84 protein-coding genes, 1 tRNA gene and 3 pseudogenes (2 of these 88 cut by a window edge) are annotated in these 115343 nt (G+C 67.2%); 56 read left to right on the forward strand and 32 right to left on the reverse strand.

Annotated elements, in window-relative coordinates; translation table 11 throughout:
• Nucleotides 1-986, forward strand: the 3' portion of a protein-coding gene (locus tag MKCMC460_RS14130) for a PE family protein (protein ID WP_236975160.1). It extends 814 nt beyond the left edge of the window; the window shows 986 of its 1800 coding nt (coding positions 815-1800); its start codon lies beyond the left edge, outside the window; the stop codon is at nt 984-986.
• A gap of 218 nt (nt 987-1204) precedes the next feature.
• On the opposite strand, the gene MKCMC460_RS14135 is transcribed toward MKCMC460_RS14130, so the two are convergent.
• The 3 genes from MKCMC460_RS14135 to MKCMC460_RS14145 are packed head-to-tail and all read right to left on the reverse strand — an operon-like array spanning nt 1205 to nt 6419.
• Nucleotides 1205-3058: a hypothetical protein gene (locus MKCMC460_RS14135; RefSeq protein ID WP_238305900.1), complete on the reverse strand. Its 1854-nt coding sequence runs from the start codon at nt 3056-3058 to the stop codon at nt 1205-1207.
• Between the two features lie 44 nt (nt 3059-3102).
• Nucleotides 3103-4050: a hypothetical protein gene (locus MKCMC460_RS14140; RefSeq protein WP_236975147.1), complete on the reverse strand. Its 948-nt coding sequence runs from the start codon at nt 4048-4050 to the stop codon at nt 3103-3105.
• Between the two features lie 26 nt (nt 4051-4076).
• Nucleotides 4077-6419, reverse strand: coding sequence for a PE family protein (locus MKCMC460_RS14145; RefSeq protein WP_238305901.1), 2343 nt, complete (start codon nt 6417-6419; stop codon nt 4077-4079).
• Between the two features lie 370 nt (nt 6420-6789).
• Here MKCMC460_RS14145 and argC point away from each other — a divergent pair, with 370 nt between their 5' ends.
• From argC to MKCMC460_RS14210, 13 genes and pseudogenes are all read left to right on the forward strand, one after another.
• Nucleotides 6790-7833 (forward strand): N-acetyl-gamma-glutamyl-phosphate reductase, encoded by a 1044-nt coding sequence (gene argC / locus MKCMC460_RS14150; protein ID WP_236975133.1) that lies wholly within the window; start codon nt 6790-6792, stop codon nt 7831-7833.
• Nucleotides 7830-9044, forward strand: coding sequence for a bifunctional glutamate N-acetyltransferase/amino-acid acetyltransferase ArgJ (gene argJ / locus MKCMC460_RS14155; RefSeq protein WP_236975131.1), 1215 nt, complete (start codon nt 7830-7832; stop codon nt 9042-9044). The genes argC and argJ overlap by 4 nt, the downstream gene beginning before the upstream one ends.
• Complete coding sequence (argB, locus tag MKCMC460_RS14160; protein ID WP_236975122.1) at nt 9041-9928, forward strand: acetylglutamate kinase; 888 nt, start codon at nt 9041-9043, stop codon at nt 9926-9928. Before argJ ends, argB begins: the two co-directional genes overlap by 4 nt.
• Entirely contained in the window at nt 9925-11121 is a 1197-nt protein-coding gene (locus MKCMC460_RS14165; protein ID WP_238305902.1) for an acetylornithine transaminase, read from the forward strand. Before argB ends, MKCMC460_RS14165 begins: the two co-directional genes overlap by 4 nt.
• Nucleotides 11118-12044 carry an ornithine carbamoyltransferase gene (gene argF, locus MKCMC460_RS14170; RefSeq protein ID WP_238305903.1) on the forward strand — a complete coding sequence of 309 codons (927 nt, stop codon included), beginning with the start codon at nt 11118-11120 and terminating at the stop codon, nt 12042-12044. The genes MKCMC460_RS14165 and argF overlap by 4 nt, the downstream gene beginning before the upstream one ends.
• Nucleotides 12041-12553 carry an arginine repressor gene (locus MKCMC460_RS14175; protein ID WP_236975120.1) on the forward strand — a complete coding sequence of 171 codons (513 nt, stop codon included), beginning with the start codon at nt 12041-12043 and terminating at the stop codon, nt 12551-12553. The genes argF and MKCMC460_RS14175 overlap by 4 nt, the downstream gene beginning before the upstream one ends.
• Before the next feature lie 39 nt (nt 12554-12592).
• On the forward strand, nt 12593-13789 hold the full coding sequence (locus MKCMC460_RS14180) for an argininosuccinate synthase (protein WP_238305904.1): 1197 nt from the start codon (nt 12593-12595) through the stop codon (nt 13787-13789).
• Nucleotides 13790-13814: 25 nt separating this feature from the next.
• Entirely contained in the window at nt 13815-15227 is a 1413-nt protein-coding gene (gene argH, locus MKCMC460_RS14185) for an argininosuccinate lyase (protein ID WP_238305905.1), read from the forward strand.
• A gap of 122 nt (nt 15228-15349) precedes the next feature.
• A complete protein-coding gene (locus tag MKCMC460_RS14190) occupies nt 15350-16411 on the forward strand; it encodes a type III polyketide synthase (protein ID WP_236975116.1) in 1062 nt (353 codons plus the stop codon).
• Nucleotides 16412-16441: 30 nt separating this feature from the next.
• Complete coding sequence (locus MKCMC460_RS14195) at nt 16442-22738, forward strand: type I polyketide synthase (RefSeq protein WP_238305906.1); 6297 nt, start codon at nt 16442-16444, stop codon at nt 22736-22738.
• 3 nt (nt 22739-22741) lie between these two features.
• Nucleotides 22742-28969, forward strand: a pseudogene (locus MKCMC460_RS14200) (SDR family NAD(P)-dependent oxidoreductase); the annotation flags it as partial.
• A 25-nt stretch (nt 28970-28994) separates the two neighbouring features.
• Nucleotides 28995-32021, forward strand: coding sequence for a type I polyketide synthase (locus MKCMC460_RS14205; protein WP_236984164.1), 3027 nt, complete (start codon nt 28995-28997; stop codon nt 32019-32021).
• Between the two features lie 140 nt (nt 32022-32161).
• Nucleotides 32162-33223, forward strand: a complete 1062-nt coding sequence (locus MKCMC460_RS14210) for a type III polyketide synthase (protein ID WP_236975103.1) — start codon at nt 32162-32164, stop codon at nt 33221-33223.
• Nucleotides 33224-33271: 48 nt separating this feature from the next.
• Here the strand turns inward: MKCMC460_RS14210 and MKCMC460_RS14215 are convergent, their stop codons facing one another.
• Nucleotides 33272-35047 (reverse strand): ABC-F family ATP-binding cassette domain-containing protein, encoded by a 1776-nt coding sequence (locus MKCMC460_RS14215; RefSeq protein WP_238305908.1) that lies wholly within the window; start codon nt 35045-35047, stop codon nt 33272-33274.
• 210 nt (nt 35048-35257) lie between these two features.
• On the opposite strand from MKCMC460_RS14215, the gene MKCMC460_RS14220 reads away from it, so the two are divergent.
• Genes MKCMC460_RS14220 through MKCMC460_RS14230 form a run of 3 tightly spaced genes read left to right on the forward strand, consistent with a single transcriptional unit; the run spans nt 35258 to nt 40030 of the window.
• A complete protein-coding gene (locus tag MKCMC460_RS14220) occupies nt 35258-36742 on the forward strand; it encodes an HNH endonuclease signature motif containing protein (RefSeq protein ID WP_236984162.1) in 1485 nt (494 codons plus the stop codon).
• A gap of 35 nt (nt 36743-36777) precedes the next feature.
• Complete coding sequence (locus MKCMC460_RS14225; RefSeq protein WP_238305910.1) at nt 36778-39819, forward strand: acyl-CoA synthetase; 3042 nt, start codon at nt 36778-36780, stop codon at nt 39817-39819.
• Entirely contained in the window at nt 39812-40030 is a 219-nt protein-coding gene (locus MKCMC460_RS14230) for a Trm112 family protein (protein WP_236975099.1), read from the forward strand. Before MKCMC460_RS14225 ends, MKCMC460_RS14230 begins: the two co-directional genes overlap by 8 nt.
• On the opposite strand, the gene MKCMC460_RS14235 is transcribed toward MKCMC460_RS14230, so the two are convergent.
• Genes MKCMC460_RS14235 through MKCMC460_RS14245 form a run of 3 tightly spaced genes read right to left on the reverse strand, consistent with a single transcriptional unit; the run spans nt 39996 to nt 42134 of the window.
• Nucleotides 39996-40616, reverse strand: a complete 621-nt coding sequence (locus tag MKCMC460_RS14235; protein ID WP_236975090.1) for a TetR/AcrR family transcriptional regulator — start codon at nt 40614-40616, stop codon at nt 39996-39998. The genes MKCMC460_RS14230 and MKCMC460_RS14235 overlap by 35 nt on opposite strands.
• A gap of 1 nt (nt 40617) precedes the next feature.
• Nucleotides 40618-41436, reverse strand: coding sequence for an ABC transporter permease (locus MKCMC460_RS14240; RefSeq protein ID WP_236975088.1), 819 nt, complete (start codon nt 41434-41436; stop codon nt 40618-40620).
• Nucleotides 41370-42134: an ABC transporter ATP-binding protein gene (locus tag MKCMC460_RS14245; protein WP_236975086.1), complete on the reverse strand. Its 765-nt coding sequence runs from the start codon at nt 42132-42134 to the stop codon at nt 41370-41372. The genes MKCMC460_RS14240 and MKCMC460_RS14245 overlap by 67 nt, the downstream gene beginning before the upstream one ends.
• Nucleotides 42135-42191: 57 nt before the next feature.
• Here MKCMC460_RS14245 and MKCMC460_RS14250 point away from each other — a divergent pair, with 57 nt between their 5' ends.
• Nucleotides 42192-42851: a DNA-3-methyladenine glycosylase gene (locus MKCMC460_RS14250; protein WP_255730570.1), complete on the forward strand. Its 660-nt coding sequence runs from the start codon at nt 42192-42194 to the stop codon at nt 42849-42851.
• On the opposite strand, the gene MKCMC460_RS14255 is transcribed toward MKCMC460_RS14250, so the two are convergent.
• Nucleotides 42848-43723: a bile acid:sodium symporter family protein gene (locus MKCMC460_RS14255; protein ID WP_238305912.1), complete on the reverse strand. Its 876-nt coding sequence runs from the start codon at nt 43721-43723 to the stop codon at nt 42848-42850. The genes MKCMC460_RS14250 and MKCMC460_RS14255 overlap by 4 nt on opposite strands.
• 107 nt (nt 43724-43830) lie before the next feature.
• On the opposite strand from MKCMC460_RS14255, the gene tyrS reads away from it, so the two are divergent.
• The 13 genes from tyrS to xerD all read left to right on the forward strand — a co-directional run bounded on the left by tyrS (nt 43831) and on the right by xerD (nt 57147).
• Nucleotides 43831-45120: a tyrosine--tRNA ligase gene (gene tyrS / locus MKCMC460_RS14260; RefSeq protein WP_236975082.1), complete on the forward strand. Its 1290-nt coding sequence runs from the start codon at nt 43831-43833 to the stop codon at nt 45118-45120.
• A gap of 306 nt (nt 45121-45426) precedes the next feature.
• Nucleotides 45427-45777 carry a DUF732 domain-containing protein gene (locus MKCMC460_RS14265; protein ID WP_236975080.1) on the forward strand — a complete coding sequence of 117 codons (351 nt, stop codon included), beginning with the start codon at nt 45427-45429 and terminating at the stop codon, nt 45775-45777.
• An 84-nt stretch (nt 45778-45861) separates the two neighbouring features.
• Entirely contained in the window at nt 45862-46647 is a 786-nt protein-coding gene (locus MKCMC460_RS14270; protein WP_238305913.1) for a tetratricopeptide repeat protein, read from the forward strand.
• Between the two features lie 10 nt (nt 46648-46657).
• Nucleotides 46658-47656, forward strand: coding sequence for an HAD-IIA family hydrolase (locus tag MKCMC460_RS14275; RefSeq protein WP_370653173.1), 999 nt, complete (start codon nt 46658-46660; stop codon nt 47654-47656).
• 34 nt (nt 47657-47690) lie between these two features.
• On the forward strand, nt 47691-47867 hold the full coding sequence (locus tag MKCMC460_RS14280; RefSeq protein ID WP_238305914.1) for a hypothetical protein: 177 nt from the start codon (nt 47691-47693) through the stop codon (nt 47865-47867).
• Between the two features lie 8 nt (nt 47868-47875).
• Nucleotides 47876-48685: a TlyA family RNA methyltransferase gene (locus tag MKCMC460_RS14285; protein WP_238305915.1), complete on the forward strand. Its 810-nt coding sequence runs from the start codon at nt 47876-47878 to the stop codon at nt 48683-48685.
• A complete protein-coding gene (locus MKCMC460_RS14290; RefSeq protein ID WP_238305916.1) occupies nt 48682-49605 on the forward strand; it encodes an NAD kinase in 924 nt (307 codons plus the stop codon). Before MKCMC460_RS14285 ends, MKCMC460_RS14290 begins: the two co-directional genes overlap by 4 nt.
• Nucleotides 49606-49608: 3 nt before the next feature.
• A complete protein-coding gene (gene recN / locus MKCMC460_RS14295; protein ID WP_238305917.1) occupies nt 49609-51348 on the forward strand; it encodes a DNA repair protein RecN in 1740 nt (579 codons plus the stop codon).
• A gap of 199 nt (nt 51349-51547) precedes the next feature.
• A complete protein-coding gene (gene steA, locus MKCMC460_RS14300; RefSeq protein WP_238305918.1) occupies nt 51548-52729 on the forward strand; it encodes a putative cytokinetic ring protein SteA in 1182 nt (393 codons plus the stop codon).
• Nucleotides 52730-52751: 22 nt separating this feature from the next.
• Nucleotides 52752-53696, forward strand: coding sequence for a copper transporter (locus MKCMC460_RS14305; RefSeq protein ID WP_236975064.1), 945 nt, complete (start codon nt 52752-52754; stop codon nt 53694-53696).
• A gap of 118 nt (nt 53697-53814) precedes the next feature.
• The gene (locus MKCMC460_RS14310) at nt 53815-55590 is read left to right on the forward strand and encodes a CTP synthase (RefSeq protein ID WP_236975062.1); all 1776 of its coding nucleotides are present in this window, start codon (nt 53815-53817) and stop codon (nt 55588-55590) included.
• Nucleotides 55583-56206, forward strand: coding sequence for an NUDIX hydrolase (locus tag MKCMC460_RS14315; protein ID WP_236975060.1), 624 nt, complete (start codon nt 55583-55585; stop codon nt 56204-56206). The genes MKCMC460_RS14310 and MKCMC460_RS14315 overlap by 8 nt, the downstream gene beginning before the upstream one ends.
• Before the next feature lie 8 nt (nt 56207-56214).
• Nucleotides 56215-57147: a site-specific tyrosine recombinase XerD gene (gene xerD / locus MKCMC460_RS14320; protein ID WP_236984158.1), complete on the forward strand. Its 933-nt coding sequence runs from the start codon at nt 56215-56217 to the stop codon at nt 57145-57147.
• A gap of 33 nt (nt 57148-57180) precedes the next feature.
• On the opposite strand, the gene MKCMC460_RS14325 is transcribed toward xerD, so the two are convergent.
• Both MKCMC460_RS14325 and MKCMC460_RS14330 read right to left on the reverse strand, forming a co-directional pair.
• Nucleotides 57181-58032, reverse strand: a complete 852-nt coding sequence (locus tag MKCMC460_RS14325; RefSeq protein WP_238305921.1) for an SdpI family protein — start codon at nt 58030-58032, stop codon at nt 57181-57183.
• 38 nt (nt 58033-58070) lie between these two features.
• A complete protein-coding gene (locus tag MKCMC460_RS14330) occupies nt 58071-58823 on the reverse strand; it encodes an O-methyltransferase (RefSeq protein ID WP_238305922.1) in 753 nt (250 codons plus the stop codon).
• Nucleotides 58824-58957: 134 nt separating this feature from the next.
• Here MKCMC460_RS14330 and MKCMC460_RS14335 point away from each other — a divergent pair, with 134 nt between their 5' ends.
• Genes MKCMC460_RS14335 through der form a run of 6 tightly spaced genes read left to right on the forward strand, consistent with a single transcriptional unit; the run spans nt 58958 to nt 64137 of the window.
• On the forward strand, nt 58958-59821 hold the full coding sequence (locus MKCMC460_RS14335; RefSeq protein WP_238305923.1) for a ParA family protein: 864 nt from the start codon (nt 58958-58960) through the stop codon (nt 59819-59821).
• Nucleotides 59809-60615 carry a segregation/condensation protein A gene (locus MKCMC460_RS14340; RefSeq protein WP_370653174.1) on the forward strand — a complete coding sequence of 269 codons (807 nt, stop codon included), beginning with the start codon at nt 59809-59811 and terminating at the stop codon, nt 60613-60615. Before MKCMC460_RS14335 ends, MKCMC460_RS14340 begins: the two co-directional genes overlap by 13 nt.
• Nucleotides 60616-61308, forward strand: coding sequence for an SMC-Scp complex subunit ScpB (gene scpB / locus MKCMC460_RS14345; protein ID WP_238305924.1), 693 nt, complete (start codon nt 60616-60618; stop codon nt 61306-61308).
• Complete coding sequence (locus tag MKCMC460_RS14350) at nt 61308-62060, forward strand: pseudouridine synthase (RefSeq protein WP_238305925.1); 753 nt, start codon at nt 61308-61310, stop codon at nt 62058-62060. The genes scpB and MKCMC460_RS14350 overlap by 1 nt, the downstream gene beginning before the upstream one ends.
• Nucleotides 62057-62740: a (d)CMP kinase gene (cmk, locus tag MKCMC460_RS14355; protein WP_238305926.1), complete on the forward strand. Its 684-nt coding sequence runs from the start codon at nt 62057-62059 to the stop codon at nt 62738-62740. The genes MKCMC460_RS14350 and cmk overlap by 4 nt, the downstream gene beginning before the upstream one ends.
• Entirely contained in the window at nt 62737-64137 is a 1401-nt protein-coding gene (gene der / locus MKCMC460_RS14360) for a ribosome biogenesis GTPase Der (protein ID WP_238305928.1), read from the forward strand. Before cmk ends, der begins: the two co-directional genes overlap by 4 nt.
• Before the next feature lie 456 nt (nt 64138-64593).
• On the opposite strand, the gene MKCMC460_RS14365 is transcribed toward der, so the two are convergent.
• The 3 genes from MKCMC460_RS14365 to MKCMC460_RS14375 form a co-directional block, all read right to left on the reverse strand.
• Nucleotides 64594-64667: transfer RNA gene (locus tag MKCMC460_RS14365), tRNA-Pro, on the reverse strand.
• 101 nt (nt 64668-64768) lie between these two features.
• The gene (locus MKCMC460_RS14370) at nt 64769-65002 is read right to left on the reverse strand and encodes a hypothetical protein (RefSeq protein WP_236975017.1); all 234 of its coding nucleotides are present in this window, start codon (nt 65000-65002) and stop codon (nt 64769-64771) included.
• A 79-nt stretch (nt 65003-65081) separates the two neighbouring features.
• Nucleotides 65082-66062, reverse strand: coding sequence for a LysR family transcriptional regulator (locus MKCMC460_RS14375; RefSeq protein WP_238305930.1), 981 nt, complete (start codon nt 66060-66062; stop codon nt 65082-65084).
• Nucleotides 66063-66162: 100 nt separating this feature from the next.
• On the opposite strand from MKCMC460_RS14375, the gene MKCMC460_RS14380 reads away from it, so the two are divergent.
• From MKCMC460_RS14380 to MKCMC460_RS14405, 6 genes and pseudogenes are all read left to right on the forward strand, one after another.
• Nucleotides 66163-67050, forward strand: coding sequence for an SDR family NAD(P)-dependent oxidoreductase (locus tag MKCMC460_RS14380; protein WP_238306002.1), 888 nt, complete (start codon nt 66163-66165; stop codon nt 67048-67050).
• Nucleotides 67051-67053: 3 nt separating this feature from the next.
• Entirely contained in the window at nt 67054-68208 is a 1155-nt protein-coding gene (locus MKCMC460_RS14385; protein ID WP_238305931.1) for a sulfotransferase, read from the forward strand.
• Between the two features lie 71 nt (nt 68209-68279).
• Complete coding sequence (locus MKCMC460_RS14390) at nt 68280-69272, forward strand: hypothetical protein (protein ID WP_238306004.1); 993 nt, start codon at nt 68280-68282, stop codon at nt 69270-69272.
• 7 nt (nt 69273-69279) lie between these two features.
• Nucleotides 69280-70104 (forward strand): mycofactocin-coupled SDR family oxidoreductase, encoded by an 825-nt coding sequence (locus tag MKCMC460_RS14395; protein ID WP_238305932.1) that lies wholly within the window; start codon nt 69280-69282, stop codon nt 70102-70104.
• A gap of 37 nt (nt 70105-70141) precedes the next feature.
• Nucleotides 70142-70914: pseudogene (locus MKCMC460_RS14400) on the forward strand (SDR family NAD(P)-dependent oxidoreductase).
• A 192-nt stretch (nt 70915-71106) separates the two neighbouring features.
• Nucleotides 71107-72441 carry a phosphatase PAP2 family protein gene (locus MKCMC460_RS14405; protein ID WP_236984156.1) on the forward strand — a complete coding sequence of 445 codons (1335 nt, stop codon included), beginning with the start codon at nt 71107-71109 and terminating at the stop codon, nt 72439-72441.
• Nucleotides 72442-72469: 28 nt separating this feature from the next.
• Here MKCMC460_RS14405 and MKCMC460_RS14410 read toward each other — a convergent pair whose 3' ends face one another.
• The 3 genes from MKCMC460_RS14410 to MKCMC460_RS14420 all read right to left on the reverse strand — a co-directional run bounded on the left by MKCMC460_RS14410 (nt 72470) and on the right by MKCMC460_RS14420 (nt 77123).
• Nucleotides 72470-72706: a hypothetical protein gene (locus tag MKCMC460_RS14410; protein ID WP_238305933.1), complete on the reverse strand. Its 237-nt coding sequence runs from the start codon at nt 72704-72706 to the stop codon at nt 72470-72472.
• Between the two features lie 35 nt (nt 72707-72741).
• Nucleotides 72742-75843, reverse strand: a complete 3102-nt coding sequence (locus MKCMC460_RS14415) for an adenylate/guanylate cyclase domain-containing protein (RefSeq protein WP_236975005.1) — start codon at nt 75841-75843, stop codon at nt 72742-72744.
• A 74-nt stretch (nt 75844-75917) separates the two neighbouring features.
• A complete protein-coding gene (locus MKCMC460_RS14420; RefSeq protein ID WP_236975003.1) occupies nt 75918-77123 on the reverse strand; it encodes a glycosyltransferase in 1206 nt (401 codons plus the stop codon).
• Nucleotides 77124-77274: 151 nt separating this feature from the next.
• Between MKCMC460_RS14420 and MKCMC460_RS14425 the strand changes: the two genes are divergently transcribed.
• Together MKCMC460_RS14425 and MKCMC460_RS14430 are read left to right on the forward strand one after the other, a co-directional pair.
• Complete coding sequence (locus MKCMC460_RS14425; protein WP_236975001.1) at nt 77275-77772, forward strand: nitroreductase/quinone reductase family protein; 498 nt, start codon at nt 77275-77277, stop codon at nt 77770-77772.
• A gap of 130 nt (nt 77773-77902) precedes the next feature.
• A complete protein-coding gene (locus MKCMC460_RS14430) occupies nt 77903-78715 on the forward strand; it encodes a ParA family protein (RefSeq protein ID WP_236984155.1) in 813 nt (270 codons plus the stop codon).
• Here MKCMC460_RS14430 and MKCMC460_RS14435 read toward each other — a convergent pair.
• From MKCMC460_RS14435 to MKCMC460_RS14475, 9 genes are all read right to left on the reverse strand, one after another.
• On the reverse strand, nt 78702-79250 hold the full coding sequence (locus tag MKCMC460_RS14435; protein ID WP_236974999.1) for a thioredoxin family protein: 549 nt from the start codon (nt 79248-79250) through the stop codon (nt 78702-78704). The genes MKCMC460_RS14430 and MKCMC460_RS14435 overlap by 14 nt on opposite strands.
• Nucleotides 79251-79270: 20 nt before the next feature.
• Entirely contained in the window at nt 79271-79612 is a 342-nt protein-coding gene (locus MKCMC460_RS14440) for a DUF3253 domain-containing protein (protein WP_236974997.1), read from the reverse strand.
• Between the two features lie 108 nt (nt 79613-79720).
• The gene (locus MKCMC460_RS14445) at nt 79721-80272 is read right to left on the reverse strand and encodes a NifU family protein (protein ID WP_236974995.1); all 552 of its coding nucleotides are present in this window, start codon (nt 80270-80272) and stop codon (nt 79721-79723) included.
• 2 nt (nt 80273-80274) lie between these two features.
• The gene (locus MKCMC460_RS14450; RefSeq protein ID WP_236974992.1) at nt 80275-82215 is read right to left on the reverse strand and encodes a ferrous iron transporter B; all 1941 of its coding nucleotides are present in this window, start codon (nt 82213-82215) and stop codon (nt 80275-80277) included.
• Nucleotides 82212-82553, reverse strand: a complete 342-nt coding sequence (locus MKCMC460_RS14455) for a FeoA family protein (RefSeq protein WP_236974990.1) — start codon at nt 82551-82553, stop codon at nt 82212-82214. Before MKCMC460_RS14455 ends, MKCMC460_RS14450 begins: the two co-directional genes overlap by 4 nt.
• 81 nt (nt 82554-82634) lie before the next feature.
• On the reverse strand, nt 82635-83234 hold the full coding sequence (locus MKCMC460_RS14460) for a cyclic nucleotide-binding domain-containing protein (RefSeq protein WP_236974988.1): 600 nt from the start codon (nt 83232-83234) through the stop codon (nt 82635-82637).
• Between the two features lie 114 nt (nt 83235-83348).
• On the reverse strand, nt 83349-84038 hold the full coding sequence (locus MKCMC460_RS14465; RefSeq protein ID WP_236974987.1) for a glycoside hydrolase: 690 nt from the start codon (nt 84036-84038) through the stop codon (nt 83349-83351).
• A 76-nt stretch (nt 84039-84114) separates the two neighbouring features.
• Complete coding sequence (locus MKCMC460_RS14470; protein WP_236974985.1) at nt 84115-85671, reverse strand: succinic semialdehyde dehydrogenase; 1557 nt, start codon at nt 85669-85671, stop codon at nt 84115-84117.
• A 49-nt stretch (nt 85672-85720) separates the two neighbouring features.
• Complete coding sequence (locus tag MKCMC460_RS14475) at nt 85721-86743, reverse strand: TIGR03617 family F420-dependent LLM class oxidoreductase (protein ID WP_236974983.1); 1023 nt, start codon at nt 86741-86743, stop codon at nt 85721-85723.
• Between the two features lie 95 nt (nt 86744-86838).
• Between MKCMC460_RS14475 and MKCMC460_RS14480 the strand changes: the two genes are divergently transcribed.
• From MKCMC460_RS14480 to MKCMC460_RS14510, 7 genes are all read left to right on the forward strand, one after another.
• Nucleotides 86839-88644, forward strand: a complete 1806-nt coding sequence (locus MKCMC460_RS14480; RefSeq protein WP_236974980.1) for an N-acetylglutaminylglutamine amidotransferase — start codon at nt 86839-86841, stop codon at nt 88642-88644.
• The gene (gene ngg / locus MKCMC460_RS14485; protein ID WP_238305934.1) at nt 88641-90431 is read left to right on the forward strand and encodes an N-acetylglutaminylglutamine synthetase; all 1791 of its coding nucleotides are present in this window, start codon (nt 88641-88643) and stop codon (nt 90429-90431) included. The genes MKCMC460_RS14480 and ngg overlap by 4 nt, the downstream gene beginning before the upstream one ends.
• Before the next feature lie 139 nt (nt 90432-90570).
• A complete protein-coding gene (locus MKCMC460_RS14490; RefSeq protein WP_236974976.1) occupies nt 90571-91884 on the forward strand; it encodes a cation:proton antiporter in 1314 nt (437 codons plus the stop codon).
• 91 nt (nt 91885-91975) lie between these two features.
• Complete coding sequence (locus tag MKCMC460_RS14495; RefSeq protein ID WP_236974974.1) at nt 91976-93763, forward strand: NAD(P)/FAD-dependent oxidoreductase; 1788 nt, start codon at nt 91976-91978, stop codon at nt 93761-93763.
• Between the two features lie 49 nt (nt 93764-93812).
• Complete coding sequence (locus MKCMC460_RS14500) at nt 93813-99341, forward strand: type I polyketide synthase (RefSeq protein WP_309297847.1); 5529 nt, start codon at nt 93813-93815, stop codon at nt 99339-99341.
• Nucleotides 99338-100192, forward strand: coding sequence for an ABC transporter ATP-binding protein (locus MKCMC460_RS14505; RefSeq protein WP_236974964.1), 855 nt, complete (start codon nt 99338-99340; stop codon nt 100190-100192). The genes MKCMC460_RS14500 and MKCMC460_RS14505 overlap by 4 nt, the downstream gene beginning before the upstream one ends.
• 44 nt (nt 100193-100236) lie before the next feature.
• Complete coding sequence (locus tag MKCMC460_RS14510) at nt 100237-101046, forward strand: ABC transporter permease (RefSeq protein WP_236974962.1); 810 nt, start codon at nt 100237-100239, stop codon at nt 101044-101046.
• Between the two features lie 20 nt (nt 101047-101066).
• On the opposite strand, the gene MKCMC460_RS14515 is transcribed toward MKCMC460_RS14510, so the two are convergent.
• From MKCMC460_RS14515 to MKCMC460_RS14525, 3 genes are all read right to left on the reverse strand, one after another.
• Nucleotides 101067-101492, reverse strand: coding sequence for a pyridoxamine 5'-phosphate oxidase family protein (locus MKCMC460_RS14515; RefSeq protein ID WP_236974960.1), 426 nt, complete (start codon nt 101490-101492; stop codon nt 101067-101069).
• Between the two features lie 81 nt (nt 101493-101573).
• On the reverse strand, nt 101574-102308 hold the full coding sequence (locus MKCMC460_RS14520; protein ID WP_236974958.1) for a VIT family protein: 735 nt from the start codon (nt 102306-102308) through the stop codon (nt 101574-101576).
• 123 nt (nt 102309-102431) lie between these two features.
• Nucleotides 102432-103760 carry a wax ester/triacylglycerol synthase family O-acyltransferase gene (locus tag MKCMC460_RS14525; RefSeq protein ID WP_238305935.1) on the reverse strand — a complete coding sequence of 443 codons (1329 nt, stop codon included), beginning with the start codon at nt 103758-103760 and terminating at the stop codon, nt 102432-102434.
• 304 nt (nt 103761-104064) lie between these two features.
• Here MKCMC460_RS14525 and MKCMC460_RS14530 point away from each other — a divergent pair, with 304 nt between their 5' ends.
• Entirely contained in the window at nt 104065-106242 is a 2178-nt protein-coding gene (locus tag MKCMC460_RS14530) for a glutamine synthetase III (RefSeq protein WP_238305936.1), read from the forward strand.
• Nucleotides 106243-106704: 462 nt separating this feature from the next.
• Nucleotides 106705-107251, forward strand: a pseudogene (locus MKCMC460_RS14535) (transposase); the annotation flags it as partial.
• A 51-nt stretch (nt 107252-107302) separates the two neighbouring features.
• On the opposite strand, the gene MKCMC460_RS14540 reads toward MKCMC460_RS14535, so the two are convergent.
• From MKCMC460_RS14540 to MKCMC460_RS14555, 4 genes are all read right to left on the reverse strand, one after another.
• Nucleotides 107303-107959, reverse strand: a complete 657-nt coding sequence (locus tag MKCMC460_RS14540; protein WP_236974954.1) for a hypothetical protein — start codon at nt 107957-107959, stop codon at nt 107303-107305.
• Nucleotides 107956-109467 (reverse strand): hypothetical protein, encoded by a 1512-nt coding sequence (locus MKCMC460_RS14545; RefSeq protein ID WP_238304450.1) that lies wholly within the window; start codon nt 109465-109467, stop codon nt 107956-107958. The genes MKCMC460_RS14540 and MKCMC460_RS14545 overlap by 4 nt, the downstream gene beginning before the upstream one ends.
• A 3-nt stretch (nt 109468-109470) precedes the next feature.
• Nucleotides 109471-110547: an Imm61 family immunity protein gene (locus MKCMC460_RS14550; RefSeq protein WP_236974950.1), complete on the reverse strand. Its 1077-nt coding sequence runs from the start codon at nt 110545-110547 to the stop codon at nt 109471-109473.
• A 1495-nt stretch (nt 110548-112042) separates the two neighbouring features.
• Nucleotides 112043-113515, reverse strand: a complete 1473-nt coding sequence (locus tag MKCMC460_RS14555) for a PPE family protein (RefSeq protein WP_238304451.1) — start codon at nt 113513-113515, stop codon at nt 112043-112045.
• 362 nt (nt 113516-113877) lie between these two features.
• Between MKCMC460_RS14555 and MKCMC460_RS14560 the strand changes: the two genes are divergently transcribed.
• Nucleotides 113878-114366, forward strand: a complete 489-nt coding sequence (locus tag MKCMC460_RS14560; protein ID WP_236974946.1) for an SRPBCC family protein — start codon at nt 113878-113880, stop codon at nt 114364-114366.
• A 78-nt stretch (nt 114367-114444) separates the two neighbouring features.
• A protein-coding gene (locus MKCMC460_RS14565; protein WP_236974944.1) for a Tex family protein crosses the window boundary here: on the forward strand, nt 114445-115343 show its 5' end (the start). It continues 1468 nt past the right edge of the window; the window shows 899 of its 2367 coding nt (coding positions 1-899); its start codon is at nt 114445-114447; its stop codon lies off the right edge, out of view.

Consider the following 115343-nt stretch of genomic DNA (forward strand, 5'->3'; position numbering starts at 1 on the left):
GCGCCGAATTGGCCTACGTCGCACAGCATCCTGCCCTCGTGGGGCAGGCGAGCTTGGCGTACCTGATGTCGGGCGGCCCGGCCTTGGCGGTGCAGACTGCCGTCAATGGCACGCTCAGCGGCACGGCGGGGAACTGGCAGACGCTCAGCACGTCATTCTCGGCTTTCAATCGGGATTTGTCGGCCAACCTGGCTCATTTCCCGTCGGACTGGGCGAAAGTCAACCAGGATCTGGCTACCGGCCAATACCATCTCGCGGTCACCGATGGGACGTCGGCGGTGCTCAACGTCTTCCTGAGTGGATTCGACACCCATAATCTGGCCGACATCAAGCTGGTGGGCCCGGTGGGAGACCTCTTCCCGGTGATCAGCCTGCCCGGCCAGAACCTGAGCGGCCTCAGCACCTTGATGCCGGCTCATTCCGTGCCCGCCCAGATGACCAACAACCTGGGCAGATTCTTTACCGCGCTGGCGGATACGAGCGTCTCGACAACAATCAGCGGAACAGTCAACCCCCCGGCACTGGTGCTGGGCGCGAACTTCGGCTTGCCGCTCTCACTCCTGTTCGGCGTCGCGGGGGCGCCGGTTGCCGGACTCAACGGGCTCGCCACCGCCGGAACGGTGATCGGGGGAGGCATCGCGACCGGAAACCCCGTCCAGGTGGCTGGCGGACTGGTCGACGCGCCGGCATATGTGTTGAACGGTCTACTCAACGGCGAGGCAATTGTGGATGTACCGCTGCCCGTCACGTTCGATGTTCCTATCCTCAGTACCCTCACCGGGCCCATCAACATTCCGGTCGTCGCGCACTTGCCCTTCAACGGCCTCCTTGTCCCGCCGCATGCCATCACGGCGACGGTGCCGATATCCGTGCTTGGGATCTCTATCCCGATCAACCTGACCTTGGGCGGGACGAAGTTCGGCGGGCTGTTCCAACTGTTGGCCAACACCGGATTCCGCACACTCGCCGACTCGATCGCTAACTGAGTAGATCTGCCCTATCCAGACGGGTGGTGCCGCGCTGCTTGGCGGCACCCGTTGGTCGAGCAGTGCCTAGCCGTTGATGTGCCTAGCCATTGTTGCTGCGCCACAAACGAATTCGCGGATCCCGCGGCCTGAGGTTTGCGGGGACGGCCACGGCACCAGAAGTCCGCGGTGGTTAGACCGACCAGACTTCCGGTGCCGCGCCGCTGGGGATCTTGTTGCTACGTCCCGACGGAAACGCCGATGCTGGCCTGCAGCGCCAGTTGGAGGTTGAGCAAGGCGTTGCTGAGCGAAACAGCGAGGTCGAGGGCGGTGTGGTTCAGCGCTGTCAGGATGGAACCGCCAGTTTGGGTGAGACCGGTGAGGGCACCTGCGAGGGTGGCTCCCAACACCCCACCGGTCTGGCCGAATCCCGACAGTCCTGCACCGATGCTGGCATTCAGCGCACCGCCCACCACGTTGCTGACCTGGGCGACGGCGTTCGCCCAGATGTTGGCCAGCGCCATCCCGGTCTGGCCGGTGCCGCTCAGTGCGGCAAGCAGGTTGTTGGTCAGACCTGCGCCAACCTGTGCCAGACCGGTCAACCCGGAACCGAAGGTGGCAGAGAGCGCCTGGCCGGCGTCCACCAGAGCTGAGACGGCACCGTTGATCGATCCCGACAGCGCCGCACCGATGTTCGCGCTGATGTTGGCGGTCAACGAAGCGTTCAGGCCGGCGAGGCTGGCGTTGATCATCGCGCTGAAGTTCGAAAGGCCGCCAGTGATGGCCGCATTCAAAGCCGGAAGCCCGGCGCTAAATGCTGTGTTGATGGCGGCGTTCAGGCTGCTCAGGCCTGTCCCAAAGGCTCCATTCAAGGCTGCGGAGATGGTCGTGAGCCCGTTGAGTCCGGCGCCGAAGCTGCTCGACAGGGCGTTGTTGAATGCCGCGTTGAGGGCGGGCAGACCCGCGCTCAGGGTGCCCGCCAGGGTCTGACCGGCGGTGATGAGGCCGTTCAAGCCGCCACTGAAGACACCGGTGATGGCTGGCAACCCGCCATTGATGGCGATGCTGAGTCCGTTGAGTCCGGTGGAGATGGCGCCATTGAACGCTGCAGACAATCCATTCAGCCCTACGCCCAGGCTTCCCGACAACGCTGCGTTCAGTGCAGCTGACAGTTCCGGCAGGTTTGGCAGCGTGGGCAGGGTGAAGGGGGGCAGGGTGAAGGGGGGCAGGGTCGGGAAGGTGAACGGCGGCAACGTCAATGACGGTAGTTGGGCTGCCAGGTTGGCGCCGAGGTTGATCAAGGTGTTGATACCGCCGGTGATGGCCCCACCGATGTTGGGCAGGGTGAACGGCGGCAGGGTGAAGGGGGGCAGGGTCGGGAAGGTGAACGGCGGCAACGTCAATGACGGCAGCTGCGCTGCCAGGTTGGCGCCCAGGTTGACCAGCCCGCTGATACCGGCGTTGATCGCTCCACCGATGTTGGGCAGGGTGAACGGTGGCAGGGTGAACGGGGGCAGGCTCGGGAAGGTGAACGGCGGCAACGTCAATGACGGTAGTTGGGCTGCCAGGTTGGCGCCGAGGTTGATCAGGGTGTTGATACCGCCGGTGATGGCCCCGCCGATGTTGGGCAGGGTGAACGGCGGCAGGGTGAACGGGGGCAGGGTCGGGAAGGTGAACGGCGGCAACGTCAATGACGGCAGCTGCGCTGCCAGGTTGGCGCCCAGGTTGACCAGCCCGCTGATACCGGCGTTGATGGCCCCGCCGATGTTGGGCAGGGTGAACGGCGGCAGGGTGAACGGGGGCAGGCTCGGGAAGGTGAACGGCGGCAACGTCAATGACGGCAGCTGCGCCGCCAGGTTGATCAGGGTGTTGATGCCGCCGGTGATGGCCCCGCCGATGTTGGGCAGGGTGAACGGCGGCAGGGTGAACGGGGGCAGGGTCGGGAAGGTGAACGGCGGCAACGTCAATGACGGCAGCTGCGCTGCCAGGTTGACCAGCCCGCTGATACCGGCGTTGATCGCCCCACCGATGTTGGGCAGGCTGAACGGTGGCAGGGTGAAGGGGGGCAGGGTCGGGAAGGTGAACGGCGGCAACGTCAATGACGGTAGTTGGGCTGCCAGGTTGGTGCCGAGGTTGATCAGGGTGTTGATACCGCCGGTGATCGCTCCACCGATGTTGGGCAGGGTGAACGGGGCAGGCTCGGGAGGGTGATCGGCGGCAGGGTGAAGCTGCCGGCCAGGGTTTGACCGAGCTGGATCAAGGTGTTCAGGCCGCCGTTGAAGGCGCCGGTCAGGGTGGCGCCCAGGGCCGGTAGGCCACCGGAGAAGGCGGCGTTGATGGCGGCGTTGAGCCCGTTGAGTCCGGTGGAGATAGCACCGCTTAGCGCCGCGGACAAACCGTTGAGGCTCAGGCTCAGGTTGCCCGACAGTGCTGCGTTGATGGCCAGGCTCAGGTCGGGCAGTCCGGGCAGCGTCGGGAAGGTGAAGGGGGGCAGGGTCGGGAAGGTGAACGGCGGCAACGTCAGTGAGGGCAGTTGCGCTGCCAGGGTGGCGCCCAGGTTGACCAACGTGTTGATGCCGCCGGTGATCGCCCCGCCGATGTTGGGCAGGGTGAACGGCGGCAGGGTCGGCAGCGTGAACGGCGGCAACGTCAACGGCGGCAGGTGCAGACTGCCGGCCAGGGTGATCAGGCTGTTGATCCCGGCGTTGATCGACCCACCAATGACCGCACCAATGTTGGGCAGCGAGGGCAGGGTGAACGGGGGCAGGGTCGGGAAGGTGAACGGCGGCAACGTCAATGACGGTAGTTGGGCTGCCAGGTTGGCGCCGAGGTTGATCAGGGTGTTGATACCGCCGGTGATGGCCCCACCGATGTTGGGCAGGGTGAACGGCGGCAGGGTGAACGGGGGCAGGCTGGGGAAGGTGAACGGCGGCAACGTCAACGACGGCAGCTGCGCTGCCAGGTTGGCGCCCAGGTTGACCAGCCCGCTGATACCGGCGTTGATGGCCCCGCCGATGTTGGGCAGGGTGAACGGCGGCAGGGTGAACGGGGGCAGGCTCGGGAAGGTGAACGGCGGCAACGTCAATGACGGCAGCTGCGCCGCCAGGTTGATCAGGGTGTTGATGCCGCCGGTGATGGCCCCGCCGATGTTGGGCAGGGTGAACGGCGGCAGGGTGAACGGGGCAGGGTCGGGAAGGTGAACGGCGGCAACGTCAATGACGGCAGCTGCGCTGCCAGGTTGACCAGCCCGCTGATACCGGCGTTGATCGCCCCTCCGATGTTGGGCAGGCTGAACGGTGGCAGGGTGAAGGGGGGCAGGGTCGGGAAGGTGAACGGCGGCAACGTCAATGACGGTAGTTGGGCTGCCAGGTTGGTGCCGAGGTTGATCAGGGTGTTGATACCGCCGGTGATCGCTCCACCGATGTTGGGCAGGGTGAACGGCGGCAGGCTCGGGAGGGTGATCGGCGGCAGGGTGAAGCTGCCGGCCAGGGTTTGACCGAGCTGGATCAAGGTGTTCAGGCCGCCGTTGAAGGCGCCGGTCAGGGTGGCGCCCAGGGCCGGTAGGCCACCGGAGAAGGCGGCGTTGATGGCGGCGTTGAGCCCGTTGAGTCCGGTGGAGATAGCACCGCTTAGCGCCGCGGACAAACCGTTGAGGCTCAGGCTCAGGTTGCCCGACAGTGCTGCGTTGATGGCCAGGCTCAGGTCGGGCAGTCCGGGCAGCGTCGGGAAGGTGAAGGGGGGCAGGGTCGGGAAGGTGAACGGCGGCAACGTCAGTGAGGGCAGTTGCGCTGCCAGGGTGGCGCCCAGGTTGACCAACGTGTTGATGCCGCCGGTGATCGCCCCGCCGATGTTGGGCAGGGTGAACGGCGGCAGGGTCGGCAGCGTGAACGGCGGCAACGTCAACGGCGGCAGGTGCAGACTGCCGGCCAGGGTGATCAGGCTGTTGATCCCGGCGTTGATCGACCCACCAATGACCGCACCAATGTTGGGCAGCGAGGGCAGGGTGAACGGGGGCAGGGTCGGGAAGGTGAACGGCGGCAACGTCAATGACGGTAGTTGGGCTGCCAGGTTGGCGCCGAGGTTGATCAGGGTGTTGATACCGCCGGTGATGGCCCCACCGATGTTGGGCAGGGTGAACGGCGGCAGGGTGAACGGGGGCAGGCTGGGGAAGGTGAACGGCGGCAACGTCAACGACGGCAGTTGGGCTGCCAGGTTGGCGCCCAGGTTGACCAGCCCGCTGATACCGGCGTTGATGGCCCCGCCGATGTTGGGCAGGGTGAACGGCGGCAGGGTGAACGGGGGCAGGCTCGGGAAGGTGAACGGCGGCAACGTCAATGACGGCAGCTGCGCTGCCAGGTTGACCAGCCCGCTGATACCGGCATTGATCGCCCCACCAATGTTGGGCAAGGTGAACGGCGGCAGAGTCGGGAAAGTGAAGGGCGGCAGGGCAAATGGCGGCAGCGTGAAGCTGCCGGCCAGGTTGACCAGGCCGTTGATTCCCGCATCGATCGACCCGCTGATGATCGCACCCAGGTTCGGCAACGACGGGAACGTAAACGGCGGCAGCGTCGGGAATGTGAACGGCGGCAAAGTGAAATTGCCGGCCAGGTTGAGCAGTGTGTCCAGGCCACCCTGGAAAGCCCCGGCAATGTTGGCGCCCAGCGTCGGCAGAGCGCCCAGGGCCGCAGAGATGTTGGCAATCAAAAGCCCACCGGTTTGCCCGAGTTCAGCCAGGCTGGGCAGCATCGCATTGAAGTTGGCGGTCAGGCTGGCGGTCAAGGTGGCGCCAAGTGACCCGCTCAGCAGAGCCTCGAGGGCCGCATTGCCTTGCGCGGTCAGGCCGGCGCCGGTGACCGACAGCAGGGCGCCCGCGTTGCCGAGGGCAACCCCGGCATTGGTGATCAACTGCCCCGCCTGAGCCAAACCGGAGCCCAGCCCCGACGTGAGTGCACCGCCGGTCTGCAGCGCAAGTCCCGCTCCCAGGGTGGGCAGTGCGGTGAGTGCACGCAAAGCGGTCGCTGCGTTGAGACCCAATGAGCCTGTGCCGCTGATACTTCCGCCGATGCCGCCCAATCCGAATGCGGCGTTGAGGGCACCGCTGAACTGCGTTGCGAGGTTGCCGACGCCGATCTCGAAGGCGGTAACCAGTTGTCCGAGGTCGAGCAACGCGGACACGTTGAGTGCCTCCGCGGCTGCGTAGGCTGTGGCGCCCCGAGTCAGCAGCGCAACGAAATCTTCGTGATACGCGGTTGCTTGGGCATTGATGGCCTGGTACTCGCTGCCGAACGTGCCGAATAACTTGGCGATTGCCACCGACACCTCGTCTGCGGCGGCGGGTGCTACCTCGGTGGTAGCGCTCAGCGCCGCAGTGCTGATGTCGGCCAGTGTGGTGCGTATACCGGCTAGTTGCTCGGCAGCCGCCTCAACGATTTCAGGCACGATCAAAACAGACATGTCCATCTCCCCAAGATGACCCAAATGAACACGCTCTTGACTCGACGACGCCCGATCGTCAGCGAGGCAACACGTGCCGAATAAGTCCCCATCGTGGGGAGGGCTTAAACCCGATATCTCTAAGAAAATTTTGACGGCAATCTTAGGGTCTGTTCAGCCGGCGCTGTCCTACCTTTAGGCCGAAAACTAGTGCGGCAGAGAGCAACTGCTCCCCGACCTGCGCCGTCAAATACGCGCATTTTTGCGCGCATGTCGGCGTGTCCTGTTGACAGGTCACCAACCTGGGCAGTCTGGTGATCGCCAGACTGGCCGGGTTCTAAACCTGAGAATTAATTTGCATTAATCTGCATAACCATGCAACCATCTGCGGATGGTCGACGGAATCAGTGTGGCGGTCGCCGGCGCCAGCGGCTACGCGGGCGGCGAGATCCTCCGCCTGTTGCTCGGTCATCCGGCTTACGCGGAGGGTCGGCTGACCATAGGTGCGGTGACGGCCGCTGCGAGTGCGGGAACCATACTGGGCGAGCACCACCCGCACTTGGTGCCCCTGGCGCACCGCGTCGTCGAACCCACCGATCTAGCCGTGCTCACCGGCCACGACGTGGTTTTCCTGGCCTTGCCTCATGGGAATTCCGCGGCACTTGCCGCACAGCTCGGGCCGGAAACGCTCGTTATCGACTGCGGCGCAGACTTCCGCCTCACCGACGCTGCGGCCTGGGAGCGCTTCTACGGCATGCCCCACGCCGGAAGCTGGCCCTACGGCCTGCCGGAGTTGCCGGGCGGACGGGACAAGCTGCGCACCGCGCGCCGCATAGCGGTTCCTGGCTGCTATCCGACCGCGGCGCTGCTGGCCCTGCTGCCCGCTGTGGCCGAGGACCTGATCGAGCCCGCGGTCAACGTCGTCGCGGTCAGCGGTACGTCCGGCGCCGGACGTGCGGCCAAAACCGACTTGCTCGGCTCCGAGATCATCGGCTCGGCCCGCGCCTACAACATAGGTGGGGTGCATCGGCACACCCCCGAGATCGCCCAAGGTCTGCGGGCCGTCACCGACCGCGACGTCACGGTGTCCTTCACGCCGGTTCTGATCCCGGCATCGCGCGGCATCCTGGCCACCTGCACCGCGCGCACTCGCGCGTCGATCTCGCAGCTGCGAGCAGCCTACGAAAAAGCGTATGACGCGGAGCCCTTCATCTATTTGATGCCGGACGGGCAGTTGCCGCGCACCGGGTCCGTCATCGGCAGCAACGTGGCGCATATTGCGGTCGCGGTGGACGAGGACGCCGCAACGTTCGTCGCGATCGCCGCGATCGACAACCTGGTCAAGGGCACGGCTGGTGCAGCGGTGCAGTCGATGAACCTCGCACTCGACTGGTCCGAGACGGCAGGGCTATCGGTGGTGGGAGTCGCGCCATGACCGAAATCGTCGACACGACAAGGTTGGTGCGTGCTCAGGGGGTCACTGCGCCGGCGGGGTTTCGCGCCGCAGGTATTGCTGCTGGTATCAAGGCGTCCGGAGCGCCTGATCTGGCTATGGTCTTCAACGAGGGCCCTGATTACGCCGCGGCTGGCGTCTTCACCCGTAATAAAGTCAAGGCCGCGCCGGTGCTGTGGACCCAGCAGGTGCTGAGTACCGGGCGGTTGCGTGCGGTGATCCTCAATTCTGGCGGCGCAAACGCCTGTACTGGACCGGGTGGCTTTCAGGACACCCATGCCACCGCGGAGGCGGTTGCTGCGGCGTTGTCGGACTGGGGAACCGAGACTGGGGCAATCGAAGTTGCCGTTTGCTCCACCGGCTTGATCGGCGACCGGCTGCCAATGGACAAGGTGCTGGCCGGGGTCAGCGATCTCGTGCATGAGATGCACGGGGGTCTCAGCGGCGGCGACGAGGCCGCGCACGCCATCATGACCACCGATACGGTCCCCAAACAGGTTGCGCTGCACCATAAAGACAATTGGACGGTTGGCGGTATGGCCAAAGGTGCCGGGATGCTGGCGCCATCATTGGCCACCATGTTGTGCGTGATCACCACCGATGCCGTCGCTGAACCGTCGGCGCTCGACCAGGCGCTGCGGCGCGCGGCCGCACGCACCTTCGACCGCCTCGACGTCGACGGGAGTTGCTCCACCAACGACACCGTTTTGTTGCTGGCATCGGGGGCCAGTGAAATCGCGCCGAGCCAAACGGATCTCGACGACGCCGTGCTGCGGGTCTGTGACGATCTATGCGCCCAGTTGCAGGCGGACGCCGAAGGTGTCACCAAGCGTGTCACGATAACGGTGAAAGGCGCTGTCACAGAAGATGATGCGCTGATCGCTGCACGCGTCATCGCTCGCGACAGCCTGGTGAAGACCGCACTTTTCGGGTCCGACCCGAACTGGGGCCGGGTGCTCGCGGCTGTCGGAATGGCGCCCGTCGCGATGGAGGTCGACCGAATCACCGTCTCGTTCAACGATTTCGTCGTGTACTCCGACGGAGCCGGGGCCCCTGGTGCACGCGAAGTGGATCTGTCAGGCACTGACATCCACATCGTCGTGGATCTGGCCGTCGGGCAAGGTGCGGCGTCCGTCCGGACCACCGACCTGTCGCACGGTTACGTCGAAGAGAATTCCGCGTACAGCTCATGACCGCGAATACGGATGCGTTGTCCACCCAGGTCAAGGCGCAAGTGCTCGCCGAGGCGCTGCCATGGCTCAAGCAGTTGCACGGCAAGATCGTCGTCGTCAAATATGGTGGCCACGCGATGACCGACGAGTCGCTGCGCCGGGCGTTCGCCGCGGACATGGCGTTTCTGCGCAACTGCGGCATCCATCCGGTTGTCGTGCACGGGGGTGGCCCGCAGATCACCGCCATGTTGCGCCGGCTGGGTATCGAGGGCGACTTCAAGGGCGGATTCCGGGTGACCACGCCCGAAGTGCTCGACGTCGCGCGAATGGTGCTGTTCGGTCAGGTGGGTCGCGAGCTGGTCAACCTCATCAACGCGCACGGACCGTACGCCGTCGGCATCACCGGCGAAGATGCGCAACTTTTCACCGCCGTACGGCGCAGCGTCACCGTCGACGGCGTCGACACCGACATCGGTCTGGTCGGCGATGTCGAGTTGGTGAACACCGCTGCGGTCTTGGATCTCATTGCAGCGCGCCGTATTCCGGTGGTATCGACGCTGGCGCCCGACGTCGACGGCGTAGTGCACAACATCAACGCCGATACCGCAGCAGCGGCGCTGGCGGAAGCCTTGGGCGCCGAGAAGCTGTTGATGCTCACCGATGTCGAAGGCCTCTACACCAGTTGGCCCGACCGCACCTCGCTGGTCAGCGAAATCGATACGGCCACTTTGGCGCAACTGCTGCCCAGACTGGAGACGGGAATGATTCCCAAAGTCGAGGCGTGCCTGCGGGCCGTCACCGCCGGCGTGCCCAGCGCGCACGTCATCGACGGGCGGGTCGAACATTGCGTGCTGGTGGAGCTGTTCACCAATGCCGGGACCGGAACCAAAGTGGTGCCGGTATGACTCACCCCACCAAAACTCAAGAACTGCAGCAGCGTTGGCAGTCGGTGATGATGAACAACTACGGCACGCCGCCGCTGGCCTTGGTCAGCGGCGTCGGAGCCGTCGTGACCGACGCAGACGGCAACACCTACGTCGACCTGCTCGGTGGCATCGCGGTCAATGTGCTCGGTCACCGGCACCCGGCGGTGATCGAGGCCGTCACCCAGCAGATGTCGACGCTGGGCCACACTTCCAACCTGTACGCCACTGAGCCCGGCATCGCCTTGGCCGAGCAACTCGTGGCGCTGCTCGGTGTCGATACTCAAGCGCGCGTCTTTTTCTGCAACTCCGGAACCGAAGCGAACGAGGTGGCTTTCAAGCTGACCCGGCTCACCGGCCGGACAAAAATCGTTGCAGCACAAGAAGCATTCCACGGCCGCACGATGGGTTCACTGGCGCTGACCGGACAGCCGTCCAAACAGGCGCCGTTCGAACCGCTGCCCGGCTACGTAACCCACGTTCGGTACGGCGACGCCTACGCGCTCGACAAGGCAGTCGACGACGAAACAGCCGCGGTGTTTCTGGAGCCGATCATGGGCGAGAGCGGGGTCGTCGTTCCGCCCGAGGGCTACCTCGCCGCGGCCCGCGAAATCACCTCCCGGCACGGTGCTTTGCTGGTTCTGGACGAGGTGCAGACCGGGATGGGGCGCACCGGGACGTTTTACGCGCACCAGCACGACGGAATCACCCCCGACGTGGTGACGCTGGCCAAGGGTCTCGGTGGCGGGTTGCCGATCGGGGCGGCCATCGCGATCGGCCCGGCCGCGGACCTGTTCACCCCCGGCCTGCACGGCAGTACCTTCGGCGGCAACCCGGTGTGCACGGCGGCGGCGTTGGCGGTACTGAAGGTGTTGTCTGACGACGACCTGGTGCGCGGCGCCGACGTCAAGGGCAAATCCCTCAAACACGGCATCGAAGCGCTGGGTCATCCGCTGATCGACTACGTGCGGGGCAGGGGACTGCTGCAGGGCATCGTGCTGACCGCCCCGCGCGCTAAGGACGCCGAGGTGGCCGCCCGGGACGCCGGCTACCTGGTTAATGCGGCCGCGCCCAACGTCATTCGGCTGGCTCCACCGCTGATCGTCGCCGAGTCGCAACTCGACGGCTTCGTCGCGGCGCTACCGGGAATCCTCGATGCGGCGGCGGCCACATGATCAGACACTTCCTGCGCGACGACGACCTCACCCCGGCCGAGCAAGCCGAGGTCCTCGAACTGGCTGCCGCACTCAAGAAGAATCCCTTCAGCCGTCGGCCGCTGGAGGGCCCGAGAGGGGTCGCGGTCATCTTCGACAAGAACTCCACCCGCACCCGGTTTTCCTTCGAGATGGGCATCGCCCAACTCGGCGGCCACGCGGTCGTCGTCGACGGGCGCAGCACCCAGCTCGGCCGTGACGAGACCCTGGAGGACACCGCCAGGGTGCTGTCCCGCTTCGTCGATGCCATCGTGTGGCGCACCTTCGGACAGGACCGTTTGACCGCGATGGCCTCGGCCGGTTCGGTGCCCGTGGTCAACGCCCTCTCCGATGAATTTCATCCCTGCCAGGTGCTGGCCGATCTGCAGACGATCGCTGAACGCAAAGGCACGCTCAAGGGCCTGAAGATGACCTATCTCGGCGACGGCGCCAACAACATGGCCCACTCCCTGATGCTGGGTGGGGTGACCGCGGGAATGCACGTCACTGTTGCTGCGCCAGAGGGCTTTACACCGGATCCGGGTGTGGTGGCAGCGGCCGAGCGGCGTGCCCAGCAGACCGGCGCTTCGGTCGCCCTGACCACCGACCCCGACGCGTCCGCTGCCGGGGCCGACGTGTTGGTCACCGACACCTGGACGTCGATGGGACAGGAGGGCGACGGCCTGGATCGCGTCGAACCGTTCCGGCCGTTCCAGGTCAATCAGCGGCTGCTCAGGCTGGCCGATCCCGAAGTCATTGTGCTGCACTGCCTTCCGGCGCACCGCGGCGACGAAATCACCGACGAGGTGATGGACGGCCCGGCCAGTGCGGTGTGGGACGAGGCCGAGAACCGGCTGCACGCCCAGAAGGCGTTGTTGGTGTGGCTGCTGGAAAGGTCGCGATGACACGCGCCGACGGCGGGGCCAAAGCGGCACCTGAGATCAGCGGCAACCGTGCCGGCCGGCAGGCCCGCATCGTCACGATCCTGTCCACCGCAGCGGTGCGCAGCCAGAGCGAGTTGGCGGCCCGGCTGGCCGCCGACGGCATCGAGGTCACCCAAGCGACGCTGTCGCGTGATCTCGAGGAACTCGGCGCGGTCAAGTTGCGCGGGGCCGACGGCGGAGTCGGCGTCTACGTGGTGCCCGAGGACGGCAGCCCGGTGCGCGGCGTCGCCGGCGGCACCGGCCGGCTGTCCCGGCTGCTGGGCGAATTGCTGGTCTCCACCGACGCCAGCGCAAACCTCGCCGTGCTGCGCACCCCGCCCGGCGGGGCACACTATCTGGCCAGCGCAATCGACCGGGCCGCGTTACCGTACGTCGTCGGCACCATCGCCGGTGATGACACGGTGTTCGTGGCCGCTCGCGAGCCCATGACCGGCGCGGAGCTGGCCACAGCTTTAGAAGACCTGAAGTAGCCCCCAAACCAGCTACCCCGAGCACAAGGAGAACTTTTCATGTCAGAACGCGTCATCCTGGCGTATTCCGGCGGTCTGGACACCTCGGTGGCCATCAGCTGGATCGGCAAGGAGACCGGCCGCGAGGTCGTCGCGGTGGCGATCGACCTCGGTCAGGGCGGCGAGGACATGGAGGTCGTCCGGCAACGGGCGTTGGACTGCGGCGCCGTGGAGGCTGTCGTCGTCGACGCCCGGGACGAGTTCGCCGAAGGCTACTGTCTGCCCACCATCCTCAACAACGCGTTGTACATGGACCGCTACCCGTTGGTGTCGGCGATCAGCCGGCCGCTGATCGTCAAGCATCTGGTGGCCGCCGCCCGCGAGCACGGTGGCAGCATCGTCTCGCACGGCTGCACCGGTAAGGGCAACGACCAGGTTCGCTTCGAGGTCGGATTCGCTTCGCTGGCACCGGATCTCGAGGTGCTGGCGCCGGTCCGCGACTACGCGTGGACGCGGGAGAAGGCCATCGCCTTCGCCGAGGAGAACGGCATCCCGATCAACGTCACCAAGCGTTCGCCGTTCTCCATCGACCAGAACGTGTGGGGTCGCGCGGTGGAGACGGGTTTCCTCGAGCACCTGTGGAACGCCCCCACCAAGGACGTCTACGACTACACCGAGGACCCGACCGTCAACTGGAACACCCCCGACGAGGTGATCGTCGGCTTCGAGAAGGGCGTGCCGGTCGCCATCGACGGCAAGCGGGTGTCGGTGCTGCAGGCCATCACCGAGCTCAATCGCCGGGCCGGCGCGCAGGGCGTCGGGCGACTCGACGTCGTCGAGGACCGGCTGGTGGGTATCAAGAGCCGCGAGATCTACGAAGCGCCCGGCGCGATGGTGCTCATCACCGCGCACACCGAGCTCGAGCATGTCACCCTCGAGCGCGAGTTGGGCCGGTTCAAGCGCCAGACCGATCAGCGCTGGGCGGAGTTGGTGTACGACGGGCTCTGGTACTCGCCGCTGAAAGTCGCCCTGGAGAGCTTCGTCGCCAAGACGCAGGAGCATGTCACCGGCGAGATCCGGCTGGTCCTGCACGGCGGCCACATCGCGGTCAACGGCCGGCGCAGCCCCGAATCGCTGTACGACTTCAACCTGGCGACCTACGACGAGGGCGACACCTTCGACCAGTCGATGTCCAAGGGTTTCGTCTACGTGCACGGGTTGTCGTCGAAGTTGTCGGCCCGCCGGGACCTGCGGTGACTCTCCATCGGTTCGGCCAACCGAAATGAGCACCAACGAAGGGTCGCTGTGGGGCGGCCGGTTCGCCGGCGGTCCCGCCGACGCGCTCGCCGCGCTGAGCAAGTCCACCCACTTCGACTGGGTGCTGGCGCCCTACGACATCACCGCGTCCCGCGCCCACACCGTGGTCCTGTATGCGGCCGGGCTGCTCACCGAGGAGCAGCGCGACGGGTTGCTGGCCGGGCTGGACAGCCTGGCCGAGGACGTCGCCGACGGCAGTTTCGGTCCGCTGGTCACCGACGAGGACGTGCATGCCGCGCTGGAACGCGGGCTGATCGACCGCGTCGGGCCGGAGCTGGGTGGCCGGTTGCGGGCCGGACGCTCCCGCAACGACCAGGTCGCGACCCTGTTCCGGATGTGGCTGCGCGACGCGGTGCGCCGGGTCGCCGACGGCGTATTCGACCTGATCGGCGCGCTGGCCGACCAGGCTGCCGCCCACCCCGACGCGATCATGCCCGGTAAGACGCATCTGCAGTCCGCGCAGCCGATCCTGCTGGCACATCACCTGCTCGCCCATGCCCAGCCGTTGTTGCGGGACGTGGACCGGATCGTCGACTTCGATAAGCGTGCGGCGATCTCCCCGTACGGTTCGGGTGCCCTGGCGGGTTCGTCGTTGGGCCTGGACCCCGACGCGATAGCCGCGAACCTGGGCTTTTCGGCCGCGGCGGACAATTCGGTGGACGCGACCGCGGCCCGTGACTTCGCCGCCGAGGCGGCATTCGTGTTCGCGATGATCGCCGTCGACCTGTCCCGGCTGGCTGAGGACATCATCATCTGGAGTTCGACGGAGTTCGGCTACGTCACCTTGCACGACTCGTGGTCGACCGGCAGCTCGATCATGCCGCAGAAGAAGAACCCTGATATCGCCGAACTGGCCCGCGGCAAGTCCGGCCGCCTGATCGGAAACCTGGCCGGCCTGCTCGCCACGCTGAAGGCCCAGCCCCTGGCCTACAACCGTGACCTGCAGGAAGACAAGGAGCCGGTGTTCGACTCGGTGGCGCAGCTGGAGCTGGTGCTGCCGGCGATGGCGGGGCTGGTGGGCAGCCTGACCTTCCATGTGGAGCGGATGGCGGCGCTGGCGCCGGCCGGCTACACATTAGCCACCGATATCGCCGAATGGCTTGTGCGGCAAGGTGTTCCGTTTCGGTCCGCGCACGAGGCCGCCGGTGCCGCGGTGCGTGCCGCCGAACAGCGCGGCATCGGGCTGCAGGAGCTGACCGACGACGAGCTCGCCGCGATCAGCCCACAGCTCACCCCCGACGTCCGCGACGTGCTGACCATCGAGGGGTCGGTGTTGTCCCGCGATGCCCGGGGCGGAACGGCGCCGAGTCAGGTGGCCCGGCAGCTGGCCACGCTGAGGTCGGCAGCCGATCGATTACGCAGCCAACTGCGGCGCTGAGGCGCGGTCGGCGTCCTTTGCCGGTCAAACTGGAACAATTAAACTTCGACGCTTCAGCGAGTCGGTCGACCGAACCTGGTGAACAATGTGGCCTTGATGTTCGTATCAAAGGGGTGGGACCAATGAGCGTCATCGCCGGCGTCTGCGGAGCCTTGCCGCCGCATCGCTACTCGCAGCGCGAATTGACCGACACCTTCGTCAGCATCCCCGATTTCGAGGGTTACGAGGACATCGTGCGGCAACTGCATGCCAGCGCGAAGGTGAACAGCCGACACCTGGTGCTGCCCCTGGACCGCTACCCGAAACTCAGCGACTTCGGCGAGGCGAACACCATCTTCCTGGAAAAGGCCGTGGATCTGGGCGTGGAGGCCCTGATGGGCGCGCTGGACGAGGCCGGGCTTGGGCCCGAAGACCTCGACGTGCTGATCACCACCACGGTCACCGGCCTCGCGGTGCCATCGCTGGACGCCCGGATCGCCGGGCGGGTCGGCCTGCGCCCCGACGTGCGCCGGGTGCCGTTGTTCGGGCTGGGCTGCGTAGCCGGTGCGGCTGGCGTGGCACGGCTGCATGACTACCTCAAGGGAGCGCCCGACGGCATCGCCGCCCTCGTCTCGGTCGAACTCTGCTCGCTCACCTTCCCGGGTTACAAGCCCTCGGTAGCGGGTCTGGTGGGCAGCGCGCTGTTTGCTGACGGTGCGGCCGCGGTGATTGCGGTGGGGGACAGACGTGCCGAACAGGTCGAGGCGGCTGGCCCGTCGATTCTCGATTCCCGCAGCACCCTGTATCCCGACTCATTGCGCACCATGGGGTACGACGTCGGCTCGGCCGGTTTCGAACTGGTGCTGTCCAAGGACCTGGCTGACGTCGTCGAGCAGCACCTGGGCAACGACGTCACCTCGTTCCTGGCTGCGCACGGGCTGAAGACCACCGATATCGGTGGCTGGGTGACGCACCCGGGCGGGCCGAAGATCATCAACGCCATCACCGAGACCTTGAATCTGCCGCCGGAGGCATTGGAGTTGACGTGGCGCTCGTTGGGCGAGATCGGCAACCTGTCCTCGGCGTCGGTGCTGCACGTGCTGCGTGACACCCTCGCCAAACCACCGCCCAGCGGCAGCCCCGGTCTGATGATCGCGATGGGCCCGGGTTTCTGCTCCGAGCTGGTGCTGTTGCGTTGGCACTGAGGGGCTGACCGCTTCGATGGCTGGCACGGTATGAGCAGCACGCACGACGAACTCGTGTCGGCCCTGCGGCGATCGCTCAAAGAGAATGAGCGACTCAAGCGCGAGAACCGGGACTACCTGGCCCGAGCCACGGAGCCGATCGCGTTGGTGGGCATGGGTTGTCGCTATCCGGGCGGGGTGGACTCACCGGATCTGTTGTGGCGGATGGTGGCCGAGGGCCGTGACGTGGTCACCGATTTTCCCAGCGATCGGGGCTGGGACCTGGCTGGGCTCTTCGATGCCGACCCGGATGCGATCGGCAAGTCCTACACCCGCCACGGCGGGTTTCTCGACGACGTCGCCGGATTCGACGCCGAGTTCTTCGGAATCGCCCCGAGCGAAGCTCTCGCGATGGATCCGCAGCAGCGCCTGCTGCTGGAGGTCTCCTGGGAAGCGTTGGAGCGGGCCGGGATTGACCCCCTGTCGCTGCGGGGTTCGTCGACCGCCGTCTTTGCCGGTGTGTTCCACGGCTCCTACGGAGGCCAGGGGCGGGTGCCAGGGGACCTGGAACGTTACGGGTTGCGCGGTTCGACGCTGAGTGTGGCCTCGGGCCGGGTCGCCTATGTGCTGGGGCTGGAAGGGCCTGCGGTGTCGGTGGACACCGCGTGCTCGTCGTCGCTGGTGGCACTGCACCTGGCGGTGCAGTCGCTGCGTTCCGGGGAGTGCGATCTGGCTTTGGTTGGTGGGGTGACGGTGATGGCTACCCCGGCCATGTTCGTCGAGTTCAGCCGCCAGCGGGCGCTTTCGGCGGATGGCCGGTGCAAGGCCTACGCCGGCGCCGCCGACGGGACCGCATTCGCCGAGGGCGCCGGGGCGCTGGTGGTGGAACGGCTGGCCGACGCGCAGCGGTTGGGGCATCCGGTGTTGGCGGTGGTGCGGGGTTCGGCGGTCAACCAGGACGGTGCGTCCAACGGTCTTGCCACTCCGAACGGCCCTGCCCAGCAACGGGTTATCCGCGCGGCACTGGCCAATGCGCGACTGAGCGTGACAGACGTGGATGTGGTCGAAGGCCACGGGACCGGGACGACGCTCGGGGATCCGATTGAGGCGCAGGCGATCTTGGCAACCTACGGTCAGGGGCGCACCGAGCCGCTCTGGCTGGGCTCGATCAAATCGAACATGGGTCATACCTCGGCCGCGGCAGGCGTGGCCGGGGTCATGAAGATGGCGCTGGCGATGCGGCACGGCGTGCTGCCCAAGACGTTGCACGTGGATGTGCCGACGCCGCACGTGGATTGGTCGGCGGGCGCGGTGTCGTTGCTGACGCGGTCCCTAGTGTGGGCCGAGCCGGGGCGGCCGCGCCGGGCGGCGGTGTCGTCGTTCGGGATCAGCGGCACCAATGCGCACGTGATCCTCGAAGAGTCCCCAACGGTCGAGGTGGACGCCCCGAAACGTGTTGACAAACCCACGATTTGGCCGTTGTCGGCCCGATCCTGCGTGGCGCTGACCAATCAGGCACAGCGGCTGCTGGATTGGGTGGCCGCCGACGACGGCTTGAGCGGACCGAACGTGGGCTGGTCGCTGGCCAGCACGCGGTCCCTGTTCGGGCACCGCGCGGTGGTGGTCGGTGCCGACCGGCGGCGATTGCTGTCCGAGCTGGCTGGACTGGCCTGCGGTGAACCGGGTTCCGGTGCGGTAGTGGGCCAGGCGCACCCGCTCGGCAGGACGGCGTTCGTGTTCCCCGGACAGGGTTCGCAGTGGCCCGGGATGGGTGCTTCGCTGCTGGACAGCGCACCGGTGTTCGCCGAACAGATGCGCCGATGCGAAGAGGCGTTGCGGGCCCATGTCGAGTGGTCGCTGATCGACGTGGTGCGGGGCCAGCCCGGAGCACCCGGCTTGGATCGGGTGGACGTGGTGCAGCCGGTGCTGTGGGCGGTCATGGTGTCACTGGCCGAGATGTGGCGCTCGCTGGGCGTCAAACCCGATGCGGTGATCGGGCATTCGCAGGGCGAGATCGCCGCGGCCTATGTAGCGGGAGCCCTGTCGCTGTCCGACGCGGCCAAAGTGGTGGCGCTGCGCAGCCGACTCTTGGCGCGGTTGTCGGGGCAGGGCGGAATGGCTTCGCTCGCCGTCGGACCGCGAGCAGCCGAGCAGTTGGTGGCTCGGTGGGGCGATCGGTTGAGTATCGCTGCCGTCAACGGTGTTTCGGCGGTCGCCGTGTCCGGCGACGTCGCCGCCGTCGACGAATTGCTGCGGTACTGCGACGCCGACGGTGTCCGCGCCCGCCGGATCGACGTCGACTACGCCTCGCATTCCCGGCAGGTCGAGGCCATCCGTTCGGATCTCACCGAGGCACTCGCCTCGATCGTGCCCCGATCGTCGGCAATCGCGTTCTTCTCCACCGTGACCGGCGGACTCGTCGACACCGCGGGCCTTGACGCCGATTATTGGTACCGAAGCCTCCGCCAGACCGTGTTGTTCGAGGCGGCCGTGGGCGCCGCCGCCGAGGCGGGTTACCAGGTGTTCGTCGAATCCAGTCCGCACCCGGTGCTGGCCGCTGCGGTGGAGGAAACCGTGGTCGCGCACCATCCGTCCGCGCAGCCTGTGGTGATCCCCACCCTGGGTCGTGCAGATGATGGGCTGCAACGGTTTTGGCTCTCGGTGGCGCAGGCACACGTGGCGGGTGTGGCCGTCGACTGGTCGCCGGTTTTCGAGGGCGCCCGCAAGGTGGCGCTGCCGACGTACGGGTTCGCGCGGCGCCGATTCTGGCTTACCGAATCGGCAGGCCGGGACGCCCGCCGGGACGGAATCGTCAGCGCTGAGCACGGACTACTCGGCGCGGTCGTCGAGCGGCCCGACACCGGCGGTGTGGTGTTGACGGGCAGCCTCTCGCTGACCGCGCAGCCGTGGCTGGCCGATCATGCGGTCAACGGCACGGTGCTGTTCCCGGGTGCGGGATTCGTAGAGTTGGCGATCAGGGCCGGCGACCAGGTCGGCTGCCCGGTGGTCGAGGAACTGACCGTGTCGACGCCGCTGAGGCTGCTCGGCGAGACCCGGGTACAGGTCGTGGTCAGCGCCGCGGACAAATCGGGCCGCCACGACTTCGCCGTGTATTCCCTCGGTGAGCAACCGCAACTGCACGCCGAGGGCGTGCTGGCGGCCGGCGGACTGGAACCGCAGGCAGACCTGTCTTCCTGGCCGCCGCCGGACGCGCAGGCGGTCGAGTTGAGCGGTGCGTACGATCGGCTGGCCGCCGGGGGATACGAGTACGGCCCGGCGTTCCGCGGTTTACGCGCGATGTGGCAGTCCGGCGACGACCTCTACGCCGAGGTTGTGCTCGCGGAGGAAACCGGTTTGACTGCAACCGGATTCGGAATTCATCCGGCGCTCCTGGACGCCGCGCTGCACGCGTGGGGAGTCGCCGGAACACACGATGGGACGGTGTTGCCCTTCGCCTGGCAACGCGTGGCGCTGCACGCTGCGGGCGCCACCCGGCTGCGGGTCCGGCTGAGCCGCGCCGGCGGCGGTGCGCTGTCGATGGAACTGGCCGACGCCACCGGCCTGCCGGTCATGACGGTGCGGGAACTCGACTTTCGCCCGGCAGCCGACTCGATATCGGCGGCGGCCGGCAGCGGCCTGGTTGGCGACGCCGGCCTGTTCGAGGTCGGGTGGTCACCCGTCGGTCCGGTGGCCGGCAGCGACACGCCGGTGACGTTGTGGCAGTTGCCTTCCGATGACGGTGACACGTGCCGGGCGGTCAGCTCGGCCACGCACGCGGCGCTGGCGGTGCTGCAGTCGTGGCTGGGCGGTGCGCAGGACGGTGTCCTGGCGGTCGTGACCCGCGGTGCGGTGGCACTGGGTGGCGAGGATGTCACCGATCTGCCCGGCGCGGCCGTATGGGGCCTGGTGCGTTCGGCACAGGCCGAGCATCCGGATCGGGTAGTCCTGTTGGATTCCGACGGGTCCCTCGACATCAGGAGCGTAATCGCCTGTGGTGAGCCGCAATTGGTGATCCGCCGGGGTGCGGCATACCAGCCGCGGCTCAAACCGGCGGAGTCGGAACTGGCTCTGCCCGAAGCGGATTCGGGCTGGCGCTTGGTCGTGGGCGGTGGCGGCACGCTCGAGGACGTGCAGGTGGGTAGCTGCGCCCGTGCCGAGCTGGCTACCGGGCAGCTGCGAGTCGCGGTGGCCGCGGTGGGGGTGAACTTCCGGGATGTGCTGGTGGCGCTGGGCATGTACCCCGGTGGTGGCGAGTTGGGTGTCGAGGGAGCCGGCGTCGTCGTCGAAGTGGGACCGGGTGTCTCGGATCTTGCCGCAGGCGACACGGTACTGGGGTTGTTGGGTGTGGCGGGCCCCGAGGCGGTCGTCGACCGCCGGTTGGTGACCCGCGTCCCGGCGGGTTGGTCGGCTGCGCAGGCCGCCGGATTCCCGGTGGCGTTCCTGACCGCGTGGTACGGGTTGTCGGTGCTTGGCCAGGTGAAAGCGGGCGAGCGGGTGTTGGTGCACGCGGCGACCGGCGGGGTCGGCATGGCCGCGGTGCAGTTGGCACGCCATTGGGGTTGCGAGGTGTTCGCCACCGCCAGCCGCGGTAAATGGGACACGTTGCGCGCGATGGGTTTCGATGACGATCACATCGGCGACTCCCGCAGCCTGGATTTCGAGACCACCTTCCGCGCCGGTGCGGCCGGCGCCGGGGTGGATCTGATCCTGAACTCGCTGGCCGGCGAGTTCATCGACGCATCGCTGCGCCTGCTGGTGCACGGCGGACGATTTATCGAGATGGGCAAGACCGACCTGCGTGACCCGGAGCCCCTGGCGGAGCGCGGCATCCGATACCGGGCGTTCGACCTCATCGAGGCCGGCCCTGACCAGACCGCGCATATGCTGGCCGAATTGATGGCGCTGGTGCAGGTCGGAACCGTGACGCCGTTGCCGGTCAAGACATTTGACCTGCGCGCGGTGCGGCAAGCATATCGCTATGTCAGCCAGGCCCGGCACATCGGCAAAGTGGTCCTGACGTTACCGGCCGCCACCGGCCTCGCCGACGGCACCGTTTTGATCACCGGTGGTACCGGGATGGCCGGCGCCGCGCTGGCCCGCCACCTCGTCACCCGGCACCGAGTTCCTCATCTGCTGCTGGTGAGCCGTTCGGGCGCTCGCGCACCAGGTTTTTCGAAGTTGGTGGAGGAGTTGCACAACGTCGGCGCTCGGGTTTCGGTGGTGGCCGCTGACGTGGCCGATCCCGACTCCGTCGCGGAGTTGCTCGCCACGGTTCCCGAGAGGTTTCCGCTCAAGGCGGTGATCCACGCTGCCGGCGTGCTGGACGACGGACTGATCGGATCATTGACGCCGGACCGGATCGACGCGGTGCTGCGGGCCAAGGTTCACGGCGCATGGAATCTGCATGAGCTGACCCGGGATCTCGGCCTGTCGGCGTTCGTGGTGTTTTCGTCCCTGGCCGGCATCCTCGGCACGCCCGGGCAGGGGAATTACGCGGCGGCCAACAGCTTCTTGGACGCCCTGGTGACCCACCGTCGTTCCCAGGGCCGGCCCGGGCTGTCTCTCGCGTGGGGACTGTGGGAAGAGGCGAGCGCAATGACCCGCCACCTCGGTGACCGCGACAAGGCGCGGATGGGGCGGGCCGGATTGGCCACGCTGGGAACCGAGCAGGCGCTGGCGTTGTTCGACACGGCGCTGGCCACCGATCCCGGCGTCGTGGTGGCTACCCGCCTCGACGCGTCCGCGCTCACTGAAGACGCCCCGCCGCTGCTGCACGACCTGGTCCGCCGCCCGGTGCGCCGTGTCACCGCCGACGCGGAATCCGGCTATGCCAGTACCGGTCTCGCGGCGCGACTGCGGGGTCTCGACGCCGAGCAGCGACACCGCGAACTGGTGGATATGGTGTGCCGCAACGCCGCCACTGTGCTGGGCCGGTCCAGCAGCACCGACATCAGCGCCCAGCGTGCCTTCCAGGACCTCGGTTTCGATTCGCTGACCGCGGTGGAACTGCGCAACCGGCTCAAAACTGCGACCGGCCTGACCCTTTCACCCACCCTGATCTTCGACTATCCCAGTCCCACCGTCCTGGCCGAACACCTTGACATCCGGCTGGCTGCCCCTACCGAGCACGGCGATCCGGTGGCCCGGTTCAATGACATCGCCGCTGAATTGGAGGCTCTGATCAATCGAGCGGACTGGACCCCGGAGCAGCGGGCACAGCTGTCGAACCGACTGCACACCATCCAGGCTGAGCTGGCCGGCGCGAGCGACCTGCTCATCGACGACGACCTCGCCGCGGCCAGCGAAAGCCAGCTGTTCGCCATCCTCGACGAAGAACTGGGCTCCTAGACCATGGACCAGGGCCCGGACACCACCAGACACGTCGAGTACCTCAAACGTCTCACCGCCGATCTACGGCGCACCCGGCGGCGGCTGTCGGAACTGGAGGGCCGGTTGTCCGAACCGGTCGCTGTGGTGGGCATGGCGTGCCGGTATCCAGGCGGGGTGGATTCGCCAGAAGCATTGTGGGACATGCTGATCGACGGTCGCGACGCCGTCTCGGACTTCCCGACGGATCGGGGCTGGGATATCGACGGCATGTACGACCCGGATCCCGACGCACCCGGCAAGACCTACACCCGACGCGGCAACTTCCTGCGGGATGCCGGCGATTTCGACGCCGGTTTCTTCGGCATCGGCCCCAACGAATCGCTGGCGATGGACCCTCAGCAGCGCGTGATGCTGGAAGTTTCCTGGGAAGCGTTGGAGCGCACCGGGATCGATCCGGGCACCTTGCGGGGCTCGGCGACCGGCGTGTTCGCCGGGGTAATTCACGCCGGCTACGGCGGTGAGGTCAAAGGGGAGTTGGAGGGCTACGGACTCACCGGTTCGACGCCGAGCGTGACTTCGGGCCGGGTGGCGTATGTCCTGGGCCTGGAGGGCCCCGCGGTGTCGCTGGATACGGCGTGCTCTTCGTCACTGGTGGCACTGCACCTGGCGGTGCAGTCGTTGCGTCACGGCGAGTGCGACCTGGCGCTGGTCGGCGGGGTCACCGTGATGGCCACACCGGCGGCGTTCGTGGAGTTCAGCCGCCAGCGGGCGCTTGCCGCCGACGGGCGGTGTAAGGCGTACGCGGGTGCCGCTGACGGCACGTCATGGTCCGAGGGTGCCGGGGTGCTCGTGGTCGAACGACTGGCCGACGCAGAGCGGTTGGGGCATCCGGTGTTGGCGGTGGTGCGGGGTTCGGCGGTCAACCAGGACGGCGCGTCGAACGGCCTGACCGCACCCAACGGTCCCGCACAGCAGCGGGTGATCCGGGCGGCCCTGGCCAGTGCGGGTCTGACCCCGGCTGATGTGGATGCGGTCGAAGGTCATGGGACGGGCACCCGGCTGGGCGATCCGATTGAGGCGCAGGCGATCCTGGCGACCTATGGGCGCGACCGCGCCGAGCCGCTGTGGCTGGGGTCGATCAAGTCCAATATCGGCCACACTTCCGCGGCGGCGGGTGCGGCGGGGTTGATCAAGATGGTCCTGGCCATGCAGCATGGCGTGCTGCCCAAGACGCTGCATGTCGATGTGCCCACCCCGCACGTGGATTGGTCGGCGGGCGCGGTGTCGCTCCTGACCGAACCGCGGCCCTGGCCCGAGCCGGGCCGCCCGCGCCGGGCGGGTGTGTCGGCGTTCGGGATCAGCGGCACCAACGCGCACGTGATCATCGAACAAGGTCCACCCGCGGAAAATGTTGCACCGCAGCCTTTTACCGGCGCCGTCCCGTGGGTGTTGTCGGCGCGTTCGGCTGCCGCGCTGGCGAACCAGGCGGGACGCCTGCTGGCCCGGTTGAACGCGGACGCCGGTGTGCGGCCGCTGGATGTCGGTTGGTCGCTGGCCAGCACCCGGTCGGTGTTCGAGCACCGCGCCGTGGTGGTGGCCGCCGATCGTCGGCGTTTTCAGGATGCGCTGCAGATGCTGGCGGCCGGCGAACCGGCGACCGGTGTGGCGGCCGGGCGCACCCGGGCGCTGGGCAAGACGGTGTTCGTATTCCCCGGCCAAGGTGCGCAGTACCTGGGTATGGGGCGCGACCTTTATCGGCGATTCCCGTTGTTCGCCAACGCATTCGACGAGGCCGCCGGTGCACTGGATCGGCACCTGCGCAAGCCGCTGCGGCAGGTGGCCTTCGGCACCGACGCGGCGTTGCTGGAGAGCACCGAGTTTGCCCAGCCGGCGCTGTTCGCCGTCGAAGTGGCGTTGGCCGCGTTGTTGCAGTCCTGGGGTGTAGTTCCCGACCTGGTGCTCGGCCATTCGGTAGGCGAGATCGCCGCGGCCCAGGTGGCCGGGGTGCTGTCGCTGGACGACGCGGCCCGCCTGGTCGCTGCCCGCGGCCGGTTGATGGCAGGGTTGCCGGCCGGTGGGGTGATGGTTTCGGTCACGGTGGGCGAGGCGGAGGCAGCTGCGTTGCTCGGCGACGAGGTGAGCATCGCTGCCGTGAACGCCGCTGGTTCCGTGGTGCTTTCCGGAGCGCAGCAGGCGGTGGCCGCGGCGGTCGATCGGCTGGCCGGCCGGCGGGTGCGCCGGTTGGCGGTGTCGCACGCCTTCCACTCGGCCCTGATGGAGCCGATGATCCCGGAGTTTCGCGAGCTTCTCGCCGACGTGACCGCCAGTGAACCGCGAATCAGGTTGGTGTCCAATGTCACCGGGCAACTTGCCGGCGCCGGCTACGGTTCGCCGTCCTACTGGGCTGACCATGTGCGTAAGCCGGTGCGCTTTGCCGACAGTGTGCAATGCGCCGAATCGTTGGGGGCCGGGGTGTTCCTCGAGGTTGGCCCTAACGGCGGATTGGCGGCCCTGATCGAGCAGTCCGTCGCGGGACCGTCGGTGGCGACGGCGATGCTGACCAAGGGTCGCCCCGAAGTCGAATCGCTGTACGGCGCGCTTGCGGAGTTGTTCACTTCGGGCCTGCGGTTGGACTGGCGCGAGACGTTCGCGGGATCGGACGCACAGATCGTGGCATTGCCCACGTACGCCTTTGACCGCAAGCATTTCTGGTTGACCGACCTGGGCGTGGGACCCACATCGTTGCGCGCCGCCGGGCTGTCCGGTATCGGCCACCCACTGCTGGGTGCGGCGGTGCAGCGAGCCGATGGCGGCGGCGTGATTTTGACCGGTTGGCTCTCGACCGCTACCCAGGGCTGGCTGTCCGATCATGTGGTCAGCGGGGTTGCGCTGTTTCCGGGAGCCGGTTTCGCGGAGTTGGTGCTGCGCGCCGGCGACCAGGTGGGTGCACCGGTGATCGAGGAATTGACGCTGCTGGCGCCGATGGCGTTGCCGGCGACGGGTGGGTTGCGGATACAGGTGCTGCTCGGCGCCGCCGACGATTCCGGGCGGCACAGCGTCTGGGTCTATTCCGCTGCGGGAGAGAGTGATTCGTGGGTGCTGCACGCCGAGGGGACGTTGCGGGCGGGTGGCATCCGAAGTGGCGCCGATTTGTCGTCGTGGCCGCCGGTCGGGGCCGCGGCGGTGGATGTGTCGGCGGTCTACGAGCAGTTGGCCGGGCGGGGCTACCGATACGGGCCGGCGTTTCAGGGCGTGCGGTCGGCGTGGCGGCGAGGGCGCGAGGTGTACGCCGAGTTGGCGGCGCCCCACGGCGTGAGCGTGGCAGGGTTCGGAATCCATCCGGCCCTGCTGGATGCCGCCCTGCACACCTGGATCTTGATTGCGGGCGACGGCCCCTTGGCCCTGCCGTTCTCGTGGCAGGGCGTGTCGTTGGACGCCACGGGTGCCACCCGGCTGCGGGTTCGGATAGCGCCCACCGGCGGCGGCTCGGTGTCGGTGGAGCTCGCGGATTCGTCGGGATTGCCGGTCCTGTCGGTGCGGGAATTGGTGGTGCGCCCGGTATCCGCGCAGGCGCTGTCGGCGGCGATCTCGTCGGGCGCGGCTTCGGCGAGCGGGTTGCTCGAGGTGGTGTGGTCGCCGTCGGAACGCGACGTCGTTGCCGCTCCCGCCGATCTGACCGTATGGGAGTCGGATCCGGTGACCGTGTCGGCTGCCGTCCACCAGGCTTTGGAAGCGGTGCAGAAACACCTGACTGGCGACGGACCGGGCCAGCTGGCCGCGGTGACTCGCGGAGCGGTGTCGGCGGGTGGGGAGGACATCGTCGACCTGGCCGGTGCCGCGGTTTGGGGGTTGGTGCGGTCCGCGCAGGCCGAGCATCCGGGCCGATTGGTGCTGGTGGACACCGATGGCTCGGTGGCGATCGAGGACGCGTTGCGTTGTGCGGAGCCGCAATTGGCGGTTCGGTCGGGTGTGGTTTACGGCCCCAGGCTGGTCCGGGCCGACGAATCGTCGGTGCTGACGTTGCCGGATGGCTTGTGGCGGTTGGGTGTCGGCGACGGCGGCACCCTCGACGACGTCGCCGCATTGCACAGTGAGCCGCTCGATTTGGGGTCCGGACAGGTGCGCGTCGCCGTCTGTGCGGTGGGCGTGAACTTCCGGGATGTACTGGTGGCACTGGGCATGTATCCCGGCGGCGGTCAGCTGGGTGCCGAGGGCGCCGGAGTCGTCGTCGAGGTCGGTCCCGGGGTGACCGGATTGTCCGTCGGCGACACGGTGTTGGGCCTGTTGGGTGTGGTGTCGCCCGAAGCCGTGGTTGATCAACGGATGGTGGTCGCGGTTCCGGCCGGCTGGTCGATGGACACGGCCGCCGGGGTTCCGGTGGTGTTCCTGACGGCCCTGTATGGTTTGCGCGAGTTGGCCGGGCTCAAGGCCGGTGAGCGGGTGTTGGTGCATGCGGCCACGGGCGGGGTCGGCATGGCTGCCGTGCAGCTGGCCCGGCACTGGGGCTGCGAGGTGTTCGTCACAGCCAGTCGCGGCAAGTGGGATGTGTTGCGCACGTTGGATTTCGACGACGCTCACATCGGCGATTCCCGATCCCTGGAGTTCGAGACGCGGTTCGCGGCCGCCACCGGCGGGACGGGGATGGATGTCGTGCTCAACTCGCTGGCGGGCGAATTCACCGACGCGTCGCTGCGGCTGATGGCGCCGGGCGGGCGATTCATCGAGATGGGCAAGACCGATATCCGCGAACCTGAATCCGTCGCCGCCCGGTACGGAGGCGTCGCCTACCGAGCGTTCGACCTGATGGAGGCGGGACCCGACCGCATCGCCGCGATGCTTGCCGACTTGCTGGACCTGCTGCACGCCGGCGCGGTGAAACCCTTGCCGGTCAGAGCGTTTGACGTTCGCAGCGCCCGGCAGGCTTACCGCTTCGTCAGCCAGGCTCGTCATGTCGGCAAGGTGGTGCTCACCCTGCCCTCCGGCCCGGACGGCCCAGCCGGGGCGCAGTCCCCGTTGGCCGGTGGCAGCGTGCTGATCACCGGCGGCACCGGGATGGCCGGTGCGGCGGTGGCCCGCCACCTGGTGGCCCACTACGGCGTCGCCCACCTGGTCTTGGTCAGCCGCTCGGGTGGACAGGCCGCGGGGGCGGCTGATCTGACGGCGGAAATCGAGCAGGCCGGAGCGCGAGTTACTCTCGCGCAGTGCGATATCGCCGACCGTGCCGAAGCGGCTACGCTCCTGGCACGGATACCAGCCGAGTTCCCCCTCAAAGGGGTTTTCCATGCCGCCGGAATCCTCGACGACACGGTGATCACATCGTTGACCCCGCAGCGGCTGGACGAGGTGCTGCGGGTCAAGGTCGACGGGGCGTGGAACCTGCACGAGTTGACCAGCGGGACGAATCCCGCTGTGTTCGTGATGTTCTCGTCGCTGGCCGGAATCGCGGGCAGCCCCGGTCAGGGCAACTATGCCGCCGCCAACGCCTTCCTGGACGCCCTGGCCGGTTATCGCCGCCAGCAGGGCCTGAGCGGCCTGTCGATCGCCTGGGGTCTGTGGGAGCAGGAAAGCGCGATGACCCGCCACCTCGGCGGCCGCGACCTGGCCCGGATGAAGCAGGTCGGATTATCGCCGCTGCCCACTGGGCAGGCACTGGATCTGCTTGATGCCGCCCTCCTTGCCGACCGGCCCGTGGCCGTCGCGGCGAGGCTGGACACCACTGCACTGACCGCTGACACCGACTTACCGCCGCTATGGCGCGAATTGGCCACCCGCCGTACCCGCCGCGTCATCGAGACCACTGACCGCGCAGTGGCCACGACAGGCCTCATAACACGTCTGTACGCGCTGCAGCCGGAGCAGCGGCAGCGGGAACTCACCGAGCTGATATCCGGCAGCGCCGCCACCGTGTTGGGGCACTCCACCGCCGTGGACATCGAGCCGGACAAGGCTTTTCAAGAGCTCGGCTTCGACTCCCTGACCGCAGTCGAACTGCGCAACCGGCTCAAAACCGCCACCGGACTGACACTTTCGCCGACCCTGATCTTCGACTACCCGACACCGGCTGCGCTGGCCGAACACCTCGCCAGTGAACTCGACTCCAACGCGCCACCGGCGGCAGAGCAGTTCGCGAAGCCGGACCGCGTCGAGGACCTCACCCGCGAACTGGACCTGCTCATCCATCGACCGGACTGGACGGCCGAGGAGAAGAACCAGCTCACCGACCGGCTGCGCGCCCTGATCGACGACCTCGGACCATGAGCGCGACGTGAAAGCCGTGCGGCGAAAAGACATCGCGATCATCGGGCTGGCTTGCCGGTTTCCCGGCGCAGCCGACCCGCGCGCGTTCTGGCAGTTGCTGCAGGATGGCCGTGAGATCGTCGGCGCACTGGCCGACGCTGCCGATTTCGACGCCGGCTTCTTCAACGTCTCACCGCGTGAGGCTGCCGCGATGGACCCGCGGCAGCGGCTGGCTTTGGAACTGACCTGGGAACTCTGCGAAGATGCCTACCTTGTCCCGAAAGATATCCGCGGGCAACCGATCGCGGTTTACCTCGGAGCGATGAACGACGACTACGCATTGCTGACGACGCGCCACGGCCTCGATCAGGTCGGCCACCACGCCTTCAGTGGGCTGAGCCGGGGCATGATCGCCAACCGGGTTTCGTTCTGCTTCGACTTGCGGGGTCCCAGCCTGACGGTCGATTCCGGGCAGTCGTCCTCGTTGGTCGCGGTGCACCTGGCCGCCGAGGCGCTCCGGGCCGGAACGGCCTCGATGGCGGTAGCCGGCGGCGTCCAGCTCAATTTGGCGGCCGAAATCGAGTCTCTGGAAATGGAATTCGGCGCTCTCTCGCCGTCGGGCCACACCTACGCGTTCGACGCGCGTGCGGATGGTTATGTGCGAAGTGACGGTGCCGCCTTGGTCCTGCTCAAACCTCTCGGCGCTGCCCTGGACGACGGAAACCGGGTCCACGCAATCATTTCCGGCAGCGCTGTCGGGAACGCGGGCGGTGAGACCCCGGGCCTCACGGTCCCGTCGGCGACTGCGCAGGCCGACGTAATACGGCTGGCGCTGGCCGATGCGGGGCTGGACCCCGCGCAGGTCGACTATGTGGAGGCGCACGGGACCGGCACCCGGGTCGGGGACCCCATCGAGGTCAGTGCCTTGGCCGAAGTGTTCGGTCCGCGGCGCCGCCCGCTGACCATCGGGTCGGTCAAGACCAATGTCGGGCATACCGGCGCCGCGTCGGGTATCACCGGTCTGCTCAAAACGGTGCTCGCCGTGGCGAATACGGCGCTGCCGGCGAGCCTGAACTTCGACGAACCCGCCGGTGATGTCGCCGGAGCCGGACTGCGGGTCAACACCGCGTTGGCGCCCTGGACCGATGATGAGCGGGTGGCCGGGGTGTCATCTTTCGGTATGGGCGGCACCAACGCACACGTGATCGTCGAACCGGCGCCGAAAGCCAAAGTGGTTGCCGCCGAATCAGATACCGGGGTGATGGTGCCGTGGGTAGTGTCCGCCCGGTCAGCGGAGGCGTTGAGCGGGCAGGCACGCCGGCTGGCCGAGGAGGCTATGACGCTCGGAATTGCTGATACGGGTTGGTCGTTGGCCACCACGCGCACGGTGTTCGAGCACCGGGCGGTGATCGTGGCCGCCGACCGTAAGCGCATTACGGACGGTCTGGCCGGACTGGTAGACGGGGCGCCGGGGGCTGGGGTAGTGGCCGGCCAGGCCCGATCGCTGGGCAAGACGGTGTTCGTGTTTCCCGGGCAGGGGTCGCAGTACCTGGGCATGGGCCGCGGGCTCTACCAACGCTTTCCGGCGTTCGCGGCGGCCTTCGACCGGGCTGCCGACGAACTCGACCTGCATCTGAGATCGCCGCTGCGGCAGGTTATCTGGGGCAGTGACGGGGCGGCGTTGGAGAGCACCGAGTTCGCTCAGCCGGCCCTGTTCGCGGTGCAGGTCGGCTTGGCGGAACTGCTGTGCCGCTGGGGCGTCACAGCTGATTTCGTGATGGGGCACTCGGTAGGGGAGATCACCGCGGCCCACGCGGCGGGAGTGTTGTCGCTCGCGGATGCCGCGCGGTTGGTGGTCCAGCGGGGCAAGCTGATGGCGGCATTACCGGCCGGCGGTGCGATGGTCGCCGTCGCCGCGAGCGAAGCGGAGGTGACGCCGCTGATGAGCGCGCAGGTCAGCCTGGCAGCGGTCAATGCGTCCGACTCGGTAGTGTTGTCCGGACCGCAGCACGCGGTCGGTGCGGTGGCCAAGCAATTGGCCGAACAGGGACGGCGGGTACGCCGGTTGGCCGTGTCTCACGCGTTCCACTCGGCCCTGATGGAGCCGATGGTCGACGAATTCTCCCGGCGACTCGCAGACCTGCAGGTGCATCGCCCGCGGACCCCGTTGGTGTCCAATGTCACCGGGGAGCTGGCCGGCGCGGATTACGGCTCGGCCCGGTACTGGGCCGAGCACATCCGCAACCCGGTGCGGTTCAGCGACGGCGTGTCGACCGTGGTGGGCCTTGGCGCCAAGGCGTTCATCGAGGTGGGTCCGGGCGCCGGATTGACCGCGGAGCAAGAGGTTTCGGTTGCGACGCTGACGGCCGGCGTTCCCGAAGTCGACGCGGTGCTGACCGCGGCGGCGCGACTGTTCACCGCGGGTGTGGAAGTCGACTGGGCGGCCACTTTCGACGGGCTGAGTTGTCGGCGCGTAGACCTACCCACGTATGCTTTTGCCCGGCAAAGGTTTTGGCTGACGGCCGGTGACAGCGTGGTCGAGCATCCCGTCGAGCCCGTGGCCGCACGGTTGCAACATCTCGATCCCGCCCAGTGGCGTCGTCAGCTGATCGCCCTGGTGTGTGGGCACGCCGCTGCGGTCCTGGGTCACGGCAGTGGCCGCGACGTGGATCCCGAGCGGCCCTTTCAGGACCTCGGGTTCACCTCGATGGGCGGTGTCGAGCTGCGCAACCGGCTCAGGGCGGAGAGTGCGCTGAGCGGATTGTCGCTACCGCGCACACTGATTTTCGACTATCCGACTCCAACGGCGCTGGCCGACCATCTCTGCGATCAGCTGAGCGACCATTATGATAATCGGCCCGAAAACGAAAGAATTTGGTCGGAGCTGCGCAATATACCCATCGCGGAACTGCGCAGGACCGGACTACTCGAGAAACTATTGTTGTTGGCGGGGCGAACGGATAGGGCCACGTCAGAACACTCAATGAGCGACAACGACATCGATTCGCTGAGTCCCGACGATTTAATTGCGATGACTTTAGACGGCGATGGAGACAATGGCTGATCACCCCGAATCCCGGCCAAATAAGACAGGTGTTGAATAGCGGTCGTTTTTGCGATGCAGTCGAACGCCCATTAAACTCCCCGATTTGGGGAGTCTGATCGGGGCGGACTGGCCGGCGACTAACTGAATGAGGCAGGTGCATGAGCGTCATCGCAGGTGTATCTGGTGCATTGCCACCACACCGATACAGCCAGAGTGAGATCACCGATTTGTTCGTCGAGTTCCCCGGTCTCAAGGAGCACGAGGAAATCGTCCGGAAGCTGCACAAGTCAGCGAAGGTGAACGGGCGGCACTTCGTGTTGCCGCTGGATCAGTACCCGGCGCTCACCGACTTCGGTGACGCCAACGAGATCTTCATCGACAAGGCTGTCGACCTCGGAATCGAAGCGCTGATGGGGGCGCTCAACGAGGCGGGACTGCAGCCAGACGACATCGACCTGATCATCACCACGACGGTTACCGGCGTGGCGGTTCCGTCGCTGGATGCCCGGATTGCCGGCAGGCTTGGCCTGCGGCCCGACGTGCGGCGGATGCCACTGTTCGGGTTGGGCTGTGTGGCCGGGGCGGCCGGTGTGGGCCGGTTGCACGACTATCTGCGTGGCGCACCCGACGACGTGGCCGTGCTGATTTCGGTCGAGCTGTGCTCGCTGACCTATCCGGCGATCAAGCCGACCGTATCCGGGTTGATCGGGTCGGCGCTGTTCGGCGACGGCGCCGCCGCGGTGGTAGCCGTCGGTGACCGGCGAGCCGAACAGCTGCAGATCAGCGGACCCAGGATCGTCGACTCGCGCAGCCGCCTCTACCCCGAGTCGCTGCACATCATGGGCTGGGACGTCAGTTCGGCCGGTCTGCGGCTGCGGCTCTCACCCGACTTGACGGACCTGATCGAGCAGTACCTGGCCGCGGACGTCGAAGGCTTCCTCGCCACGCATGATCTGACCAAGGACGACATCGCGGCCTGGGTCAGCCACCCCGGCGGGCCCAAGGTGATCAATGCGATCACCGACACCCTGCAGTTGCCGCCCGAGGCGCTGGAGCTGACGTGGCGCTCGCTCGGCGACATCGGCAACCTGTCGTCGTCGTCGGTGCTGCACATCCTGCGCGACACCATCGAGAAGCGACCGCCCAGCGGTAGCCAGGGGCTGATGCTGGCGATGGGGCCCGGCTTCTGCTCTGAACTCGTACTGTTGCGCTGGCACTAGCTTTTCGCCTGGATCGTCAGGCCCGGACGGGGACTCAGCGCGTGGGTTTCATTCCAGCGCCTCCGACAACTCCAGCCATCGAGCCTCCATCTCGGCGACCTCGTCTTCGAGGGAGCGCAGCTCCTGCGTCAGTCGGGTGACGCCGACATGGTCGGACTGATCGTGCTCGGCCAGCTCGGAGTGCTTGGCGGCGATACGGTCGGCGAGGCGGGCCAACTGGCGGTCGACTGCCGCCAATTCCTTCTCGGCAGCCCGCCGCTGGGCGCCCGACATCGTCTGCGAGGCCGGCGCGGCGGACGGCCGGTCAGCGGGTTTGGCGGACGCAGCGGCTACGAGCTGCAGGTACTCGTCGATGCCGCCCGGCAGGTGTCGCAATCGACCGTCCAGGATCGCGTACTGCTGATCGGTGACGCGTTCGAGCAGGTAGCGGTCGTGGGAGACGACGATCAACGTGCCCGCCCAGGAGTCGAGCAGGTCTTCGGTCGCGGTCAGCATGTCGGTGTCCACGTCGTTGGTGGGCTCGTCGAGCAGCAACACGTTCGGCTCGGCCAGCAGGGTCAGCATGAGTTGCAGGCGCCTGCGCTGGCCGCCGGACAGCTCGCCGATACGCGCCGAGAGTTGTCCACGGGCAAACCCGAGGCGCTCGAGCAGCTGGGCGGGAGTCATCTCGCGACCTTCGACTTCGTAGCCGCTCTGCAGACGGCCCAGCACATCGGCGATCCGCTCGCTGGCCAGCGCTTTCAGCTCGTCGCCTTGCTGGTCGAGTACCGCGAGTTGGACCGTCTTGCCACGCTTGACCCGCCCGGTATCCGGCTGGACCGTTCCGGCCAGCAATCCCAGCAGGGTGGATTTCCCCGCACCGTTGGCCCCGACGATTCCGGTGCGCTCCCCGGGCGCGATGCGCCACTCGACGTCCCGCAGCACCGGACGTCCGTCGAACGACACCGACACGCCGAGCAGGTCGATGACGTCTTTTCCCAGCCGGGCGGTGGCCAGCTTGGCCAATTCGACGGTGTTGCGCAGCGGCGGTACGTCGGCGATCAGCTGGTTGGCGGCCTCGATCCGGAATTTGGGTTTCGACGTCCGCGCCGGGGCGCCGCGACGCAACCAGGCCAGTTCCTTGCGCATCAGGTTTTGTCGCTTGGCCTCCGAGGCGGCCGCCTGCCGGTCCCGCTCGACCCGCTGCAGGACATACGCGGCGTACCCGCCCTCGAACGGTTCGACGACGCCGTCGTGCACCTCCCAAGTGGTGGTGGCGACTTCGTCGAGAAACCAGCGGTCGTGGGTGACCACCAGTAGACCGCCGCTGTTGCGCGCCCAGCGTTGTTTGAGGTGGCCGGCCAGCCAGGTGATGCCCTCGATGTCGAGGTGGTTGGTGGGCTCGTCGAGGGCGATCACGTCCCATTCGCCGATGAGCAGTTGCGCCAGCTGGACCCGTCGACGTTGTCCACCGCTGAGCGTGGAAACCCTTGCTCGCCAATCGATGTCGGAGACCAACCCACTCACCACGTCGCGGATGCGGGCGTCGCCGGCCCATTGATGTTCGGGTTGGTCGCCAACCAGCTCGGCGCCGACCGTGCTATCGGGGCGCAAGGTGTCGGCCTGGCTGAGGGCACTCACCCGCAACCCGGTTCGAAGTGTCACCCGACCGGTGTCGGGCGTCAATCGGCCGGTGAGCAGGCCGAGCAGGCTGGACTTGCCGTCGCCGTTGCGCCCCACGATGCCGATACGGGCGCCGTCGTTCACCCCCAGGGTGATCGACTCGAATATCACCTGGTTCGGATACGCCAGGTGGACCGCCTCGGCCCCGAGTAGGTGCGCCACCCGCACGACGGTAGTAGGTGGAGCAGGCGGGGTGGATCCACGGATAGAGCGGACGACCGTGCCAAGAGTCGGAATCGGTGGGTGATGCCCCCCGGACTTCGGGTGCGTATCGTCGGCGGCTGCGGTACAATCGAACATGTGTTCGAGCCGCTGAATGTACAACCACCCGATACCGAAGATCGGGCCGTGTTGTGGGCGTGGCTCGATGACATGGACAAGCTGCGGCGTCGCGTGTTGCGGACCCCAACCGCGGAGTCGGCGGGCTGGATGGAGGCGGTACGCGCGGGGGCGCGGTTGGAGAACCAGGCCGCCGCCGCGCAGTTGAAAGCCATCGGTGAGTTGTTCGCGTATCGGTTGACCCAGAGCGCTGAGACCGCGGACTGGGCAATCGACACGATGGAAGCGGTGGCCGCCGAAGTGGCCGCGGGGTTGCGGATCAGCCAGCGCCGCGCGCAGACCAAACTGCGCTGGGCGCGCGCACTGCGCGAGCGGGTGCCGAAAGTAGGGGCACTGTTTGCGGCCGGGGAGATCGATTTCTGCGCGTTCGCCACCGTGGTGTCACGCACCGAGCTGATCACCGATCCCGAGGTGCTGGCCCGCGTCGATGGGCTGGTCGCAGCCAACCTGACCCGCTGGCCGTCGCTGACCGCGGGCCGGCTGGCCGGCAAAGTGGATTCCCTGGTGGCCCAGGCGGACCGGGATGCGGTGCGCCGGCGGCAGGAGCGCCACGTCCAGCGGGAGGTCAGCTTCAGCGATGATCATGAGGGCATCACCTACCTCGAGGGCGGGCTGTTCACCCCCGATGCCCGCGCGCTGCAGGCGCGACTGTCCGCGCTGGCGGCGACGGTGTGCCCGCACGACCCACGCAGTATGGACGAGCGCCGTGCCGATGCCCTGGGTGCTCTGGCCGCCGGTGCGGATCGGCTGGGATGCCGCTGCGCGCGCGAGGATTGCGCCGCGCAGGACCGTAAACCCTCCCCGGCGGTGGTTATTCACGTCATCGCCGAGCGCGCCACCCTGACCGGCGCCGGCAGCACCCCGGCGTCGCTGGTGGAGGCCGGCGCGCTGATCACCCCCGAGGTGCTGGCCGAACTGGCGCTAACCGCCAAGCAGGTACCGCTGATCCATCCCGGCTGCCGTCCCCCCGAACCCGGCTACCGCCCTTCCCAACAGCTGGCCGATTTCGTGCGGTGCCGGGACTTGACGTGCCGCTGGCCGGGCTGCGACGTGCCGGCCACCCGCTGCGACGTGGACCACACCATCCCGTATGCCCAGGGTGGACCCACCCACGCCGGGAACCTCAAATGTTATTGCCGCACACATCATTTGGTGAAATCCTTCTGGGGCTGGCGGGAGAAACAACTCGCCGACGGCACCCTGATCCTGACCTCCCCGGCCGGCGAGACTCACGTCACCACGCCGGGCAGCGCCCTGCTGTTCCCCAGCCTGTGCGCCGCCGTCGGCGGCATGCCAAGCCCCGAAACCGACACCCCACCGGCCGACTACTGCGCCGAGCGCACCGCCATGATGCCCAGGCGCCGCCGCACCCGCGCCCAAGACCGCGCCACCCGCATCGCCACCGAACGCCGCCACAACCGCCAAGCCCGCACCGCCGGCGATGCCGCCTACCTCAGCCACGGCGGCCTCAGCCACGGCGGCCCCGCCCCACCCGACGACGAACCACCACCCTTTTAACACGGGCTTAACGCTCGGACCGTGCCATGGGGCCGATGTGCCATGATGACCACGCTGGTCAAGGCCAACTCAGCGAGCAGTCAGGAGCAGCGGTGGATCTCAATTTGTCGATCGTCACCCGACCCGTCGAGCGTCTGGTGGCCACAGCGCAGAACGGTCTGGAAGTGCTGCGCTTGGGCGGCCTGGAAACGGGCAGCGCCCCGTCGCCGTCCCAGACCGTGGAGAGCGTGCCGATGTACAAGCTCCGGCGGTACTTCCCGCCGGACAATCGGCCAGGCCAGCCGAAAGTCGGACCGCCGGTGCTGATGGTGCACCCGATGATGATGTCGGCCGACATGTGGGACGTCACCCGCGAGGACGGCGCGGTGGGCATCCTGCACGCCAGCGGACTGGACCCCTGGGTCATCGACTTCGGCTCGCCCGACAAGGTCGAGGGCGGCATGCAGCGCACCCTGGCCGACCACATCGTCGCACTCAGCCAGGCCATCGACACCGTCAGAGATGCTTCCGGGCAAGACGTGCACCTGGTCGGCTACTCGCAGGGCGGAATGTGGTGCTACCAGGTCGCGGCCTATCGGCGGTCCAAGAACCTGGCCAGCATCGTCACCTTCGGCTCCCCGGTCGACACGCTGGCCGCGCTGCCGATGGGTCTGCCGCCGAACCTGGCCCCGGCCATGGCCGATTTCATGGCCGACCACGTCTTCAACCGGCTGAACATCCCAAGTTGGATGGCGCGCACCGGTTTCCAGATGATGGATCCGCTCAAGACGGCCAAGGCCCGCGTCGATTTCCTGCGGCAGCTACACGACCGCGAGGCCCTGCTGCCGCGCGAACAGCAGCGCCGATTCCTTGAGCGCGAAGGTTGGATCGCCTGGTCGGGCCCGGCGATCTCGGAACTGCTCAAGCAATTCATCGCCCACAACCGGATGATGACCGGCGGTTTCGCGATCAACGGGCAACTCGTGACGCTCACCGATATCACCTGTCCGGTCCTCGCGTTCGTCGGTGAGGTCGACGACATCGGTCAGCCGGCATCGGTGCGTGGTATCCGGCGCGCCGCGCCCAACACCGAGGTCTACGAAAGCCTGATCCGCACAGGTCATTTCGGACTTGTCGTGGGTTCGCGGGCCGCCCTGCAGAGCTGGCCCACCGTTGCCGAGTGGGTGCGATGGATCTCCGGCGGCGGCGATCAGCCGGCGAACATCCACCCGATGGTCGAACAACCGGCCGAGCACACCGACAGTGGCGTGGCGTTGAGTACCCGCCTTGTGCACGGCATGGGCGAGGTCTCCGAAGCCGCACTGGCGGTGGCACGGGGTGCCGCGGACGCCGTCGTCGCGGCCAACCGGTCGATGCGCACGCTGGCCGTCGAGACCGTACGTACGCTGCCCAGGCTGGCCCGACTCGGTCAGCTCAACGACCACACCCGAATCTCGTTGGGCCGCATCATCGACGAGCAGGCGCACGACGCCCCGCAGGGTGAGTTCCTGCTGTTCGACGGCCGGGTGCACACCTACGAGGCCGTCAACCGCCGCATCAACAACGTGGTCCGGGGTCTCATCGAGGTCGGGGTGCGCCAGGGCGACCGGGTCGGGATCCTGATGGAAACCCGGCCCAGCGCGCTGGTCGCGATAGCCGCGCTGTCCCGGCTGGGCGGGGTGGCCGTGCTGATGCGTCAAGACGTCGACCTGGCCGCCCAGGCCCGGCTCGGCGGAGTCAGCGAAATCCTGACCGACCCGATCAACCTGGAGGCCGCCCGCCAGCTGCCCGGCCAGATTCTGGTGCTGGGCGGCGGTGAGACCCGCGATCTGCATCTGCCCGACGATGCTGACGTCATCGACATGGAGCAGATCGATCCGGACATCGTGCAACTGCCGGCCTGGTATCGGCCCAACCCGGGTTTCGCCCGCGACCTGGCGTTCATCGCGTTCAGTTCGGCCGGCGGCGAACTCGTCGCCAAACAGATCACCAATTTCCGGTGGGCCCTGTCGGCTTTCGGAACCGCTTCGACCGCGTCGCTGGACCGCAAGGACACCGTCTACTGTCTGACGCCGCTGCACCACGAATCCGCGCTGCTGGTCAGCCTGGGGGGCGCGGTCGTCGGCGGCACCCGCATCGCGCTGTCCCGGGGCCTGAACCCGGAACGGTTCGTCGCCGAGGTACGCCAATACGGTGTGACCGTGGTGTCCTACACCTGGGCGATGCTGGGCGACGTGGTCGACGACCCCGAGTTCGGGCTGCACGGCAACCACCCGGTGCGGCTGTTCATCGGCTCGGGCATGCCGACCGGGTTGTGGGAGCGGGTCGTCGACGCGTTCGCCCCTGCCCGTGTCGTCGAGTTCTTCGCCACCACCGACGGGCAGGCGGTGCTGGCCAATGTGTCGGGCGTCAAGGTCGGCAGCAAGGGCCGGCCGCTGCCCGGTGCCGGGCGGGTGGAACTCGGCGCCTACGACGCGGAACACGATCTGATCCTGGAAAACGACAACGGCTTCGTCCAGGTGGCCGCAACCAATCAGGTGGGAGTGCTGCTCGCCCAATCCCGCGGGCCGATCGATCCCACTGCCTCGGTCAAGCGCGGCGTCTTCGCGCCCGCCGACACCTGGATCTCCACCGAATACCTTTTCTACCGCGACGAAGACGGTGACTTCTGGCTGGCGGGCCGGCGTGGATCGGTGGTCCCCACCGCACGCGGGATGGTGTACGCCGAACTGGTCACCGACGCGCTCGGCCTGATCAGCGCGGTCGACCTCGCGGTGACCTACGGGGTCCCGGTGGGCGACCGGCAGCTGGCGGTGTCCGCGGTGACGTTGCGTCCGGGCGCCACCATCACTGCCGCGGACCTGACCGAGGCCGTGGCCAACATGGCGGTGGGATTGGGCCCCGACATCGTGCAGGTGGTGCCGAAGTTGACGCTCAGCACAACCTACCGGCCCACCGTGAGCACGCTGCGGGCCGCCGGAATCCCTAAGTCCGGCCGGCAGGCCTGGTATTTCGACGCCACCAGTAAGGAATTCCGTAGGCTGACCCCGGCGGCGCGTGCCCAGATCAGCGGTAAGGCGGTGAAGGCCGATGCTTGACGACACCTTGTTGCAGATCCTGGTGTGCCCGGACGACCGTGGCCCGCTGCTGCTCGTCGAGAACGGGACGATCCTCTACAACCCGAGGCTGCGCCGCGCCTACCGCATCGACGACGGCATTCCGGTCCTGCTGGTCGACGAGGCCCGCGACGTCGACGACGACGAGCACGCCCGATTCACGGCGCAAAGCCCTCCGGCAGATCCCCGGTGAGGTAGCGCTGCAGGTTGGGCGCGATGGTCTGGGCGATCTGCTCGGTCGGTAGCGACGCGAACGGCTCCAGCTTGATTATGTAGCGCGCCATCACCACACCCATCATCTGCGACACCACGAACTGGGTGCGGATCTTGCCGGTCCCCGGCGGGTTGTCGACCCTGGCCCCCACAGCGCCGCCGACGATCTCCTGCAGAAACGACCTCGCCAGTCCGACCTCGTCGCCGGCGACCAGCGATCGCAAGGTGGCGATCAGTCCGGCGCCCAGTTCGGAATCCCACAGCGGCAGCAGCAGCGACGGCAGCTGCAGTCCGATCTCTTCGACCGGCACTTCCGATAACTGCCCGATCACCTGCATCGGGTCGATCGGAATGTGCACCGCGGCGGCGAAAAGCCGCTCTTTGGTGCCGAAGTAGTGATGCACCAACGCCGCGTCCACTCCGGCCGCCGCGGCCACCGCACGGATCGAAGTCTTGTCAATGCCCTTGTCGGCGAACATCTCTCGCGCACACGTCAGAATCCGCTCGCGGGTGTCCGAGCTGCCGGCCGGGCGGCCGCGCCGCTTCTTGCCGGTGGTGACCGCCACGCTAGGGTGTCCTGCGCCGCAGCGTCGCGGCGGCCAGGCACAGGGATGCGACGGCGAAGCCCAGGACGACGACCATGTCCCGAACGGTAGTCGCGGTCAATCCGGGATGCGCACCCACCTGCTGCAGTGCCTCGAGTGCATAGCTGGCCGGCATGACGTCGCTGATCCAGTGCAGCCAGTCCGGCATCGCCGCGCGCGGCACGATCACCCCGGCCAGCAGCAACTGCGGCACCATCACCAGCGGAATGAACTGCACGGCCTGGAACTCGGTGCGGGCGAAGGCGCTGAACAGCAGGCCCAGGCCGACACCGAGCACCGCGTTGGCGACCGCGATCGCAAACACCCACACCGGGCTGCCGGCCGTGCTGAAGCCGAGGAACCAGAACGAGACGACGCACGCCACGATGGCCTGCGCGGCGGCCGCGATCGAGAACGCGGTGCCGTAAGCCAGCAGCAGATCGAGCCGCCGCAGCGGCGTGGTGAGGATGCGCTCGAGGGTTCCGGATGCGCGTTCACGCTGCATCGTGATCGAAGTGATGATGAACATCACGAACAGCGGGAACAAACCCAGCAGGATCAGGCAGGCGCTGTTGAACGGCGTCGGCATGCCCGGCCGGTGCGGCGCGTTCTGAAACATGAAGTACATCAACGTGATCACCACCACCGGAACCATCAGGATCATCGCCATGCTGCGGTGGTCGGCGGCCAGCTGCCGCAGGATGCGGGCGGTGGTGGCGGTGTATCCGGTCAGGCTCAGCCGGCTTTTTGCTCGGTGCTGCGCCGGATGATGGACAGAAACGCTTCCTCCAGTGACGCGCATGAGGTGTCCTCTCTTAGTTGAGCCGGGGTGGTGTGCGCGACCAGGCGTCCCGCGCGCATCAGCAACAGATCGCCGCAGTGGTCTGCTTCGTCCATCACATGGCTGGACACCAGCAGGGTGGTGCCTGCCTCGGCCAGTTCGCCGAATTGCCGCCAAAGATCAACCCGCAGAACGGGATCCAGTCCCACGGTGGGCTCGTCGAGCACCAGCAGGTCGGGCCGGCAGACCAGGGCGCAGGCCAGCGACACCCGGGTGCGCTGACCACCGGACAGGTTGGTGCAGCAATCGGTTCGGTGATCGGTGAGCCCGACGCGTTCGATCGCGTCGTCGGCGGCCGCGCCGTCGAATCCGTACAGCGAGGCGAAGTAGCGGACGTTGTCGATGACCCGCAGGTCCAGGTAGATGGTCGGGTCCTGGGGCACGTACCCCACCCGGTGGCGCAGCGCCGCACAGCCCGCGGGCCGGCCGAGCACGGTGACGGTGCCGGAGGCGACGATTTGGGTGCCGACGATGCTGCGGATCAGGGTGGTCTTGCCGCAGCCGGACGGGCCGAGCAGCCCGGTGATGGTGCCGCGCCTGATCTGCACCGAGAAGTCTTGCAGCGCAGCGTTTTTACCCCGGACCACCCGCAAATGCTCGATGCTGACCGCTGGCGTGGCCGACTCCGCAATTAATTCATCGCGTGATGAAGTCATCATATGGTGAATATTCGGCCGGTGCACGGCCGTTGTCAAGGAGCAGGCACAATCGGTGCGGTGAGCGCCTCCAACGCAGCCCCCGACGCGGCCGCTGAAGCAGCCGGTGCGCCAGCCACCGCACTGCTGGTGGATCCGGTCGCGGCCGCCCACCGACTACTCGGCGCCACCATCTTCGGCAGGGGAGTGAGCGGGGTCATCGTCGAGGTCGAGGCCTATGGCGGTGTGCCGGACGGGCCCTGGCCGGACGCGGCCGCGCACTCCTACCGCGGGCGCAACACCCGCAACGCGGTCATGTTCGGGCCGCCGGGCCGCCTGTACACGTACCGCAGCCACGGCATCCACGTCTGCGCCAACGTCGCGTGCGGACCCGACGGCACCGCCGCTGCCGTGCTGCTGCGGGCGTGCGCCATCGACGACGGATTCGAGGCGGCATCCGCGCGGCGGGGCCCGGCGATCCGTCCCGTCGCGCTGGCCCGCGGCCCGGGCAACCTGTGCTCGGCGTTGGGAATCACCATGGACGACAACGGGATTGACCTGTTCGATCCGAACTCTCCGGTGACCGTCACGCTCAGCGAGGCGAACGGCGTGGTGTCGGGTCCGCGGGTCGGGGTCAGCAAGGCCGCCGACCGGCCCTGGCGGTTATGGCTGGCCGGCCGGCCGGAGGTGTCGGCGTATCGGCGCAGCCCACGTGCGCCGACGCCGGGACGCAGTGACTAAACGGGCCGGGGCACGGCGCGGAACGAGGGGTCCAATCGGCGCACCGCGAAGATGAACGGCACGGCGACCAGCGGCGCCAACACGCCGTACACCGCCGCGGGGGTGCCCATTTCGGCGTTGTTGAGCAGTTGCGGGCTCAGCGCGATGCCGATCGCCACCACGGCGTTGTGCAGGCCGATCTCGAGGCTGACGGCGATTGCCTGCGGCGGAGTCAGTTTCATCCAGCGCGGAACCAGATACCCGACGGTCAAGCTCAACGCGCAGAACGACAGCACCGCGAAACTGAGCACGCCGAAGTTCTTCCACAACGCCGCGCGGCCGCCGGCGACACCAGCAACCACGGCCACCACCAACAGCACCGCCGCAGCGATGCGCACCGGCTTGTGCAGTCGGCGCGCCAGATCCGGGAACCGGTGCCGGATCGCCACCCCGATCGCGGTGGGCACCAGGACGATCGCGACCACGCCCAGGAACTTGTCGAACTGCAGCGGGATGAATCTGCCCTCGCCGAGGAACCAGGTCATCGACACCGCCAATATGGCCGGAATCGCGAAGATCGACAGCACGGCGTTGACCGCGGTGAGCGTGAGATTGAGGGCCAGATCCCCGTGGGCCAGGTGGCTGAGCACGTTGGCCAGCAACCCGCCCGGTGTTGCGGCCATCAGCATCAGCCCGACCGCCAGATTGGGCTCGAGGTCCAGCGCCTCGGCGATCAGCAGACAGAACACCGGCAGCAGCACGGACTGGCAGATCAGCGCCACCAGCAGTGGGCGCTTGAGTGTGGCGGCCCGCTGGAAGTCGCCGACGGTCAGCGTCAGCCCGAGGGCCAGCATGACCGCGACGACGACCAGCGGGAAATACCGGTTGTCCATCGCAAGGACTCTACGGTCGCCCCCGTCGGATGCGCTCAGCTGGAATCAGCCTGAACCGATTGCGGGCAGCTCGCGGCACCGGAAACGGCCCTGCAAGACTCTTCGCCATGGGTAGCGAGTCATCCGGAATCCTCGACGAGCTGAGCTGGCGTGAGCTGATCGCGCAGTCCACCGACCTCGAGGCGCTGGCCGCAGAGGCGCAGCGCGGACCGATGACGGTCTACGCCGGCTTCGACCCCACCGCGGCCAGCCTGCACGCCGGGCACCTGGTGCCGCTGCTGGCGCTGCGCCGGTTTCAGCGGGCCGGACACCGCCCGATCGTGCTGGCGGGCGGCGCCACCGGCATGATCGGCGACCCCCGCGAGGTCGGGGAGCGCAGCCTGCAGCAGGCCGACACCGTCGCCGAATGGACCGACCGCATCCGCGGCCAGCTGGAGCGGTTCGTCGACTTCGACGATTCACCCACCGGCGCCATCGTCGAGAACAACCTGGACTGGACGCAGAAGTTGTCCGCGATCGAGTTCCTGCGCGACATCGGCAAGCACTTTTCGGTCAACGTGATGCTGGACCGCGACACGGTGCGCCGCCGTCTGGAGGGCGAGGGCATCTCCTACACCGAGTTCAGCTACATGCTGTTGCAGGCCAACGACTACGTGGAATTGCACCGGCGGCACGGCTGCACGTTGCAGATCGGCGGATCCGACCAGTGGGGCAACATCATCGCGGGCGTGCGGCTGGTGCGGCAGAAGCTGGGCGCCTCGGTGCATGCGCTCACCGTCCCGCTGGTGACCTCGGCCGACGGCAAGAAGTTCGGCAAATCCACCGGCGGCGGCAGCCTGTGGCTGGACCCCGAGCTGACCAGTCCGTACGCCTGGTACCAGTACTTCGTCAACACCGCCGACGCCGACGTGATCCGCTACCTGCGCTGGTTCACCTTCCTGACGGCCGACGAACTGGCCGAGTTGGAGGAGGCCACCACGCAGCGCCCGCAGCAGCGCGCCGCCCAGCGCAGGCTGGCCAGGGAACTGACCGTTCTGGTGCACGGCGAGGCGGCCACCGAAGCCGTCGAGCACGCCAGCCGGGCCTTGTTCGGGCAAGGTGAGCTGGACCGGCTCGATGCGGCGACGCTGTCCGCGGCCCTGGGTGAGACCACCGTCGCCGAACTCAAACCCGGTGAGCCGGACGGGATTGTCGACCTGTTGGTGGCTGCCGGGCTTTCCGAGAGCCGCAAGGCCGCCCGGCGCACCATCGGCGAAGGCGGCGTCTCGGTCAACAACATTCGCATCGAAAGTGACGAATGGGCGCCGCAGCCAACGGATTTCCTGCACGGGCAGTGGCTGGTGCTGCGCCGCGGCAAACGGAACATCGCAGGCGTGCGACGGGTTGCGCCGGGCTGACAAGATGCAAAACGACCCAGCGGAGTCTCATCGCGGAGGGGGAGGGAGGTGATGAGACCCCGCTGAAGGATCGTTGTTCAATTTGCTTACGCGACCTATTCTGGGCTCCGCCGCGCGAGCCTGGTATCCCATTACCGGCCATCGGTTCGGGGGAAAACGCGTTTCCCCCGCGGACCCGACCGCGCTGTCCGCCATTCGGGGGACAAGCATGTCGCAGCGGCGCCGCCCCGACTCGAAACGCGTTAGTGCGCAAACAGTGACCTCACTGTGTCGTGAATGTGACCATCGCCCAGCACTGTTGTCACGATGACCACACCGGCGACCGCGTTCAGGTTCCTGACGTTGGCCGCCGGCGTGTTCGGTGTCTCGGCGGCGGTGGCGGCGCCGATTCACGCCGACATGATGGGAAACGTCTTCCTGAACTCGCTGAACAACGCGGGCATTCAGTACGGACAGCCGGCAACGGCGATCGCGATGGGGCGCTCGGTTTGTCCCAAGGCTCTGGCCCCCGGTGGCTCATTCGAGTCCGTCGTCGCCGAGATCGCCGAACTCAACGGCATGTCGCGAGAGCGAGCGGCGACGTTCACCATCGTCGCGATCGCGACCTACTGTCCGTCGCTGCTGTCTCCGCTGCTGCCAAACAAGCTGCAGGCCTGACAACTTCGACCCGTCCGGTTCGACCCGGCCGGCGGTGCGGCGGCAAATTGTGAGTCTGTCCGGTGTGCCCGTAACCTCTAGCGAGTGGTCAACGACAGGCAGGCGCGTAACGACGGACGCCGTCCGCGCCCTGCCTCCAACGGCGCCCCGCGACGCTCGGGTCCGGGCCGGGCACGACCCGTCCAGCCGCAGTCGGTGCCGGCCGATACCGCCGGTCCGGCCATCCCGCCCGAAGTCGACGCCCGGCAACTGGCGCCCGATGTGCGCCGCGAACTGACCACCCTGGACAAGGCCACCGCCGACGCCGTCGCCCGCCACCTGGTCACCGCGGGCGGGTTGCTCGACGAGGATCCGCAGGCCGCGCTGAATCACGCTCGCGCGGCCCGGGCGCGGGCCAGTCGCATCGCCGCGGTCCGCGAGGCCGTCGGGATCGCCGCCTACCACTGCGGTGACTGGGCTCAGGCGCTGGCGGAGTTTCGGGCCGCACGGCGGATGGGCAGCAAGTCCGCGTTGCTGGCGCTGATCGCCGACTGCGAGCGTGGCCTGGGCCGCCCGCAGCGGGCCATCGATCTGGCCCGCGGGCCGGAGGCGGCCCAGCTCACCGGCGACGACGCCGACGAACTACGCATCGTCGCCGCCGGCGCCCGCGCCGATCTGGGGCAGCTCGAGCAGGCGCTGACCGTGCTGTCGACTCCCCAGCTGGACCCCAACCGCACCGGGTCGACGGCCGCCCGGTTGTTTTACGCCTACGCCGAAACGCTGCTGGCGCTCGGCCGCGACGACGAGGCGCTGCAGTGGTTCCTGCGGTCGGCGGCCGCCGACGTCGAGGGCGTCACCGACGCCGAAGACCGGGTCGGCGAACTTGGCTAGCACCGAAACGATCGGCCGGCGACACGACTGTCTGCTGCTCGACCTGGACGGCACGGTGTTCCGCGGTCATCAGCCGACCGAGGGCGCGGTCGAAGCGCTGGACGATCTGGCCGGCCGCAAGTTGTTCGTCACCAACAACGCCTCGCGCAGCGCTGACGAGGTCGCTGCGCACCTGCGGGAACTCGGCTTCACCGCCACCGCGGACGACGTCGTCACCAGCGCCCAGAGTGCCGCGCACCTGTTGGCCGCTCAGCTGCCGCAGGGGGCCAGGGTGCTGGTCGTGGGGACCGACGCGCTGGCCGACGAGATCACCACCGCCGGTCTACAACCGGTGCGGCGCTTCGAGGACGAACCCGACGCCGTCGTCCAGGGCTTGTCGATGCAGGTCTGCTGGTCCGATCTCGCCGAGGCCGCACTGGCCATTCGCGCGGGTGCGGTCTGGGTGGCGGCCAACGTCGACGCCACCCTGCCCACCGAGCGAGGCCTGCTGCCCGGCAACGGATCGCTGGTCGCCGCGCTGCGGGCAGCCACCGGCGAAGAGCCGCAGGTCGCCGGCAAGCCGGGGCCGCAACTGATGAAAGATGCGGTGGGCCGCGGCGATTTCCAGTCCCCGCTGGTGGTCGGCGACCGGCTGGACACCGACATCGAGGGCGCCAACGCCGCCGGCTTACCGAGCCTGATGGTGCTCACCGGGGTGAACTCCGCGCGCGACGCCGTGTACGCCGAACCGGCCTGCCGACCCACCTACCTCGGCCATGACCTGCGGTCGCTGCACCAGTCGCCGGAGAAACTGCAAGTGAGTCCGCAACCGGGCTGGCGCGTCGAGGTCGCCGGCAGCACGGTGACCGTCAATGCGAACGGTGCGGACGAGTCGGACGGTGACGAGCTGTCGATCGTGCGCGCGGTGGCCAGCGCGGTCTGGGACACGGATGGGTCACCGCGCATCGTGGCCGGCGACGAGCGGGCCCGCGCCGCGCTGGACGGCTGGTCTCTGCTGGCCGCCGACTAGCCGATGACTCGTCGGCGACTAGCGTAGGAGCGCAATGACCATCGATCCCACCCAGATTCGCGCCGAAATCGAAGGGCTGCTGGCCCAGCTGCCGGACACCGCCGACGCCGGGGGTGCTCCGTCGCTCGAGGACCTCGAAGACATCGCCCGCCGGCTCTCGGAGGCACACGACGTGCTGCTGCGGGCCCTGGAGTCCGCGGAGAAGGGCTGAGTGCGGGCATGCCACGGCGTGCCCGCGTCGACGCCGAACTGGTTCGGCGGGGCCTGGCCCGGTCGAGGCAGCAGGCCGCGGAGTTGATTGGCGCAGGCAGGGTGCGTATCGACGGTCTGCCGGCGGTCAAGCCGGCCACCGCGGTGTCGGTTGCCTCGGCGCTGACCGTCACTGCCGACGCCGAACGCACCTGGGTGTCCCGCGGGGCGCACAAGCTGATCGGCGCTCTGGACACCTTCGGGATCGGCGTCGAGGGACGGCGCTGCCTGGACGCCGGCGCGTCGACCGGGGGATTCACCGAGGTACTGCTGGACCGTGGGGCCACTGAAGTCGTCGCGGCCGACGTCGGCTACGGCCAGCTGGCCTGGTCGCTGCGCAGCGACCCGCGGGTGGCGGTGGTGGAACGAACCAACGCGCGCGACCTGACGCCGGAAGCCATCGGTGGCCCGGTCGACCTGGTGGTCGCCGACCTGTCCTTCATCTCGTTGGCGACGGTGTTGCCCGCGCTGGTTGGTTGCGCGTCTCCCGGCGCGGATATCGTTCCCATGGTGAAGCCGCAATTCGAGGTGGGGAAGGGCCGCGTCGGGCCCGGCGGGGTAGTCCAGGACCCGCAGTTGCGCACGGATTCGGTGCTCTCGGTGGCACGACGTGCCGGCGCGCTGGGCTGGCACACCCTGGCCGTGACGGCCAGCCCGCTGCCGGGACCGTCCGGCAACGTCGAATACTTCCTGTGGTTGCGCGCCGAGACGCAGCGCGCACTGGATGAGGATGCTTTGCAGGCTGCCGCGCAACGCGCCGTTCGGGAGGGGCCCCAATGACCGCCGAACGCACCGTGCTGCTGGTGGTCCACTCCGGGCGGGACGAGGCCACCGAGACCGCGCGCCGGGTGGAGAAAGTTCTGCGCGACAACGGTATCGAGCTCCGCGCGCTGTCGGCCGAGGCGGTCGACCGGGGATCGCTGCGGATGGCTCCCGGTGACGTGCGGGCGGTGGGCATCGACATCGAGGTCGTCGACGCCGACCCGATGGCCGCCGAAGGTTGTGAGCTGGTGCTGGTGCTCGGTGGTGACGGCACGTTCCTGCGTGCGGCCGAACTCGCCCGCAACGCCGGCATCCCGGTGCTGGGAGTCAACCTGGGCCGGATCGGTTTCCTGGCCGAGGCCGAAGCCGAGGCCATCGACTCCGTGCTGGAGCACATCGTCGCCAAGGACTATCGGGTCGAGGACCGTCTGACGCTGGATGTCGTTGTGCGCCAAGGCGGTAAGGTGATCGACCAAGGCTGGGCGCTCAACGAGGCCAGCCTGGAAAAAGGGCCGCGGCTCGGCGTGCTCGGTGTGGTCGTGGAGATCGACGGGCGGCCGGTGTCCACCTTCGGATGCGACGGTGTGCTGGTGTCGACGCCCACCGGATCCACCGCTTACGCGTTCTCTGCCGGCGGTCCGGTGCTGTGGCCCGACCTGGAGGCAATCCTGGTGCTGCCCAACAACGCTCACGCTTTGTTCGGCCGCCCGATGGTCACCAGCCCGGATGCCGCGATTGCGGTCGAGATCGAAGCCGACGGCCACGACGCGCTGGTGTTCTGCGACGGCCGCCGCGAAATGCTCGTCCCGGCCGGCAGTCGCCTGGAGGTGACTCGAAGTGTCACCCCGGTCAGGTGGGCGCGGCTGGACAGCGCGCCGTTCACCGACCGCCTGGTGACCAAGTTCCGGTTGCCCGTAACAGGTTGGCGCGGGCAGTAACTGGTGCTGACCGAGTTGAGAATCGAGTCGCTGGGCGCCATCAGCGTCGCGACCGCCGAGTTCGGTGACGGCCTGACCGTACTGACCGGAGAGACCGGGACCGGCAAGACGATGGTGGTGACCGGCCTGCACCTGTTGGGCGGTGCCCGTGCCGACCCGGCGCGGGTCCGGTCCGGGTCGGATCGCGCTGTCGTCGAAGGACGTTTCACCACAACCGATTTGGACCAGGCGGTGGCTGCCGGGCTGGACGATGTCCTGGACGCCTCCGGCGCCGAGCGCGACGAAGACGGCAGCGTGATTGCGCTGCGTACGGTGAACCGGGACGGTCCGTCCCGCGCCTACCTCGGCGGCCGCAGCGTGCCGGCGAAATCGCTGAGCGGGTTCACCACCCAGCTGTTGGCTCTGCACGGGCAGAATGACCAGCTGCGGCTGATGCGGCCCGACGAGCAGCGTGCCGCCCTGGACCGCTTCGCGGCGGTCGGCCCGGCCGTGCAGCGGTACCGCACGCTGCGCGATGCGTGGCTGTCTGCCCGGCGCGACCTCGCCGACCGCCGCGACCGGGCCCGTGAACTCGCCCAAGAGGCCGACCGGCTGAAGTTCGCCATCGACGAAATCGACGCCGTCGAACCGCAACCCGGTGAAGACGAGGCTCTGGTGGCCGACATCGTCCGGCTGTCCGAGCTGGACACCTTGCGCGAGGCCGCCGCCGTGGCCCGCGAGTCGTTGTCCAGCTCGTCCGAGGACGCGCTGGGCGCCACCGACACGCTGGGGCGGGCCCGGGCCGCCCTGGAGTCGACCGGTGACGCCCGGCTGCGAGAGCTGGCCGACCAGATCGGTTCGGCGCTCACCGTGGTCCTCGACGCGGCCGGTGAACTCGGCGACTATCTGGACGCGCTGCCTGTCGACGCCAGCGCGCTGGATGCCAAGCTGGCCCGGCAGGCCCAGCTGCGCACACTGACCCGCAAGTACGCCGCCGACATCGACGGGGTGCTGCAGTGGGCGGCGGAGTCCCGCGAGCGGCTGGCCCAGCTCGACGTGTCCGAGGAGGGACTGGCCGCGCTGGAGGCCCGCGTCGGGCAGCTCGCACGCGAATTGGCCCAGGCCGCAACCGAACTCAGTAAGGCTCGGCAGAAGGCGGCCAAGAAGCTGGCCAAGGAGGTCACCGCCGAGCTGTCCGGCCTGGCGATGGACAACGCCGTCTTCACCATCGACGTCGCCACCGACTCATGCCAACCGGATGACCCCGCGGCCCTGACTCTGCCCTCCGGTGAGACGGTCCGGGCCGGCGCCGACGGCGTCGACGTCGTCGAGTTCGGCTTCGCGGCGCACCGCGGGATGTCGGTGCTTCCGCTGGCCAGGAGCGCTTCCGGCGGCGAGCTGTCGCGGGTGATGCTGGCGCTGGAGGTGGTGCTCTCGGCCTCGGCCACCGGCACCACCATGGTTTTCGACGAGGTCGATGCCGGCGTGGGCGGCTGGGCGGCGGTGCAGATCGGCCGCCGGCTGGCCCGGCTGGCCCGCACCCACCAGGTCATCGTCGTCACGCACCTGCCCCAGGTGGCCGCCTACGCCGACGTCCATCTCGTGGTGCACAGTCAGGGGCCCAAAGGCGCCAGTGGTGTGCGGCGGCTGGATCACGACGACCGGGTCGCCGAACTGGCCCGGATGCTGGCCGGCCTGGGCGAATCCGACAGCGGCCGCGCGCACGCCCGCGAACTGCTGGACACCGCGCAGAGCGAGTTGTAGCTCTCCGGGCAGCGCAGCGAGCGTCCCCGGATGTGCGCCGATCTGCCGTTGCGACCGTACATTTGCGGCCCCTCGCGCCCAGGCGCCGCAACCAGCCCGCGACCAGCCTGTTACAGATGTGACGCTTTTAAACTTAAGTGACAGATGTTACGGCGCGCCTCCGCGGCCCGAACGCGCTTCGCCGACAGAATCGGCTCCCATGAAGATGTCAGCGCTGCTATCTCGCAACAGCGACCGGCCGGGTCTGGTCGGCACCGCCCGGGTCGACCGCAACATCGATCGACTGCTGCGCCGGGTGTGCCCCGGCGACATCGTGGTCCTCGACATTCTGGACCTCGATCGCATCACCGCCGACGCGCTGGTCGAAGCTGACATCGCCGCCGTCGTCAACGCCTCCCCGTCAGTCTCGGGCCGCTACCCCAATCTGGGCCCGGAGGTGCTGGTTAACAACGGCGTCACCCTGATCGACGAGACTGGTCCGGAGATCTTCAAGAAGGTCAAGGACGGCGCCAAGATTCGCCTGTACGAAGGCGGCGTCTACTCCGGTGACCGCCGGCTGATCCGCGGCACCGAGCGCACCGACCACGACATCGCCGACCTGATGCGCGAGGCCAAGAGCGGGCTGGCCGCCCACCTGGAAGCGTTCGCGGGCAACACAATCGAGTTCATCCGCAGCGAAAGCCCGCTACTGATCGACGGAATCGGCATCCCCGACATCGACGTCGACATGCGCCGCCGGCATGTGGTGATCGTCTCCGAAGAGCCCAGCGCCGCCGAAGATCTCAAAGCCCTCAAACCGTTCATCAAGGAGTACCAACCGGTGCTCGTCGGTGTCGGCCAGGGTGCCGACGTGCTGCGCAAAGCGGGGTACCGCCCGCAACTGATCGTCGGCGACCCCGACCAGATCAGCACCGAAGTCCTCAAGTGCGGCGCCCAGGTGGTGTTGCCCGCCGACGCCGACGGGCACGCTCCCGGACTGGAACGCATCCAGGATCTCGGAGTGGGAGCCATGACGTTCCCCGCGGCCGGCTCCGCGACCGATCTGGCGTTGCTGCTGGCCGACCACCATGGCGCCGCGCTGCTGGTCACCGCCGGCCACACCGCCAACATCGAGACGTTCTTCGACCGCACCCGTTCGCAGAGCAACCCGTCGACCTTCCTGACCCGACTGCGGGTGGGGGAGAAGCTGGTCGACGCCAAGGCGGTCGCCACCCTGTACCGCAATCACATCTCGGCCGGTGCCATCGCCCTGTTGGCGCTGACCATGCTGATCGCCGTCGTCGTGGTGCTGTGGGTATCGCGCACCGACGGCGTGGTGATGCACTGGATCGTCGACTACTGGAACCAATTCACCATGTGGGTCCAGCATTTGGTGTCGTAACCCTCCCTAGAACGGTGTTTTCATGATCTCGTTACGCCAACACGCGATCTCACTGGCCGCGGTGTTCCTGGCCCTGGCGATCGGAGTGGTGCTGGGTTCCGGCTTCTTCTCCGACACGGTGTTGTCCAGCCTGCGCAACGAGAAGCGCGACCTGGCGTCGCAAATCAGCGGACTCACCGACCAGCGCAACGCGCTGAACGAAAAGCTCAGTGCGGCAAATAATTTCGATGCTCAGGTGCTCGGCCGGATCGTTCACGAAGCGTTGGCGGGCAAGACGGTGGTCGTGTTCCGCACCCCGGACGCCAGCGACGACGACGTCGCTGCGGTGTCGAAGATCGTCGGGCAGGCCGGTGGCTCGGTCACCGCAACCGTCGCGCTGACCCATGAGTTCGTCGAAGCCAACTCCGGGGAAAAACTGCGCACGGTGGTCAATTCGGCCATCCTGCCCGCCGGCACCCAACTGAGCACCAAGCTGGTCGACCAGGGGTCGCAGGCCGGTGACCTGCTCGGGATTGCGCTGCTGAGCACCGGCAAACCGGATGCGCCGCCGGTCGACGACACCCAGCGTGACACCGTGCTGGGCGCATTGCGCGAAACCGGGTTCCTGACCTACCAGCCCAACGAGCACATCGGGACGGCCAACGCCGCCATCGTCGTCACCGGCGGGGGACTGCCCGCCGACGCCGGCAACCAGGGGGTCACCGTGGCGCGGTTCACCGCCGCCCTGGCGCCGCACGGTTCGGGTGCGGTGTTGGCCGGCCGGGACGGTTCGGCGGCCGGCAGCGCCGCCGTCGCGGTGGCCCGCGCCGACGCCGGTATGGCGGGTGCGATCAGCACCGTCGACGACGTGAACGCCGAGTCCGGACGTATCACCGCCATCCTGGCCCTGCACGAGCTGGTCGGTGGTGCCCATCCCGGCCATTACGGCATCGGACACGGCGCGACGGCGGTGACCGTCCCCCAGTAGGGCGTGTTCCCCGCGGCGCGAGCCGGTGGATGTTAGGGTGGGTTTCCGTGGGTCGGCAGGCCCAGATCGTTGATTTTTCCTGCATAATGCCCTGCCCGTCTTCACGGAGGTCGCCCAGTTGCGCAAGCATCCGCAAACCGCCACCAAGCACCTCTTCGTCAGCGGTGGCGTCGCCTCTTCGCTGGGCAAGGGCCTGACCGCCAGCAGCCTCGGCCAACTGCTGACCGCGCGCGGCTTGTACGTCACGATGCAAAAGCTGGACCCCTACCTCAATGTGGATCCGGGCACCATGAACCCGTTCCAGCACGGTGAGGTGTTCGTCACCGAAGACGGCGCGGAAACCGACCTCGACGTCGGGCATTACGAGCGTTTCCTGGATCGTGACCTGTCCGGGTCGGCGAATGTCACCACCGGCCAGGTGTATTCGACGGTGATCGCCAAGGAGCGTCGCGGCGAGTACCTCGGCGACACCGTGCAGGTCATCCCGCACATCACCGACGAGATCAAGCGCCGCATCCTGGCGATGGCCGAACCCGACGCCGACGGCAACCGGCCCGACGTGGTCATCACCGAGATCGGCGGCACGGTCGGCGACATCGAGTCGCAGCCGTTCCTGGAAGCGGCCCGCCAGGTCCGCCACTACCTGGGCCGCGAAGACGTCTTCTTCCTGCACGTGTCGCTGGTGCCGTATCTGGCGCCCTCGGGGGAGCTCAAGACCAAACCGACCCAGCATTCGGTGGCCGCGCTGCGCAGCATCGGTATCAGCCCGGACGCGTTGATCCTGCGGTGCGACCGAGACGTCCCCGAAGCGTTGAAGAACAAGATCGCCCTGATGTGTGACGTCGACATCGACGGCGTCATCTCCACCCCGGACGCGCCGTCGATCTACGACATCCCGAAGGTGTTGCACCGCGAGGAACTCGACGCCTTCGTGGTGCGCCGTCTCAACCTCCCGTTCCGCGACGTCGACTGGACCGAGTGGGACGACCTGCTGCGCCGGGTGCACGAACCCCATGAGACGGTGCGAATCGCGTTGGTGGGCAAGTACGTTGAACTCTCCGACGCCTATCTCTCGGTCAGCGAGGCGCTTCGCGCCGGTGGGTTCCGGCACCGCTCCAAGGTCGAAATCAGCTGGGTCGCTTCCGATGACTGTGAAACACCGACGGGCGCCGCGCACGCGCTGGGCGACGTACACGGGGTGCTGATCCCCGGCGGCTTCGGCATCCGCGGTATCGAGGGAAAGATCGGCGCCATCCGGCATGCCCGGGCGCGCGGAATTCCGGTGCTGGGTCTGTGCCTGGGTCTGCAGTGCATCGTGATCGAGGCGGCGCGATCGGTTGGCCTCACCGAGGCCAACTCGGCCGAGTTCGAGCCGCAGACACCGGATCCGGTGATCTCCACGATGGCCGACCAGGAGCACATCGTGGCCGGCCAGGCCGACCTGGGCGGCACCATGCGACTGGGCGCCTACCCCGCCGTGCTGGAGCCGGATTCGATTGTGGCCCAGGCATACGGGACCACCGAGGTGTCCGAACGGCACCGCCACCGCTATGAGGTGAACAACAGCTACCGGGAGCAGATCGCGCAGAGCGGCCTGCGGTTCTCCGGTACCTCACCGGACGGCCATCTGGTCGAGTTCGTCGAATACCCGGCCGATCAGCACCCGTTCGTGGTCGGCACCCAGGCCCACCCCGAACTGAAGAGCCGACCCACCCGGCCGCACCCGTTGTTCGTCGCGTTCGTCAAGGCGGCCATCGATTACAAGGCGGGCGAGCTGCTGCCCGTCGAGATCCCGGAGATCCCCGATCAGCCTCCGCCCAACGGCACCGAGCACCCAGACGGCGCCGGTTCGGTGGTCGCAGCGTCGCTCCCCGAACCCGTCACCCGTGGCTGAGCACGACTTCGAGACGGTATCGTCGGAAACCCTTTATCAGGGAGCGATTTTCGCGCTACGCCGAGACCAGGTGCGGATGCCCGGCGGCAATATCGCCAAGCGGGAGGTGCTCGAGCACTACGGCGCGGTTGCGGTGGTTGCGATGGACGACGACAACAACATCGCCATGGTCTACCAGTATCGCCACACCGCCGGGCGCCGGCTGTGGGAGTTGCCCGCCGGCCTGCTCGACGCGGCGGGGGAGCCCGCCCAGCTGACTGCGGCCAGAGAACTGGAAGAGGAGGTCGGCCTGCGGGCCGGGACCTGGCGGATGCTGGTGGACATCCAGACCGCGCCCGGTTACAGCGACGAATCGGTACGCGTGTATCTGGCTACCGATCTCACCGACATCGGCCGGCCCGAGGCGCACGACGAGGAAGCCGATATGACGATGCGCTGGTTCGCCCTCGACGATGCGGTGCAGCGGGTGCTCAGTGGCGAGTTCGTCAATTCCATTGCGGTGGCCGGGATTCTGGCCACTTACGCCATCACCGGCGGACTGGCCGAACCGCGGGCGGTGGACAGCCCATGGGTCGACAAGCCGACGGCGTTCGCCAAGCGCAAGGCCGGGCAGTGACGACGGCGCTGACGCTCGACGCGCAGCTGCAGGGCTACCTCGACCATCTGACGATCGAGCGCGGCGTCGCGGCCAACACGCTGAGCTCCTACCGTCGCGATCTGCGCCGCTACTCGAAGCATCTGGAAGAGCGGGGAATTCACGATTTGGCGCAGGTCGGCGAAGAAGACGTCGCCGAGTTCCTGGTGGCGCTGCGCCGCGGCGATCCGGAGGCCGGGGCGGCGGCGCTGTCCGCGGTATCAGCGGCGCGGGCGCTGATCGCGGTGCGCGGCCTGCACCGCTTCGCCGCCGCCGAAGGACTGGCCGCCGTGGACGTGGCGCGGTCGGTGCGCCCGCCGACACCGGGACGCCGGCTGCCCAAGAGCCTGACCATCGACCAGGTGCTGGCGTTGCTGGAGGCCGCCGGCGGCGAGGACGCCGCCGACGGTCCGTTGACGCTGCGCAACCGGGCGTTGCTGGAACTGCTGTATTCCACCGGGTCGCGGATCTCCGAAGCGGTGGGCCTGGACGTCGACGACATCGACACGCATGCCCGCTCGGTGTTGTTGCGCGGCAAGGGCGGTAAGCAGCGACTGGTGCCGATCGGGCGCCCCGCGGTGCAGGCGCTGGACGCCTACCTGGTGCGTGGCCGCCCCGATCTGGCGCGCCGTGGCCGCGGCACTCCGGCGATCTTCCTCAATGCCCGGGGCGGCCGGCTGTCCCGGCAGAGCGCGTGGCAGGTGCTGCAGGACGCCGCCGATCGGGCCGGCATCACCTCGGGTGTGTCGCCGCACATGCTGCGGCATTCGTTCGCCACCCATCTACTCGAGGGCGGCGCCGACGTCCGGGTGGTGCAGGAGTTGCTCGGTCACGCCTCGGTGACCACGACGCAGATCTATACGCTGGTCACGGTGCACGCGCTGCGCGAGGTGTGGGCCGGGGCGCACCCGCGGGCGCAGTGATCGGAGCGAAACGATTGCGACCGACGGGCCGCGTCAGCAAGGGACGGCACGGGCCACAGTGTCGGCATGAATGCCGGCCGGCACCAGGACGACGACCAGCACCAACACGGTGCCCAACACCAGCAGGCAGATGTCCCACGGTGAGCGCCGCTTGATCGCCACGGCGGCACACAGCGACAGGCTCGTGACCAGGACGGTGCCGTAGCCGAACAGCATCCAGGTGAAGCCCGCCCGCTGGGCGGCATACCAGCGCGGCAGGCATGACGATGCCACCGGGTCGCGGAACCCGAATGTTGAATTGGGTTGCAGCCGATGGTGGATCGCCAATAGGTAGCCGTCCACGATGGTGCCGAACAAATACAGCAGCAGTCCGCACGCGGCGAATGCACATATCCAGCCGAGGATCGTGCCGGTGCGCCCGGAGACCGGCGCCGCGTGGCCGGTCGGCCTGAGTTCAGCCACGGCAGGCCGCTGACCGGCCGGGTCGTCGGAAGCCGCACGTGCCGCACGGCTGGCAACGACAGCGGTCACGATAAGCAGACAGATCCACGCGACAAAGGCCGTGCCGCCGATCATCGCGACGATCAGACGCCATCCCCGCGCGGCGGCCGCGACCAGGGCCGCGACGACCGCAAGGTTGAACAGCACATACATCGGCGCCAGGCGGGCCGCGGCGCCGTTACCCGCCCGCCACGTTTGCTCGCTGCGCAGCGTCGACGGTGTCTTGATCCCGTTCCCGCGCCATCCGTACCCGTTGGGTTCCGTCAGCGGCAACGAGCCTTTGGCGGCCCGCCGGCAGCTGAACATCACTAACGCGCTACCGCCGGACAGGGTGATCGAGATCAGGACCGCCCAGATCAGCGCCTGCTCCACCACCGCACTCATGAGAGCACCCGAATGCGCATCCGCCGGCCCGGACTTGACTAGCCGAGGTATTCGGATTCCAGCACCAGGTCGGGCACCAGCGACTGGTATTCGACGTGCGTTTTGTGCTCCACGGTATGCCAGGTCTTGCCCTGCTGCTCGCGCATGTAGGCGCGGTACTTGGGCGCACCCGGCACTTTGACATTGTCGGCCACCACGATCGAGCCGGGATGCAGCCAGCCGCGCTGCACGATGCTCAGCAGGTCGTCGAGGTAAGCGGCTTTGTCGTGGTCGATGAACACGAAATCCAAAGCGGCAGAAGTAAATCCGTGATCATTGGCCAGTGTGTCCAGGGTGCGCCCACCGTCGCCGATGGTCCCGACCACACAGGTGACCCGCTCGGCCAGGCCGGCATGTGCCCAAATCCGCCGGGCGTTGGCGGCGTTGGCTGCCGAGAACTCGACGGAGTACACCTTCGCCTTCGGTGCGGCGCGGGCGATGCGCATGGCGCTGTATCCGACGTAGGTACCCAGCTCCAGCGCCAGCGCCGGATCGGCCCGCCGCACCGCCGCGTCGAGCAGTTCCCCTTTTTCGTCGCCGACGTTGACCAACATCGACTTCTCGTAGGCGAACCTGTCGATGGTGGCCAGCGCGTCGTCCACGTCACCCGGCTTGGCGTTGTTCAGGACGTAGTCGACGGTGGCGGCTTCGCGCCCATCGCCGAACTGCCCGGTGTTCTTGAACGAGCGGGCACCGAGTCCCATCCGCAGCATCGACCATCCGAGGGTGGGCAGACGCGATAGGAGGCTCATCGGTGCCACCTTACGCACCCCCGTAAAACCGGGGCTGACAGTTGCCTGCGGGTCGTCCTACGCAGGCGGGCGCAGCCGTTAGACTTTCCTGCGATGTCCCAGCAGACGCCCGTCACCACCAGTCGCGTCCGGGTATGACCGACCACCCGGACAGCGGCCCGGAGCTCGGCCTCACCGGCCGGCCGGCGCGGGCGATTCCCGAGCCTGCCCCGCTCACCGGCCACGGGCCGGCCAAGGTCGTCGCCATGTGCAATCAGAAGGGCGGCGTCGGCAAGACCACCTCGACGATCAACTTGGGGGCGGCGCTGGCCGAGTACGGCCGCCGGGTGCTGCTGGTGGACATGGACCCGCAGGGCGCGCTGTCCGCCGGGCTGGGTGTCCCGCATTACGAGCTGGAAAAGACCATTCACAACGTGCTGGTCGAGCCGCGGGTGTCGATCGACGACGTGCTGATCCACACCCGGGTCAAGAACCTGGACCTGGTGCCCAGCAACATCGATCTGTCCGCCGCCGAGATTCAGCTGGTCAACGAGGTGGGTCGGGAGCAAACGCTGGGCCGGGCGCTGTATCCGTTGCTGGACCGCTACGACTACGTGCTGATCGACTGCCAGCCGTCACTGGGCCTGCTCACCGTCAACGGCCTGGCCTGCGCCGAAGGCGTGGTGATCCCGACGGAGTGCGAGTTCTTCTCCCTGCGTGGGCTGGCGCTGCTCACCGACACCGTCGACAAAGTGCGCGACCGGCTCAACCCCAAACTGGACATCAGCGGGATCCTGATCACCCGCTACGACCCGCGGACCGTCAACTCCCGCGAGGTGATGGCCCGCGTCGTGGAGCGGTTCGGTGATCTAGTGTTCGACACCGTGATCACCCGCACCGTGCGCTTCCCCGAGACCAGCGTCGCCGGAGAACCCATCACGACGTGGGCGCCCCGATCCAGCGGCGCCATCGCGTATCGGGCGCTGGCGCGCGAGTTCATCGACCGATTCGGCGTGTGAACGCCGCATCCGAGAGCGGCTTCCAGGTTCGGCTGACGAATTTCGAGGGTCCGTTCGACCTGCTGTTGCAGCTCATCTTCGCGCATCGGCTCGACGTCACCGAGGTGGCGTTGCACCAGGTCACCGACGATTTCATCGCCTACACCAAGGCCATCGGCGCCCGGTTGGACCTCGACGAGACCACCGCCTTCCTGGTGGTGGCCGCGACCTTGCTGGACTTGAAGGCCGCCCGGCTGCTACCTGCCGGCCAGGTCGACGACGAGGAGGACCTGGCCCTGCTCGAGGTGCGCGACCTGCTGTTCGCGCGGCTGCTGCAGTACCGGGCGTTCAAGCACGTCGCGGAGATGTTCGCCGAGCTGGAGGCGACGGCGATGCGCAGCTATCCCCGGTCGGTGTCGCTGGAGGAGCGCTTCGACGGACTGCTGCCCGAGGTGATGATCGGGGTGGACGCCGCACGGTTCGCCGAGATCGCCGCGATCGCGTTCACCCCGCGGCCGGTTCCGACGGTGGGTGTCGGGCACCTGCACATGGAGACGGTGTCGGTGCCGGAGCAGGCCAGGCACATCTTGGCGCTGCTGGAGGGGCGCGGCAGCGGGCAGTGGGCGTCGTTTTCGGAGCTGGTCGCCGACTGCAAGGCGCCGGTCGAGATCGTCGGGCGCTTCCTGGCGCTGCTCGAACTGTATCGTTCCCGGGCGGTAGCATTCGACCAGTCCGAGCCTCTTGGCGTCCTCCAGGTGTCGTGGACCGGGGAACGACCCACCAGCCAATCGTTGCTAGAAGTGCGAGACGAGTAAGTGACCGAACACCTGCCAGACGAGCTCGACGCTGGCATCCCCGATATCGCCGAGCCCGCGGAGCTGGACCCCGACGAACTGGGCCGGGTGCTGGAGTCGCTGCTGCTGGTGGTGGACTCCCCGGTGACCGCCGAGGCGCTGGCCACCGTCATCGAGCAGCCGGTGTACCGGGTCGCGGCGAAGCTGCAGCAGATGTCCGAGGAGCTCACCGAACGCGACAGCGGCATCGACCTGCGGCAGGGCGGCGAGGGATGGCGGCTCTACACCCGGGCCCGGTTCGCGCCCTACGTCGAGAAGCTGTTGCTGGACGGTGCCCGGACCAAGCTGACCCGGGCGGCACTGGAAACTCTTGCCGTGGTCGCGTACCGCCAGCCGGTGACGCGGGCGCGGATCAGCGCCGTGCGCGGTGTCAATGTCGACGCCGTGATGCGCACCTTGCTGGCCCGCGGTCTGATCACCGAAGTCGGCACCGACGAGGACAGCGGTGCGGTGACGTTCGCCACCACCGAATTGTTTCTGGAGCGTTTGGGTTTGACGTCCTTGACGGAGTTGCCCGACATCGCGCCGCTGCTCCCGGATGTCGACACGATCGACGACCTCAGCGAATCCCTGGACAGCGAGCCACGTTTCATGAAGCTGGCCGGTGGCCGGCCGTCCGATCCGGCTGTGGCGTTCGATGTGGACCGCGACTGATGGTCGAATTCGAAGAGCCGCAAGGCATCCGGTTGCAGAAGGTGTTGTCCCAGGCCGGGATTGCGTCGCGCCGGGCGGCCGAGAAGCTGATCGTCGAGGGCCGGGTCGAGGTGGACGGGCAGGTGGTGACCGAGCTGGGTACCCGGGTCGATCCCGACACGTCGGTGATCCGCGTGGACGGGGCCAGGGTGGTGCTCGACGACTCGCTGGTCTACCTGGCGCTCAACAAGCCGCGCGGCATGCACTCCACCATGTCGGACGATCGCGGCCGGCCCTGCATCGGCGACCTGATCGAGCGAAAAGTCCGGGGCAACAAGAAACTTTTCCACGTCGGCCGGCTGGACGCCGACACCGAGGGGCTGATCCTGCTGACCAACGACGGGGAGCTGGCGCACCGGTTGATGCACCCGTCCCACGAAGTGCCCAAGACCTACCTTGCGACTGTGACGGGTACGGTGCCGCGCGGGTTGGGCAAGCAGTTGCGCGCCGGCATCGAATTGGAGGACGGCCCGGTGCGGGTTGACGACTTCGCGCTGGTGGATTCGATTCCGGGCAAGACGCTGGTGCGGGTGACGCTGCACGAGGGACGCAACCGCATCGTGCGCCGGATGCTGGCTGCCGTGGGGTTTCCGGTGGAAGCGTTGGTGCGCACCGATATCGGTGCGGTGACGCTGGGCAAGCAGCGGCCGGGCTCGGTGCGTGCGCTGCGGCACGACGAGATCGGGAAACTGTATCAGGCGGTCGGGCTGTGAGCGGCCTGGTGATCGCGATCGACGGTCCGGCCGGAACCGGAAAGTCCTCGGTGTCAAGAGGTTTGGCGCGCGGTCTGGGTGCACGGTTCCTCGATACCGGCGCGATGTACCGGATGGTGACGCTGGCCGTGCTGCGGGCCGGCATCGATCCGTCCGACGCCGAAGCTGTTGCGCGTTGTGCTTCGGAGGTAGAGATATCCGTCGGCTACGACCCCGATGTCAGCAGCTTTCTGCTTGGCGGAGAAGATGTTTCGGCACAGATCCGGGCCGACGACGTCACCCGGGCGGTGTCGGCGGTGTCAGCGGTGCCGGCGGTGCGGACGCGGTTGGTCGACATTCAGCGCGAACTGTCGCGGGGCGACGGGCCCATCGTGGTGGAGGGCCGCGACATCGGCACCGTGGTGTTTCCCGAGGCGCCGGTGAAGATCTTCCTCACGGCTTCAGCCGAGACCCGCGCGCAGCGCCGCAACGCGCAGAACGTCCGGGCCGGGTTTCCCGACGACTACGAGGCGGTGCTGGCTGACGTGCGCCGCCGCGACCACCTGGACTCCACCCGGGCGGTCTCGCCGTTGCGGGCGGCCAGCGATGCGATCGTCGTCGACACCGGCGACATGACCGAATCCCAGGTGGTTGCCCACTTGCAGGAGTTGGTCACCCAGCGAAGTGAGGCGGTGCGGTGACCGAGGATGGCACCTGGTCGGACGAAAGTGACTGGGAATTAACTGATTCCGATTCCGAGGAGTCGGGTGAGGCGGGCCCGGCGCCGGTGGTGGCCATCGTCGGGCGTCCCAACGTCGGCAAGTCGACTCTGGTCAACCGGATCATCGGCCGGCGCGAAGCGGTGGTGCAGGACGTCCCCGGGGTGACCCGCGACCGGGTGTCCTACGACGCGCTGTGGACCGGCCGCCGGTTCGTCGTGCAGGACACCGGAGGCTGGGAGCCCGACGCCAAGGGCCTGCAGCAACTGGTGGCCGAACAGGCGTCGGTGGCCATGCGCACCGCGGACGCGGTGATCCTGGTGGTCGACGCCACCGTGGGCGCGACCACCGCCGACGAAGCCGCCGCCCGGATCCTGCTGCGCTCCGGCAAGCCAGTGTTCCTGGCCGCCAACAAGGTTGACAACGAACGGGTGGAAGCCGATGCGGCCGAACTGTGGTCGCTGGGGCTGGGGGAGCCGTACGCGATCAGTGCCATGCACGGTCGCGGAGTCGCCGATCTGCTCGACGCGGTGCTGGGCGCGCTGCCCGAGGTCGGGGAATCGGCGGCAGGTGCCGGCGGTCCGCGGCGGGTGGCGCTGGTCGGCAAACCCAACGTCGGTAAGAGTTCGCTGCTGAACAAGCTGGCCGGCGACCAGCGTTCGGTGGTGCACGACGCGGCCGGCACCACCGTGGACCCGGTGGACTCGCTGATCGAGCTGGACGGCAAGGTGTGGCGGTTCGTGGACACCGCGGGGCTGCGCCGCAAGGTCGGTCAGGCCAGCGGTCACGAGTTCTACGCCTCGGTGCGCACGCACAGTGCCATCGACGCCGCCGAGGTGGTGATCGTGCTGATCGATGCGTCCCAGCCGCTGACCGAGCAGGATCTGCGGGTGCTGTCGATGGTGATCGAGGCCGGACGGGCGCTGGTGCTGGCCTACAACAAGTGGGATCTGGTTGATGAGGACCGCCGCGATCTGCTGGACCGCGAGATCGACCGCGAGCTGGTACAGGTGCGGTGGGCGGAGCGGGTCAACATCTCCGCCAAGACCGGCCGTGCGGTGCAGAAGCTGGTGCCGGCGATGGAGAAAGCCCTGGCGTCCTGGGACACCAGGATCGCCACCGGCCCACTGAACACCTGGATCAAAGAGGTGGTCGCCGCGACGCCGCCCCCGGTGCGCGGCGGTAAGCAGCCGCGCATCCTGTTCGCGACGCAGGCGACGGCCCGTCCGCCGACGTTCGTGCTGTTCACGTCCGGCTTCTTGGAGGCCGGGTACCGGAGGTTCCTGGAGCGGCGGCTGCGGGAGACCTTCGGGTTCGAGGGTTCGCCGATCCGGATCAACGTGCGGGTGCGGGAGAAGCGGGGCGCTCGGCGTCGCTAGGGCGGACCGGGTCTGGTTGCGCTGTCGATCGTTGCGGTGGGCAGCCGGTACTGCGAATGGGCCGTCAGTCGGATCGCCGTCAGACCGCCGACGGCCGCGACCGGGATCAGGTAGTAGGCGAAGTCGCCGTCGATGACGAAAAAATAATCGATCTATTCGGGATCACATGTCGCGCGTACTTTGCCGGAATTGGAAATCCACGCGGTCCACTCACCCGCTTGCTTCACCGTGGTCGTCTTGACCTGGATGCGTTGTACTGCAGCGCCGATCCAAACGAGTAAGTCATAGCGGCACGGCTCAAGCGGCCAGGAGACGGAGTGGCCGCACAGCGCGAACCACGCGGCTGCCATCAGTGAGCCCGCTCGGGCGAGATTGGCGCGTTGTGGACACATGACGACTGTTGGAGTCGAAGCAACCCCAGGCTGGACACTATTCCGAGGTCCGAGACCGATGCGGTCGGGCTGACAGGATTTGAACCTGCGACCCCTACACCCCCAGTGTAGTGCGCTACCAAGCTGCGCCACAGCCCGCGAGTCTGCCGCAACAAGACGACAGACGCTAGGGAACCATACATCAGGTTCGTCGCGGTCTCCGAAACGGCTCTGAATGTGCCCGCAGGCGCCGACAGCTTTCAACTTCCGCCGAGCGCCTCCCGCGCCAATGCTGCTGCGGCAGGACTCACGACGTTTTGCTGGGCCCAGCTGATGGGCTGGTCGGTCGCGTTGCGCAGGACTTGGTAGGCGGGCAGTTGGTACCGAGCGGAATCCGAGACAGGGTAGTCGACCACATCACGCCGTCGCGCGTGACGCAGATCGGGACGCGACACCGGTTCCGTTACCAGGCGCAGGTATGGGCGTTCGCTCATGCCGCCCACCTTAAAGCTTGGCGCCCAGACGATCGGGTGTCGCCAGGCGCCGCACCGGGCCGAAAGAGCAGTCCGGGACCTACGCGTCGGCTCCCGAGGTGGTCGAAGAGTCCGGGACGTTGGGGTCCCACCGTTGCGGCGCCAGCAACCGCGCCGGCCACCGGCCGGACCGAATGAGGTCGGCGGTCTCCTCGCGTAGCACTTCGCCGATCTTCGCGGTGAGTTCTCGGGGTAGCTCCAGGCGCGTCGTCGCGGCTACTCCCAGTTGCTGGTTGAGGACGGGATCGCATGGCGCATAACGCAATCGTCCGATACCGATGTCGTGGTTGCACGCGGACAGAGGCAACACCCCGTAAGCCGTACCCGCCGCAATGAGTGCTTTGGCGACCGCGACGGAGTCGCTGGATGCTCGGTAGCTCACTTTGACTTTCGTTCGCAGAGCGGCGTTCTCGAGAATTGCACCGATGCCGGTCGGGGAGCGGGGGATCACCAGGGGCAAGGTCGCGAGCTCTTCGAACGTAACCGCCTGGTCGGCCTGCAGATGTGATTGCGGGCCGCCCACGACAACCAGCTCTTCTTCAACCAGCGCGCGGTAGAACACCCTGTCGTCGGGTACCGGATTGATCAATGCGACGTCGACGCTTCCCCTCAGCATGGCTTCGACGAGATGGTCAGTGCTGCCGGCGGTTATCGAGAACACGGCGTTGGGGAATGCCGCGCTGAGACTGCCGATCAGCGGGGCGGCGAGAACGTCAATTGCCGTCTCCGGTAGGCCGAGCAGCATGTTGCGTTTGAGCCGTGCCAAGGGCGACGCAGCGTATTTGACGGCTAGATCCAGCTGACGCAGCGGCGCCGCCGTCGCGGCGCGTAAACGTTCGCCTGCGTCGGTCAACTGGACGCCGCGGCGGGTGCGCCGAAACAACTCGACACCCAGGTCTTCTTCGAGTAGCTGCAGCTGGCGGCTCAGTGCGGGCTGCGCGATGCCCAGCAGTTCGGCTGCACGCGTGATCGACCCTTCCTCCGCGATGCGCAGGAAGTACTTCAACCGGTGCGTGTCCATATATCAGACGTATACCAGCCATCGAGAAAAGGCATGACTGAACACCGCAATCGGTATTACCGCAGCTGCGTACCAGGGCCATATCGTCGCCATCAAGCCGATCGAAGGAGCGCTCGTGACGGTAGACGATGCAGAGGCAGTTGCCGCACTGAATCTCGACAAGTTGCCGACCCACATCGTCGGCAAGCGCGTGACCGAACTGATGGACCTGACCGGGAAGAAAGCGTTCTGCACCGGCGCCGGCGGCGATGGCTTGGGACACGCGATCGCCAATCGTCTGGCTGGATCCGGCGCGGACATCGCTCTGGTCGGTCGGACTTTGGAGCCGCTACAGCGCCGAGCCGAGGAGATCGCGCAGCGGTGGGGAGTCAACACCGTGCCGGTTCGGGCAGACATGTCGGATTGGGATCAGATACACCGCGCGGTCGGTGAGGCGCACGAGAAGCTCGGCGGCCTGGACATCATGATCAACAACCCCGTCATGGTCGCTGCCGGACCCTTCGAGACGCAGACGAAAGCCGACATCGACCTCACGGTCCTGGGCAGCCTCACCATGATGATGTACGGCGCGCACGCCGCGCTGCAGTACCTGTTGCCGCAGGGATCCGGGACGATCATCAACATCGGGTCGGTCGGTGGGCGGATCCAACAGCGCGGCCTGGTCGCGTACAACGCCTGCAAGGCAGGCGTCATCGGGTTCACCCGAAATCTCGCGCACGAGGTGGCGCTGCGCGGAGTCAACGTGTTCTGCGTAGCACCCGGCATCATGATCAAAGAACAGATGAAACAGTATCTGTTCGATCCGCAGACCCCGGCGCACCATGCCGGGCGTGGCGCAATCCTGGAAGCGATCACCACCCAGGTTCAGCTGGGTCGGGCCTCGCTACCCGAAGAGGCCGCCAACATGGTTGTGTTCTTGGCTTCAGAAGCGGCCAGTTACATGTGCGGACAGACCATCGATGTTGCCGGCGGACAGTGGATGGGCTGAAACATGCTGTCGCTCAGCGAGATACAGGACGCCGCAATTGCTCGAACTGGGCTGCGGGACTTCGGCGACGAGTCCTACGAAGAGGGTCTGTCGATATTGCTCGCCGCGCTGCGTGACGAGGCTCGACTGAATTCCCGCGGTGAGGCGTTCATCACCCAGCGCATTGTGGGCTATCTCGGGCAGCGACTGCAGGTGGAGGACTGGTATCGGCGTCACCCCGAGATCGACGAGGTGCCCTGCCAGGCGCCCCTGATCGGGCTCGGCCTACCCCGCACGGGTTCGACGGCGCTGTCCATGCTGCTCGCACAGGACCCCGCGGTGCGTTATCTGCGGCGGTGGGAGTCGGCGCAACCCTGCCCACCGCCGTCAACCGTGCAGGGCGCCGACCCACGCGTTCCCAAGGACAAGGGCGAGATGATCGGCACCCGCTACCACGTGCCCGGCGATACGCACGGCCCGATGGAGTGCCACGAACTGATGGCGCTGAGTTTCGCCTCCCACATCTTTCAGTCGTTCGCCCAGGTTCCGTCCTACTCGCGGTGGCTGGTGGAGGATGCCGACCTGACGTCGACACTGCAGTACCAACGCCGCGTGCTGAAGTTGCTGCAGTGGGGCGAGCCCGCCCGGCCCTGGCGGTTGAAATGTCCCTCACACGTGTTGTGGCTCGAGGCGCTCGACTCGGTGTTCCCGGACGCCCGGTATGTCATGACCCACCGTGACCCCACGGATGTGATCCTGTCGGTGGCCGAGTTGTACGCCGACATCGTCGGATCGTTCACCGATGACATCGACCGGCCCTACATCGGTCGATTGAACGTCGAGCACTGGTCGCTGGGAATGCAGCGGACTCTACAGTTCCGCCGTGCCGGTGCCGATAAACGCTGCTACGACATCGACTTTCGTGCCATGCAGGCCGATCCCGTCGGCGAGGTCGGCAGGCTCTACCACTGGCTGGGCGAACCGGTGAACGAAGAGTTCACCGCCCGCATGCACAGCTGGTGGACGCACGCCGCGGCCGAACGTGAGCCCAGCCACCGCGCCGACCCCACCGAATTCGGCATCGACCTTGACACCGTGCGTCCACTCTTCGCGGCCTACGTCGACGCTGCGGCGCGGTGGACGAACCACGACACCACCGAAAGGCAGGCTAACGAATGACAGTCGACTTAACCGGCGGTATCGATCCGATTTGCGAGTACGTGTTCGAGCAGCGTCCCGACAACCCGGAAATGCGCGACTCGGTGAGCTTTTGGACCGTCGACGACCGCGGCCAGGTGGGACTGCCGCGCATCGGTATCGAGGCGGTCGCCGCGAATTGGGACGCGCACGACATTCAGGTCAATCTCGCCTACCCCGACGGGCGGGTGTACCGGCTACGCACCAACGCGAACTCGTTGCCCGCGACCGGACCGGAAGGCAAGCCCACCATACTGGGCGCCGGCGGGCTCGTTTTCCGTTGCGTCGAGCCATTTTCCGTGTGGACGATGACCTACCGGGGCAAGGCGCTGCAGACCACGTCACAAGATCTTGTCGCCGGACGCAAGGACGGACCCATGATCGACGTCGAATTCAACGTCGAGGCGACGATGGCTGTTCCGCCGTGGGTCCAGGGCAGCCTGCGGACCGATGCCGGCGAGCGGCTCAAGACGTCGGTCGAAGGTGACCTGATGGGAGGTTCGCGCTACGAGCAGCTCTACACCGCAACCGGTTCGGTCACCATCGACGGCGGCGAACGCAAAGCCTTCACCGGCAGCGGATTGCGCATCCGTCGTCAGGGCGTGCGTAGGCTCGCCGGGTTCTGGGGGCACAGCTGGCAATCGGCGGTCTTTCCCAGCGGCAGGGCGTTTGGATACATCGCCTATCCGCCGCGCCCTGATGGTCAACCCACATTCAACGAGGGGTACCTGTTCAGCGGTGACGGTCCACTCGTCCCGGCGCGCGTGGTCGCGGCTCCATGGCTGACCAGATTGCAGGCCGCGGGTGAAGACGTGTCACTGGTTCTGGAAACCGCCGACGGCACAGTGCACATCGAGGGGGAAACGGTCTTTTCCACCCACGACATCCACCACGACGATGACATGTACTCGATGCACGCGCTCAAGAAGGAGATGCCCAGCTTCCCCGCGCTGCAGCAAGCGGGCGTGCGTTATCGCTGGGACACCGAACAGACATACGGCATGCTCGAGCGGTCCAACCCGCTCGACAAGATCGAACGCGGTTAGGCATCTGATGGGCACAGATCTGGCCGGGAAAGTGGCACTTGTCACCGGCGCCGCACGCGGTCAAGGCCGTGCGCACGCCCAACGGTTGAGTGCCGACGGCGCCGACATCATTGCCGTCGATATCGCGGGGCCGCTTCCGCCGAGCGTTCGCTACGCATCGCCCACCCCCGACGACCTGGCCGAAACGGCGCGTCTGGTGAAAGCCAACGGTCGGCGGGTTATTCAGGCCGCCAACGATATTCGCGATCTGGACGCACTCACCGCCGCCGTCGACCGAGCCGTTGCCGAACTGGGCCGCCTCGACGTCATCGTGGCCAACGCCGGGATATGTACGCCCGCGCCATGGGATCAGATCACCGCTGCGGCCTTCCGCGACACCATCGAAACGAACGTCACGGGCACCTGGAACACGGTCATGGCCGGCGCTCCGCACATCATCCGGGGCGGGCAAGGCGGATCGATCATCCTCATCGGATCCGCGGCCGGTGTGAAGATGCAGGCGTTCATGGTTCACTACACCGCGAGCAAGCACGCAATCACCGGCATGGCAAAGGGTTTCGCAGCCGAACTCGGCATGCACAACATCCGGGTGAACAGCGTGCACCCCGGTTCAGTGGCCAGCCCCATGGTGACCACCGGGGGATTGATCGAGGCGCTGACAGCGGCGCGAGAGACGAACCCCCACCTTGCAAATCTGCACACACCGCTGTTGCCACAGGGGATCGCGCAGCCCGAAGACATCGCCGACGCCGTCGCATGGCTGGCATCGGAGCAGTCGAAATTCGTTACCGCAGCCGCGATTTCAGTCGACATCGGGGTGGCTAATTGCTGACCGTCCGGACCAGCCACCTCACGACTGAAGGAGTTCCATGCGCGGCTTAGCCGACAAGACGTTCATCGTCGCCGGGGGTGCCACCGGGATCGGAGCCGGAACAGCACGACGGCTCGCCGAAGAAGGCGCAAATGTCGTCGTCGGCGACATCAATTTTGCCGGCGCGACGCGAACGGCCGAGGCGCTGAACGCCCTCGATGGCCGCGCCATCGCCGTCGAATTCGACTTGGCCGACGAAGCCTCCGTGGCGCAGTTGGTGCAGCAGACGCTCAGCGAATTCGATTCGCTGCACGGGTTGTTCAACGTCGGCGCGGATCTGTCCGCCGAAGTCAACGGCAGCGACTTCACCGTGCTCGACACCAGTATGGATATCTGGCGACGCACGCTCGAGGTAGATCTGCTCGGCTACGTCCGAACCATCCGCGCGGTGCTGCCGCATCTGATCGAGCAGGGCACCGGCAGCATCGTCAACACCTCGTCGGGCGGATCGCTTGGCACCGGCGACCCAATGCATGTCGCCTACAACGCCGCAAAGGCAGCGGTCAACCAGTTGACCCGCCACGTCGCAAACAACTACGCAAGCACGGGGTCCGGAGCAACTGCGTCATGCCGGGTCTCGTCTGGGGCGAAACACAGGAACGTGCTGGTCTTCATTCTCTGCAAGAGATGTTCATCGCCGCGGCCAGGACCACCCGCATCGGTCAGCCGTCCGATCTCGCCGCCATAACGACCTTCCTGTTATCGGACGAGGCGGAGTGGATCAACGGGCAATGCTGGTACATCGGCGGCGCCGCCCACATGCGCCAGTAGGGAAGACTTGCCGGGATCAGACACGATGGGGTAGGGCTACCAGCGTGATGGCGCGGTGCTACGACTTCGGCGCCGACGGGTAAGCGTCCTGCCGACACACCGGGTAGGCCATCCTGAGGAATTCTTGCCTCTGACGCCCTGAAGACACCTAAAATTTCTCGGGTGTTCACCGACGAACCACGACCGGCCGGGGTGCCACTGAGCCGTACCTGGCCGTCGCTGGCCGTCGCAGCGATCGTCGTAGTGCTCGTCGTGCTGCAAGTCGCAGCGCACAGGTTCGGCTTCCAGGGTCCGCTACACAGCCTGATCAGCGACTACGTCGCCACACCGAAGTCGGCCACGGTGCCGTGGGTCGGGTTGGGGCTGGCCATGGCCGGGCTGGCCAACCGGTCGCGAATGGTCGCGCTGTCGGTGGCCCTGGCCCTGGACCTTGTTTTCGCCACGACCCGAGTCCTGCAGAACCACGTACTGACGTTCGGCAACGGACCGTTGATCGTGCTCACCGCGCTGGCTCTGACCGGAGCCTGGCGCTGGGTCAAGGGTGAGTCCACCACCGCTTATCGGGGCGTCGCATTCGGTCTGCTGCTCATCATCGCGACCAAAGTCGGCGACGCTTGGTTGCGGATCACCGCGCTGACGCGACCGAAGGTCTTCGACGAATACGCCCTGCTAGCCGATCACGCGCTGGCACAGCCATCTTGGTTGTTCGGCCGGCTGATCCACGCCGGCGGGCCGGTCCTCGGCGGCGGCCTGCACTGGGTGTACATCGAGTTGCCGCTGGCGGCGCTGGTGGTCGCGGTCTATCAGTTGCGCAACGTCTCCGCCGAGGGCTGGCCGCGGCACTTCCTGGTGCCGACCTTCCTGGTACTGGGATTGATCGGCCCGGTGATCTACGTGCTGTTCCCGTTGGTCGGCCCCGAGTTCGCGTTCGGCGGGGCCGGCGGAGGCTTTCAGGTGGGCAACTACTGGCCCCATGCGCTGCCGCCAATTGATCTGTCGCCCAGAGCCGTTGGCTTCGACAGCCAAACTCCACGCAACTGCATGCCGTCCATGCACACGGCGTGGGCAATGGCGGTCTTTCTCCATTCCCGCGGTGGACCACGTTGGCTGCGCACTGGCGGTACCACCTGGCTGGGCTGCACCATCGCGGCGACCCTCGGCTTCGGATACCACTACGGCGTCGACCTGGTGGCGGGAACGGTGCTGTGTCTGACGGTGGAAGCGGTGCTGCGCGAACCGTTGCGCGGCCGGATCTGGTCACGAACGTCGTTGATCCTCGCCGGGGGAACGTTCTTGGCGGTGCTCTTGCTGGCCTGCCGCTACCTGGCCGAGGCCATGGCACGCCATCCACTGCTCACCGGGCCGCTGATCATCGGCGCGCTCGCCGTTTTCATCGCCGCCTTCTACGCGACGTTCTTCGCCCGCGCGGGTGCGTCGTCGACAGCGTCTGTTCGTGGCAGCTTCGCGGCGGCCATGATGCCTACCGAGCCCACTTTCGGACCCGAGACGGAACCCAGTCGCGCTTAGGAATTGTCGCGCTTAGGAATTGTCGCGCTTAGGAATATCCATTCGGTTTCGGGATGCAGGCGCCTCGAATACACCCCAGCACCCCGCGCTGGTGATCGGGATTCCAGGTGGGACGCGGCGGTTGACAGGCGTCGGCCTGGCAGGGAACACCGGGGCCGGGGGGATCGGCTTGAGCCGCGGGCGCGAACAGCATCAGCAGCGTTCCCAGCACCCCTGCCAGCCCCATCTTGAGTGCAATGATGATCGCCTCCTCAGCGCGGGACATTGCGCGGTCCCGATACGACGATAGCGCCGCGCGGCTCAGGATGCTGGCTGGGTCGAGGCGGCAGTTGCAGCGCAACGTAACTCGAAAAGGCGCGCGCCCTGACCGCGCGCCAAATCGAGGGCGCGACTCAGGTCGGATTCACGGGCGGCCGGGTCGGTGCGCGTCTGCGCGCGGAGCCTCAACAATTCGGAGTCGTAAAACGTCATTCCGGTGTCGCGCGCCAACTCCAACGCGGCGTCGAGCCGAGCGCCCGCGCGGTCGAGTTGTCCAGCGGCGATCATCAGCCGCGCCAGCATGCCCTCGAAAAAAGGCAGGTAGACACCGAGGTCGGCGGCGCGCAGTTCGTCGACCAAACCGCTGACCTGCCGGATGCGGTCGGTGCCGACCGCTGCTGCGGCGCGCTCGGTGAATCCGTTCGCGACGGCGTGCTGGATGGTGCCACGGAGCCGCCATTGGTCGAAGCCATGCCGGGCAGCGTCGTCGACCATGTCGACCGCCAATGCGGAGGCGCGCTCGTGTTGGCCGGCCTCGATGTGCACCCAGACCTGGGCGAACCTCAGGTAGGCCAGGCTGTACGGGCCTTGCGGGAATCCCATTCCCTCGACCCGCGACGCCGCATGGGCGAGTTCGGTCTCGGCGGCTTCGAGGTCGCCCTGCACCAGTCGCACCAGCGCCAAGTGGATATGGGCCGCAACGATCGGGTCGATGGGCAGAAAGCCGACTGTCTCGGTCTCGCGGTCATCGGTTGCGCCGCGTCCGGTGGCCAGCTCCAAATTCGTTCGGGCACTGTCGAATTCGCCACGCAGAAACGCCAGCACCCCGGCCCACGCGCCGATTCTCGGCCAGAAGCCGGGCCGCCACTGCTCCAGGGCTGCCCGCAGCAGCTCAAGCGCCTGATTAGCCCGGGCCAGATCCGCCCGGGCAGTGTAGTAGCCGGTCAGCACCCCCAGTGTGGCGAAAAGTTCCTGCGCGGTGGAGGTGCGGCCGCGGTCGTTGGTCGGCACCTCCGCGCCGACCAACGCCAGGCAGCGCTCCAAGTCCGGCGCGACAACGGGACTCGACGGACTGACGGCGCTGCCGGCAAGAAATCCTCGCCCCAATCGCAGCGCGATCTCGCGGCGGTCACGATCGGGATTGGGTGGACACCGGTCAAGCTGGGTGAGCGCCTGGCTGAGATGAGCGCGCGCCTCCGCGAGGGCACCGCGGCGCCGCGCGGCAGCCGATGCCTGCTGGTGGGCGGATGCGGCGTCGTCGAACCGCTCGGCCTGGGCGTAATGATTCGCGACCAGGCCCCAGTCCGGCTCACCGCCGAAGCTGCACAGCGCGTCGCCGACCCGGGCGTGCAGTCTGCGCCGCACGCTCGGCGGCGCCAACTCGCCGGCCACCTCACGCAGCAACTCGTGACGGAACCGCCAACCGTCCCCGTCCCACGTTTCGAGCACCCGCGCGTCCACGAGTTCGTCGACGACGCGTTGCAACTCGTCGTCGTCCGTGTCGACCACGCTGCGCAGCAGGCTCATATCGACGTAGCGGCCGATCACCGCCGCCGCCTCCACCACCGGCACCACCTGCGCGCTCGCGCGCAACCGGGCGAATAACGGTTCGTAGAGCGCCTCGGGCACACCGACCTCGGTGATACCGGCCACCACCTGCTCGATGTAGAACGGCAGTCCATCGCAGCGGGACCGGACACTGGCCTGCTCCTGCGGGGTCAGTTGCGGATTGAGGGCAACGATCAGCCGGTCGGTCTCCTCCTCGGTCAAGGGCTCCAGATCGACGACCTCGACCGGCCAGTTCTCCGGTAACCAGTCCCGGTGCCGCGCGGTGACGACGACGAGCAGCCGACCTTGCGCCGCTTCCAGCAGGCCGCCGAGCACTTCCAGACTGGTGGTGTCGAACCAGTGTGCGTCCTCGGCGACCACCAGACCGGGCCGGCGCCCGAACCAGGCCAATAGGTAGGTCTGCACCGCCTCGGCGATCAGGTCGTACAGCTCGCGTCCCTCGTCGGTGACGGCACGATATCCATGTTGGGGATCGATGCTCAGCACCGGCGCCAGCAGCGGAATGAAGCGGACGGGATCCAGGCCCACCCTGGTCAATTCGGTATCGAGCAGCGCCAGGCGCTCGGCCGGATCGGTGAGACGGCTGATGCCGCAATGGCGTTCGATCAGCGTGCGGATCGGATGCATGCCGGCATCGGTGTGAAAGGGTGAGCCGATCAGCTCCATCACGGCGTTGGTGGACTGCCTGACCATCGTCTCGCTGGCCGCCGCCAGCCTGCTCTTACCGATGCCGGGTTCACCGCAGAACACCATTGCTGGTGTGCTCAACCGACCCTGTTGCGCCTCGGTCCAGTTGGCTTGCAGCCGCTGCCACTCGCGCGATCGGCCGACGAACGGTCCCTGCGCAACCAGGTTCGGCGCGGTCCGCTCGCCAAGCACCAGGTGATGCTCGATCAGGCCTTGGACGCCCTTCACCGGGGCCGCGGGCCGGGCCTGCAGCTCGAACGCATCACGAACCAACCGTGCGACCGCCTCGGAGACCACCACCGCCCCCGGCGGCGCCAGCCCGCAGACTCGCGCGGCAAGGTTGGCGCCCAGCCCGTAGACGTCTTCTTGCGTCGTGTCCAGATAGACCACACCGCGATGCACGCCCACCCGGGCGCGAATCTCGAACCCGAAGCGCGCCTGCACCCTAGCGCTGAGTTTCGCGACGGCACGGTTGATTTCCAGACCCGCCAGCACCGCGCGGCGCACGTCGTCTTCGTGGGCGACCGGATGACCGAAGACGGCCAGTAAGCCGTCACCGTGGGTCGAGCCGATGTGTCCGCCGAAGCGGTTCACGACGGCAAGCACCTGTTCGCGATACCGGCCGACCACCAGCCGGTAGGTCTCCGGTTCGACACTGGTCGACAGCGCGGTGGAGTCCACCAGATCGGCGAAAAGTATTGTCAGCCGCCGAATTTCGCCGCTGTGCGCCGGGGCTGCGAGCAGCTCCTCGGCGTCGGTGTTGCCTTCGTCGGCGGCCAGCACCTGACCGGCGAGTGCCGTCGCCGCGGCATGGTCGCCGCTGTCGAGTGCGGCCACGGCCCGATCCAGCAACGCATCGATCGATGTGCTCTGGTCGCGACCGTCCACCTGAGTATCTTGTCACTCCGGAGGCCGGTGAGCACCAGATGCTTAAGTCCCTGGCAGACGGCCGGAGACACCGTCTAGAGCTCTGCCTCAGTTTCCAATAGGTCGGCGGCGGCAGCAATGCTCTGGGCCGCGTCGGTCATCTGCCCGGCGACCGCACGGGCGGTCGCGGAGTATTGCGGCGAGAGGATCTCGCTCAGGTTCGCGACAATCGAATCCAGCGCGGAAGCCGAATATGGCTGCGCGGTACCAACTTTCAGGCTCTGAATGCCGGCGGCCCACAGCGGCTGGTCGAGCCACGACCACAGAATCAGCATCGGGATCCCGGCACGCAGACACGCGGCAGTGGTGCCGGCGCCGCCATGATGAACGGCTGCGCGGCAGAGCGGCAGCACCGCGGCATGGTTGACCGTGCGCACCATCCGCACCCGCTCCGAGTCCGGAGTCGGGTTCAGGTCGTTGGGTCCGCTGCACACCAATGCGCGCCCGCCCAGGCGGCCGGCGGCCGCGGTGATCCAAGTCAGCGTGTCAGGTTCGACGGACGTGCTTCCGAAGCCGAAGTAGATGGGCGCCGGTCCGGCGTCGATCCAGGACATGACCTCGTCGTCGGTGTCCGTCGGCAACGCCAGCGTCAGCGCGCCGACGAACGGCCGGCGGCCAGGTGCCACCCATTCGGCGGCGGGCCCCGGCAGGCAGAGCTCGTCGTAGGCCTGAATCTCCAGTATTTCTCGCGCAGCCCCGGAGTCCGCGGACAACCCCAATGCCTGGCGCTGTGTGGCTTCGGCCTGCTTCGACATGGTCGCCACCAGGCCCCAGGACGAAAAGACCTTGGTGGGGAAGTAGTGCACCGCAGCCAGTGGGACGCCGTAGTACTCGGCGACGATGCCGGCCAGCCCCTGCTCGTTGAAACCGGCCACGATCAGGTCGGCCCCCTGCGCCACCGACTTCAGCGTCGCCGTCTTTGCCGCCGTGACCGCATTGATCCGCTCGATAATCCTAGGTAGCGCGGCGACCGGATTCGACAGTCCGCAGTCCCGCACCAGCTCTGCTGCCGAGTCCAGGTGTGCACGCGAATCCGGTCCGTAGTCGACCGCAGTGAGGTCGGTTGCCGTGGCGAGCTCGATCATATTGGGAGGCAGCGCAATTCGGACTTCGTGTCCACGGCGCTGTAGCTCCCGGGCGACGGCCACGCACGGTTCGACGTCACCCCGGCTGCCGTAAGCAACCACCGCAACCTTGAGCCGACGGGCCGCCGGGCTCAACGCCCCTCGATCGGTGGCCATGCCCGCCAGATTAACTGGGCCGGGCGCAGCTGACCGAGGCGAGCGGATGCGCCCGGCGAGTCGGTGTCCGGCGCTCGGAGCCGGGCATTTCCGAAAGTCGATGCACCGTTAGGGTCGGCTCCAGCGACAGATCGTGGAAGGGAAATGGTTGATGGGCGACGCTGATGCCGCCGCGGTTCGCGCCGAAGGCGGCGACTGGATGAAAGAACACCTGGCGATCTATCTCGACTCGGGCGGAGCCCAGGGCCATATCGTCGACCTCAGCGCTATCGGCGGTCGCGCGATGACCACCCACTGCCTGGTCCGGTACCGCGGTCGAAAGTCCGGCAGGACCTACATCAAGCCACTCATCTACGGCAACGTCGGTGGGGAGGTCGTGATCGTGGCGTCCAAGGGCGGCGCCGACACCCACCCCGAGTGGTACCTGAACATCGTCGCCGGCGAGACCGTCGGAGTGCAGATCGCGACCCAGGCGTTCGAGGCCACCTGGCGCGAACCGGAGGCCACCGAGCGCCACGACGTGTGGGAGTACATGAGCCACCTCTACCCGCCGTATGTTTCCTACCAGCAGTCGACGAGCCGGCACATCCCGCTGGTGATGCTCAAGACGGTGCGACCGATCGAAGTCTTCACACCGACGCCGGGCTGAGCCGGCGCTGCGCGCTTGATCCGATAGCCGCGACCGGCTACGCCCGGCTGCGCCGCGTGCAATCGCGACGACAGCGGCTGGCTATGCTGGGCGCGGTCAACGGGAAGGCGAGGCGAGAATTTTGGCAGCCGTGGCGGCCGCGGTCCTTTCGGGCAAGGGCGGGACGGCTAAGACGTTATGGCAGATGATGCTGGCCGGCGAGGCCTCCCGGAATGCCATCTCGACACTGCTGGTGGACGCGGACCCCGAGCGGAATCTGTCCAATCACTTCGGCGTGCCCCAGCATTCGACCGGGCTGGGCTCGGTGCTGGAGGACGCCGGCATCAACTTCTGGGGAAACCCCGACAACGCCGCGAAGCGGGTCGACGAGGAGATCATCGACACCAAGTGGCCCCACGTCGACCTGCTGCCGGCAGGCGCAACGCTGACCCGGGTCGCCGGGGTCGGTTTCCCGGACACCGGTCTGCTGCGCGGCATCTTCGCCTCGGCCGGCGTGTTCGACCGTTACGAGCTGATCCTGATCGACACCGGCGGCCGCACCGGCTCGCTCGAAGCGCTCGCCATGCATCTGGCCGACGTGGCCTACGCCCCGATCGTGCCGACGATCGACGCAGTGCGTAAAGCCGTCGAGGCGCGTAACCGGGTAGAGCGCATTCAACGGACTCATCCGCTCAAGTGGGTTGGTGTGGTGTTGTCCGGCTTCGACACCCGCAACAGCATCGAACAATCCATCCGGGAACGCGTCTACGGGGAGTTCGGCGACGAGGTCCGCGCCGAAGTGCCGCGGCGCGCCGTCATCAACGAGGTGTTTCAGGTCGGCGATCGCCTGGGCGACCGGCACGATCCCATCGCGCGGCGGCTGGCACCCGTCTTTCGCGACTTTCTGGTCCGCGACCTGCTGGGTCGCAGCGGCGAGGCCGCAACGGTTCTCAACGCCACTTGATCCCGCACCCGATCGACGGCCGCTGGTCGGCGTCGACGGGCCGCCCGGCCAGCACCGCGTCGACCGCCGCCCGCACGTCGGCACCGGTGACCGGCAGGCCGTTCTTGGGTCGCGAGTCGTCGAGCTGGCCGCGGTAGACCAGGCGGCGCTCACCGTCGAACACGAAAGTATCCGGCGTGCACGCCGCAGAGAAGGCCCGCGCGACGTCCTGACTCTCGTCGTAGAGGTAGGGGAACGTCCAGCCGTGCCGGCGCGCCTCTTCGACCATCTGCTCGGGGCCGTCCTGCGGATAGCTGACAACGTCGTTGCTCGAGATCGCCACCATCGCGACGCCCTGTGCGGCGAAGTCGCGCCCCAGCGCGGCCAGAGCGGCGGCGACATGCTGGACGTAGGGACAGTGGTTACAGATGAACGTGACCACCAGGGCCGGGCCGGTCAGGTCGTCGAGGCTGACCGTGGCGCCGGTCGCCGGGTTGGGCAATGTGAACGGCGGGGCCGCAGTGCCGAGTTCGAGCATTGTCGATTCAATAGCCATGGCCGCCAGACTAACGTCCGTCAGTTGCCGGTGATCCTGATGCGGATGGGGCCCCGCCACGCTGCGTCGGCGTCCAGCACCGCACCGTGCTGGGTGATCTGAACCGCACCGGATTTCGCCAGCCCGCGCGCGAGTTCGCGGGCGTCGTCGGTCAAGTCCCGCCAGTTGTCGCCGCCCACCGCTCGCGCCGCATCCGACGGGCAGATGCTGCTCTGCGGGCCGCGGCGGGTGGCCAGAGCCAGGATCGCCGACTTCAACCGGTCTTCGATGGGCCCGTCGCCGAGCGCGATTTCGGCCTCGGCGCTACCGGGGCCGCCGTCGTCGACGACGCGGCGCAGTTCCGCGCGCAACTGCTCAGTCATGTTGCACCGGTGAGGCTTTGGGTGATCCGGGCACCGAGTGGCGCGCCCACCGCGACCGCCGCCGCAAGCACCACGGCGGCGGCACAGGTTGCAGTGGTCGCTTTCACTTCAGTCAGGGTAGCGACGCTGCGCCACGCGCTTGGGCGACAGCGGCAGCCACCTGCGGCGTGCCGGGGCGGTGGTGATCTCGCGGATCTGCGGGTAGCGGCTTTGCACGCTGCGCGCCACCAGATCGCCGAGGGTGCGACCACTCATCGGGCAGCCCAGGCAGGCCCCGTCGAGCGCCAGGGTGAGGGTGCCGTCGCGCACCGAAACCACCGTGATCGCGCCCCCGTGCGAGTCGGCGAGCGGTGCGACCTCACGCGCCAGAATCTGCTCGATCGCATTCCGGAGCTCATCGTCGGTGAGTTCGTCGGCCTCGGCCGTGGAGAGCGCCGCGAAGAGCGCCGAACGCACGCGCGGGCCGTCGACGGACCAGGATCGGTTGGGACCCAACCAGGTTCGTACTTCGTCGGCGCCGATCTCAGCGCGCTCCAGCACGCCCTCGTCGATCAGCGCGCTCAACTGCGGCGGTACGTCGGACAGTTGGCGCCCGTTCGTCAGCCACCGCAACAGGCGCGGGTCGTCGGTGGTCTGCGGGTGCAGCAGCGGTCTGGACACGCTCAGCCGGTCAGCCACAGGGTGATATGGCGGGCGGCGAAGGCGGCGACCCAGGCCAGGACGAACAGGTATCCCCACGCCACCAGGGGCCACCGCCACGAATTGGTCTCGCGGCGGATGGTGGCCACGGTGGACATGCACAGCAGCGCGTAGGCGAAGAACACCAACAGCGCCACGGTGGTAGCTGCGGTGAACAGCAGCGCCCCCTGGTGCGGCCCGGAGGTGAAGACCGCCGAGTGCGCGGTGGCGGTCAGGTCGCCCGTCTCGCCGGTGGCGAAGATCTGGCCCAGCGTGGCCACGAACACCTCGCGGGCGGCCATCGCCCCGATCAGCCCCACGCAGATGCGCCAGTCGAAACCGAGCGGTGAGAACACCGGTTCCAGCAGCTTGCCCAGGCCCGCGGCAAACGAGTGGTCCACCACGTAGGCGTTGGCTGCGTCCGGGTCCATGCCGGCGGTCTCGACGGCGCGGGTGGGCAGGTTGAGCAGAAACCACAGCACCACCGAGGTGCCCAGGATGATGGTCCCGGCCTTGCGCAGGAACACCTTCGCCGAGTCCCACATCGTCAGCAGCACCGACTTGGGCGACGGGAAGCGGTATGGCGGCATCTCCATGTAGAAGGGCAGCAGATCACCACCGAGGACCACCGACTTGAACAGCCAGGCGGTCGTCATCGCCGAGATGCCGCCGAGCACGTACATCCCGAACATCGCGACGCCTTGCATCGACACCGGACCCCACCGGGATCGGGGATCGACCAGCAGCCCGATCAGCAGGATGTACACCGGCAGCCGCGCCGAGCACGTCATCAGCGGGGCGGCCATGCAGGTGGCGATGCGGTCCCGCGAGGACGGCAGCGTGCGGGTCGCCATGATGCCGGGTACCGCACAGGCCAGCGAGGACAGCATCGCCACGAATGCCCGCCCGTCGAGTCCGGTGGTGGCCATGATGCGGTCGACCAGGAAGGCGGCGCGCGTCATGTAGCCGACGTTCTCCAGCAGGGAGATCAGCAGGAACATCAACACGATCTGCGGGATGAACACCAGCACGGCGCCCACGCCGCCGATGATGCCGTGCCCGAGCAGGCCGGCCACCGCCGTATTGGAGATGTGGTGCTCGATGAGCGTGGCGAGCCAGTCGAAGAGTTGCTTGATCAGGTCCTGGGCCGGAGCGGCCACGGTGAATATCGTCTGGAAGAACGCGAACATCACCACGACGAAGGCCAGCGAACCCCATACCGGATGCAGCAACACCCGGTCGATGCGGGCGCTGCGACGGTCCGGGATGGGTTGGCGGTAACGGCCGGCGTCCAGGATCGAGGCTGTCCAACTGCTGAATTCGGCATCGTCTTGCGGCGGCGGCACGGGGATCCGGGCCCACGTGTCGGGGGCGGCCAGCAGCGCTCGCAGCGGTTCGAATCCTTTGCCGCGGCTTCCGATGACGCCCACTACCGGGATACCCAGCGCGGCGGCAAACCGCTCGATGTCCAATCGGCCACCACGGGCGGCCAGTTCGTCGGTCATGGTGAGGATCACCATGGTGGGGGCGCCGAGTTCGAGCACCTGGGCCACCAGCGACAGCGACCGCTCGAGCACGGTGACGTCGACGACCACCGCCAGCGCTTCGGGGGGCGCGACGCCGGGGAGTTGCCCGTGCAGCAGGTCGGCGACCACCTTCTCGTCGGGACTGACCGGATGCAGGCTGTAGCACCCCGGCAGGTCCTCCACGACGAAGTCCCTGGTCGTCCCGCCGTCACGGTACCGGCCGGTGCCCATCCGGCGGGCCACGGTGACGCCGGGATAGTTACCGGTACGCGCCCGCATGCCGGTCAGATGGTTGAAGACGCTGGTCTTGCCGGCGTTGGGGCTGCCGACCAGCGCGATCCGGGGGAGGCTGGGCGGTGCGCTGACGGTGCCTTCGTCGCTGTGGCAGGACGCGGTCACGGCTGCTCGCCGATCTCCTCGGGGACCGCTGCGGCGACCTCTTCGGAGACCTCTTCGGAGACCTCCAAGTACGCCGCCTCGTGCCGGCGCAGGCAGGTGTCGTACCCCAGCAACCGGTATACGGCAGGGTCGCCGAGCGGCGCGGTGCGCAGTTTGACGACTTTGGTGCCGGGCCGAAAACCTAAGTGGCGCAGCCTGGTTCGCACTTCGGGGGGTGCCGATTGGCTCACTGCGACGATTTGGGCGGCGGTCTGGGCAGCCAGGTCGGCCAAGGTGGGTGGCCGATCGGGATCGGCGCGCGGCGGCCGCACCGAGCGGTTCGACCGATTCCAGGTCATCCCGACACCTCCGATTGCCGCCACAGTAGTTAGGCAAGCCTATCGAAATGTGCCGAGCCGCATCAGGGTGCGGTGGCGAACCTAGCTTTTACTGTTGCGCTCCACCCACTGGGTCAGCGCGTCCTCCAGCGCCGCGGACACGCTCACGCCGGCGCCTTCGGCGGCGTGCTCGAATCGTTCGACCAGGTCCGTCGGGACCGAAACGTTCAACTTGGAGCGCTCCGGCTTCGGCTTCGGCGGCTGCTCGACCGCCACGTGCTTGGCGGCGGTCGCATCCATGGTCTCGCGCAGCGCCGGGATCTCCTTGAGTAGCCGGTCCAGGTCGTCGCGCTCGATGCGCAGCACCTCGGCAGGTCCGATCGTGGTGACGGTCGCCGACCGCAGTTTCCCGCGGCGCAGAGCTGACTCACCGATGACCTCACCGGGTCCCACCACGGCAACGCGGTCCCGGCCGACGTACACGCCCACCTCACCGCTGAGCAGGATGAAGCACGCGTCCGACGGCGTCTGCTCCCGGATCAGCGGCCAGGGCACGGACTGTGACGAGTGATGGGTTGCGGCGACGAGACGATGCAGTTCGCTGTCCGAGAACTTCTCGAAGGCGGGAAACTCGCGCAGCCGACGCGCATCGTCGCGGATCCGACGTTCTTCTTCCTCTTGCTGCTTCGCATCCACCTTCATGGGGGACTCCTGCCGTGCGCTGTGAATGATGTGAACCCTGACACCGAGGAGCCTACGTCGATTCGGCTCAAGTGCACCCAGATATTTCCGGCGCTACCGGCGGCGATCGACCGATCAGTCCGGCGGTGGGGGTGTCATCGAGCCGATGAAGTAGGTTTCCCGCCCGGTGGGGTAGCCGCCGCCGTTGGTGGCGATGTGAACGTGGTCGTAATGGTTGGCGGTTTCGTTGCCCAGATCGGCTGTCCAGCTGCCGGATCGGATACCGAGATAGATCTTCTGCCGCCAGATGACGTGGTCGATGCCCCAGCGTTTGGCATTGGCAAGGGCCAACCCGGCAATCTGGTTGCCCAGCGCGATGCCTTCGGGACTGCCGTGGTCGGGGATCATCACGTCGATCGCCAGCCCGTTGGGATGCCATTTCAACGGGTCCTGACGGTAGCCGTAGATGGTCTTGATCTCGGGGAACAGCACGCCGATGGCGCGGGCCGCCCAGATCGTCTTGACCTGTAGTCCCTGCTCCGAGGCAACGCTCGGGGGCAGCGCGATCTGGAAGTCCTGGGCGGCGACAGGGGCGTTGCCGGCCAGCTGGGCCGCTTCCTCCGGACTGGCGGTCTGCGGCGTCCCCGGCCCCGGGGGCGCCGCGACGGGCTGGCTGCTCGGTGCGGCGGCCGCCGTGGTGGAGTCCACGCAACACGGGGTCTTCGGCCTGGTGTCCTGGGCGTAGATCATGCCGCCCGCGAGGACCAGCGAGGCTGCGATCGCCAGCCAGCGGCCCCAGCCCTTGCCTGACGCGCCGTTGCCCACGCAGACACTTTAGTGTCGGGTGGGGCCGATGTGACAGACCTTGGCGAACTTCAAGTGTGTCGGGCTGAGTCGTCGGTCAGGTCCGGCCGGGCAGCTTCATCACCGTCCGCACGATCGGCAGCAGCGACTTCTGCCACAGGGTCTTGGGCAGGCCGAACGGTGGATCGAGGTTGAACACCCGCGCGGTCGCGATCGTCTGCGACTCGGTGTATTTCAGCAGCCCCTCGGCGCCGTGCCGGCGACCCACACCCGAGATGCCCATGCCGCCCATCGGCGCGCTGAGGCTCCCCCAGGCGAACGCGTAGCCCTCGTCCACGTTCACCGTGCCCGAACGCAACCGGGCCGCGATTCGCTGACCCTCGGCGGGTGACCCAGCCCAGACGCTGGCGTTGAGGCCGTACTGGGTGTCGTTGGCCTTCTCGACCGCCTCTTCCACGTCGGCGACCGGATAGATGGAGACCAGCGGCCCGAACGTCTCGTTGGCCGCGCACTCCATCTCCGGTGTGACGTCGGTCAGCACCGTCGGCTCGTAGAACAGCGGGCCGATATCGGGGCGCGCCTTGCCACCGGCAATCACCTTGGCGCCCTTGGCTGTTGCGTCTTCGACGTGTGCCGAGACGGTCTTGAGCTGTCCCTCGGAGATCAGGCTTCCCATGTCGACCGAGAAGTCGTAGGCGGTTCCCAGTTTCATGTTTCGCGCGGCCGCGCCGAATTTGTGCGCGAACTCGTCGGCGATGTCCTTTTCGACGTAGATCCGCTCGATGGAGATGCACAGCTGGCCCGCGTTGGAGAAGCAGGCGCGGGTGGCGGCTTTGGCCACCTTGTCCAGATTGGCGCCACGCGTGACGATCATCGCGTTCTTGCCGCCCAGTTCGGCGGAGAACCCGATCAGCCGGCGGCCTGCCTGCTCGGCGAGGTGGCTGCCGGTCTCGGAGGACCCGGTGAACATCAGGTAGTCGCAGTTCTGGGTGATCGCGGTGCCCACCACCGAGCCGGGCCCGGGCACCACCGCGTACAGCGCCCGCGGCAGGCCGGCCCGGTACAGCAGCTCGGCGCAGGCCAGTGCGCAGTAGGGGGTCTGGCTGTCCGGCTTGAGCACCACTGCGTTTCCCGCCAGCAGCGCCGGAACCGAGTCCGACGCGGTCAGCGTCATCGGATAATTCCACGGCGAAATCACGCCCACCACGCCCTTGGGCTGGTAGCAGACCGTCGTCTTGCCGATCGCCGGCAGCAGCGACTGGACCTTGCGCGGCTCCAGCAGGCCGGCGGCCACGCGCACGTAATAGTTCGCGTTGGCCATCAGGTCGACGATCTCTTCCTGCGCCGCCCACCGCGCCTTGCCCGCCTCGGCCTGCAGCAGATCCATCAGGAACTCGCGGTTGGCGACCACCAGGTCGCGATAGCGGCGGATCACCTCGATCCGCTCTGCGACCGGCCGGGCCGCCCACTCAGCTTGTGCCGCACGGGCTTTGAGAAATGCCGCATCGACATCGGCCGCGGTGCCGACCGGGATGGTGGTCAGCGGCCTGCCGGTGAAGACCTCGTCGATGGTCTTCGTCGGGCGCTCATCGACGTCGTCGATCGCAGCGAGCCGGCGCAAGCGGTCGAACACCTCGGCTGACGGTGCGGGCATGGCGGAACCTCCCTGGTATTGCCGCGATGATTACCCCGCTGGCGCCGGGTCAACCACTCATCGCCGAGATACGTTGTGCAACTTGGCCATAACGCTCGAATCGGTCGGCGTCACCGAGCGCGTTGTACAGCACCAGCCGCGACGCGACGCCCTGATACTTGGCCAGCAGGGCGTCGGCCAGGCCGTCCCACGTCGATTCGGTGGCGAACACGGCGATGTGGTCGTCGGTGATCTCCGCCGCCATGCCGGCCACGTCGCCGGCCTTCTGCTTGGCGCGCAGCCGGGCGGTCGTGCCCTCGAAGCCGGCCTCGTCCAGGATGAACGCGTAGTTGGGGGTGCTGGCGTAGAAGCTGATGCTGGACCGCACCAATTCCCGCTCCTTGCGGCGTTCTTCTTCGGTGTCGCCGACGATCGTCATGACCGGCACGATCACCGCGACGTCGGCGGGCAGGCGGTTCGCCTGCACTGCGCCCGCGGCGATATTCGGTGCCACGTGGCGCGTGAGGTAGCCGGGCTCACCGAGCGGGTGGACATGGACCCCGTCGGCCACCTCGCCGGCCATCCGCAGCATCCACGGGTTCACCGCGGCTACATCCACCTTGGGATCGGGTGCGTCGATGGGGCCGGCGCTCCACTGCGGGGTGATGAAGTCGAGGTTGTAGAACTCGCCGTGGTGGTCGAGTCGGCCCGTTCGGAACGCCGCGAAACACGCCTTGACCGCGCGCACGTAGTCACGCAGCCGAGGGCCGGGATGTTCGAACTGCACGCCGTAGCGCCGCACCACATGGGTCCGCACCTGGGTGCCCAACCCGAGCCGGAAGTTTCCGTTGGAGGCCTCCTGCAGTTCCCATGCCGCGGCCGCGGTGACGAACGGGCTGCGCGGAAAGGCGACCGCGACGCCGGTCGACAATTCCAGTCCCGGGGCGGCCTGGGTTGCGACCGCGGCGTTGAGGTACGCGGTGCGCCCGGTCTCGGTGAACAACAGCCCGCTGAACCCGGCCTGCTGGGTGCGCCGGGCCACGTCCCCGATCTGCGCCAATGGTAGGGGAATCGTCATCGCGTCGACCTGCACAGTCGAACCGTACAACGGTAGCGGGGCGGGCCCGCGACCCAGCCAGGGTGCGGCCCGCTCTGCGCGCGCCGATGCGGCCGGTTAAGGTCGAAAAGGTGTGTGGAGCCACCGGTGAGGTGCGACTCGATGGCCGAGTGCCCGATGTAGGGGCAGTTGCGGCGATGGCTGACGTAATGGCGCCGCGCGGGCCGGACGGCGCCGGGGTCTGGTCCCAGGGCCGGGTTGCCCTCGGGCATCGCCGCCTCAAGATCATCGACTTGACCGAGGCCGGCGCACAGCCGATGGTGGACGCTGAGCTGGGTCTGGCCATCGCCTGGAACGGCTGCATCTACAACTATCGGGAATTGCGCCGGGAACTCGAGGGCCACGGCTACCGATTCTTTTCGCACAGCGACACCGAAGTCCTGATCAAGGCCTATCACCGCTGGGGTGACGACTTCGTCAGCCACCTGCATGGCATGTTCGCGTTCGCCATCGCCGAACGCGACAGCGGGCGGGTCCTGCTGGGCCGCGACCGGCTGGGTATCAAACCTCTCTACATCACCGAAGACAGCCACCGGATCCGGTTCGCCTCGACGCTGCCGGCGTTGCTGGCCGGCGGCGGCGTGGACACCCGCATCGATCGCGTCGCGCTGCACCACTACATGACGTTCCATTCGGTGGTGCCCGCACCGCTGACCATCCTGCGCGGCGTGCGCAAGATCCCACCGGGATCGCTGCTGGCCATCGAACCGGACGGCAAGCGCACCGCCACCACTTACTGGACGCCGGACTTCACCCGGCAGGACCGCCACTCCGACTGGTCGGAGACCGATTGGGAGGACGCGGTGCTCGCCGCGCTGCGCACCGCGGTCGAACGCCGACTGGTCGCCGACGTTCCGGTCGGTTGCCTGCTGTCGGGCGGAGTCGACTCCAGCCTGATCGTCGGACTGCTCGCCGAAGCCGGGCAACACGGCCTTTCGACGTTCTCCATCGGCTTCGAGTCCGTGGGCGGCGTCGAGGGCGACGAGTTCCGCTACTCCGACATCATCGCCGAGCGGTTCGGCACCGACCACCACCAGATCCGCATCGGGACAGACCGGATGCTGCCGGCGCTCGACGACGCCATCGGGGCGATGAGCGAGCCGATGGTCAGCCACGACTGCGTCGCCTTCTACCTGCTCAGCCAGGAGGTGTCGCGCCACGTCAAGGTCGTGCAGTCCGGTCAGGGCGCCGACGAGGTGTTCGCCGGATACCACTGGTACCCGCCGATGGGAGCGCCGGAGGCCAGCAGCCTGCCCGGATCGGTCGCGGCGTACCGGGCCGCCTTCTTCGACCGCGACGTCGCCGGGCTGCGGGCCCTGGTGGCGGCCGAGAACGTCGCCGCGGACGACCCCAGCGAGCGTTTCGTCGCCGAACACTTCGCCCGGCCCAACGCCGACACCGGCATCGACCGGGCGCTGCGGCTGGACACGACGGTGATGCTGGTCGACGACCCGGTCAAGCGGGTCGACAACATGACCATGGCCTGGGGACTGGAGGGCCGGGTGCCGTTCCTGGACCACGAGCTGGTGGAACTGGCCGCGACCTGCCCGCCGGAACTCAAGATCGCGCACGACGGAAAGGGCGTCCTCAAGCAGGCCGCGCGCCGGGTGATACCGGCCGAGGTCATCGACCGGCCCAAGGGCTACTTCCCGGTGCCGGCGCTGACCCACCTGGAAGGGCCCTATCTGGACATGGTCCGGGATGCCCTGTACGCGCCGGTCGCCAAGGAGCGCGGCCTGTTCCGGTCCGAAGCGGTCGAGGCGCTGCTCGCCGACCCCAACCGCAGGCTGACCCCCTTGCGCGGCAACGAGCTCTGGCAGATTGCACTGCTGGAGATGTGGCTGCAGAAGCACGGTGTCACAGGGTCCGCCGGATGACGATCATCGATCCGTCGGAGGATCACCCGGAAGCGATCACTCTCGGTTTGCACGACGCCGCCCCGCCACAGCTGGCCGAGGCGATGGCGCATGATGTGGAGCTCGAATTGGGTTGGGGCCGACTGATTTTCGGTCAGACATTCTCCGATGCCGACACGCTGGCCGAGTCGCTGCGGCGGGAGGCGCCCGGCCGGCGCGACATCTGCATCTACGCGCGCGAGTCCCATGTGGTGGTCGCCAAGGCTCCGAACGAGCTGTTCATCGACCCCAGTCACACCTACCGGCTGCGTTTCGCCAACACTTCCGGGGACGACGACGAGCGCGCGACACCCCCGTACGTCACCGTGCGGACGCTCAACGACGTGGGTGACGCCGATGCGATGAACCGCGTCTACGTGCGGTGCGGAATGGTTCCAGCCCCGGTGGAGACGATCTGGCACAACCACCTGCAGGTGGAGGCGGTGACCTACCTGCTCGCGGTGCGCAACGAGGACGGGGCCGTGGTGGGGACCGTCACCGGCGTCGACCACGAACTGCTGTTCGCCGACCCCGAACACGGATCCAGTCTGTGGAGCCTGGCGGTCGATCCCGCCGCCGCACTGCCCGGGCTGGGCGCCGCGCTGACCCGCGCGTTGGCCGAGCACTTCCGCAGCAAAGGCCGCGCCTACATGGATCTTTCCGTGGCACACGACAATGCCGCCGCCACCGGGCTTTACGAGAAGTTGGGCTTTCGTCGCGTTCCGGTGATGGCGATCAAGCGCAAGAATGCGATCAACGAGCCGCTGTTCACCCCGCCGCCGGAAACCGTCGACGACCTCAACCCCTATGCCCGGATCATCGCCGACGAAGCGCTGCGCCGGGGGATCTGGGTGGAAGTGCTCGACGCGGAGACCGGGGAGATCCGGCTCACGCACGGTGGACGCTCGATCGTCACCAGGGAGTCGCTGTCCGAGTTCACCTCGGCGGTCGCGATGTGCCGGTGTGACGACAAGCGGCTGACCCGCCGGCTGGTGGCCGAGGCGGGCATCACGGTGCCCCGGGCGCGACTGGCCACCTTCGACGACGCCGATTACGCGTTTCTCAACGAGGTCGGTGAGGTCGTCGTCAAACCGAGCCGCGGCGAGCAGGGCCACGGCATCACGGTCGGCGTGTCCGCCGAGCGCGGTCCCGGGGAGTTGGCCGCGGCGCTGGCCCGGGCGCGCGAGGTGTGCCGGGAGGTGCTGATCGAGCAGCGGGTGCAGGGCCAGGATCTGCGTCTGGTGGTGATCGACGGCCGGGTGGTCGCCGCCGCCTTGCGGTTGCCGCCTGAGGTCATCGGGACCGGTGACCACACCATCCGGGACTTGATCGCGGCCGAGAGCCGGCGGCGGTCGGCCTCCACCGGCGGTGAATCCCGCATTCCCCTCGACGATCTCACCGAGGCGACCGTCGCCGAATCGGGTTGGTCGCTGGACGACGTGTTGCCGCAGGGGACGCGGCTACTGGTGCGCCACACCGCCAACCTGCATCAGGGCGGCACGATCCACGACGTCACCGCACAGGTGAATCCGGAACTGTGCCGGGTCGCGGTCGCGGCGGCCGAGGCGATCGGAATTCCGGTGACCGGCATCGATCTTCTCGTTCCCGACGTCGCCGGCGAAGAGTACGCGTTCATCGAAGCCAACGAGCGTCCGGGACTGGCCAACCACGAACCACAGCCCACCGCAGCCGCTTTCATCGACTTCCTGTTTCCGGGGCGCCCCGGTCAACCACCGGCATGGACTCCGGAAGAATCGCCGGCCACCTGAGGCCCCGGCGGGCGAACCCGTGACGCGGGTGCGCTTCAGCCACGGCCGGATCACGGCGAGTGGGTATAGAAGGGGCAATCGCCGAGCCGGAGACCACCAGCGCCGGGCCGCGGCCCCGTTGACGCAGAGGACCTGACGCATGCCCGCATCGACCGCGGTTCATTTCTTCCTCGAGCTTGCCGTCATCCTGGCGGCGTGCCGAGGTGTGGGGCTGGTGGCGCAACGCTGCGGGCAACCCCAGGTGGTCGGTGAGATGGTTGCCGGTGTACTGCTGGGTCCCTCGTTGCTGGGCCGCATAGCGCCCGGCGTGCAACACCAGCTGTTCCCGCCGGGGCAGGCCAACGTCGTGCTGTACACGGCCGCTCAGATCGGGCTGGTGCTCTACATGTTCCTCATCGGGCTCAACTTCGACGCCAATCTCATCAAGCACCGGGCCGGCACCGCCGTCGCGGTCTCGTCGGCTGGCATCCTGGCTCCACTCGCGCTGGGCGCTCTGCTCGCCGCGCCCCTGCTGTCCGGCGGAATCTACTTCGACGGCAGCGTCACCGTCGTCATGGCGATGATGTTCCTGGGCGCCTCGATCGCGACCACGGCGTTCCCCATGCTGGCCCGGATAATCTACGAAAAACGGCTCACCGGAACGTCTTTGGGCACGCTGGCGTTGGCTTGTGGCGCGGCCGACGATGCGCTGTCCTGGTGCCTGTTGGCCGTCGTGCTCGCCATCCACCGCGGAAGTCCCCTCACCGCGGCCACCGCCATCATCGGCGGCCTGCTGTACTGCCTGGTGCTGCTGACCATCGGGCGCAGAGCGCTGGCGAGGCTGGGCAGCACGTCCGAACGCCGGCAGGCGATAACGCCATCGGTCCTCAGTGCCGTCCTCATGCTGCTCATGATCTGCGCCTGGTTCACCGACGTGATCGGGATCTACGCCATATTCGGCGCCTTCGTCCTCGGCGTCGCAATGCCGTCCGGCTTCTTCGCGCAACGCCTCACCGCGATGGTCGACCCGCTCGTGACGACGTTCCTGTTGCCGCTGTTCTTCGTCTATTCGGGTTTGAACACGCAGATCGGACTGCTGGACACCCCGAAACTGTGGGCAGTGACGCTGGGCATCCTCGCGGTGTCGATCGCGGGGAAAGGAGTCGCGTGCACATTGGCCGCTCGATTCAGGAAGGTTCCGCTGCGTGAGGCGGTGGCACTGGGTGCGCTGATGAATGCCCGCGGGTTGATCGAACTCATCCTGCTCAACATCGGGCTTCAGGCGGGCATCATCACCCCTACGCTGTTCACCATCCTGGTGCTGGTGGCCGTCGTCACGACACTGATGGCCGCGCCGATATTCGAACTGGTCTACGGGCGATACCGGCCAACCGGGATCGCGGCAGACGAGGTGCCCAACCCCGAAGCGACGCTGACGGCGGCTGACGACCACACCGGCGCGGCCGGTTCGTGAGCGCCGCGATACCAACCATGATTTCATGTAATTTCTTAAATATTAAGTAACTGTTGTAATTGAAGAACCAGCCTGCAGGAAGGGAGATGGCGTGGACACCCAAGCTCAGCTCTCGCGATTGAGCCCGCAGGCGCGGGCGGCCCTGGCACAGCGGATACGCGACCAGCTGTCGGACGCCGCCGATAGGACTGTGCCCGCCGCGGACTTCGACGTGGCCATCATCGGCGGCGGCATCGCGGGTTTGACACTGGCCATGGAGATGCGCATAGCCCGCCCCGGCACGCGGGTGCTGATCATCGAACCGGTCGCGCACCCGGTACCGGAGATCACCCACACGGTGGGCGAGTCGACTGTGGAGGTGTCGGCGCAGTACCTGCGGGACCGGCTGGGATTGGCCGACCATCTGCACACCTCGCAACTGCGCAAGATGGGGTTGCGGATGTTCTTCTCGCACGACGGAAACACCGACATCGCTCAGCGAATCGAACTGGGCAACTCCAGGTACACCCCGCAGGTGACATTCCAGATCGACCGCGGCCGGCTGGAGAACGAACTCACCAGGCGATGCCTGGCAACCGGAGTCGAAATCGTCTCCGGCCGGATGCGATCGGTCGAACTCGGTGCGGCGGATGAGGTACACACCGTCTGGTACCAGAGCGATGACACCAACACCCGCACGACTGCACGCTGGGTGGTGGACGCGTCGGGACGCAACCGCGCGCTGGCCCGGCAATTGGACCTCAAACGCACCAATGACCACCACTGCAATGCCGTCTGGTTGCGTGTCGCGACCGAGATCGACATCGGCAAATGGAGCAATGACCCCGGCTGGCGGCAGCGCCTGGTCGAAGGCGATCGCGCGATGTCCACCAATCATCTGATGGGAGAAGGATATTGGGTCTGGCTGATCCGGCTGGCGTCCGGATCTACCAGCGTGGGGATCGTCGCCGACCCGGCGCTGCACGCGTTCGACAGCTTCAACACGTTGGACAAAGCCAAGGCCTGGTTGCATGAGCACGAGCCCCAATGCGCCGCGGTGCTCGCTGAACACGATCACCTGATCAAGGACTTCAGGGTGATGAAGAACTACAGCCACACCGCCGCGAAAGTCTATGACGGCCAGCAACGTTGGTGTCTCACCGGCGACTCGGGGATCTTCCTCGACCCGTTGTACTCCTCCGGGCTGGACTTGATCGCGATCGGCAACGGCCTGATCACCGACATGATCTGCCGCGAACTGGGCGGTGAGGACGTCGTCGCGCGCGCGGCGATCAACGACTCCCTGTTCCGCTCACTCACCGACATGTGGCTCAACATCTACTGCGACCAGTATCCGCTGATGGGTTCACCGGCGGTGATGTCGGCGAAGGTGATCTGGGACATCGCCTTCTACTGGGGCTTCCTCGGGTTCTTCTACAGCAACGGCCGATTCGTCGATGTCGCCGAAGACCCCGACGTGGTACCCCGCCTGCAAGGCATGATCGACCTCAGCAACCGCATGCAACAGTTCTTCCGGGAATGGGCCGCTGTCGAGAAGTCATGCCCCGCCGGGCAGTTCGTCGACTTGTTCTCTCCGCTCAACTTCATGGTCACGCTGCACACCGCGATGATCGGAAAGTCCCCGGAGTTCGCCAGACAGTTCGACACCAACGATCGGATGCTGCGCCAGATAGCCGGCTATCTGGTCGAAACCGTGCTCGGCGAACACAGCAGCCGCTTCTCCGAGGACGACGTCATGCGGCAGGTCCAGGCATGGCAACGAGACACGTTCCTGCGTGAACTCCGGTCCGTCTACCGGCACGACCAGTCGGCCAGACCAATCAGCGAGGAGTGGATTCTGCGCCCGGGATCGACCCTGGTGCCGGTGCCGGCCACGTGAGGCGTGCCGCTCTGCCCGTCGCACCGGATGTGAACGCAAAAGGATGAACATGCACACAGATCAGGGCGGTCGCGAGCCACTGGCGATTGTCGGAATCGGATGTCGGTTTCCCGGTGGCGCCCATAGCGCGCAGGCCTTCTGGGACTTGCTGTGCAGTGCGACCGACGCCACCTGCATCGTTCCCGAAACACGTTGGAACGCAGATCGACACTACGATCCGAACCCGGCGAAAGTCGGGAAGATGGTCACCCGCCGAGGCGGCTTCCTGAGCGAGATCGACCAATTCGACCCCCAGTTCTTCGGGATCTCTCCGCGGGAAGCCAATCTGCTCGATCCGCAACAGCGACTCCTGCTGGAAACCACCTGGGAGGCACTGGAAGATGGCGGGATACCGGCAGATGCGCTGGCGGGCACCGACGTCGGAGTTTTCGTCGGCGGCTTCACCCTCGATTACCAGCTGCTGCAGAATCAGGGCCGCACCAGTCGCTATCGGCTCAAGACGCACTCCGCCACGGGAATGATGATGACGATGCTGGCCAACCGCATCTCATTCGCCTTCGACTTCCGCGGCCCCAGTATGACCGTCGACACGGCGTGCTCGAGTTCACTGGTCGCCGTGCACCTTGCGGCGCAGAGCATCTGGAACGCCGAATGTCACCTGGCGGTTGCCGGGGGAGTGAACATCATGATCGGCCCCAACACCGCCATCGCCGAATCCAAGAGTGGATTTCTCAGCCCGGAGGGCCGTTGTAAGGCATTCGACGAGTCCGCGGACGGCTACGCGCGCGGCGAAGGTGGCGCCGTCGTCGTCATCAAACCGCTCGAACGGGCACTGGCCGACGGCGACGAGATCTATGCGCAGATACTCGGTACCGGGGTGTCCCAGGACGGCCACACCGACGGCATCACCGTCCCCAGCGAAAAGGCACAGCAAGCGGCTATCAAGACCGCCCTGCGGCGGGCTGGACTGTCCCCCAACGAAATCGGCTACGTCGAAGCCCACGGCACCGGAACCCCGGCGGGCGACCCGATCGAGCTGCGGGCACTGGCCAACGCGCTGGCAGCAGACCGGCCGGAATCCGATCCGTTGCTCGTCGGCTCGGTCAAGACCAACATCGGCCACCTGGAGGCGGGCGCGGGGGTAGCCGGGCTGATCAAGACGGCGCTGGTGCTCAAGCACGGATACATCCCGGCGAACCTGCATCTGCAGAATCCGTTGCAGCAGGCCAACATCGACATTCCGCGGACCGGTCGCCCGTTCCCCGACGGAAATCGGCGGGTGGCCGGTGTCAACTCATTCGGCTTCGGCGGCACCAACGCGCACGTGGTAATGGCACAGCCGCCCGCCCCGAGCGCCGACGCGGGCCACGCTGCGGTCCGCCCACTGGCCGTTCTGCCGATCTCGGCACGGTCGGGTGAGGCGCTGGCGGGGAGGGTTCAGCAGCTCGCCACGCACGTCAGCGAACACCCCGAGGTCACCTTGGCGGATCTCGGCTACACCCTGGGGCTGCGCCGCTCACATCTGAATTACCGCCGGGCGATCGTCGTCGAGAGCATCGACGAAGCGCGAGAACAGCTTCGGGCGCTCGCCGCGGGCGGACAGATCGCGCCGTCCCGCCCGCAGCCGGGCGCGCCGAAGCTGGCCTTCGTGTGCACCGGAATGGGACCACAGTGGTGGCGGATGTGCCGCGGCCTGCTGGACGCCTATCCGGCATTCACCGACAGTATTGTGCGCACCGACCGCGAGCTCGCCCGCTACACCGGTTGGTCGCTGCTCGACGAACTCCGAGCCGACGAAGCTCACTCTCGAATGTCGGAGACCGAGGTCGCACAACCGGCCAACTTCGCCGTCCAGATCGCACTCGCGGCGCAACTGGCCGAATTCGGGATCACGCCGGACGCAGTTATTGGGCACAGTGCCGGGGAAGTGGCGGCTCATCATCTGGCCGGTCTGCTCACCTTCGAGCAGGCGATCCAGGTGATCTATCACCGAAGTCGCCTGCAGCAACGGACAAGTGGAATGGGACGCATGCTGGCCGTCGGCCTCGGCGCCGATTCGCTCATGCAGAAACTCGACGACAAGGCATTCGACGAAATCGGTCGACGGGTATCAATTGCCGCGATCAACAGCCCGTCGGCGGTGACCCTGGCGGGTGACAGCGACGTCCTCGAAGACATCGCCGGTCAGTTGACCGAGGCGGAGATCTTCAATCGGTTCCTGAGCGGGAAAGTGCCTTACCACACCCATTACATGGAGGTGGTCAAAGACGACCTCTTCCGTTCGCTCGACGGGCTGTCGTCGGGCACCGCCGCCATTCCGCTGTACTCCACGGTCACCGGGGAACAGTTGGGCGAATACGCGGCCGGTGCGGCCTACTGGTGGCAGAACACCCGCGCCACAGTGCTTTTCGAGGCAGCGGCGCGGCGGATGATGGAGGACGGATACACCCACTTCGTCGAACTCGGCCCGCATCCCGTGCTGGCGCCATCGCTCATCGAGGTGGCCGGAACCCAGCAGGCGGAGCCGAAGACCGAGATCGTCGTGCTCCCGACCCAGCGGCGCGACGACGACGACAGCCGCACGCTGATGAGTTGCGTCGGCGCCCTCTACTGCCACGGCCACGAACTCGACTGGAGCGCGCGGTGTTCGCGCGCCGGGGCTCGGCTGCTGAAGCTGCCGTCCTACCCGTGGCAGTCCAAACGATTCTGGAACGAAACCCAGGAAGCCGCCGAGGAGCTGCACTACCGGCCGGTGCATCCGCTGTTGGGGCAGCCGGTCAATGCCGTGCATCCAACCTGGGAAGTCGAATTGAGCACCGCGGCAATACCGTTCCTGAACGATCATCAGGTGCAGGGCAGTGTCCTGGTGCCGGGGGCGGTGTTCGTCGAAATCGCTCTGGCGGCGGCGAAGGAGACATACGGCTCGACCGACTATTGTGTCGACGACCTGGTGCTGCACCGTGCCGTCATCCTCGACGAAACCTGCGATCCGCTGCTGCGGACGACCCTCAACCCGGACACCGGCGCGCTGGAATTCGCGGCGTTCACCGCAACCGCCGACGGCGAACTCGGCTGGGCGATAACGGCGACCGCGGAATTGAACACCCTGCCCAGGCCGGCTCGTCGCGACGAACTGTTCGACGGGTCTGAATCCGCGCGCACGCTCAGCGGCCACGACTTCTACGCCCACACCCGCGCAATCGGCTTCGGCTACGGGCCCGCCTTCCAGACGGTGGGCGGGATCACCGCCGGGGACGGCTGGGCCGAGGCTGAGCTGGCCATCCCGGACGAGCTCGCGGGCGAACTCGCTCGACACCGGTTCCACCCCGCGCTGATCGACGGCGCCTTCCAAACACTGTTCGGTGCAAGGCTGCTCGGCAACGACACCGACGAGCAGACATACCTGCCTACTCGAATTCGGCGCAGCGCCGTCTACCATCGCCCGGAAGCGAACATGGTCGCCCGGGTGCGCGTGGTGTCGGCCACCCGGGAAGAGATCGAAAGCGACATCATCCTGTCCAACCAGGCCGGGCAGCCGCTGGCCGCTTTCGACGGTTTCCTGGTGCGTTCACTGTCCTGTTCGTCGAGTATGTCGCTGGAGCGGATCGACAAGGGGCTCTACGAAGTCGAGTGGATCGGGCTGCCCGAGGGCGACCACGATGAGCAGCCAGCGGCGACCGGCGCGGCAGACTCGTCCTGGCTGGTTCTGGCGGACACCGCCGGTGTCGGCGCAGCGGTCGCCGAACAACTGCGACGCCACGGCCACCGCGCCGAACTGGTGGTGCACAAATCCGTCGATGCACTCACCGAGATCGACGGTGGCTACGCGCTCGACCCGCGCCGACCTGAGCAGCTGTGCCACCTGCTCGAGCCGCACCTGGAGCGGGGCGGCCTCGCCGGCATCGTCGATTGTTGGCCACTCGACATGGACGGAGACAGCCTGGCCAATTACCAGATAGGTGTCTTCACGATCCTGCGACTTGTCAAGGCGTTAGCCGGCGACGGTGCCGGCCAGCCGCACCTGCACCTGATCACCGGCAACTCGCAGCCGGCACCCGGTACCGCGACCATCGCCGCCGACCAGGCCACCATCTGGGGACTCGGCCGCGTCATCGGCCACCAGGAACTGACCGACCACTGGGGGGGCCTCATCGACATCGACCCCGGCGCGGACCGCACCGAGACGGCGGCGCAGATCTGCGCACACGTCCTCACCGACTCGTCGGAAGACCAGATCGCGATCCGAAGCGGCCAGAAATTCGCGCCACGGTTACGCGTCAGCAGCAGCCTCACCAGACCGTTCCCCACCAAACTCACCCCCGACGCAACCTATGTCGTCACCGGAGGCACCGGCGCCCTCGGCCGTATCGTGGTCCGTTACCTCGCCGAACGCGGGGCACGCCACATCGCACTGCTGGGCCGCAGCAAGTTCCCGCCCAGGAGCCAGTGGTCGCTGCAAACCGAGGACGACCCGCACTACGCGACTGTCGACGCGCTCCGACAGATCGAACGCCTCGGCGCCCGAATCACCACCGCCAGCGTCGATATCGCCGACCGCGGCCAGGTACAGGCCTGGTTGGACGAGCACCTCCGCACCGGAGGCCGGCCCGTTGGTGGCATCGTGCACGCCGCAGGCTCCGTCAACGACCAGCTGCTGGTGAATATGAGCGAAACCGACTTCGCCGACGTGCTGGCTCCCAAGATCGCCGGCACCCGGGCGCTGCACGACGTGTTCGACGGGCACGAGCTGGAGTTCTTCGTCATGTTCGGCTCTGCGGGGTCGGTCATCGCCGCACCCGGCCAAGGCAACTACGCCGCCGCCAACGCATTCCTCGACGCCTTCGCGCACTACCGCAGGGCCCAGGGACTTCCGGCGCTCACCATCGGGTGGGGTCCCTGGTCGGTGGGCATGGTGGCGGAACTGAAGCTGGAAGAGCTGTACAGCCGGCGCGGAATCGAACTCATCACACCCGCGGCCGGCACCCGGATCCTCGACCGGCTCATCAACCAGAAGACACCGCATGTCGTCGCAATCAGCGCCGACTGGATGCGCGCCCGCCGTGCCGGGCTCAGCGGGGCGCTACCGCCGATATTCAGCGAACTGGGCACCGCGGTGATCTCACCGGACTCCGACGCGGAATCCTCGGTCCTGCAAGCACTCTCGCGGTGCCCAGAAGGCGAGCGGCAGGAAGTCGTCGCAAGCCACGTTCGGCAGCTGCTCAGCGCCGTCTTCGAAGTGCCGGCCGCCGATATCGGGTCAGACGACATCCTCAACGACCTCGGCCTGGACTCGATGATGGCGATGGATTTCCGGACCCGGGTCGATGCGACATTCGGAATCGACCTGCCGGTACTGGAGATACTCCGCGGCGTCAGCGTCAATTCCCTTGCGGTGCGGATACTTTCCAGCTTGCAGCTGGGCGCCGAACCGCAATCGGTCGCCGGGCAGCGCTCGCAATCCAGCGCCGACGACGTGGCAAGCCTGATGGAGCAGCTGTCGGAGTCCGAGTTGAGAGAACTGCTGGCCGAACTGGAGAGCCTTCCCGCCGAACAGGACGCCGGAGGTGCACAGCAGTGAGCTTCTCGACGGATCACGCGCCGGCGGTACACGTCCGGGGTCTGTCCAAGGCATACGGGCAGACGCAGGCGGTGCGGGAGGTGGACCTCGACGTCGGCCGCGGCGAGATCTTCGCGATCCTGGGCCCCAACGGGGCGGGCAAGTCGACGATCATCGAAATCCTCGAAGGTCACCGCAGCCGTGATTCCGGGCAGGTGCTGGTGCTGGGCGAAGACCCGGGAACCGCCGGCCGCGGCTGGCGCGCCAGGATCGGCGTCGTGCTGCAGGAAGCCAGCGACGCCGGGATGCTCACAGTGGTTGAGACGGTTCGGATGTTCGCGAAATGTTATGGCACAGCACGGGTTCCCGAGGAAGCGCTGGAACTGGCCGGGCTCGGCGCGGTGGCTGGCTCGAGAGTGCGGGCACTGTCCGGCGGACAGCGTCGCCGGCTCGACGTGGCTCTTGGCATCGTCGGCATGCCCGAGTTGCTGTTCCTGGACGAACCGACCACCGGCTTCGACCCGGAAGCCAGACGGCAGTTCTGGGACCTCATCAGGCTGTTGGCGCGAGACGGCACCACCATCCTGCTCACCACCCACTACCTGGAAGAAGCGGCCGCACTTGCCGACCGTGTCGCAGTCATCGCCGGCGGCCGGGTGGTGGCGGTGGATTCTCCGGCCAATCTGACCCGGCATGTGAGCTCGGCCGCCACCGTGCGGTGGATGGAGCGAGACGAGGTCGTCGTGGTGCAGACCGAGCACCCGACCGACCTGATCAGGCAGCGGTCCCGCGACGGCAGCGAACTGGCGCAGCTGACCGTCTCTCGTCCCACACTCGAAGACGCCTATCTGCAGTTGATCGGCCGGACATGAAGAGCCTCGACCAGTTGAATAATTCCGCGGCAGCGCGCCACCGGGTGAACGAGCCTTCGCCGCTACCGTCCCCGCTGCGAATCGGATTGTCGCGCGTCGGCCCGGAGTTGAAGATGTTCTACCGCCGGCCCGAACAGGTCGGCCTCACCTTCTCCATGCCGGCAGTGATCTGCGTCCTGTTGGGGTCGATCTTCTCGACGAAGCTGCCGGGCAGCGAAACCAGCACCGGCGCGGTGATAGCGGCCAGCATGCTCGCCTACGGGATTCTCTCCACGTCGTTCATCAACCTGGGCATCAGCATTGCCGCCGACCGGGACACCGGCGCACTACGCCGGCTTCGCGGTACGCCGGCGACGGCAACCTCGTATTTCATCGGCAAGATCGTGCTGGTCGCCGTCGCCAGCCTGGCCGAAGCGGTGATTCTGCTGTCGGTAGGCGTGCTGATCTTCGGATTGCATTTGCCCACAACCGGTTTCGCATGGTTCACCCTGGCGTGGGTCTTCCTGCTGGGCATCTTCAGTTGCTCGTTGCTGGGCATCTTCATCAGCAACTTCGCCAGCAACGCGGTCTCGGCGGCTGTCATCACCAACGGTCCGGCCGTGGGCCTGCAGTTCGTGTCCGGAACCTATGTGCCGCTGATGGCGCTGCCGGCGTGGATGCTGAGCATCGGGTCGGTCTTTCCGGTCAAGTGGATGGCGCAAGGATTTCGCTCGGTGCTGTTGCCGCCACAGATGGTGATCTTCGAACCCGCTGGCAGCTGGGAGCTTTGGCGGATTTTCCTGATATTGGCCGGCTGGAGCGTCGGCGGCTTGATCGCCTGCCTGGCCGTCTTCCGGTGGTCGGATCAGCGTTGAACCTTCACCCGGTCGTTGCGCTAAAGCCCGACCCGGGTGAACTGGAAGCGGCGGCCGGTCACGCTCTCCGGGATCACTCGCACGTAATGTGATTTCTCCGAGTCGGTCCACGGCAGCACCTGCGCGCGTTCGGCTTCCTCGATTTCCTCGTCGCTGCGCACCGAGCGTGCGGTTCCCCTGACGATCACGCTCCAACCCTGGGCGACGTCGTGATCGTCGACTTCGAAGACCACGTGATTGTTGATGGCGGTACTCACCAGTTTGGTGCCGGCCGCGGTGCGGAACAGAATTGTCTTGCGTTGCACCGCATAGTTCACCGGGAAGATCTCGGGTCGCCCGTCGACGGCGGTGACCAGCCGCCCCAAGGTGGTGCCCTCCAACAGTTCCCAGCATTCCTTTGCCGACAGGACGGCGGCGCCATTGTCGTCGTGGATTTGGTGCGTCATGACATCAGGTTATGGATGCACCGGTGGCCATCGCGCCTGCCAAAAGTCCCTTTCCCTGAGGACCAACGCCGTGGCGCCGGTTCAACTGATCGCTGCTCCGAAGAGGTGGCCGACACCGTAGGTGAACGCCAGGCCCGCAGCGCCGCCGAGCACGACCCGGGCCGTCGCGCGACGCGCGCTTGCCCCACCCAGGCGCGCGCTGAGCGCGCCGGTCAGACCCAATGCGACCAGCACAGCGACGAACGTCACCGGCACCCGCCAGGTTTCCGGTGGCAGCAGGATCGCCAGCAGCGGAAGCAACGCGCCCGCGGTGAAAGCGACGGCCGATGCCACCGCGGCGTGCCAGGGATTGGCCAGGTCGCCCGGGTCGATCTTCAGCTCGGCTTCGGCATGTGCGGCGAAGGCGTCATGGGCTGTCAATTCCTCGGCGACCCGCGCCGCGGTCTGCGGTGAGAGGCCTTTGGCGGCATAGATCGCCGTGAGCTCGGCCAACTCGGTGCTGGGCGCCCGAGCCAGTTCCTCGCGTTCCTGGGCCAGCAGCGCCCGCTCGCTGTCGCGCTGGCTGGACACCGAGACGAATTCACCCAGCGCCATCGACACCGCGCCGGCCACCAGGCCGGCCAATCCGGCGGTGAAGAGCGGTCCGCGTTGCGTCGTCGCGCCGGCCACCCCGACGACAATGCCGGCTACCGAGACGATGCCGTCGTTGGCGCCGAGAACCGCCGCGCGCAGCCAGTTCAGGCGTGTCGACGTGCCGACGGCATGCGGTTCTGCCGGATGCCGTCGTCGCCAGGTTCTAGCCGGTGGCTGGGACACGGGGTAAAGCCAACCGCACCAATGCCTGTCGCGCCAGCAAGCGCAGCCTCACCAAAGCGGCACGCGGAGGGCCCTCGGGTGGTAGACGGGCCCGGCGATCCGGCCGCGGTGGTGTCCGCCGCGTCAGCTCGCGGCCGCGAGTAACTCGGCGAAAGCGCCGTCCATGCATTCGGCGTATCGGGCCGGGTCCGGAAGGGCGTCGCGGTCGGCGGTGGCGCTGATGCACAACGTGCCGTTGTAGCTGGCGACCACATGGCAGAGGTTCAGACCACCGATCAACGGGCCCAGGCCCGCCGCGCGGAGCAGGCGTGCGCCGCGGAAATAAATGGGCTCGGTGGGCCCCGGCACGTTGGTCACCGTGGTGTTGGCGACGGTCGGACCGGAGAAGGGCAGCACGCTGGCGGCTTTGGCGGTCACCCCCAGCAGCACGGTGGGCAGCGTGGCCACCAACTCGAGCATCTGGGTGCGGGTGGTGTGTTCTTGGTCCGACCGGCTGCCAGCGGTGGACTCGGCGATGCCGGCCAGCCGCTGCAGCGGATCGGCGATGTCGGTACCCAGCGCCTGCAGTCGGCCGTACAACATGTTGCCGCCGCCGCTGGCGTCGGTGGCGTCGCGCAGCGAGATCGGACATGCGGCGACCAGCGACTCGTCCGGAAGTTCGCCGTGCTGGTCCAGGTACGCGCGCAGCGCCCCGCCGACGTAGGCCAGCGCCACGTCGTTGACGGTCGCGCCCGGCACCCGTGCCTTGATGCGCTTGAAGTCGGCGAGGTCGTGGAACCGGGCCTCGAAGACACGGTGCGGTGAGACGGTTTGGTTGAACCGGGTTCTGGGCGGAAACAGCGTCTTTGCCGGCCCGCCGTCGGAGACGCTGTTCAGCACGCCGCCGACCAGTTTGGCGGGCAGACCGGCCAGACCGCGGACCAGTTGGGGCGCACTCGAGGCGACGACCCGGCCTGCCCGCACCGGATGCAGCACGGCGTTGGCCGCGGTCCGCGCCAACAACTCCGAGGACGACGGCAGTGGCGCCGGTTGCCACGGATGATCCGGCCCCGGCGGGCGCGGACCGTCGGCGGCCAGGTCGTGCAACGCCGCGATCATCTGCACGCTGGCGATGCCGTCAACCGCGCAGTGGTGCAGCTTCAGCGCCATCGCAAAGGACCCTTTCGGCACCCCCGGCACCGCGTTCAGGCCTTCGATGACGGTGATCTCCCAGGGCGGGCGGCGCAGGTCGACCTGCCGCGCATGCAGTCGCGCCACCTGGATGCACAGTTGCCGCCAGTCGCCCGGCTGCGGCAGCCCGATGTGGCGGACGTGGTATTCCAGGTCGAAGTCTGGGTCGTCGACCCAGTAGGGCCTATGCAGACCACCGGGCAGCTCGGTCAACCGGCGCCGGAAAACCTCCGCCAGGTGCAGCCGGGCGTCCAGCTCTTCGAGGATCCCCTTGAAGGTCACTTTTCCGCCGGGCGCCGTTGACGGTCGTAGATCAGCAACAGCTGGATCTGCAATGGTGTCGCCGGGCCCTCGGCCCGCAACATCATGTCGTCACTCCAACTCAGCTGCTGCACGTTGAACGCCCCTCACCGTCGCTTCCCCCGAGCGTAGGCTTTGCCCTCCCTCAGGAAGACGTCGCACAGTCGAAACGGTCGCGGCATCAGCGTTGACGTGTGCGTAACAAGTTCGGCATCGAACCTACCTAGCCTGAGTCGGTCCATCTTCCGTCGTGGAAAAACCATGGACCCCAGCGATAGGAACTCAATTGAGCGGCAACGCAGTCCGCCTGCAGGCGATTAACAGTGTAGAGGCATTCATTCCCCCGGCGATCAGCTTCGTACCGGGCGAGACACCCGGAGAGGTGTTCGGCTCCAACGTCTTCACCAAGGCCGAGATGCAGGCCCGGCTCCCCAAGACGGTGTTCAAATCCATCGTGGCGACCATCGAGAAGGGCGCCAAGCTCGACCCGGCCGTCGCCGACACCGTCGCGGTGGCGATGAAGGACTGGGCACTGGAAAAAGGCGCCACCCACTACGCGCACGTGTTCTACCCGATGACCGGCCTGACGGCCGAGAAGCACGACAGTTTCCTCGAGCCCGTCTCCGACGGGCAGACGCTGGCGGAGTTCGCCGGCAAGACCCTGATCCAGGGTGAGCCCGACGCGTCCAGCTTCCCCTCGGGTGGGCTGCGCAGCACGTTCGAGGCGCGCGGCTACACCGGCTGGGACGTCACCAGCCCCGCCTACATCCTGGAGAACCCAAACGGCAACACCCTGTGCATCCCAACGGTTTTCGTCTCTATGACGGGGGAGGCGCTGGACTACAAGACGCCGCTGCTGCGGAGTCAGCAGGCCATGGGCGTGCATGCCGAGCGGATCCTGAAGCTGTTCGGCCACAAAGACCTCAACAAGGTCGTCTCCTTCTGCGGCCCGGAGCAGGAGTACTTCCTGGTCGACCGGCACTTCTTCCTGGCCCGGCCCGACCTGATCAACGCCGGACGCACCGTGTTCGGCGCCAAGCCGCCCAAAGGCCAGGAGTTCGACGACCACTACTTCGGTGCGGTGCCCGAGCGGGTGCTGGGCTTCATGATGGACACCGAGCGCGAGCTATTCAAGCTCGGCATTCCGGCCAAGACCCGGCACAACGAGGTGGCGCCCGGCCAGTTCGAGGTGGCGCCGATGTTCGAGCGCGCCAACATCGCCTCCGACCATCAGCAGTTGCTGATGACGATTTTCAAGACCATCGCGAAGAAGCACGGGATGGAGTGCCTGTTCCACGAGAAGCCCTTCGCCGGTGTCAACGGGTCCGGCAAGCACGTCAACTTCTCGGTGGGCAATTCCGAGCTGGGCTCACTGCTGGTGCCGGGTGACACGCCGCACGAGAACGCGCAGTTCCTGGTGTTCTGCGCCGCGGTGATCCGCGCGGTGCACAAATTCGCTGGGCTGCTTCGTGTTTCGGTTGCCTCGGCCACCAACGACCACCGGCTGGGCGCCAACGAGGCGCCACCGGCGATCATCTCGATCTTCCTCGGCGAACAACTCGCCGACGTGTTCGAGCAGATCGCCAAGGGTGCGGCGACGTCGTCGAAGGGCAAGGGCACCATGATCATCGGGGTCGACACGCTGCCGCCGCTGCCGACCGACGCCGGCGACCGCAACCGCACCAGCCCGTTCGCGTTCACCGGCAACCGATTCGAGTTCCGCGCCCCGGGATCCGGGCAGACCGTTGCCGTGCCGATGATCATTCTGAACACGATCATGGCGGACTCGTTCGACTACATGGCCACGATTCTCGAGAAAGCCGTAGCCGACGGCGAGGACTTCGACTCAGCCGTGCAGAAGTTGCTGACCGACGTCATCACCGAACACGGCGCGGTGGTGTTCAACGGGGACGGCTACTCGGAGAACTGGCAGATCGAGGCCGCCGAGCGCGGATTGCCCAACCTGAAGACCACGCTGGACGCCATCCCGGAACTGATCAAGCCCGAAGCGGTCGAGGTCTTCGAGAAATACGGCGTTTTCACCGCACGCGAGCTGCACAGCCGTTATGAGGTACGGCTGGAGCAGTACGCGTTGACCATCGCGGTCGAGGCGAAGCTGGCGCTGGAGATGGGGACCACGGTCGTGCTTCCGGCGGCCACGCGATACCAGACCGAACTCGCCCAGAATGTCGCCACCCTCAAGGCGGCCGGTGTGGAGCCGAGTTTGGCTGCACTGGAAGCGGTTTCGGCCCCGCTCGCGGACTTGACCGCGGCGCTGGCGACACTCAAGGCGGCGTTGGCGGATCATTCGGCGGATTCGGCTCTCGAAGAGGCCACCCACGCCCAGCAGGCATTGCTGCCGGCGATGGACGCGGTACGTGCCGCGACCGATGCGCTGGAATGCGTTGTGGCCGATGACTTGTGGCCGCTGCCCACCTACCAGGAGATGCTCTACATCCTGTGAGAGTCGAGGTCATCAGGCACTTGCTGCGCCTGGGTCCGCGCCCGGTCCGCAGTAAGTGCCTCGGTGAGCATCTGGGCCGCAGCGTTACGCGTCCGGTCCTCTGCCTTCGGCCATAGGTGCGAGTAGGTGTTCAGGGTGAGGCTGGCTGCGCCGTGACCCATGGCCCGCTGGACGGTGACCACGTCGCACCCGGCGGCGATCAGCCCTGAGGCATAGGCAGGCGGTAAGCGACCTTTGCTTTCCTCCGGGTCTGCCTCTACAGGTAATCCGCCGAGTTCTGGTGCAGAGGTATGCCGCGTCGGTCCGTGAACATCCACCGGTCTGGATCATCGCCTGGAACGTGAAGGCGAACATGCTCTGCGAGGATCTGAACCAACTCCTCGGGCACGTAGACGGTCCTCTCGCTGCCGAACTTCGGCGGGCTAATGTCCTCGCCGCCGCCGTTGGCCACCTGTACCTGTGGTGTGGGCGTACTCGACCAAACGCGCGGTGCGCGACACCAAGACGCTGAACCTGCAGGAACAAAGGCCCGCGCGGTCGTGGCCGGCGACAAGGCCGCCCGCACACCACGATTCGTCAAAACCCGCAACGGAGAACTCGACGAGGCCTCGCTGCAGCGGGCACGCCATCTCGTCGGCCTCAAGGGCTACGTCACCAACATCGAAGCCGCCCGCATGCCCGCTACCGAGGTCATCGCCAGCTATCAGACTTGTGGCGAGTCGAGCAGTCCTTCCGGATGTCGAAATCCGACCTCGCCGCCCGACCGATGTTCGCTCGCACCCGCGATGCCATCGAAGCCCACCTGACCATCGTGTTCACCGCCCTGGCCCTGAGCCGCGAAATCCAGACCCGAACCGGACTCTCACTGCGACGGTTCCTGCGTACCCTCAAACCCCTGCGCAACGCCACCATCGACATCAACGGCGTCATCGCCACCTACCCGCCAGCACTGAACCCCGAGGTCGAGGCAATACTCGACGCCCTCAAGCCCACGAACTCAAGGCACTAAGCCAAATGACCCAACTCGGGCCGCAGCTGCGGTAAGCCCGTGCCGTGTGGTTCAGTCGCGGGTTCGGCGTCGTATTTCGGCTCGGCTGAACTGTTTTCGAATGTCCTGCAGGTTTCCCGACGTGTACCTGCAGACGGCGCCGGAGTCGCCGACCAGGTAGACCGGCGCGCCGGTGTCCAGGGCGGTCTGCGCGTTGCCGGCCGCACCGGACGTGTATATGGTCCAGCCGTAGGGGAATCGGTCGGTCTGCATGTCATGGACGGTGATGCCGAGGCTTTGGTGGGCGGCCCAGCGCTCGAGCACGGCGAGGGCGTCGCTGGACGTCAGGGGTGCGCCGGTCCATGTTGAGCCGTGGGGGGCAGCGTTGCGGGATCGGGGCAGCCAGTACATGAGGTTGCCCTTGGCGTAGCCGACCGCGCCGACGAGGGCAAACCACAGTGGCCCGCCGATCAGCGCGACGATCCATGGGTAGTGTGCCGTGGGACCGGATGCTTTGCACGCCAAGACTATTGCGGTGATGTAGATCGCACTGATCAATACCGGCGGGCCGATGACCGCGGCGATGACGAGTAGCCCCTCCGGCTTCGCGTACTGCCTGCCGTGGCTGGAGTCGCCGGTCATGAAGAAAAACGGAGCAAACCCGACGACGGCCAACACACCGAGGCCGACCAGGATGAATCCGGTAATCGTCCAGGCGGTGTCACTCATCGGGTGAGGCCGGCCAGGTTCAGTTGGTGGTAAGCGGCGTCGATGTCGCAGTCGCCATAGCCGGCGAAGACGGCCAGCAAGAGTTCGCGACTTGCAGACCGCTCGCCGGCCGCCCAAAGCAGTGTGCGACAAGCGTCTTCGACCTCGGGGCCGGTGACGCCGACCATGGCGGTCACGGTTTCCTCGGGTGTCCAGATGGCAGGCAGCGGCTCGTCGAGCTCGTCGAAGGTGTCGGTGCGGGCGCGCCACCAGCGGCCGGCTGTCCACCAGTAGCACAAACTCAGCAACCCGTTCTGGTTGCGGGTGTTGAGGACGCTGTCGGTCACCCACTCGGGTGCACCGGCATACAGCTCGGGCAGGGGTTGCTGCTGCTGGTAGGCGGTGGCCAGTAGCGGGGAGTTCCATCGCCCGCCGGACAACACGGCGCGCTCGCCTGGCAGCACGTACAGCGTGGACCCGCTGTGCGCATCCGACTCATACCAAGCCATTGCGGCGGCGATCCGCGGCCCCCATTGCGACCGTGCCCCGGCGTAGACGGCGGACAGCACCGCCCAGCGGGTCCAGGTGTCGGGTAGGGGCTCGATGTCGTCGGTCTCGGTCGGTCCCCGCCCGGCGGCGGCGTCGGCCAGCACCGCGGCGGCGGCTTGCGCGGGGGTGCGTCCCTGCGCGGCGGGGCCGGCCAGATAGCCGGCCAGCCACACCGGCAGGCTGGGTCGGGGGTAGGTCTGGATGTCGGCGCGGTAATTCTCGGCGGGTTGCAGCTGATCTTCGGGCAAGGGCTGATCGCCGTAGTCATAGCTCGCCCGCAGTTGCCCCTGGTGGGTGACGGTCATGATCAGCCGCCACCAGGGGCCCGCCGACATCTGCGCGCTGAGGTGACGATAATCCCGCACCCGCCTGAGCACTGGTTCAGGCACCGCTACCGGTGTCGTGGCGCCCTCGGCGGCGGTGAACCAGCACGCGGCGGTCCCTGCAACCACCGTCAATGCGAATACGGCGGTGAACGCTTGCCAGCCGGGCGGACCCAGCACCGCCAACTCCTGCACGATCGGGTCCAGCAACGTGGCGGCCTGCGCATCGATCTGCTTGTCGCGCGATGCTGCGGCGGCGTCGGCTGGTGTGCAGTCATCCACGAGGGTTAATCCGGCTGCCGAGGGCTGCCGCCCGGAGACCGCGCCGAACGCATCCGCGAGCTGACCCATCAAATCGTCGCCGTCGACGCGGCGCTGGGCCAGGACCCGCTCCTGCTCGGCGCAACCCCGACGTGCAGCCTGCGGGGGCGTCGAGGACGACACCTGCTCGATACGGCCGCAATCGCCGACCACGAAGACCGCCCGGCCCACCGGCATGCCCAGGAACGCTATCGGATCGCTGGCGTCGACCTCGACCGGCGCGTACACCGACCAGCCCGCCTCGAACCGATCGGCCGCCAACCCGGCGGTGGGGTAGTCCAGCCCTACCCGGCGGATGTGCTCGGTCACCGCTGCGATCGCCTGGCTCGCATCCATGGTTCAGCGGCCCTGCAGCTGGCGCAGCAGGGCCAGGCCCTGGTCGGCGATCTGATCGGCGTTGTCCGGGCTCAGTTGCCATTTCTCGGCGTCAGGGCCGTAGAAGAAGTGCGCCATCCCCCGGCCCGAGGCGCGGTCGTAGACGATCGCCGCCGCGTTCCAGCTGCCTTCGCGGGGCAGATCGGCCGCGTCGCGGATACGGGCCAGCGTGCTTCTGATCTGTTTTTCCGTCTCGTCGGTCACCCCGAATGGCACCCTGACGGGTTGTGCCGCCGGCCCCACGCCGTAGCGGAACCCCGAGCTCTCTCGGTAGCCCTGGCCGACGTAGAAGAAATAGAGAAAACCTGTCCAGGACTCATCGCGGCGGATCGTCGGCTTCGGATGCTGCCGCGAGCGCCGGTGCGCGATCACGTCCTCGCTAACGCCGTTGACGTACTCGTCGCGGGCGATCAGATCCACCAACTCGCGCACGTCAGACTCGGTGACACCCTCCGGAAGGTGCCGCGCCGGGGCCGGTTCCGGCTTCGTCACCGGACGGGGCTGCCACAAACCGAACAACGGCTGACCATCCGGGCTCTGAAAGGACGTTTGGATGTCAGCGACCGACACAGCCAGATACAACGAGAGTTCCGCCAGATCGGTGATACCGGAATTCAGCCAGCCAATCGCCACGGTCTCTCCCGAGGGATCAATCAGCGCCTGTCGGCTGACGTTCTCGAATTCCACGTTGCGGACGTCATACCCTGGGTTCAGGTTGCGCGGAAAAGTTAATCGCGGCAGCCGGAGACGACTTCTTACATCTACGCCGAATGTCCCGTATAAATACCGCTCGAGCGCAGCGTAGGAGCGTACGGCGACCTCGAATTGTTCAAGGCCCATACGCTCGGAACTGTTAATTACCAGCCACCCGTCCTCGCGGCTTCCGACAAAATACCGGATCTCGCCCCCCGGATCGGTCCAGAAAATAGCCCGCCCGTCGGCGGTGACAGACGCAGCGGTCAACGCATAGCCGGCCAACTCGGACCACTCGATCAACTCTCGCGTGAATTCGATACCTGTAGTGCGTGGCTCATCCGTCACGCGACGACCCCCATTTTTACAAGACTCTTGACAGGTTGTGGCACGCGATTGTGCTCGGTGATTCTGACCTGAGGCCCCCTCCGCACTGTCCGCATCCGGGTGCTATTCATGATATTTCACTCTTCCAACCGGCGGAAAGGTCTCACAGTTTGATCACCGTCGTTCTGGGCGGCTGGCAGGATCGCGAGGGCAACGCGACACCTTGCCGTGATCGGCGGCGGCTGCCTCGACGCAGCGGCAGTAGGTGAGCTGATCGCAGCCTTGACGCCGCTGAGTACTTAGGCGCGGCATCCAAGCCTTGGCCCCCCGCGTCAACCACGACCAAGGTGCGGGGGCCTGCCCTATTGCAAGAGTGCTCGGTCTCGGTTGACCCGTTCGAGAAGTTCGATCAGTGCGCTCGAACGAACGAAGTGGGAGATGACTCCGCCTGCGTTATAGGTCGAATCTCTAACATGGCCAGCGTTAATACCAATGAGCTTCCCTCTGCCAAGCACCTCGGAGAAACTCAACACCGGAGCGCCCGACATGCCTTCCCAACTGAAGGACTGACAGAGTACAGAGTCTCCTAGCTCAGCTCGGCCAAAGCTCGCCGGGTACCGGGGATCGCTAGAGATAATCCCGGTGTCAAGGACTGGACGTTCACTCGCGACCGTGATGCCGGGGTATCCGGCAATGAAGACCTCCTCGCCCGGCATTAGCAAGTCAAGTTCGGATTTCGTTGCCAGCAGGTCTGATTCGAGGAAGTTGAGTCGGGGCCTGCCAGCAATGATCGGGGTGGGAAGGGAACTCGGCGGGGGACTGATGACCGCAAGATCAGTCGATGGGTCAGACGCAAGCTGATACTCGACGCCCCTTGCGAATAGGTCCATGGGATTGGAGCTTGACTCAAATCTTCTGGCTGGGTGAATCCGCGAACCTCAACTGACTGAAGTCGTGCGCCTGGTCGAAGGTCGGCGTCCATTGCTTGCCTGCAATTCCAGTCAAGTACGTGGCGGTTCGTGACAAAGTGAAATGCATTTCCCATGTGCACGATAAAGGCTGTACCACTCCTTGGGTGGAGGTCTTCAAGCTCAAAGCCACCTGGTCCGGGGACGACAAAACGCGCTCTGATAGAGGCCGCAGTGTAGAGGTAGCTCGTGTCAACGAATCGCTGCACAAACACCTGCCTTGTGGGCGGCATGGTCACGTACGCAACTGAAGCACACGCCCGCTCTCGTGCGCCTTCGTGGAGATCCCACCATGGAGCTTCTGGTCCGCAGTTGGTCCCGTTGGGCATGTTCGGGCTGTGCCGGATCGGTGCTGGTCAGGCTAAGTTTTTCACACTCGTAACCGTGCCGACCCACACCAGCAAACGCCAGATATATGGTTGCTCTGCATCCTGTGAGAACCGTCGCCGGGTGGGGGCCGGCCGCGTTCGCGGACCTGGTGATTCCCGGCCCCACACCCGGCGACTCGGCGGGCGTTGTTCAGCCGGCCTGGCGGTAGGCCGCTAGCGCTACTGGGTTTCCGCGGCGTCGGCGGGGTCGGGGGGCCACGTCCCGGGCATCATCGGCAACCTCGGCCGATCGGTGAACGAGTCGCCGGCCAGGGTGGTCAACCCGGTTGCCGCCCGGATGCTGGATTTCGTTGCGGTGCCGGTGAATCCGAGTGACCCGGCACCGGCGTCGGACCCGGTGACGTCGTCGGTCGGCGTCTCTTCCGGGGTCCAGTTCGGCGCGTCATCCAGGGTGAGGTACTCGTCGCGGTAGCCGCGGTTCTTGACATCGCCGCGGCGGCGTCGGCGAGCCTTGGCTCTGGCACTGGCAGCCGCCGATGCGGCACTGGCGGCAGCGATCCCCGACGCCGGTGCGCTTGCGCTCGCCCTGGTGCGCAGCGCCGGTCCCATGGTGGGACCGGGTCCTGGACCGCCGACCAGGTAGGCGAATCCCTGGAAGCCGGAGGGCGGGGGAGCGGTCGCGGTGGCGGTGGCCGCCGGCGCCTGGGCCGGCAGGCTGCTCGGCGCGGGCGCCACGCCGGCGGTGGTCAGAGCCGGGGTGATGCTCACAACCGGGGTGATGTGTTGCTCGGCCGGTACCGCCGGGACCTCGGCAACCAGTTCGGCGGGGACCTCGGCGGCTACCGTGATGGTGCAGAGCGCCAACGCGAGCGGGATCACCCCGAAGGGTGCCGCGATCGCGTTGTAGATGGGCGTACCCATCACCGCGAAGGTGGCCGCGTAGAGAAACACATAGATCAGCGGCAGCCAGGTGGTGAAGGCGGCTACCGGGTTGGTGGCGAAGTCGGTGATCAGCTGGATGACCGTGCCGAACGGGTCGAGGATCAGGCCCTTGAGCGCCCGGTACATGCTGGTGAAGTGCTCGGACCAGGCCAGTAGCTCTTCGATGGGATCGGTGGGTGGTGTCGTCGCCGGTTCGGCGGGCGCCGCTTGCGCGGCCAGTATCTGCGGCGACTGTTCCGCCGGTGCCGCGCTGGTCAGCGCGGCCGACGAAACCGCTTGGTAGACACTCATCGTGGTGGCCGCCTGGACCCACATCCGGATGTAGTCCGCTTCGTTCACGGCGATCGGGATGGTGTTGATGCCGAAGAAGTTCGTCGCGACCAATACGCCGTGCAGGACATGGTTGGCCGTCAGTTCGGCCATCGTCGGCATCGCCGCGAGCGCCGCCGAGTAGGCGGCTGCGGCCACCTCGTGTCGCGCGGCGGCGCCGGCGCTGTCCGCGCTCATGCGGGTCAGCCACGCCAGATAGGGAACATGGGCCGTCGTGTACGCCGCGGCCGTCGGCCCCTCCCAGGAGCCGGCCTGCACGGCGGCGACCGCGGCGGATAACTCGGCGGCGACGGCGGCGTACTCGGCGCCCAGCGCAGCCCAGGCCGCCGCGGCGGCCAGCAAAGGTCCGGATCCGGCGCCGCTGCTCAGTAGCGTCGAGTGCACCTCGGGCGGGGCGGCCATCCACACCGGAGCGGTCATCGGGCGCAGTCCTGGGTGCGAATCATCGGCGTATGTCTGCGATGCGGGATCGCCCCTCGCATCCCCAGCTCCTTACTTAGTCGCTCTAGGTTTCCACGGCAGAAAGTTAGTATTGCATAACCTCACTTACTGCCAGCCCGGATCATGGCAGCTCAAACGAACTACATATGTGCTGTCTAGAGTTCTGCGGATACACCGGATGTGGTTCCGATTCACCACGGCACACCGTTCGTGTGGAACGGCAGTGGCGGGGTGAACCTGCAGGATCCGAACTGGCTGACCAAGCTGATCGGCTGACTTCGGCCCGGTCGTACAGTGAAGGGCGATCCCACCGACCCGTCCCACATGGCTGCGAGGACCTAGTGACCGACCGTATCGAGACCGAACGCACCATCGCGGCGCCGGCATCCGAGATCTTCGCCGTGCTGTGTGATCCGCAGGGCCACGTGGCAATCGACTCCTCGGGCATGCTGCAGGACGCCGACGGCGACCCGGTGCGGGCAGTCGGCGACAGCTTCGTGGTGCACATGGATCGCGAGTCGCTGAACGATTTTCCGCAGTTGGGCAAGTACGACGTCACGGTGGAGATCACCGAGTTCGAGCCGGACCGGCTGATCGCGTGGACGGTCCTCGGCCAGATCCGCCCCCAGATCGGCCACGTCTACGGCTACCGGCTGCGACCCGCGGAGGACGGCTCGGGCACCGTGGTGACGTCGTTCTACGACTGGTCGAACATCGACCAACAGTGGCGTGAGGCCGGGATTTTCCCGGTCATCTCCGAACTCGCGTTGCGAGCGACGTTGGGGATCCTGGACCGCAGCGTCCGGCGCGGTTACCCGCGCGGTCAGTAGGTTCGGCAGCCGAATTCGTGAGGCTCGCCACGTATCGAATGACAGGGGCTGTCGGCGGGGTTCGGTAGGGTCCAGCGCGTGACTCAGACAGCCGCCATCAAATCTGTAAATGCCCGTCTCGCTGCGGAACTGGCGATCGGACAGGCCCAGGTGGACGCCGCCGTGCGCCTGCTCGACGAAGGCGCCACCGTCCCGTTCATCGCCCGTTATCGCAAAGAGGCCACCGGCAGTCTGGACGACGGGCAGTTGCGCACCCTCGAGGAGAGGTTGCGCTACGTGCGCGAACTCGACGAACGCCGGGCGGCGGTGCTGGCCTCGATCGAGGAGCAGGGCAAGCTCACCGACTCGCTGAAGGCCGCGCTGCTGGCCGCCGACACCAAAGCCCGCGTCGAGGACATCTACCTGCCGTACAAGCCCAAGCGGCGAACGAAGGCGCAGATCGCCAGAGAAGCGGGTCTGCAGCCGCTGGCCGAGCTACTGCTGGCCGACCCGACCCTGAACCCCGAAACCGCTGCGACGGATTTCGTCGGCAGCGAGTTCCCGGACGTCGCCGACGCCGCCGCCGCGCTGGAAGGTGCCCGGCACATCCTCGTAGAACGGGTGGCCGAGGACGCCGAACTGGTCGGCGCCATCCGCGAGACATTTTGGTCACGAGCCACGCTGCGCACCGCCCCCTGGTCCGAGGAATCCGCGAAAAGTGCTGAGGCGCAGAAGTTTCGCGACTATTTCGACTTCGCCGAAGCGGTCCAGAAGATGCCGTCGCACCGGGTTCTCGCGGTGTTGCGCGGCGAAAAGGAGAAAGCCCTGTCGTTCACCTTCGACGGCGGCCAGGACGACGAATACGAGGCGATGATCGCGCGCACGCTGGGTGTGAACCTGGCTTCGGCGGCGCCCGCCACGCGCTGGCTGGCGGACACGGTGAGCTTCGCATGGCGCACCAGACTGATGTTCTCGGCGTCCGTCGACGCCCGCATGCG

Origin of the sequence: Mycobacterium sp. 20KCMC460, from assembly GCF_022179425.1 — a bacterium.
Lineage (GTDB): Bacteria > Actinomycetota > Actinomycetes > Mycobacteriales > Mycobacteriaceae > Mycobacterium > Mycobacterium kiyosense.

What these genes read in the sequence shown, in the direction of transcription:
- MKCMC460_RS14145 (WP_238305901.1), bottom strand. Translation starts at nt 6,419, where the DNA reads ATGTCTGTTTTGATCGTGCCTGAAATCGTTGAGGCGGCTGCCGAGCAA.
- argC (WP_236975133.1), top strand. Translation starts at nt 6,790, where the DNA reads ATGGTCGACGGAATCAGTGTGGCGGTCGCCGGCGCCAGCGGCTACGCG.
- argJ (WP_236975131.1), top strand. Translation starts at nt 7,830, where the DNA reads ATGACCGAAATCGTCGACACGACAAGGTTGGTGCGTGCTCAGGGGGTC.
- argB (WP_236975122.1), top strand. Translation starts at nt 9,041, where the DNA reads ATGACCGCGAATACGGATGCGTTGTCCACCCAGGTCAAGGCGCAAGTG.
- MKCMC460_RS14165 (WP_238305902.1), top strand. Translation starts at nt 9,925, where the DNA reads ATGACTCACCCCACCAAAACTCAAGAACTGCAGCAGCGTTGGCAGTCG.
- argF (WP_238305903.1), top strand. Translation starts at nt 11,118, where the DNA reads ATGATCAGACACTTCCTGCGCGACGACGACCTCACCCCGGCCGAGCAA.
- MKCMC460_RS14175 (WP_236975120.1), top strand. Translation starts at nt 12,041, where the DNA reads ATGACACGCGCCGACGGCGGGGCCAAAGCGGCACCTGAGATCAGCGGC.
- MKCMC460_RS14180 (WP_238305904.1), top strand. Translation starts at nt 12,593, where the DNA reads ATGTCAGAACGCGTCATCCTGGCGTATTCCGGCGGTCTGGACACCTCG.
- argH (WP_238305905.1), top strand. Translation starts at nt 13,815, where the DNA reads ATGAGCACCAACGAAGGGTCGCTGTGGGGCGGCCGGTTCGCCGGCGGT.
- MKCMC460_RS14190 (WP_236975116.1), top strand. Translation starts at nt 15,350, where the DNA reads ATGAGCGTCATCGCCGGCGTCTGCGGAGCCTTGCCGCCGCATCGCTAC.
- MKCMC460_RS14195 (WP_238305906.1), top strand. Translation starts at nt 16,442, where the DNA reads ATGAGCAGCACGCACGACGAACTCGTGTCGGCCCTGCGGCGATCGCTC.
- MKCMC460_RS14210 (WP_236975103.1), top strand. Translation starts at nt 32,162, where the DNA reads ATGAGCGTCATCGCAGGTGTATCTGGTGCATTGCCACCACACCGATAC.
- MKCMC460_RS14220 (WP_236984162.1), top strand. Translation starts at nt 35,258, where the DNA reads ATGGACAAGCTGCGGCGTCGCGTGTTGCGGACCCCAACCGCGGAGTCG.
- MKCMC460_RS14225 (WP_238305910.1), top strand. Translation starts at nt 36,778, where the DNA reads ATGTGCCATGATGACCACGCTGGTCAAGGCCAACTCAGCGAGCAGTCA.
- MKCMC460_RS14230 (WP_236975099.1), top strand. Translation starts at nt 39,812, where the DNA reads ATGCTTGACGACACCTTGTTGCAGATCCTGGTGTGCCCGGACGACCGT.
- MKCMC460_RS14240 (WP_236975088.1), bottom strand. Translation starts at nt 41,436, where the DNA reads ATGCGCGTCACTGGAGGAAGCGTTTCTGTCCATCATCCGGCGCAGCAC.
- MKCMC460_RS14245 (WP_236975086.1), bottom strand. Translation starts at nt 42,134, where the DNA reads ATGATGACTTCATCACGCGATGAATTAATTGCGGAGTCGGCCACGCCA.
- MKCMC460_RS14255 (WP_238305912.1), bottom strand. Translation starts at nt 43,723, where the DNA reads ATGGACAACCGGTATTTCCCGCTGGTCGTCGTCGCGGTCATGCTGGCC.
- tyrS (WP_236975082.1), top strand. Translation starts at nt 43,831, where the DNA reads ATGGGTAGCGAGTCATCCGGAATCCTCGACGAGCTGAGCTGGCGTGAG.
- MKCMC460_RS14265 (WP_236975080.1), top strand. Translation starts at nt 45,427, where the DNA reads ATGACCACACCGGCGACCGCGTTCAGGTTCCTGACGTTGGCCGCCGGC.
- MKCMC460_RS14280 (WP_238305914.1), top strand. Translation starts at nt 47,691, where the DNA reads ATGACCATCGATCCCACCCAGATTCGCGCCGAAATCGAAGGGCTGCTG.
- MKCMC460_RS14285 (WP_238305915.1), top strand. Translation starts at nt 47,876, where the DNA reads ATGCCACGGCGTGCCCGCGTCGACGCCGAACTGGTTCGGCGGGGCCTG.
- MKCMC460_RS14290 (WP_238305916.1), top strand. Translation starts at nt 48,682, where the DNA reads ATGACCGCCGAACGCACCGTGCTGCTGGTGGTCCACTCCGGGCGGGAC.
- steA (WP_238305918.1), top strand. Translation starts at nt 51,548, where the DNA reads ATGAAGATGTCAGCGCTGCTATCTCGCAACAGCGACCGGCCGGGTCTG.
- MKCMC460_RS14305 (WP_236975064.1), top strand. Translation starts at nt 52,752, where the DNA reads ATGATCTCGTTACGCCAACACGCGATCTCACTGGCCGCGGTGTTCCTG.
- MKCMC460_RS14325 (WP_238305921.1), bottom strand. Translation starts at nt 58,032, where the DNA reads ATGAGTGCGGTGGTGGAGCAGGCGCTGATCTGGGCGGTCCTGATCTCG.
- MKCMC460_RS14330 (WP_238305922.1), bottom strand. Translation starts at nt 58,823, where the DNA reads ATGAGCCTCCTATCGCGTCTGCCCACCCTCGGATGGTCGATGCTGCGG.
- MKCMC460_RS14335 (WP_238305923.1), top strand. Translation starts at nt 58,958, where the DNA reads ATGACCGACCACCCGGACAGCGGCCCGGAGCTCGGCCTCACCGGCCGG.
- MKCMC460_RS14350 (WP_238305925.1), top strand. Translation starts at nt 61,308, where the DNA reads ATGGTCGAATTCGAAGAGCCGCAAGGCATCCGGTTGCAGAAGGTGTTG.
- MKCMC460_RS14370 (WP_236975017.1), bottom strand. Translation starts at nt 65,002, where the DNA reads ATGAGCGAACGCCCATACCTGCGCCTGGTAACGGAACCGGTGTCGCGT.
- MKCMC460_RS14375 (WP_238305930.1), bottom strand. Translation starts at nt 66,062, where the DNA reads ATGGACACGCACCGGTTGAAGTACTTCCTGCGCATCGCGGAGGAAGGG.
- MKCMC460_RS14385 (WP_238305931.1), top strand. Translation starts at nt 67,054, where the DNA reads ATGCTGTCGCTCAGCGAGATACAGGACGCCGCAATTGCTCGAACTGGG.
- MKCMC460_RS14390 (WP_238306004.1), top strand. Translation starts at nt 68,280, where the DNA reads ATGCGCGACTCGGTGAGCTTTTGGACCGTCGACGACCGCGGCCAGGTG.
- MKCMC460_RS14395 (WP_238305932.1), top strand. Translation starts at nt 69,280, where the DNA reads ATGGGCACAGATCTGGCCGGGAAAGTGGCACTTGTCACCGGCGCCGCA.
- MKCMC460_RS14410 (WP_238305933.1), bottom strand. Translation starts at nt 72,706, where the DNA reads ATGTCCCGCGCTGAGGAGGCGATCATCATTGCACTCAAGATGGGGCTG.
- MKCMC460_RS14420 (WP_236975003.1), bottom strand. Translation starts at nt 77,123, where the DNA reads ATGGCCACCGATCGAGGGGCGTTGAGCCCGGCGGCCCGTCGGCTCAAG.
- MKCMC460_RS14425 (WP_236975001.1), top strand. Translation starts at nt 77,275, where the DNA reads ATGGGCGACGCTGATGCCGCCGCGGTTCGCGCCGAAGGCGGCGACTGG.
- MKCMC460_RS14435 (WP_236974999.1), bottom strand. Translation starts at nt 79,250, where the DNA reads ATGGCTATTGAATCGACAATGCTCGAACTCGGCACTGCGGCCCCGCCG.
- MKCMC460_RS14440 (WP_236974997.1), bottom strand. Translation starts at nt 79,612, where the DNA reads ATGACTGAGCAGTTGCGCGCGGAACTGCGCCGCGTCGTCGACGACGGC.
- MKCMC460_RS14455 (WP_236974990.1), bottom strand. Translation starts at nt 82,553, where the DNA reads ATGACCTGGAATCGGTCGAACCGCTCGGTGCGGCCGCCGCGCGCCGAT.
- MKCMC460_RS14460 (WP_236974988.1), bottom strand. Translation starts at nt 83,234, where the DNA reads ATGAAGGTGGATGCGAAGCAGCAAGAGGAAGAAGAACGTCGGATCCGC.
- MKCMC460_RS14470 (WP_236974985.1), bottom strand. Translation starts at nt 85,671, where the DNA reads ATGCCCGCACCGTCAGCCGAGGTGTTCGACCGCTTGCGCCGGCTCGCT.
- ngg (WP_238305934.1), top strand. Translation starts at nt 88,641, where the DNA reads ATGACGATCATCGATCCGTCGGAGGATCACCCGGAAGCGATCACTCTC.
- MKCMC460_RS14490 (WP_236974976.1), top strand. Translation starts at nt 90,571, where the DNA reads ATGCCCGCATCGACCGCGGTTCATTTCTTCCTCGAGCTTGCCGTCATC.
- MKCMC460_RS14500 (WP_309297847.1), top strand. Translation starts at nt 93,813, where the DNA reads ATGCACACAGATCAGGGCGGTCGCGAGCCACTGGCGATTGTCGGAATC.
- MKCMC460_RS14515 (WP_236974960.1), bottom strand. Translation starts at nt 101,492, where the DNA reads ATGACGCACCAAATCCACGACGACAATGGCGCCGCCGTCCTGTCGGCA.
- MKCMC460_RS14540 (WP_236974954.1), bottom strand. Translation starts at nt 107,959, where the DNA reads ATGAGTGACACCGCCTGGACGATTACCGGATTCATCCTGGTCGGCCTC.
- MKCMC460_RS14545 (WP_238304450.1), bottom strand. Translation starts at nt 109,467, where the DNA reads ATGGATGCGAGCCAGGCGATCGCAGCGGTGACCGAGCACATCCGCCGG.
- MKCMC460_RS14555 (WP_238304451.1), bottom strand. Translation starts at nt 113,515, where the DNA reads ATGACCGCTCCGGTGTGGATGGCCGCCCCGCCCGAGGTGCACTCGACG.